The sequence below is a fragment of the Serinicoccus chungangensis genome, assembly GCF_001483745.1.
GTDB lineage: Bacteria > Actinomycetota > Actinomycetes > Actinomycetales > Dermatophilaceae > Ornithinicoccus > Ornithinicoccus chungangensis_A.
The window spans coordinates 55,645-168,680 of record NZ_LQBL01000011.1 but is presented as its reverse complement, the minus strand read 5'-3'; the positions used below and the strand labels follow the sequence as shown (position 1 = coordinate 168,680).

Here is a 113,036-nt window from a genome sequence, read left to right as displayed (position 1 = left end):
CCCACGCTCAGGACGGCTCTCCACGGTGCGAGCGAGGAGGCGGGTGCGCTGCAGCAGGTGCTCGCCGTCATCGACGCCGACGTGGAGAACGCCCAGAACCACCTCGACTCCAGCTTCGTCCGGGCCAGTAGCGCCTGCTCCACAGCCCTCCGCCTCTTCGGCTCGGTGACCTTCACCTGGCCCGACGACGAGGACCAACCCCCCGAGATCGCGGTCGAGCAGGGGAAGGCTCAGGGCATCCGCGAGGAGCTGGGCCGCACCCTGAGCGGCCGTGCGTCGACCCTGGACTCGATCTCCCAACGCGCCAAGGACATCAGCGACGACTGGGCGGGGCCGGCCGACGGCATACCGAACTGGGACTATCCGACGGGTGTGTCCTACGGCATCATGCAGACCACCCTGGGCGACACGACGACGGTGACCACCGGCAGCGGCAATGACACGATCGAGGTCACGGTCGACCCGGACACCGGCGAGACGGTGCTGACGGTCACGCACTACACCGAGTCGCAGTGCGTGGTGGAAGAGGTACGCATCCCCGCGGACCAAGAGGTCGTCATCAACACCGGGGGCGGCAGCGACACCATCACCGTCCCCTCCGGCACCGAGGTGAACCTCCGCTTCTCCGGCGGTGAGGGTGACGACACCGTCTCGGCACAAGGCGCCACCGGGGACATCGAGGCCTTCGGTGGCGAGGGGGCCGACACCCTGGAGCTGGGCAGCGGGGCCGACGTCGTGCATGGTGGCGCGGGCGACGACTACGTCGACAGCGGGGGCGGGGACGACCAGGTCTTCGGCGGGCTGGGCAACGACGTCCTTTACGGCATGGACGGGGAGGACGTCATCTCCGGTGGAGAGGGCAACGACTACCTCGAGGGGGCGACCGGCGACGACCGGCTCTTCGCAGGTCAGGGCGATGACATCGTCTCCGGCGGCTTCGGCGACGACACCGGCCACGGCGGCGCCGGTGACGACACGATGTATGCCGGGTCCGGCACCGACTCCTTCACCGGAGGCCAGGGCACCGACAAGCTCACCGGCGAGGACCACGACACGATGGACGGTGAGCAGCGGATCACCATCGAGATCCCGTCGGAGGAGCACTACACCCGGTGGCTGGAGTTCGAGGTGGACGGCAGCGACGCCTTCAAGCAGCGGATGCTGGCCGACCTGCAGATGATGGCCTCCAGCGAGACCGGGCAGGAGATGCTCGAGGCCCAGGGCCGGCACTACGACGAGTCCGGCTTCCTGGGCATGGGGAAGGACAAGGTGACCATCCGCGAGTTCGACGAGCAGAACGGCTACGCCAGTCCGGACGGCTACGTGGTGACCATCAACCCTGACTACCAGGGCGGGATCAATAACACCACGGACCCCAACGGCTGGACCGGCAAACCGCCGATCGTCGTGCTCTTCCACGAGCTGGGGCACATCAACCAGTTTCGCTCCCAGGGCGGGGACGCCGACCACTGGTGGGACCCCGACGCCATCAACGCCGAGGGCGGGCGGGGCGACTGGATCCGGGACGAGAACGGGCAGCCGCTGATCGAGCGGCAGAACGTGGGCCTGGAGTGGGACACCGATGTGGTCCCCGAGGGCGACGGCGAGGACTACGACGACGACCTCACGGAGAACGGCTTCCGGGACGAGCTGGGGACCCCCCGGCGCGAGTGGTACTGACGCAGCGACGTGACCGACGGCCGCTGGGCGCGACCGGCACACCGGTGCGGTCGAGGTGGCGAGGGGACGTGCTTCTCAGGCGTGACAGAGCTGGCCCGCATCCAGACCATTCGCCGTCCGCAGCTCCGGTCAAGAGGAACGCCGTCAAGGTCGATGAGGACGCAGAGCGCCTCGCGGCCCAGGTGAACAGGCCGCTGCTCAGGACAGCACCGACGCCAGCCTGAGCCGCTCAGTCGGTGCCGAACTCCATCGCCGCCCAGTCCAGCGACTCCTCCTCGTCCTCGGTCGGGCCGACGCCCCCGGCGATGCGGTCCGCACCGCCCGGGGTGAGGTCGCCGACCAAGGAGGTGGAGGCCAGCCCGAGACGTGACGGTGCCGCCTCGGCCTCACCGCCGAGCCCCTGGGCCTGCGCCGCAGCGCCGACGCCGAGCAGGCCCATCGAGACGTACTGCTCCAGCCGGGCGCGGGAGTCCGCGATGTCCAGGTTGCGCATCGTCAGCTGGCCGATCCGGTCGGTCGGGCCGAAGGCGGCGTTGGTGACCCGCTCCATCGACAGCTTGTCCGGGTGGTAGCTGAAGGCCGGGCCGTCGGTCGCCAGGATCGTGTAGTCCTCGCCGCGGCGCAGCCGCAGGGTGACCTCACCGGTGACCGCCGAGGCGACCCACCGCTGCAGCGACTCGCGGATCATCAGCGCCTGCGGGTCCAGCCAGCGGCCCTCGTACATCAGCCGGCCGAGCGCACGACCCTGGGTGTGGTAGGCCGCGATGACGTCCTCGTTGTGGATGGCGTTGACGAGGCGCTCGTAGCCGATGTGCAGCAGGGCCATCCCCGGCGCCTCGTAGATCCCGCGCGACTTGGCCTCGATGATGCGGTTCTCGATCTCGTCGGCCATGCCGAGCCCGTGCCGGCCGCCGATCGCGTTGGCCTCCATGACCAGCGCCACGGCGTCGCCGCCGAAGTCGTCGCCGTTGATGGCGACCGGGCGCCCGTCGCGGAAGGACACGGTGACGTCCTCGGCCGGGATCTGCACGTCCTGGTCCCAGAAGCGCACGCCCATGATGGGCTCGACGACCTCCATCCCGACGTCGAGGTGCTCGAGCTTCTTCGCCTCGTGGGTCGCGCCCCAGATGTTGGCGTCGGTGGAGTAGGCCTTCTCCTTGCTCGCGCGGTAGGGCAGGTCGCGCTCGGAAAGCCACTGGCTCATCTCGTCGCGGCCGCCGAGCTCGTGCACGAAGGCCTCGTCCAGCCACGGCTTGTAGATCCGCAGCTGGGGGTTGGCCAGCAGGCCGTAGCGGTAGAACCGCTCGATGTCGTTGCCCTTGTAGGTGGAGCCGTCGCCCCAGATGTGGACGTCGTCCTCCTTCATCGCCCGGATGAGCATCGTGCCGGTGACGGCGCGGCCCAGCGGGGTCGTGTTGAAGTAGGTGCGGCCCCCGGAGCGGATGTGGAAGGCGCCGCAGGCCAGGGCCACCAGACCCTCCTCGACGAGCTCGGGACGGCAGTCGACGAGCCGGGCGACCTGTGCGCCATACTCCTCCGCGCGGCCGGGCACGCCGTCGATGTCGGTCTCGTCGTACTGACCGATGTGGGCCGTGTAGGTGCAGGGCACGGCGCCCTTCTCTCGCATCCACGCCACCGCGACCGAGGTGTCCAGACCTCCGGAGAAGGCGATGCCGACACGTTCACCGACAGGGATGCTCGTCAAGACCTTGGACATGCCACGAGTGTATGCGCGACCTCGTATAAATATTCAATCCGCAGGTCACGCGGCCTTCCCAGGCTGCGGCGCGCGTGGTGTGATGAGGGTATGCCCCGCCTCTCGTCACCGACCGCCCGGGCGCGGGCCTGGGCGACCGACGGGTGGCACGCGCTGGTCCTCGGGTGGCGGCCCGACTGGATGAACCTCGTGCGGGTGACCACGGCCGCCGTGCTCGCCTACGCCATCACCCGCGCGGTGACCGTGGGGCCGATCGACCTCACCTGCTCGCTCACCGCGATCCTGGTGACCCAGGCCAGCGCGACCGGCTCGTTGCGGATGGGGATGGTGCGGGTGGGTGCCGTGCTCACCGGCATCGGCGTCGCTCTCGTCGTCTCCATCTGGTTCGGCCTCACCTGGTGGTCGTTGGGCCTGGTCATCTTCGTCTCGCTGCTGCTGGGCAGCCTGCTGCGCCTGGGGCCGCAGGCGCTGGAGACCCCGATCAGCGGCATGCTCATCCTCGGGGCCTCGCTGCAGAACACGGCGGCCGAGACGCGGGTGCTCACCACCCTCATCGGTGCCGCGGTGGGGATCCTGCTCCCGCTGCTGTGGCCCCCGGCGATCCCCGTCGGCGCCGCCGCCGCCTCCGTGCGCACCGTGGCCCGACGCCAGGCGGAGGTGTTCGCCGCGGCGGCCGACGACATCGACGAGGGCAGGGTCACCGGTGAGTCGATCGCCGCCCACCTGCGCGCCGCCCGCGACGTCGGTGACGACCTGGGCCGGGCGGGCGAGCTCGTCGGGCGGGTCAGTGAGATGTGGCAGTGGAACACCCGCACGATCGGGCGCGCGGACGTCAGCCCGCTGCTGCGCTCCGGCCTGGACTCGTTGCAGGACTCCGCCGCCGCCACCCGCGCCCTCTTCGTCGCCCTGGGCCACGAGGCCCGCGACGAGGACCCCGAGGGCGCGCCGGAGTTCTCCGACGAGGTGCGGGCGGCGGTGGCGGTCGTGCTGCGTGACGTCGGCAGCTGCATCGACTCCTTCGGGGAGCTGGTCGAGGCCGAGACCAGCGGGGACCCGGAGCGGCGGCGCGCCCTGCTCGACGACAACATGGAGCTGCTGCGGGAGACCCGCGCGATCCTCACCGACCTCATGCTCATGGAGTCCGGGGGCGGCCCGACCGACCAGTGGCTGCTGCGCGGCTCGATCCTGCGGGCCGTGGACCGGATCCTGCAGGTCCTCGACGCCCCGGCCCGGGCGGCGCAGCACGCGCGCTGGCGCGACGAGCAGGGCCGGCGGGCGCTGCCCGGCCCCACGATCTCCCGGGAGTTCGCGCCGCTGGACCGGGCCGTGCTGGCCTCGCTGCGACGGGCCTGGCGCCGCACCCGCCGGCCCGGCGCAGCAGCGGCGTCGGGGGCTGCGCCTACTCGTCGCCCCTGAGCTGGAAGCGCGCCAGCCGCCAGCCGGCCCCGCCGACACCGACACCGAGCAGGACCAGCGAGGCGATGACGGCGTAGGTCGTCGACAGGTCGGCCACCGGCAGGTCGACGTCGGCGGCCACCTCTCCCAGCCGCTCGGCGAAGGCCCGCACGGAGACGTAGCGGAAGCCCCCGAGGAAGCGGCCGAGCAGGCTCTCGACCACGGTGACGTAGACGAGACCGGCGATCATCCCGTGCCGGGTGGCGGCCGCGATCGCGCTGAACAGTGCGGTGTAGAGCACCGCTCCTCCGGCCCCGACCACGACCGACACGACCACCCACCGGCCGCTCAGCCCGCCGGCGAGCGTCGCCCCCAGCAGCCCGGTGACCGCGGCCACCGCGGCGACACCGGCGGCGACGACGAACTTGGAGGCGGCCACGGCATACCTGCTCACGGGTGTCGACAGGAGGTAGACGACCGAGCCGTCGTCGATCTCCGGGCCGAGGACCCCGTTGGCCGCGAGCAGCGCCACCAGCGGGACGACGAGCGCGATGCCGACCTCGACGACCACGGCGTTGGCCGAGACCGGCTCGCCGGTCAGCGCGCGGAGCACGCCGGCCAGGGCGACGAGCAGCACGGGCAGGGTGAGGATGACCAGGCCGCGCCGTTGGCCGACGAGGGCCTGCAGGGCGAGACGCATGATGGTGAGGTTCATGACTGCACCAGGTAGGTGAACACCGACTCCAGGCTCTCGTCCGAGGGCGCGAGCTCGCGCACCGTGATGCCGGCCGACCGGGCCAGCCGGGGCAGGGCCAGGGTGAACTCGCCCATGTCGGTCACCTCGACCGTGATCGCCTCGCCGGTCCCCACGCGGCCGAGCGCGACCGAGCGCACCCCGCCCAGGCCCATGAGCATCGAGGCCAGGCCGCGGTCGTCGCTGGAGCGCACGACGTAGTGGCTGGGGCGGTCGGTCATGAGCCGCCGGATGGCGCCGAAGTCCCCGCTGGCCGCGTGCCGGCCGGAGACCACGACCTCGATCTGACGGGCGATCTGCTCGACCTCCTCGAGGATGTGGCTGGAGAAGAGCACGGTGCGCCCCTGCTCCCCCATCCGGGTCAGCAGCTCCATGAGGTGCATGCGCTGCCGGGGGTCGACGCCGTTGAAGGGCTCGTCCAGCAGCAGCACCGTCGGCTCGTGCACCAGCGCCGAGGCGAGCTTGGCGCGCTGCCGCATCCCCTTGGAGAACGTGCTGATCGGCCGGTCCGCGGCGTCGACGAGGTCCACCTCGGCGAGCGCCCGCGCCGTCGCGGCGCGCGGGTCCGCGAGCCGGTGGAGCTCGGCGGTGGCCTGCACGAAGGCGCGGCCGGTGAGGTAGGAGAAGCTCACCTCGCGCTCGGGGACCAGGCCCAGGTCACGGTAGGCGCCGACGTTGCGCCACACGGGCGCCTCCCCGAGGCGGATGTCGCCGGCGGAGGGCGCGAGGAACCCGGCCATCATGGCGATGAGGGTCGACTTGCCGGCGCCGTTGGGGCCGAGGAGCCCCGTGACGCCGGGGCGGATGGACATGGTGACGTCGTTGACGGCGACGACGTTGCCGTACCACCGCGAGACGCCGGTGAGGGTGAGGTCGGTCATCACGCCCCCTTGCTGCGGTAGCGGCGCACGAGCAGCACCATCCCGAGGATCATGAGGGCGAGGGCGGCGCCGAGCAGCAGCAGCCCGGTGGCGACGCTGTCGGCCGGGGCGGGGAACTGGCCGGTCGCGTCACCGAGGGCCACCTGCACCGAGTCGACGAGCACGAAGGGGGACAGCAGGGCCGCCCAGTGCGCCAGTCCGGTGGCGCCCTCGGTGCTGGCGACCTCCTGCAGCCCGGCCGTCACGCCGAGCCCGACGAGCAGGACCATGATGGAGCCGGCGATGGCCAGGCCTCGCCGCAGGGTCCACGAGGCGACGAGCGAGGCGACCGTGGCGACCAGCATGGCCAGCAGCACCGCCCCGGCGAGGGCCACCGCGACCCGCGGGAGCTCCTCCCGAAAGCTGGCGCCGGCGGCGAGCCCGCCGATGAAGAGCACGAGCAGCGGGGTGAGCACGAAGGCCAGGATGGCCAGCACCAGGGACGCCCACCGGGTGAGCGCGAAGGCCGTGGCGCCCAGGGGGCGGGCGAGGTAGAGGCTGATGACGCCGGAGCGCAGGTCACGGCTGAAGAGCACCGGCGCCTGGGCCGCGACGAAGAGCACGACGAGGAAGGAGGAGCCGGCGTTGTAGGCGGAGTAGTTGAGCAGGTCGGCGGAGAGGCCGATGATGCTCATGATCCCCACCTGGATGACGGCCGGGACGAGCGTCATCCCCAGCAGGGCGAAGGGCAGCACCTTGGCCTTGCCGGAGCGCCCGAAACCGAAGACGGCCAGGACGCCGGAGAGGAGCAGCGCCCGGGTGATGCCGGCGCGGGAGGTGCGCTCACCGGCATACCGTCGGTAGCCGATGTCGTGGATGACCCCGGCGCTGCCCGGCGAGCTCATGCCGGCACCTCGTCACGGAAGACATCCTCGAGGCGGCCCGTGCGGGCCTGCACTCGGACCAGCCCGAGGTCGAGGTCGGCAGCGGTGTCACGCACGAGGTCGCGCAGCCGGTCGTGGGCGGCCGCGGCGGCCTCCCCGTCACGGTCGCCGGCCTCGGGGGCCGGTCCACCCTCGGGCGTGCCGCCCTGGTCGGCCGCGAGGTCGGGGGTGACCGGGTCGATCTCGATGAGGCCGCCGTGCGGACGGCAGCTGAGCCCGCGCGCGGCCAGGGCCTCCCCCATCCGCCGTTGGGCGTCCCCCTCGCCGGTGACCTCGACGAGCACCGTGCCGGTGTCGGCGAGGAAGCTCCGGGTCGCCTCCGAGCGCAGCAGTCGCCCGCCGTCGAGGACGACCACGTGGTCGCTGATGCGCTCCAGCTCGCCGAGCAGGTGCGAGGTCACGAGCACGGGGATGCCGAAGTCGTGCCCGATGCGGTGCACGAGGGCCAGCATGTCGTCCCGCGCTGCGGGGTCGAGACCGTTGGTGGGCTCGTCCAGCATCACCAGCTCGGGGTCGTGCACGAGGGCCTGGGCGAGCTTCGCTCGCTGCTTCATCCCGGTGGAGTAGCCACCCATGAGCCGGTAGCGCTCCTCGGCGAGGCCGACGTGGCGCAGGACGTCGGCGGCGCGCTCGCGGGCCGGGGCCGGCGGCAGTCCCGACATCCGACCCATGTGGACCACGAAGTCGATGCAGCGCATGTCGGGGGGCAGGCAGTCGTGCTCGGGCATGTAACCCACGGCCCGGCGGATCTGCTCCCCCGACCCCTCGATGTCGTGGCCGAGCACGCTCGCGGAGCCGGAGGTCGGTGCCAGCAGGCCGAGGAGGATCTTGATGAGGGTGGACTTGCCGGCGCCGTTGGCGCCGACGAGGCCGGTCACCCCGTCGACGACCTCGATGCTCAGGTCGTCCAGCGCGGGCACCTGGGCGGAGCCGTAGCGCTTGGTCAGCGCCGTCGTCTGGATCACGGTCACGGCAGCGACTCTAGCGAGCGCCGGGGACCTCTCCCAGGGGGCCATCCCCCGTCTACCCTGGGGGGATGCCTGGACGCACGCGCTCGTTGCTCGCGCTGCCCAAGGCCCACCTGCACCTGCACTTCACCGGGTCGATGCGGGTGGACACCGTGCGCGACCTGGCGGACAAGCACGGCCTGCGCCTGCCGCACGCCCTGACCAGCCAGTGGCCGCCGCGGCTGTCCGGGCACGACGAGCGCGGCTGGTTCCGGTTCCAGCGCCTCTACGACGCGGCCCGGGCCGTCGTCCGCGACGAGGCGGACATGCGGCGCATCGTGCGGGAGGCGGCGCAGGACGACGCCGCCGAGGGATCGCGGTGGCTTGAGATCCAGGTCGACCCGACGTCATACGCCCCCTTCGTAGGCGGCCTGACCCCTGCCCTGGAGATCGTGCTCGACGAGGCGCGCTCGGTCTCCGCAGCGGGGCCGACCCAGGTCGCGGTGGTCGTGGCCGCCTCCCGCATGCGGCACCCGTTGGACGCCCGGGCGCTCGCCCGCCTCGCGGCCCGGCACGCCGGTGACTCCGCCGGGACGGTCGTCGGCTTCGGCCTGTCCAACGACGAGCGGCGCGGCTGGACCGGTGACTTCGAGCCGGCCTTCCGGATCGCGGCGAAGGCGGGCCTGGCGAGCGTGCCGCACGCCGGGGAGCTGCTGGGGGCCGACCACGTGGCCGTCGCGCTCGACCACCTGCTCCCGGACCGGCTGGGGCACGGCATCCGGGCCGTCGAGGACGAGTCGGTCCTGGCGCGGGTGGTGGACGAGCAGGTGACGCTCGAGGTCTGCCCCGGGAGCAACGTCGCGCTCGGGGTCTACGAGCACCTCGGCACCGTACCCCTCCCCAGGTTGCTCCAGGTCGGCGCGCGCGTCGCGCTCGGTGCGGACGACCCGCTGCTCTTCGGCAGCCGCCTGGCCGACCAGTACGTCTCGGCCCGCCTCGACCACGGGCTCGACGACGACGCACTCGCGCTCCTGGCCCGCGGCTCCATCGAGGGGTCCGTGGCCTCCCCGTCGACCCGACGTCAGCTGCTCGCCGAGGTCGACGCCTGGCTCGACTCCCCCGAACCCCCCACGGACGCGTGACCCCGGCGGTGTCCGCCATATAACTGGGCGGTCGCGCACCCACCTGCGCCGGACACGTCACTCTGATCCCCCAGCCGGATCAGCACGCCACTGACCCCGCTCGAGAGTCAGTGGCGGGCTGAGTCAGCTGGTGACTCAGCGGCACGGGTGACCCCCGGCAGGTGTCAGCCCGCCGTTGAGTCCGGTGGCGCCTCACCGGCGGGGTGATCCGGGAGGGAGATCAACGTGACGTCTCCGGCGCAGGGGGTGCGGTGGGGGTCGGTATCCCCAGGGGTGGCGGGACCGGTGCGCCGTCCACAGACGGGCGCGGGGCGGTGGCGGGCGCCGGCCGGGCCGTGCAGGGTGGCGGCACGAGGAGCGATGAGGGGGGACGGATGGCAGCGATCGACACCGGTGCGACGCACGTGGGTGACGGCGAGGAGTGCCCGGACGGGGTGCCGACCTCGCCCGGGAGCGAGGTGGCCGGGCCGCGACGACCGGGAGCGGCCGAGCAGGTGGGGCTGGCGCTGCGCGCGTTCCGCCGGGAGCGGGGATGGAGCCAACGTGCGCTGGCGCAGAGCTGGGGTGTCCACCAGAGCCTGGTCGCCCGGGCGGAGCGCCACGCCGAGCAGCTCACCCTGGACGTCTGCCTCGAGCTCCTGCGTCGGGCCGGGGTGGGTCTGGCGGTGCTCGGCCCCGACGGTATGCCGGTCATCAGCTGGGAGGAGGCCGACCTGGTCGCGGTAGACCGGTCCGGTCGTCGGTTCCCTGCCCACCGTGCAGTGCGACCGAGCACGTACGGACCGCGGTGGTGGTGGTTCCACGACTACTTCGGAGGACGCAGCTCTGGTCCCCGGCCACGGTGGACCGCGGAGGGTTTCGCGATCCCGCCGGGAGTCCGCTACGGGAAGCAGCCGCGGCCCCAGGCGCCGGGCGAGGGTCCGCGCTGGCCCGGGTAGGCCGCCGGCGCGTCCCAGAGGACGGTCACGGGTGAAGGTCCGCGTCGACCCGGCGAGGGAGCACCAGGGTTCCCCGAGGACGGCCCCGGAGCCTGGCGGGCCGGATGCTCCTGTGGTCACCCCTCGGCCGGGCGGAGGGGCGGGTAGCCCTGCGGCTGCTCGGTCGTCAGCGGCCGGGTCAGCGTGAACGTGCCCTGCTCGCCGCCGTCGGGCGCGTAGGTGCCGACCCCGTAGTACGTCTCGTCCGTCCACCGGACCTCACCCTGCTGCCGCGCCTCCACGTCCTCCCACGAGAACTCGCCCGCCAGCACCGGCCCCCGGCACTGGGGCGGCATCGACTCCGCGACCGGACCGACGCAGAACTCAGGAGGCTCCTCGGCAGAGCGCTGCATGACGATGCCGATGCCGACCACCTCCTCGGCGGCGGCTCCCGACGTGGGCGTCTGCGCGGCGGTTCCCCCGCCGGGGTCGGCGCCCTCGGTCCCGCACCCGTAGACGGTGAGCCCGACGCCGAGGAGGGCGAGGAGGAGGACGGGCCGCCGGTGACGTCTCATGAGGTCATCGTGGCCCCTACCCGCGAGGGCGCGCACCTGGCAGGCGGAGCGAGCGGGCGCGGGGCCGATCCTCACAACGTGAGGCCCACCAGCACCGGCTCGTTGACCAGCCGCACCCCCAGCGTCTGCTCGACCCCGTCCCGGACCTCGCGCGCGACGGCGACGACGTCGGCCGCGCTGGCGTGGCCTCGGTTCGTGACGGCGAGCGTGTGCTTCGTGGACAGGCCCGCCGGTCGCCCGGTGCTCGACCCGAACCCCCGACCGAAGCCCGCGTGCTCGATGAGCCACGCGGCCGAGGTCTTGACGTGGTCCTCGCGATCCGTCGGGTAGGTCGGCGGCACCGCGGAGCGGCGGTCCTGGCCGACGCTCTCCTCCGCCCGCAGCCGCACCTGCTCCAGCTCCTCCCGGGACAGCACCGGGTTGGTGAAGAAGGACCCGCACGACCAGGTGTCGTGGTCCTGCGGGTCGAGCACCATGCCCCGGCGTCGTCGCTGCTCCAGCACCGCCTCTCGGGCCCGCTCCAGCGGCACGCGCTCCCCCAGGTCGACACCGAGACCGTCGGCGAGCGCGGCATACCCGATGGGCTGGGACAGCTCGGTGGGGCGCAACGAGAAGGTGACGGTGAGCACCACGTGGCGCGGGGTCACCGTGCCGGGGGCGGCCCCCGGCCCGACCATCGACTCCTTGAGCACGGAGTGCCGGTAGGCGAAGCCCAGGTCGGCGGCGAACATCGTGCGGACCCGCTGCTCGACGCGGTCCCAGACCCGCACCTGCGCCACGGTCTGGGCGACCTCCTGCCCGTAGGCGCCGACGTTCTGGACCGGCGTCGCGCCGGTCGACCCGGGTATGCCGGAGAGCGCCTCGATCCCCGACCACCCCTGCGCGCAGGCCCGCGCGACGAGCTCGTCCCAGTCCTCGCCCGCGGCGACCGTCACGCTCACCCCGCCGCAGGCCGAGTCGTGCGGCACCTCGACGCCGCGGGTGCGCACCAGGACGACGGTCCCGGGGAACCCCTCGTCCGCGACCACGAGGTTCGACCCCCCGCCGACGACGAGCAGCGGCTCACCGGCCTCGTCGCAGCCGCGGACCGCCTCGACGAGCTCGGCCTCGGTCCGCGCGGTGACCAACCGTCGGGGCGCCCCGCCCACCCGCATGGTCGTCAGCCCGGCGAGGGTCGTGCCCGCCGGGACAGCATCGTCCAGGCTCGGGGCACCGGTCTCGGCACCCCGCGGCTCCGGCGCTCTCACGCCTGGGCCCCGAGCGGGCGCACCACCGCCTGGCAGCGGCCGAGCACCTTCTCCCCCGCACAGGTCGCGCTCAGCTCCAGCGTCTGGGTCCCGGCGGCCTCGTCGACCTTCTTCACGACACCGGTGACGAGGACCTCGACGGTCTCCCCCTCGGGCACGACCACCATGCCGGTGAAGCGGGTCTGGCAGGACAGGATGCGGCCCGGGTCACCACCGACGAGATCGGTGACGAGCTCGAGCGCGGCACCCATGGTCCACATGCCGTGGGCGATGACGTCGGGCAGACCGACCCGGCGCGCGACCTCGGCGTCCTGGTGGATCGGGTTCTGGTCGCCCGAGGCCTCGGCGTAGGCCACGAGGCGGGCGCGGTCGACGGTCACGGTGCGGGTGAGGTCGCTCATCAGCCCTCCCCCCGGACCACGATCGTCGAGGTCACGGTCGTGACGGCCGCCCCGTCGGCGTCGACGAGCTCCACGCGGGTGGCCACCATGCCGTGGCCGCCCGCCTCGCGCATGGTGTCGACGTGCAGCGTGCCGGTCAGGCGGTCGCCCGCGGTGATCGGGCGGTGGTGCACGAAGCCCTCCTGGCCGTGCACGACGCGCGAGAAGTCGATGCCCGCCCCCGGGTCCTCCACCAGCTGCGCCTCGCACTGCTGGGCGAGCCGGACCGCGAAGGTCGGCGGCGCGACGACGTCCGCGTAGCCCATCGCGCGTGCCGCCTCCGGGTCGCGGTGGGCCGGGCCGCCGGCCCCCACCGCGTCGGCGAAGGCCACGAGCTGTTCGCGGGTCACCTCGAAGGGGCCGGCCGGGGGGTACGCGCGACCGGCGTAGTCAGGGTTGACAGGCATACCTCTCACCCTAGCGATCCACCCCCCTGGTCCGGAGCGCGGTCGGGTATGACGAAGGCCGCCACCCTGGACGGGTGACGGCCTGGTCGTCGTCGGCGACGCGGAGGTCAGCGGGTCTCGCGGTGCGCGGTGTGCTTGCCGCAGCGCGGACAGAACTTCGCCATGTCGAGCCGGTCGGGGTTGTTCCGCCGGTTCTTCTTGGTGATGTAGTTGCGCTCCTTGCACTCCGTGCACGCCATGGTGATCTTGGGGCGAACGTCGGTGGACTTAGCCACGGTGCAACCTGCTCTCGGTGTGGATCTGTGCTTGTGCGGTCCGTACCTGCGCGGTACGTGGTAGCGGAGGCGGGGCTCGATCCCGCGACCTCACGATTATGAGTCGTGCGCTCTAACCAGCTGAGCTACTCCGCCTCGCGGCGCCCGGCGAACCGGCTCACCAGAGCCCCCAAACGGAATCGAACCGTTGACCTTCTCCTTACCATGGAGACGCTCTACCGACTGAGCTATAGGGGCGGGCTGTGGATCCTGGCGGGCGGAGGCCCGCAGGCAGCGAGACGCAACTTTACACGAGGCCGGCGGGCGAATCCAAAACGGCCACGGCCTGCGCCAGGACCGCTCAGAGCGGCCCGTCGACCTGCATCGACAGGTGCGTGCGGGAGCCCTCGCGGTCGGTCACGGCGAGGTCGCCGAGCCCCTCCCCGCCGGTGCGCAGCACCACCGTCGAGGGCAGCAGGATCGGCTTGAGGAAGGTCGCGGAGACGGCGTACCGCTCGGGCAGGCGCGGCTGCACGGCGGCGAGCGCCCGGGCGTGCGTCCACATGCCGTGGGCGATGGCGCGGGGGAAGCCGAACGCCTTGGCGCTGAGCGCCGAGAGGTGGATGGGGTTGGCGTCCCCCGCCACCCGCGCGTAGGAACGCCCGAGGTCGGCCGGGAGGCGCCACAGCGCGACCTGCCGTCCGACCGCCTCGACGGCAGGGCTGACCGGGCCTCCGGACGACCCGTCGGCGCCGGGGCGACCCTCGGGCGACCCGTCGGTGCCGGGGTGGCCCCCGGACGACGGCGTCCCCTCGGCGGTCGCGCCGGGGGGCGTGGCGCCGCGCACGAGGTAGGTGCTGCGCCCCTCCCAGACCAGCTCGTCGGCGACGCGGACCTCGCCGACGAGGTCGACGGTGCTGCCCTTGCGGTGCGGCGCGAGGCGCTCGGCCCAGGTGGAGAGGGTGAGCTCCTCGCTCACCCGCACCGGCCGGTGCACCCGCATCCGGTTGCCCACGTGCACCATGCCGAGCATGGGGAAGGGGAAGTCACGGGCGGACATGAGCCGGACCTGGAGCGGGAAGGTGAGCACGTGCAGCCAGGTGGCCGGCACGGTGTCGGCCAGCAGGCCACCGGTGACCTCGCAGAACCCGGCGAGCCTGGGCACGTCCTGGCGGACGCCGGGCAGCACGAGGCGGCGCGCGGGCAGCTGGCCGCTGGCCCCGGGCCGGCCCAGCCCGGTGGCGACACCGGCTGCGAAGGAGGTCGCCACGCGCGGCGTCCGGTCGAGCAGCTCCACGTCGACGTCCACCCTGCTCACGCCCCGATCTGGCTCTGGCCGCAGACGCGCAGCACCTCACCGGTGACCGCCGAGCTGGCCGGGTCGGCGAGGTAGCCAATGGTCTCGGCGACGTCCACCGGCCGGCCGCCCTGCTGCAGGCTGTTGATCCGCCGCGCCACCTCCCGGGTGGCCACCGGCATCCTGCCGGTCATCTCCGTCTCGATGAAGCCCGGGGCCACGGCGTTGACGGTGATCCCGCGCTCGGCGAGGCGGGGGTCCGCCCCCATGGCGCGCACGAGGCCGATGACCCCGGCCTTGGACGCGGCGTAGTTGGCCTGCCCGCGGTTGCCCGCGATGCCCGAGGTCGACGCGACCCCCACGATGCGTCCGCCGTCGTCGAGGCCCCCCGGCAGACCGTCGTCCAGCAGCACCTGGTTGATGCGGATCTGGGCGGCCAGGTTGACCTCCAGGACGCTGCCCCAGCGCTCCTCGTCGGTGTTGGCGAGCAGCTTGTCGCGGGTGATGCCGGCGTTGTGCACGATGGCGTGGATACGGCCCATGTCGCCGAAGCGCTGGGCGACGTGCGCGGCGATGCGCGCGCCCGCGTCCGGGGCGGTGATGTCGAGCTGGAGGGCCGTGCCGCCGATGCTGTTCGCGACCTCCGCCAGCCCCTGCCCCCCGGCCGGGACGTCCACCGCGACCACCAGGGCCCCGTCCCGGGCGAGGGTACGGGCGATCCCGGCACCGATCCCGCGGCCGGCGCCGGTGACGACGACGACCCGCCCCTCGAAGGGGCGGTCGGCCAGCACCTCGTCCGCCTGCGGGTCGCCCGCGCCGTGCCCCACGTGCAGCACCTGGCCCGAGACGTAGGCCGAGCGGCCGTGGAGCAGGAACAGGACGGTGGAGGCGAGCTCGGCCGGCGAGGTGGGCTCGGCGGTGAGCAGGTCGACCCGCACGAGGTTCGCCGTGGCCCCTCCGCGCAGCTCCTTGCCGACGCTGCGCACGATGCCCTCCAGCGCCTGCTGGGTCGCCACGGCGGTGGGTGCCCCGGCGGTCTCCGGCTCGATCCCCAGCACGACGACCCGGCCCGAGCGCTCCAGGCCCTTCATCGCCGGGCGCAGCAGCCCGCGGACGACCTCGAGGTCGGCGATCGAGGTCGCGCCGGTGGCATCGACCACCAGGGCGCCGATGCTGCCGGGGTATGCCTCGGGCACCTCGCGGGTCCGTCCGTCGTCGGTGGTCTCGCTGACGCGGGTCTCGGGGCGGTCGACGAGGGCCACGCGGGTCGGCACCCCGAGCAGCTCCAGGGTGCGCACGGCCAGCGTGCCCCCGCCGACGGCGCCGACGGCCACCGGCCCGGAGGGCAGCTCGCGTCCGCGCCGCAGCCGGGCCGCCTGCGGCACCCCGAGCTGCTTGGCGAGCGGGTTGGTGGTCAGCAGCTGCATCAGGTCGGCCATGTCAGCACCCTTCCAGGATCGCGACGACACCCTGGCCGCCGGCCGCGCAGACGGAGATGAGCCCGCGCGAGCCGGGCCCCAGGTCGTGGAGCATCTTGGCCAGGGTGGCCACGATGCGGCCGCCGGTGGCGGCGAACGGGTGCCCGGCGGCGAGCGAGGAGCCGTGCACGTTGAGCCGGCTGCGGTCCACCCGGCCGAGCGGACCGTCCAGCCCCAGCCGGCCGGTGCAGAACTCCTCGGACTCCCAGGCGGCCAGGGTGGCCAGGACCGTGGAGGCGAAGGCCTCGTGGATCTCGAACCGGTCGATGTCGTCGAGGGTCAGCCCCTGCCGGGCGAGGAGCCGGGGCACGGCGTACGCGGGGGCCATGAGCAGGCCCTCGTCACCGGACACGTAGTCCACGGCCGCGACCTCGGCGTCGACGAAGCGCGCCAGGGCGGGCAGCCGGTGCTCCGCGGCCCACTGCGGGCTCCCGAGGAGGACCAGCGCGGCGCCGTCGGACAGCGGCGTCGAGTTGCCGGCGGTCATCGTCGCGCCCTCGCCCTTGCCGAAGACCGGGGACAGCCCGGCGAGCTTGTCGACCGAGGTGTCCGGCCGCAGCCCCTCGTCGCGGGAGAGCCGCAGGAAGCCGGTGGCGAGGTCGTCGAAGAAGCCGGAGTCCCACGCGGCCGCGAGCTGGTGGTGGCTGGCGGCGGCGAGCTCGTCCTGCGCCTCCCGGGTGATGCCCCACTCGCGGGCGGTCAGCGCCTGGTGTTCCCCCATGGACAGCCCGGTCCGCGGCTCCGCGTTGCGCGGCGTCTCCGGGGCCAGGTCGCCCGGCCGGACCGCGGCCAGCGCCTTGACCCGGGCCATCGGCGTGCGGGCCCTGCTGGCGCCCAGCAGAGCCTTGCGCAGCCCCTCCCCGACGGCGATGGGCGCGTCGCTGGCCGAGTCGACGCCACCGGCGACGCCGGAGTCGACCTGCCCCAGCCGGATCTTGTTGGCGACCTGGATGACCGTCTCCAGGCCGGTGCCGCAGGCCTGCTGTAGGTCGTAGGCCGGGGTCGTCGCGGCCAGCGCCGACCCGAGGACCGCCTCGCGGGTGAGGTTGAAGTCCCGGGCGTGCTTGAGGACGGCGCCCGCGGCGACCTCCCCGAGGCGTTCGCCCGCCAGCCCGAAGCGGGCGACGAGCCCGTCGAGGGTGGAGGTGAGCATGGCCTGGTTGGAGGCATCGGCGTAGGCACCCCCCGCCTTGCCGAACGGGATCCGGTTGCCGCCGAGGATGACGGCATCGGTGAGCTGGTCGGGCATGGGGATCTCCTCGCGGGCGGGGTCACGGCGGGACGACTATCTGATACCGACTGTAGCCGATACAGCAGGTACGCGGTACTCTCGAGGGTATGACGATCCAGACCGACGGCGCGGACCAGGCCGTGGCCGTGCCCCGGGACGGGCGGGACTCCCGGTGGGAGGCGCACCGCGCGCGCCGCCGCCGGCAGCTCGTGGAGGCCGCCCTCAAGGCGATCCGCCGCCACGGCGCGGGCGTCGGCATGGACGAGATCGCCGCGCAGGCCGGGACGAGCAAGACCGTCCTCTACCGCCACCTGGGCGACCGGGCCGGTCTCTACGGCGCCGTCGTGCAGGCCGTCGACGAGAACGTCCTCACCGACCTGGAGGCCGCGCAGCAGCAGGGCGGCGACGTCGTCACCCGGATCGAGGCCATGGTGCGGTCCTACCTCGCGCTGGTGCAGCGGGACCCGGAGATCTACCGCTTCGTCATGACCCGCCCCCTGGAGACCACCGAGGGCGACCCCGACGACCCGGTGCACCGCCTCACCGACCGGGTCGGCGAGCAGATCGCCGTCGCCATCCGCGGCCACCTGCTCGACACCGGTCGCGCGGACGAGGCGGACACGCTGGCCCTGGCCTGGGGCCACGGCATCGTCGGGCTCGTGCGCGCCAGCGCCGACCACTTCCTCACCGGCCGCAGCACCACCCAGCTCAGCGTCGACGCGGCCACCCACGCCGTCGTCGAGCTCATCCGCCCCGCACTCGCAGGAGGACCCCGCCCATGACCACGTCCGCCCAGCCGCAGACCCACACCCCGCAGCCGGACACCGACGTCAGCATGCCGGCCAGCGCCGACGCGGCGGCGACCCGGCCGCAGTCGGACGAGGAGCTCACCGACCTCGGTGAGGCCCTGCGCCGGGCGACCGGCGGCCGCTACGGCCCGGTCCGTGACCTCGCCCGCGCGACCGTCCCCGCCTCGACCATGGTGCGCGACCCCGAGCTCACGATGCCCGAGGCGCGCGAGTGGACCACCGACGCCCTGCGGCGGCTGATCGAGCTGGGCATGGCCGGCAGCGGCTTCCCGGTCGCCCAGGGGGGCCTGGACGACGTCGGCCGCTCGTGCGTCGACTTCGAGATGACGGCCCACGGCGACCTGTCGCTCACCGTGAAGTCCGGGGTCCACTTCGGCCTCTACGGCGGGGCGGTCACGGCGCTCGGCACGCAGTGGCACCACGAGACCTTCCTGCCGCCCATCCTGTCGATGGAGCAGGTCGGGTGCTACGCCATGACCGAGTTCGGGCACGGCTCCGACGTAGCGTCGCTGGAGACCACGCATACCTATGACGCGGCCACGGACGAGATCGTCGTGCACTCTCCCACCCCCTCGTCGACCAAGACCTACATCGGCGCGGCCGCCCACGACGCGCACGTCGCCGCGGTCTACGGCCAGCTCGTCGTGGACGGCGAGTCGCACGGCGTGCACGTCGTCGTGGTGCCGATCCGCGACGAGGACGGGCGTCCCGCGCCCGGCGTCACGCTCGGCGACAACGGCGCCAAGGGCGGGCTGGCCGGGGTGGACAACGGGACGATCACCTTCGACCAGGTGCGGGTCCCGCGCAGCCACCTGCTGAACCGCTACGGCGGCATCGACGACGAGGGCCGCTACGTCTCGGACATCGACAGCGACGGCAAGCGCTTCTTCACCATGCTGGGGACCCTGGTGCGCGGCCGCATCTGCGTCGCGGCCGGCGCCGCCACCGCGTCCCGCAAGGCGCTCTCCATCGCCACCCGGTATGCCCTGCGCCGGCGCCAGTTCAGCGCGCCCGGGCACGACGGCGAGGTGCTCCTGCTGGACTACCTCGCCCACCAGCGCAAGCTCATCCCCGGCATCGCCACGGCCTACGCCCACATGTTCGCGGTCAACGAGCTCACCGATCGGCTGCAGGAGCTGCACGAGATGCCGACCAAGGACCAGGAGGCGCAGCGCGAGCTGGAGACCCGGGCCGCCGGGCTCAAGGCCGTCACGACGCGGTTCAGCAACGACACCATCCAGATGTGCCGGGAGGCGTGCGGCGGCGCGGGCTACCTCGCCGAGAACGGCCTGACCACGCTGCGCGGCGACGCCGACGTCTTCGCCACCTTCGAGGGCGACAACACGGTGCTGCTGCAGCTGGTGGCCAAGGGGCTGCTGTCGGGCTACAAGGAGATGTGGGGCGACCTCGACATGCGCGGCATGGTGCAGTTCGCCGCTCGCGCCTTCGGCGGGCAGTTCGTCGAGGCCACGGCCGCGCGGCCGCTCGTCGAGCGGCTGCGCTCGGCGGCGGCCCGCAAGGGCGAGGACGACACCCTGCTCGACCGCGGCTGGCACCTCGCGATGTTCGCCGACCGCGAGCGCCACGTCCTGGAGACCCTCGCGACCCGGCTGCGGCGCCGGGCCGACGACCGGGACTCCTTCGAGGCCTTCAACTCGGCGCAGGACCACGTGCTCCTCGCCGCCCGCACCCACATGGACCGCTTCGTGCTGGAGGCCTTCGTCACGGGCGTCGAGGCGTGCGAGGACGAGCAGGTGCGCGAGGTGCTCGAGCGGCTCTGCACGCTCTACGCCCTGAGCTCCATCGACGCCGACGCGGGATGGTTCCAGGCCCACAACCGGATGTCGGCCGGCCGCGCCAAGGCCGTCATCGCGCAGATCAACACGCTGTGCGCCGAGCTGCGCCCGCAGGCGCTCGAGCTGGTCGAGGGCCTCGGCATCCCCGAGCCCTGGCTCAACTCCCAGATGCTGCGCGACGAGACCGCCGCACGCTGGACGCCCGGCGCCCCGGTCTGAGCACCGGTCTGAGCACCGGCCCGGTGAGGGACGCGGGGCCGCTCAGCGCACGCCGTTGGCCCAGAGGTCGCGCAGCAGGGCGACCTCGGCGAGGTGGTGGATGACCTCGCGGTTGATGTGCAGGACCAGGGTGAGCATCGGGGCGGCCGCCCACGGCCCCTCCGCCGGTCCCACCGGCCGCTGCAACGCCTCGGCGTCGAGCCCCCGCACCCCGGCCGACCAGGCGGCATACGCGGCGTCGAGCTGGTCGAGCGCCCCGGCCGCGGTGCCGGCGTAGTCCCACGTGAGGATGTCCGCCGTCGGGCCGCCGAAGTGGCTGTGCGCGCGGGCGCCCAGGACCCCGACGACCACGTGGCCGAGCCGCCACGCGATCGAGGTGACGGGCGCCGGCTCCGGCTCCGGGTGAGCCCAGTCCAGGAGCCACTGCCCGCCCCCGGCGCGCGCGGTCACCGAGGGCGGCGGCGCGGCGTCCCGCGGGCGTGCGCTCCAGGTGCCGGACGCGGGCTCCCAGAGGTACTCCTCGTCGGTCAGCCCGTCCAGCCTCGGCCTGGCCTGCCCCTGCCAGTGCCAGTCCAGCTGCTCCCACAGGTCCGTCGTCAGTGCGTCCATACGGCGAGGACACCACGCGAGCCGGACAGGAGGTGTCCGCAGCCGTGGCACAGTGGCGCCATGACGGATCCGACGACCCGGGTGCTGCGGCTGCTGGGTCTCTTCCAGACGCGGGCGCTGTGGACCTCCGAGGAGCTCGCCGACCGGCTCGGCGTGACCACCCGCAGCATCCGGCGCGACATCGACCGGTTGCGCGAGCTCGGCTACCCGGTGCGGGCCAGCAGCGGCACCGGCGGCGGCTACCAGCTGGGCGCGGGGGGCTCGCTGCCCCCGCTGCTGCTCGCCGAGGACGAGGCGGTCGCCATCGCCGTGTGCCTGCGGCTGGCCGCCGGCGGGAGCGTGGCCGGGGTCGCCGACAGCGCCGTGCGGATCCTCGCCAAGCTCGACCAGGTCATGCCCGGGCGCGCCCGCGAGCAGGTCTCCGCCCTGCACGACAGCCTGGTCACCGTCGGCACCCCCGCCGCGGTCGTCGACCCGGCGATCCTCATGGCCGCCTCGCGCGCCTGCCGCGACCGGCTGCGCGCGACGCTGCGGTACGTCGCCCGCGACGGCGAGGAGTCACGGCGGCGGATCGAGCCCGCCAGCCTCGTCGCGGTGAGCTACCGGTGGTACCTGCTCGCCTTCGACCTGGACCGGGACGACTGGCGCAGCTTCCGTCTCGACCGGGTCCGCGAGCTGACCGTGGGCACCCTGCGCGGCGCCGTCCGGGAGGTCCCGGACCCTGCGGCATACATCACCCGGTCGGTGACCCGCTCCCCCTACCGACACGTCGCGACCGCCCGGGTGCGGATGTCGCTGGCGGACCTGGCGGACCGGGTGTCCCCGTTGGCCGGGGAGATCCGCGACCTCGGAGACGGGTGGTGCGAGCTCGTCACCGGTGGCGAGACGCTGGACTACCTCGCGGTGGAGCTCATGCTGCTCGGCACCGAGGTCGAGGTGCTCGATCCGCCCGAACTGGTCGAGCACCTCGACGCCGTATGCCGTCGGCTGCGACCGGCCCGGTGACGCTGGTGCCAGGTGGCAGTCACCAGAGCCGCTCTGCCGACTACTCGCTGGTTCTCACCCCATCCCACAGATCGCGCCTCGAGCGGCGGTCATCTACGCCAGGATGAGTCGGGACCGTCTCGGAGAGAATAAGCGCCGTAGGTGAAGCGCTAACTTCAGGAGTGCCGTGCGGAAGCCGAGCGGCGAGGGTGGCCCGTGGTGTGCGAGTTTGCTCACGGTGACGTGTCCGCCTACTCCGGCAAGACCCGCCCGCAGTACCAGTACATGCTCGCGGCCATCGGACTGGGCGAGTCCGACGCCGTGATGGTGTTTGCTGCTGACCTATAGATCTTCTTTGCCGACTCCAGCAATCGCAATAGTTCTGTAAACAGCCCAGGGAATGAGGGAAAAGCCCGGAGCCTGGGGCAGGTCCGTGAACCCAAGATTGGCCAACGTGGTCCCCAACTGATTCACGTATCGGCCAAACTCGCCACGGCGAACACCCTCACCATCCGCGAACATAAAGTCTCCATCTGAAAGATCAGGAGTTGGCAACGGGTGATGTCCAATGGTGCCAACGACCGTCCATTCCTGCACACCGACCCCATAGTTGGCAAAAAGAATATCGGGCTCCACGTCTAGAAATTGACGACCCTCTTGTAGGCGAACGCTGATGGCACCCGCTCCTTCAGCATCGGGAGCTAGAGAAAGATGCAGGCCAGGGGCGAACATGCCCCGAGTCACCTGCACAACGCCGCGCAGAAACTCACCGCTTATCCCATTCTCATCGCCAAAGGCTAAGCGTCCTATCGGGATGCCCCCCTCAAGATTCTCGGACTCCCCGGGCATTTCTTTATATGGCTTGCTCTTCGGGCCCTTCGCTTTCGGAGGCAGCACAGGGTCAACAGCCACCTGCGTGATCCCCATGTTCACCATGCCCCGGTCTACCGCGGCGAACCCACCGAGAATGGTTGCAATAAATCGTGCGTCGATCAGGTACCCAGGTGCGGTCACACGGACAATCTTCCCAGGATGCAGTCGCTCCTGGACTTCTTCCTCTGCCCAGAAATCGTCGCTGTTTATCAGCTCTGAGACGTCTTCGAGCAAACCCTCTGACTCAAGCGCGTCCTCCAACTGGGGGAAAAGGGCATCAGCCATTGCCTTCGTTGTAGTGCGCGCCTCTGACCAATTTTGAGCGTGCTCAACAAAACCTTTGACGCCTCCGGCCGACTTCTTATCAGACTCTTTTGCTGAAGTTTCAGATTCGACTATTCCAGCATCCAGCTGAGCCAATATTCCTCGGACAGCGGTAGTGTCCACATAAAGATATTCACGCAGAATCATAAGAGGCCTCCTTGCCTCGCTCTTCATGGCACACGTTTTACGGCTGATCTCCACCGCCCTGGTCTCGTTCGCCGGAGCAGTCGTCGAACTACAGGTAGAGCCAGACTAGTGTGCCTTAGTATGCGCCCTCGGCGGCGACCCAGCGGCGTTTGGGGGCTCCAGACGTGACGAGCCATGCGCCACTAGGTTGCGCAAAAGACGGCGAACCAGGGTCCTCAGCGCGCGGCCAGGACCGCCAGCAGTGCCACGCCGAGGACCAGGGCGGCGACGACGGGGTGCGCCCACCGGGCCTCCTTGAGCACGACGAGCAGCTCACGCAGGTAGCTCCCGGCCGCCGAGTCCACCGGCGCCCGCACCCCGACCACCCGCAGCGGCAGCCGGTGCTGGCGGACGCGCCAGCTGGTCCGCGGCGCGTGGTAGGCGCTGGTGACGACCGCGTAGGGCGGGGGTATGCCGCGCGAACGCAGCTGGTCCGTCGAGAGCACGAGGTTCTCCACCGTGGTGGTGGCCCGGTCCTCGAGGACGACGGACACCTGCGGGTCGACCCCCAGGACCCATCGCTGCATGACGACGGCCTCGGCCGGACGACCGCGGGTGCCGCGGCCGCCGGTGAGGACGAGCGGCACGTCGGCCCGCTCCGCCCCGATGTCGCCGGTCGCCCCGCTGCCGGTCTCATCGGGCCGGCCCGTCACCGAGGCCAGCAGCGTGAGCCCTCCCTGCAGCCGCGCTGCGAGCTCCGCGCCCACCTCGCCGTGCGGCACGGGCATCCCCAGCACGACGACGGCGCTGCAGCGGGTCGCAGAGCCGGGTCGGGAGAGCCGCCACCGGACCGCCAGGAGGACGAGCATGACGAACCCCGGCCACGCGGCGAGCAGCAGCAGGCCCGTGCCCAGCCCGACGACGACGGGGCCGGCGGCATACCCGAGCAGGCCCATGCCGACGACGGGAACGGCGACCGTGACCAGACCACCCACCAGGGCGGCCCGGGTGTCGGCATCGCGACGTCCCCGCGCGAGCCTGCCCACGGAATACCGCAGCAGCAGCCCGGGCAGGATGACCCCGGGGAGCACGACCACCCCGACGAACAGGAGCCCGCCAGGGAGGGAGAGGCTCAGCCGCGGGCCTCGGCGAGCACGGCAGCCAACGCGTCGGTGATCTGGCGCAGCTCGTCCTCGGTGATCGTCAGCGGCGGGGCGAGGCGGATGGTCGAGCCGTGGGTGTCCTTGGCGAGGACGCCCTTCTTGGCCAGCGCCTTGCACGCCTCCTTGCCGGTCATGAGCTCGGGGTCGATGTCGATGCCGGCCCACAGGCCGCGCACGCGCACGCGCTCGGCGCCCTGGCCGACCAGCTGACCCAGCTCCTCGGCGAAGACGCTCTCGAGCTCCTTGGCGTGCGCCTGGTGCTCCCCGGTGGCGAGCAGGTCGACGACCGCCTTGCCGACCGCGGCCGCCAGCGGGTTGCCGCCGAAGGTGGAGCCGTGGGTGCCCGGCGTGATGACGTTCATCACCTCGGCGTCGGCCGCGACGGCGGAGACCGGGACGATGCCGCCACCGAGGGCCTTGCCGAGGGTGTACATGTCGGCCTCGACACCCTCGTACTCGCAGGCCAGCGAGGTGCCGGTGCGGCCGAGGCCGGACTGGATCTCGTCGGCGATCATGAGGACGTTGGTGCGGGTGCACAGCTCGCGCAGGCCGGGCAGGTAGCCCTCCGCGGGGATCATGACGCCCTGCTCGCCCTGGATCGGCTCGACGAGCACCGCGGCGGTGTTGTCGGTGATGGCCGCCTCGACGGCGGCGAGGTCGCCGTAGGGCACCGCGACGAAGCCGGGGGTGTAGGGGCCGTAGTGGTCGTGCGCCTCCGGGTCGTCGGAGAAGGAGATGATGGTCGTCGTGCGGCCGTGGAAGTTGCCGTCCATGACGATGATCTCGGCCTGCCCCTCCGGCACGCCCTTGACCTGGTAGGCCCACTTGCGGGCGATCTTGAGGGCCGTCTCGACGGCCTCGGCGCCGGTGTTCATCGGCAGGATCATGTCCTTGCCCACGAGCCGCGCCAGCGCCTCGCAGAACGGACCGAGCTGGTCGTTGTGGAAGGCGCGAGAGGTCAGGGTGGAGCGGTCCAGCTGGTCCTTCGCGGCCTGCACCAGCCCCGGGTGCCGGTGCCCGAAGTTCAGCGCCGAGTAGCCGGAGAGCGCGTCGATGTAGGTGCGGCCCTCCACGTCGGTCACGTGGATGCCCTCGGCGTGCCCCACCACCACCGGGAGCGGGCTGTAGTTGTGGGCCGCGACCTGGTCCTCGAGGTCGATGTAGGCCTGGTTCGTGGACAGCTCAGTCATGCTCGTCATCCTAGGGGTCGCGCGGGGGCCGGCAGGCAGGGCCCGGGGGTCGGTGGGCACGACCACACCACACCGTGTAGTCATGCATAGGTCAGTATACCTATGCACTTGCTGGCGCAGCGCAGCCGCCTCGCGGGGCGGAGCACGCGTCCGGTGCGACCGGAGCACGCGTCCGGTGCGGCCGGAGCACGCGTCCGGTGCGGCCGGAGCACGCGTCCGGTGCGGATCAGGTGGTCTCGAGGGCGTCGCCGGCCTGCTCGGGCAGCAGGAGGTATGCGGCCGCCGCCCCGACGACGAAGGCCGCGCCGAAGATCGCGAACAGTGCGGCGTTGCCCCAGGCCCCCAGGATGACCGGGACGAGCAGCGGGGCGGCGATCGAGGCGATCCGCCCGAAGCCGGCCGCGGCCCCCGCGCCCGAGGCCCGGACGCTGGTGGGGTAGATCTCCGGGGTGATGGCGTAGAGGGCGCCCCAGGCGCCGAGGTTGAAGAAGCTCATGGCGCAGCCGGCGGCGATGATCTGCCAGACCTCCCCCGCCAAGCCGAAGCAGACGGCCGAGGCGGCCGACCCCAGCAGGAAGGTCGCGAGGGTGACCCGCCGGCCCCACACCTCGACGAGGACGGCGGCGAGGGCGTACCCCGGCAGCTGGGCCAGCGTGATGACGAGGGTGTAGCCGAAGGAGCGCACCAGGTCGAAGCCCTGGGCGTAGAGCAGGCTGGGCAGCCAGATGAAGGCGCCGTAGTAGGAGAAGTTGACGCAGAACCACACCACCCAGATGCCGGCCGTGCGGACGCGGTAGGCCGCCGACCACAGCGCGCCGGGGGTCTTCGGGGGCGCCTCGGGCAGCGCCCGGCTCTCCTCGTGCGCCACCCCGGCGGACTCTTCGAAGGAGCGCACCACCGCCTCGGCCTCGGCGGCCCGGCCGCGCCGCTCGAGGAAGAGCGGCGACTCGGGCATGCCCCACCGGACGACGACGGCGTAGAGCGCCGGGACCAGACCGAGCGCGAAGGCCCAGCGCCAGCCGTCGTCCCCCAGCGGCACGACGAAGAATCCGATGAGCGCGGCCAGGAGCCATCCCACCGCCCAGAACGACTCCAGGACGACCACCATGCGGCCACGGATCCGGGTCGGCGACAGCTCGCTGACGAGGGTGGAGGCGACCGGCAGCTCGGCGCCCAGGCCGATGCCGACGAGGAAGCGCAGCACCAGCAGCGCCGCGAGCCCCGTCGCGAGCGCCGACGCCCCGGTGGCGAGCCCGTAGACGAGCAGGGTGAGGGCAAAGACCGTCCGGCGGCCGTAGCGGTCGGCGAGCATCCCGCCGACGGTCGCGCCCAGCGCCATCCCGACGAAGCCGATGGACAGCAGCCAGGACTGCTCGGTGCGGGTCAGGTCCCACTGGGTGGCGATCGCCAGCCCGACGAAGGAGATGAGCCCGACGTCCATGGCGTCGAGGGCCCAGCCGGTGCCGGAGCCGAGCAGCACCCGGGTGTGCGCCCGGCTGTACGGCAGCCGACCCATCCGCTGCGGCCGCGTGGGGAGTGACTGGTCGGTCACGTCAGTGCTCACCATGAGCATAGATGGTATGCCGTCCGGCCCGGTCGGCGCACCACCCCGGCGCACCGGCGGCGACCCCGGCTCAGCGCGGCAGGGTGGCGAGCAGGGCGAGAGCGCGGTCGACCGAGTCCGGGGGCAGCGCACCGCTGCCCCCCCAGCGCGGTACGCACGTAGATGCCGTCACTGACCCGGAGCACGAGGAACGCCAGGTCGGCGTCCCCCAGCGCCGTCGTGAGCGCCTCGAGGAAGTGGTCGTCCAGCCGCACGAGGGCGTCCCGGGGCACCTGGTGCTCGTCCAGCTGCCCGAGCTTGAGGAGCGCGAGGTAGGTGCGGTCCAGCGGCTGGTCCGCGGCGACCGACTCCCGCAGGAACACCTCCAGGGCGTCGGGCATCCGGGAGAGCCGCTCCTCCTCCGCGGCCCCGAAGGCCTCCAACCGGTCGGCCAGGCCCTGGACGAGCGCGTCCTTGGAGCCGAAGTGGTAGAGCAGCCCTCCCTTGGAGACGCCCGCCTGGTCGGCCGTCGCCGCGAGCGTCCCGGCGCGACTGGGCCGGCCTCGCCGTGCTGATGCTGCCCGTGCTCCTCGTGTCCATCGACACGACCGTGCTGAACGTCGCCCTGCCCCAGATCGCGCGGGACCTCTCCCCCACCGCCGCCCAGCAGCTGTGGCTCATCGACGCCTACCCGCTCGTGCTGGCGACGCTGCTGGTGACCATGGGCACGGTGGGTGACCGGGTGGGTCGGCGTCGCACCCTGCTGGTGGGAGCCACCGGTTTCGCCGGGGTCTCGGTCGTGGCCGCCGTCGCCCCGACAGCCGAGCTGCTCCTCCTCGCGCGGGTCGCCCTGGGCGTCTTCGGCGCCACGCTCATGCCGGCCACGCTGTCGCTGCTGCGCACGATGTTCCTCGACCGCGCCCAGCACCGCCTGGCCGTCGCCATCTGGGCGACCGCCTTCTCCGTCGGGTCCGCCCCGGGCCCGGTCGTGGGCGGGATCCTCCTGGCGCGCTTCGCGTGGGGGTCGGTCTTCCGGCTCTTCCCAGATGAGGGTGTAGGTCGGCCGGGCGCGTCGGTCCGCAGGTAGACGTCGAGGTCTCCCGACGATGGAGGTTCCTCCGCCATCCATCCTAAAGACCTCGACGTGACCGACGCTACCTCGACGTGACCGACGCTACCCCGCCGGCCGGCTTCGGCCGCCCTGACCTGACCGCCTTCGCGTCTCATCCCAATCGACCCTGATCGAGTCTGCTGACCCCCCCTCGACGAGAACGCAGCGACGTCACAGCCACCCAACCCCGACCGTCCGGGAAGCCGGGACACGTCACATGGCCTGTGCTGCGGGCGTGTCGAGTGGGTCGTCCAGGGGCGACGCAGGAGCGTCGACGCGACGTGCTGAGAGGTGGTTCCAGTCGAGCACTAGGACACCGGCTACAGGCATGGCGATAGGTCAGGAACGGCGTCGCTCCCTACGCAGGAGGGAGCGCAGAGTCTCGGCGTTCGCGTAGCCGACCCGTAGCGCGATCTCGGCGGAGGTGAGGTCCGTGGTTGCTGAGAGGTGCCGAGCTCGTTCGATGCGAAGCCGTTGGACGAAGCCGAGCGGAGTGAGGTTGAGCGCCGCACGGACTCGTCGTTCGAGGGTGCGCCGGCTGGTGCCGAGCGACTGCGCGACGAAGGCGACGTTGAACGGTTCGTCCAGGCGGGCGCGCACGAAGCGTTCGAACTCGACGACGATCGGGTCCTCGTGCCGGAGATGTTCGTAGGCGACGAAGGCCGCCTGCGACGGACGCTCGTCGATGATGAGGAGCTTGGCGACATGTTGGGCCAGCTCGGGGCTGATCGATCGCACGAGTGAGAGCGCGAGGTCGATGTGGGCGAACGCGGCGCCGGCGGTGACGAGGTTCCCGTCGACCACGACCATGGTGTCGAGATCGAGGGCGACGGTCGGATAGCGCTTCAGGAACTCCGGCCCCAGGAACCAGCTGGTCGTCGCCCGCCGATGATGCATCCGTCCGGTCTCGGCGACAGCGAACACGCCGGTGCACGCCGCGGCAATCCGGGTGGTCGCGTCGTCGAGGCGCCCGAGCGAGGCGATGACCGAACGAGCATCTCGGCTCTGGAGGGCGTCGTTGGTAGCGGCGGCCGTGAGGGTTCCAAGCGCAGGGACGACGACCACGTCGAACTCTGCGGACTCCGACAGCGGGTGGTCCACCGACAGGGTCATCGATGCCGTCGTGGTCACTCTCCGTTTCGGTCCGAGGATGGCGAGTTCGATCGGGTCGATCCGCGGGTCGACATCGCCGCGGGCTCCGTCGGCCACCCGCACGATGTCGATGACCGACGCGACAGCCGAACCGAAGCAGCCGTCGATCGCGATCAGTCCGATACGCATGGCGCGAACAATAGCAATACTGTCGTATACGCCACTTCTCACATGCCCTTGCTCGTCATACGCTGAACTCGCTTCACCAAGAAACCTCGACACCTAGGAGAACCCCTCATGTCCACACCCGCATCACTTCCGTATGCCTTCGTCGCCAAGATCGTCGCGGCCGATGGACAGCACGACGCGCTCGCCGATCTGCTCGCCGGCGCTGTCTCGCTCGCCAACGAAGAAGTAGGAACGATTGTCTGGTTCGCGGTCAGGACCCACGCCGACACCTTCTGGATCTTCGATGCATTCCCCGACGAGGCCGCTCGCGACGCCCACGCCAACGGCGCGATCGTCGCAGCCCTGATGGCCAACCAGCACCTCCTCGGCGCAGCACCCGAGATCCTGGCGGCCGACGTCCTCGCGTCCAAGCTCCCGTAGTCCGCCAACGCACGAGACGATCGCGCCCCGCCGAGCCGTCGCCAGGTCGCGACGCAACGCCACGCTGCGTTGCCGAGCGGTGCGAGGCCTATCGGCACACGGACAGGATGCCGGCCGCGAGCGCTCAGTCGGCGAGGGGTCCGTCGCAGAGGAGAGCGACGTCGGTGTCGGGCAGAGCCGTGAGGCCAGCGCATCGCGCGACCACCAGAACCGAACCGCCCCTGCCCTGCGTTTCCGCAGGTCAGGGGCTGTTCGCCGGAGCCGCCTGTCGGAATCGAACCGACGACCTCATCACGTCGGCTTTGCGTCTATCGCTTGATGCGCCCACTGGGCGAACGAGCCGCTGACCTGCGCAAACGCCGAGCGTGGGGGACGCCGCCATCCGGTGGTGACCGACGACGACCGACCAGTACCGACCGTTTCACCGGAGCCTGCGGCGGCGTCGAAGCCGAGCAAGCTCCATTCCTTTAGCTCACCGCGCCCTCCTCCTCGCCGGTCCTGTCGTCGTCGAAGACGTTTCAGGGGTCTTCTCAGATGAGGGTGTAGGTCGGCCGGGCGCGTCGGTCCGCAGGTAGACGTCGAGGTCTCCCGACGACGGAGGTTCCTACGCCATCCATCCGAAAGACCTCGACGTGTCCGACGCTACCCCGCCGGCCGGCTTCGGCCGCCCTGACCTGACCGCCTTCGCTCGACTCGACGGCCTCGGTCTGAGCGTGACCGGACAACGACTTGAACCGGATCGTGCGGTCCTCGCGTGCCGCGTGGTGGAACCAGATCAGTGGTGCCGACGGTGCGGCAGCGAAGGCGCTGCTCGTGACACCGTGATCCGGCGGTTGGCCCACGAGCCGCTGGGCTGGCGACCGACCGTGCTGGAAGTTGTAGTGCGCTGCTACCGCTGTGCCGACTGCGGACACGTGTGGCGCCAAGACACCAGCGCCGCGGCGGAGCCACGCGCGAAGCTCTCGCGCACCGGGCTGCGGTGGGCGCTGGAAGGGATCGTGGTCGCACACCTCACCGTCGCCCGTGTCGCCGAGGGACTCGGGGTCGCGTGGGACACCGCCAACAACGCGGTCCTGGCTGAAGGCAAGCGGCTGCTGATCAACGACCCCACGCGGTTTGAGGGCGTGAAGGTCATTGGCGTCGATGAGCACGTCTGGCGCCACACCAGGCGTGGCGACAAGTACGTCACCGTGATCATCGACCTCACCCCGGTCCGCGATGGCGCCGGCCCAGCAAGGCTGCTGGACATGGTCGAGGGCCGGTCGAAGGCGGCGTTCAAGACCTGGCTCGCCGACCGCGACGACGCCTTCCGTGACGCGGTCGAGGTGGTCGCGATGGACGGCTTCACCGGGTTCAAGACCGCCGCTGCAGAGGAGATCCCGGACGCGGTCACGGTGATGGATCCCTTCCACGTCGTGCGCCTGGCCGGTGACGCCCTCGACAGGTGCCGGCGCCGGGTCCAACTCGCGATCCACGGGCACCGTGGGTTCAGGGACGACCCGCTCTACAAGTCGCGGCGCACGCTGCACACCGGCGCGGACCTGCTCACCGACAAGCAGAGCGACAGGCTACGCGCGCTGTTCGTTGATGACGCTCACGTCGAGGTCGAGGCGACCTGGGGTGTCTACCAGCGCATGATCGCCGCCTATCGCCACGAGGACCGGCAACGTGGCCGCGAGCTCATGGAGAAGCTGATCACCGACCTCAGCGCCGGCGTCCCCAAGGTGCTCACCGAGCTCACCACCCTGGGCCGGACCCTGAAGAAGCGAGCCGCTGACGTGCTCGCCTACTTCGAACGACCCGGCACCAGCAACGCGCCGACCGAGGCGCTCAACGGACGGCTCGAACACCTGCGCGGCTCCGCACTCGGGTTCCGCAACCTGACCAACTACATCGCCCGAAGCCTGCTCGAGACCGGCGGCGTCAGACCCCAACTCCTACACCCCCGATTGGGATGAGCCGGTCTTCCTCGTGGCGGTGCCGATCCTGCTGCCGCTGCTCGTCCTGGGCCCCTTCCTCGTCCGGGAGTCGCGGGACCCGGCCCCGGCCGGGTGGACCCGGTCGGGATCGCGCTGTCGATGGCCGCCCTCGGCGGCCTCGCGTGGTCGGTCAAGCACGCGGCGGTCGACGGTGTCGACGCCGTCGGGGTGACCGCCCTCGTGCTGGCGGTCGTCGCCGGCACCCTCTTGGTGCATCGGATGCGGCGTGCGGTCGACCCGATGCTGAACGTCGGCCTGTTCGCCGTCCCCGTCTTCTCGGGTGCCCTGGCGGTCAACCTCCTCAGCATCGTCGCGCTGACCGGCTTCCTCTTCTTCGTCACCCAGCACCTGCAGCTCGTCGAGGGCATGCCCGCGCTCGACGCCTCCCTCGTCCTGGTGCCGGGCGTGGTCGCCATGGTGGCCTCCGGCCTCCTGGTGGTCCGGCTGGTGCGGCACGTCCGACCGGCCACCGCCGTGGTGGGCGGGCTCACCTTCTCCTTCAGCGCCTACGCCCTGCTCGCCGTGGGCGGCGAGACCGTCACGGTGCCCCAGATCGCGCTGGCCTTCGCCCTCCTCGGACAGGGCATCGGAGCGGCCGAGACCATCTCGAACGACCAGATCCTCACCGCCGTCTCCCCGGCCAAGGCGGGGGCCGCCTCGGCGGTGAGCGAGACCGCCTACGAGTTCGGCGCCGTGCTCGGCACCACGGTGCTGGGCGGGATGCTAACGGCCGTCTACCGCTCCTCGCTGCGCGTCCCCGCCGGCACCGACGAGGACGCCGCGGCCGCCGCCCGCGAGACCCTGGGCGGCGCGGTCGCGGCGGCGGAGCGGACCGGGGACCCGCACCTGCTGGAGGCGGCCCGCGCGGCCTTCGACGCCGGCGTGGGCGTCACCAGTACCGCGGGCGCCGTCCTCGTGGCTGTCGCCGCCCTGGTCGCCTGGACCACGCTGCGCCGGGCCGAGAGCTGAGCGCCCGGGCTCAGCGGTAGTTGGTGTACTGCAGGGCCACGTCGAGGTCCTTCTCCTTGAGCAGCCGCTGGACCGCCTGCAGGTCGTCGCGCGACTTGGAGGTGACCCGCAGCTCGTCGCCCTGGATCTGGCTCTTCACCGCCTTGGGGCCCTCCTCCCGGATGATCTTGGCGATCTTCTTGGCGTTCTCGCTGGAGATGCCGCTCTTCAGCGCCGCCTCGAGGCGGTACTCCTTGCCCGAGGCGTAGGGCTCGCCGTCGTGCGTGTAGTCGAGATGCTTGAGCGACACCCCCCGCTTGACCAGCTTGGTCTGCAGCACGTCGAGGACCGCCTTGCACCGCTCCTCGCTGTTGGCCGCCATCGAGATGCTCTCGCCGGCGAGCTCCACCCGGGCGCCGACGCCCCGGAAGTCGTAGCGGGTGGAGATCTCCTTCGCCGCCTGGTTGACGGCGTTGGCGACCTCCTGGTGATCGACCTTGCTGACGATGTCGAAGGACGAGTCGGCCATGGCATACCTCCTGTGTCGTGGCGGTCCGGCGCCTCCTGGACGAGTTCGGAGCACCGGGGCATCACTGTTAGCATGACACCCGCGCTTCGCGCACTGGCAGGTTGTCCGAGCGGCCAATGGAAGCGGACTGTAAATCCGTCGGCGTATGCCTACGCAGGTTCGAATCCTGCACCTGCCACCCACGAGGACGGGCACCGGGAGACCGGTGCCCGTCCTTCTGTCTCCCCTCGCCGCGGTCCGGGTATGCCGTGCCCCGCGGCCGGCGCGCACGACCCGGTGCGGTTCCTGCAACAGCCCGGCCCGCTTCGACATAGTGCAGGTGGACGGGTCGACGGGGCCCGGCCGAGACCGCAGGAGGACCGATGGCCCTACGCCTCGCCGGGACCGGCCCGCACCAGGACGGGTCCGGGGGCACCCGGGACACGGCGTGGTTCGACGGGTTCTTCGCCCAGCACGCGACCCAGATCCACCGGTACTTCGTCCGGAGGGCCACCGGCAACGACGTCGAGGACCTCACCGCCGAGGTCTTCGCGACCGCCTGGCGGCGCCGTGACCGCATCCCGGCCGACTACGAGCTGCCGTGGCTCTACCGCACCGCCTCCTACGTGCTGGCCAACCACCGCCGCAAACCGACCCTCACCCTGCTGTCCGACTACTCCGGACAGGAGGACGCCGCCGACCACCACATGCGCAGCGTCGACCCGGCCGACCTGGTCATGGCCGACGACGAGGTGCGTCGGGCCCTGGCCCGGCTCAGCGCCCGCGACCGGGGCATCCTCATGCTCCACGCCTGGGAGGGGCTGGACGGGGAGGGCCTGGCTCAGGCCCTCGGCCTCACCCGGGGCGGCGCCGCCGCCGCCCTGTCCCGCGCCCGCGCCCGGCTGCGCGAGGCCTGGGAGCACGACCACTGACATCCCGGGCCCGCCCGGCACCACCGCACCACCCGGCACCACCGCTCGAAGGAGACCCTCATGGTCCAGCACCACGGTGACGAGGCCCTGCACCGCCTGCAGGCCAGCGACCCGGCCACCGGGTCCCACCCCGACCTCCACCGGCTGCGCTCGCTCGTCGCGCACAAGGCGCCCGCGAGCCAGGGTGCCGAGCGGGCCAGCCGGGTCGACGACGACCTGCTCCGGGGGCCGGCGATCCGGGCCCCGTGGGTGGCCGCGGCCTGCATCGCCGCCCTCGCCATCGGGGCGGGAGGGTATGCCCTCGGCACCCAGCGCGGCAGCGGCACCCTGCTCGTGGCCGGCGGGGACTCGCTGCTCGCGCCCGCCGGGGCCGGCATCGACGCGGGCCTGAGCGCCGAGCTCTCCGGCGAGTCCTTCTCCTCGGGCGGCACCACGGTCGCCGACGGCGCCGCCCAGCCGTACGACCCCGGCCCGGTCCGCCTCGTCCCGAGCGCCGGCCTCTCTGCCGAGCGGACCACCGCACCGGTGCGCGTGCTGCGCAGCGACGAGGACCCGGAGGCCTTCGTCGAGGCGTGGGCCAGGACGCTGGGGCTGCAGGGTGCGCCCATCCCGAGCGACGTCGAGTTCCTCCCCGAGGACAACGTCGGCGTGGCGGAGGCGGAGACCGGGCGGATGATCATGGCCTCGACCGAGGGCGGCGGGCTGCACGTCAGCTACACCGACGTCTTCTCCTCCCCGGACTGCCGGGAGACCCTCGAGCTGGGCTACGCGGAGGAACGGGAGATGCTCGAGGAGTTCTGGCAGGGGACGTTCGGCGCGGACACGCCGCTGCCGACGGCGCAGGACTGCCGGGAGGTCGGTGGCGAGCGGCCGAGCGACGAGCAGGCCGTCGGCGCGGCGCAGGACTTCCTCACCCTGGCCGGCGTCCCGACCGACGGCTACGACTTCCAGGTGCAGGACTACGCCGACGAGGGCTCGAGCACCGTCTACGTCGAGGCCGCGCCCGAGGGCGGCGCCTACGGTCCGCGGCACATCAACGTCACCGTCGGCCCGGCGGGGGTCGTGGACGCCTACGCCGGCCTGGGCGAGATGGTCTCCCTCGGCGACTACCCCGTCATCTCCCCCGTGGAGGCGGTGCAGCGCTACGGGCTGCGCGAGTTCTCCATGGAGTACGGCGTCCAGCTCCCCGAGGACCTCGAGGAGGCCGTCCCCGGCGAGGAGGGCCTGACCTTCGTCGAGCCGCAGATCCCGGACAGCCCCGAGGTCACCGACGGCATGGACCTCCCGCTGCTGCTCAAGGACAAGGAGGTCACCGGTGCCACCCTCGTCCAGGGCACGATCTACACCCAGTCCGGCAGCATGGAGGTGCCGACCTGGGAGCTCACGACCGACGACGGCATGAGCTACCCGGTCATGGCTGTCGCCGACGAGGCGATCGACTGGGTCGCCTGGGAGTGAGCCGACGGGTGGGACGATGGCGGGCATGAGCCCGCCCGCGGTCCGTCCGGTCTTTCTGCCCCGCCCGCCCGCGCTCGTGCTGCGCGGGCGGGCTCTCGACGCCGGCCACCCGGGGGTCATGGCCATCGTCAACCGGACGCGCGACTCCTTCTGGGCGGGCAACCGGCACGCCGCCCTCGAGGACGCGATGGCCGCCGTCCACGAGGCGGTCGCGCAGGGCGCCGACATCGTCGACGTCGGAGGCGTCCGGGCCGGGCAGGAGGGCGAGCACGTCGGCGCCGCCGAGGAGGTCGACCGGGTGGTGCCGGTGCTCGAGGCGGCGCGGCGCGCCTACCCCGACCTGGTGCTCTCCGTCGACACGTGGCGCAGCGAGGTGGCCCGGGCCTGCGCCGGCATCGTGGACCTGGTCAACGACACGTGGGCGGGGCACGACCCCGGGCTCGTGCACGTGGCGGCCGAGCTGGGTGCCGGGGTCGTCGTCTCGCACACCGGTGGGCTGCCGCCGAGGACCGACCCGGTCGACGTGGTGTATGCCGACGCCCGGGGCGCCGACGAGCTCGCGGTGGTGCGGGACGTGCTCGACGTGCTCAGCCGTGGCGCGCAGGTCGCGGTGGAGGCCGGGGTCCCGCCGGAGCGGGTGCTCGTCGACCCGACGCTGGACTTCGGCAAGACCACCCGGCACTCCCTGGTGACGCTGCGCCACACCGCGGGCGTCGCGGGCCTGGGCTACCCGGTGCTGCAGGCGCTCTCCCGCAAGGACTTCGTCGGCGAGACCCTGGACCTGGAGCCGCAGGACCGGCTGGAGGGCACCCTGGCCGCGACCGCGGTGGCGGCGTGGCTCGGGACGAGCGTCTTCCGCGCGCACGACGTGCGGGCCACGAGGCGCGCGGTCGACATGGTGGCCAGCATCCGCGGCGACCGCCCCCCGGCCCGCGCCGTCCGGGGCGAGCCGACCGGCGGCCCAGCCCGCGGCGGACGCCACGTCTGAGCCCGGCCCCCCCGTCGGGGGCGACCGGTCAGAGGCGCTCGATGCCGGGCTGGTTGCCCTGGGCCATCTGCTCCAGCCGGGCGATCCGCTGGCCCATCGGCGGGTGGGTCGCGAACATCCGGGTGACGTCCTTGGCGCGGAACGGGTTGGCGATCATCATGTGGCTGGCGTTGACGAGCTGGCGCTCGGGGGCCAGCGGGGCGCGGGCCGTGCCCGCCTCGAGCTTGCGCAGGGCCGAGGCGAGGGCGAGCGGGTCACCGGTGAGCTGCGCGCCGTCCTCGTCGGCGTCGTACTCGCGGGTCCGGCTGATGGCCATCTGCACGACCGAGGCGGCGAGCGGCGCGAGCAGGGCCATGGCGAGCATGGCGATGGGGTTGCCGCCGTTCTCCCGGTTGCCCCCGAAGAAGAAGGCCATCTGCGCGACCGAGGTGATGACGCCCGCGATGCCGGCCGCGACCGAGCTGGTGAGGATGTCGCGGTTGTAGACGTGCATGAGCTCGTGCCCCAGGACGCCGCGCAGCTCGCGCTCGTCGAGCAGGTGCAGGATGCCCTCGGTGCAGCAGACCGCGGCGTGGTCCGGGTTGCGGCCGGTCGCGAAGGCGTTGGGCGCCGCGGTCGGGCTGACGTAGAGCCGGGGCATGGGCTTGCGCGCCCGCTCGGACAGCTCCTCGACGATGCGGTACATCTGCGGCTGCTGCTCCCGGGTCACCGGCTGGGCCCGCATGGCCCTGATGGCGAGCTTGTCGGAGTTCCAGTAGCTGTAGAACGTCGTCCCGAGCGCGAAGAGGCCGAACAGCCAGATGAACCGACCTTCCCCGATGATCGCGCCCATGCCGAGAAAGATCGCCCAGATGGCGCCGAAGAGCAGCGTCGTCTTCAGCCCGTTGTAGTGCCGGTTCATGTCCGCTCAACGACGCGGCGTCGGGCCGGTGTTCCCGGCGCCACCGGCCGGCTGCGCCAGCGCCGGGAGCAGCCCGCGCCCGTGGTCGTGGCACCGGTGGGCTGAAGGCCGACGGTGCTCACAGGACACCGACCGGCAGGACGCTGCCGACGACGAGCAGCGCCGTGAGCACCCCGCCCAGCGCCCACAGGCGCGTGGGGACGCGGGCGGAGGGCCGGCCGGCCCCGGGGGCGGCCGGCAGGAGCAGCACGCCGACCCAGCGCAGGTAGACCGCGAGCCCGAGAGCGATGTTGACGGCGGCGATGAGGGCCAGCCACCACGTCTCGTCGCCCAGCACGGGCCGCAGGACCACGATCTTAGCCACCACGCCGGCCACGGCGGGGGGCAGCCCGGCGAGGGTGAGCAGCGCCAGCGCCAGCGGCAGCGCGAGCAGCGGGTGGCTGCGCAGCAGGCCCCGCTGGGCGTCCAGGGAGGTGGGGCGCTGCGCCGGGGCCACGGCGAGCACGGCGGCGAGGACGACGAAGGCCAGCAGCGTCGCGGTGACGTAGACGACGAGGTAGGACCCGGCCGCGTTCGCCGCCTCGGCGGAGAGCGAGGCGAGGGGCAGCAGCACCCACCCCGCCTGCGCGACCGTGGACCACGCCAGCAGCCGGACGGTGTCCTGCTGCACGAGCGCCACGAGGTTGCCCACCGTCATCGACGCGGCGGCGAGCACCGCGACGGCGACCAGCGTCGCGCCGTCGACCGCACCCAGGGCGCGGACGACCACCACGAGCCCTCCGAGCGCCGCCACCTTGGACGCGGTCGCGAGGTAGGCGGTCACCGGCAGGGGCGCGGCGGCATACGTGAGGGGCGTCCACGCGTGGAAGGGCACCGCGGAGATCTTGAAGGCCAGCCCGGCCACGAGCAGCACCGCGGCCAGGACGACGAGCTGCGGGTGCTCCACCTGCGTCCGGCCGTCGAAGCGGGTGCTCCCGGTGGCGGCGACCCACAGGGCCGCCCCCAGCGCCAGGAGGCCGAAGGAGACCAGCGAGGTGGTGAGCAGCGAGACCGCGCCGTCCACCGCCCGGGCGCGGCGCTCCGGGGCCCACGTGGTCCGCACCAGGGCGACCAGCGCGACGGTGGGCAGCGTCGCGAGCTCGAGGGCGACGAGCAGCGACCCGAGGTCGCCCGAGGCCGGGACCGCGAGGACCCCGGCGGTGGCCGCCAGCAGCAGCGCCGTGACGACCGGCGCCCGACCGGTGCCCTCCTGACCCCCGCCGTCGCCGGGTGCCGCCCAGTCCCGCCAGGTGAGGACCAGGACGACGAGGGCCGCGCCGAGGGCGCACACCTGGAGCGCCGAGACGAGGTGGTCGGCACGGTAGGCGCACCAGCCGCTCGGCAGGCACAGCGCCGAGCGGACCTCACCGGCGCCCAGCCCGAGACCGGGCAGCGCCCCCAGGAGTCCCGCGACGAGCCCGGCGGCGCCGAGCACCAGGTGCGGCTCACGACGCCCGGGGACGGCGGCGTCCAGCAGCAGCACGAGCACCGCCGCGGCCACGGGGGCCAGGACGGGCAGGACCGACACGAGACCGAGCTCCAGGCTCACCGGGCCAGCACCCCCTCGACGAACGGCGCGGTCACGCCGAGCAGCAGCGTCGGGGCCAGCCCGAGGACCAGGACGAGCAGACCGAGCAGGCGCAGGGCGGTCCGCTCGGCGAGCACCGCGTCCGGCACCTGCGGCTCGAGCCGGTCACCGGCCCAGACCTCCCGGAGCACCCGGACGGTGTAGGCCACCGCCAGCGCCCCGCCGACCGCCGCGAGCACGGCGAACCCGCGGAACCAGCCCTCCGGCCGGTCGGCGGCGGGGGCCCAGGCGGACAGGACCGCGCCGATCTCGCCCCAGAAGACGGCCAGCCCGGGCAGTCCGCTGGAGGCGGCCATGCCGAGCACCAGCGCGAGCCCCAGGCGGGGGGCCACCTCGCGGACGGCGGCTCGCCGCCGGTCCAGGTCCGCGCTGCCCCACCGGTCCTTCAGGGCCCCGACCACCACGAAGAGCAGGGCCGAGACGAGGCCGTGGGCGACGTTGCCGAAGAGCGCCGCCTGCAGCCCGGCCTGCGTGCCGGTGGCGAGACCGAGCACGACGAAGCCGAGGTGGGCCACCGACGACCACGCGATGAGCCGCTTGAGGTCACGCTCGACCAGGCAGACCAGCGAGGCCCACACGATGCCGGTGACCCCGAGGCCCGCCAGCAGCGGCGACCAGGCCGCGAACCCCTCGGGCACGACCGGGACGACCAGCCGCACCACGCCGTAGGTCCCGAGCTTGAGCAGGACCGCGGCGAGCAGCACCGACCCGGCCGTCGGCGCGGTGGCGTGCACCCACGGCAGCCAGGTGTGCAACGGGAAGACCGGGATCTTGAGCCCGAGACCGACGAGGAGGACGGCCGCGACGGCGAGCTGGGAGCGGCGGCCGAGCGCGGCGCCCCCGTCCGCCGCCCACTGCGCCAGGTCGGTGGTGCCGGTGGCGGACGCGACGGCGAGGATGCCGAGCAGCACCAGCGAGGAGCCGACCACGGTGACCAGCAGGAAGCGGAGCGCGGCTCCCTCGCGGTCGCTGCCGGGGTCGCCGTAGCGCGCCACCAGCACCCACATGGGCACCAGCACCAGCTCGAAGCCGATGAAGAAGACGAGGGCGTCCCCGGCCAGGAACGCGACGAGCGCCCCGAGCAGCACGACCAGCAGGCACGCGTGGTAGGTCGCGAGGCCCGGGACGTCCTCGCCGCGGACCACGGGGATGGGTGAGGTGGGGTCGGTGTCGGCGAGGTCGACCGGCTCGGGTCGGGGCTCGCGCGCGGGGTGCAGGTGCAGGGCCGTCGCGACCACCCCCACGAGCGCGGTGAGGAGCAGCAGCGGGACCGACAGCCCGTCGGGGCGCAGGCTGAAGGTCACGCCGAGGCTCGGGATCCAGCTCAGCTCGAGGACGGGGCGGTCCAGGGCGACCCCGGCCACCCCCAGGGCGCTGAGGATGGCGGCGGCCATGGAGCCGCGGTGCGGGACACGGTGCCCGGGCGGCACGCTGCGGCGTCCCAGGCCCAGCAGCAGCACGGCCACGACCAGCAGCGGGGCGAGAGCGAGGGCGTACCACCACACCCCGAGGTCGGGCACCAGGGCGAGGAGGTCCGCCCGCACCCGGCCGGCCGCGCCGCTCACGCGGTCACCAGCCCGATCGCCCCCAGCACGAGCATCCCGACCAGCAGGAGGGCGAGTCCGGGCGTGGCCCGCCGCGGGCTGGTGAGGTCACCCGCGCGCCCCAGCAAGCGGGCCCCCGGACCGGCGCCCCGCACCCAGGCGTCGAGGACCTGGTCGTCGAACCACGCGACCGCCCGGGCCAGCGCCAGGACCGGCGTCGCGACGACCGCGCGGTAGGCGACGTCGGCGTACAGACCCCGCTCGGCCGCCAGGCTCACCCCGGCCGGGATCCGCGCCGCCGCGTCCCGGGTCCGCACCCCGCCGGCGGCGAGCCGCACGAGCAGCGCGCTCACGACCATGAGCAGCAGCGTGGCGGCCAGCAGCTGCAGGTCCACGTGGACCTGGGGGCCCCAGACCGGCAGCAGCAGCAGGAGGCCGCCGAAGAGGGTCATGAGCATGAGCGCGGACGTGCCCATGCGGGCCGAGGAGCTGATCGCCGCCTCGGCGCGCTCGACCCCCTCGGCCTCCTGCACCACCTGCGGCTCGTCGAAGAAGTCGTCGATGCGCTCCACCGGACCTGGTTCGTAGAGCCGGGCGTGCCCCTGGGCGGCCGTGGGCCGGCTCAGCACCAGCCAGGCCCGCATGCAGTAGGCGGCCGTCAGCGGGGCGGTGGCGCCGACCGAGGCCAGGACGAGGACCGGCACGAGGCCGCCGTCGGTCGCGGCCGTGCCGGCCTCGGCCGTCCCCAGGATCGCCTCCTTGGAGAAGAACCCGACGAAGGGCGGCACCCCGGCGAGCGCCAGCAGGCCCCACCCGAAACGGTGCCGCAACACGCGGTAGCGCCGGGCCCCGGAGGCCATGAGCGCCATCGCGGTGCCCCCGACGAGGACGCCGAGCCACCCCGTGGTGAGGAAGAGCAGGGCCTTGAACCAGGCGTGCGCCACGAGGTGCTGCAGCGCCGCGTCGGGCCCGGTCCCCACGGTGGCCGCGGCGAGCACGGCCAGCATGAGCGCGACCTGGCTCACCGTCGACCAGGCCAGCAGCCGTTTGAGGTCGCCCTGGGCGAAGGCCAGCACGGCGGCGCCGACCATCGTCGTGCAGGCGAGCACCGCCAGCAGGAGCTGCGCCGGGCCGGACACCGCCAGCAGGGGGAAGAGCTGTGCCAGGACGACTGTCCCGGCCGCCACCATCGTCGCGGCGTGGATGAGGGCGGAGGCGGGGGTCGGACCCTCCATGGCGTCGGGCAGCCAGTCCTGGAAGGGGAAGAGGGCGGACTTGCCGGCCACCCCGACGACGAGCAGGGTCATGGCCACGGTCAGCGTGGCCGAGGGCCCGGTCTCCCCCCAGTGCGCGACGACCTCGCTGGTCCGGGTGGTGCCGGCCCCGGTGGCGAGGACGACGAGCCCGAGCACGAAGCCGATGTCCGCGGTGCGCGTGACGAGCAGCGCCTTGCTCGCCGCCCGGGTGGCGGCCGCCCGGGTGGACTGGTGACCGATGAGCAGGTAGGAGCACCAGCCCATGACCTCCCACCCCACGAGGGTGAGGATGACGTCGTCGGAGAGGACGAGGAGCAGCATCGCCGAGGTGAACAGCGAGACGGTGGCGGCGAACGGGCGGTAGCGCGGGTCGTACCAGAGGTACCAGCGGGCATACCCCTGCACCACGAGGGCGACCGCGGCGACGGTGAAGGCCACGAGAGCCATCGGCCACGTCACGAGCAGCCCGAGCGGCACCTCCAGGTCGCCCAGCGGGAGGGCGCCGATGGTGCCGACCTGCCGCCGCGCCCCCTCGATCTGGGTGAGGGTGTAGAGCTGCCCGCAGGTGGCGAGGAAGGCGACCAGGCTGCCGCCGACCCCGACCCACGCGGCGAGCCGGTTGGAGCGTCCGGTCACCCCGAGTCCGGCCAGCGCGGCCAGGAGGGTCGCGAGCACCGCCCAGTGGGCCGGTGATCCCCACAGGTCGGGGGCGGGCAGCTCCGGCAGCGGCACCGAGGGCAGCTGGAGGTCGGACCAGGTCACGTCGGGCAGGTCAGGCACGTCCTCCCACCTCCCCCTCGGTGCGCTCGTCCAGCTCGGCGTGCAGGTCGACGTGGCCCCGGGCACGGAAGAGCGCGAGGAAGATCGCCAGGGCGAGCACGACCTCGGCCGCGGCGATGGTGATGACGAAGAGGGTGAGGACGGCGGCCCCGGGGTCGCCGCCCGCACCGGTCTGCGCCACGGTGACGAGCAGGAGCCCGGCGGCGCCGAGCACGAGCTCGACGCCGATGAGCACGAGGACGGCGTGCCGGCGGGCGAGGATGCCGTAGACCCCGAGGCCGGCGAGGACGGCGGCCAGGAGGTAGGGCAGGGCGGGGCGGATCACGGTCGCTCCCCCTGCACGGCCTCGACGTCGGCCGGGGGGTCCGGTCGCTGGCGGGGGTCGTCCTGTCCGCCCACCGGCGCCCGGGCCACCGCGACCGCGGCGACCAGGGCCATGAGGAGCAGCACCGAGAGCAGCTCGAAGGGCCAGACGTCGGTGCCGAAGATCGTCGCGGCGACCTCGGTGCTGCTGCCCCCGTCGATCGCGACGCTCCCCCACCCGTAGGCCGAGAGCAGCGCACCGCCGAGGACCACCGTGGTGCCTGCGCCGACGAGGCCGGCCGCGACCCGCTGCGGGACGCCGGTGACGACCGGCACGCCGCCGGCGCGGGTGAGCATGAGGGCGAACAGCACGAGGACGACGACCGCGCCGACGTAGACGAGCAGCTGCACCAGCGCGACCAGCTCGGCACCGAGGACCAGGTAGCACCCGGCCAGTCCGCCGAGGGTCACGACGAGCCACAGCGCGGCGTGGAGCACCTGCCGGGAGGTCACCGACAGCGTCGCGGCGCCGGCCGTGAGGAGCCCCACCGCGAGGAGGAGGACGTCCGGGCCGCTCACCGGTCCGCCTCCGGCTCCGGGTCCTCGTCCGGCTCCGGCTCCCCGTCCGGGGTCACCGGCCCGGTCGCCTCCGCGGTCCCGGCCACGGTCGGGGGCCGGTAGCCCTCCGGCAGGGCGGCCTCCGGCACCGACGCCATGAAGGTGCCGAGCCGCTCCTTGTCGTGCAGCAGGTTGCGGATGTCGCCCTCGGCGTAGGCGAAGTCGGGGGCCCAGAAGAGGGCGTCGAAGGGGCAGACCTCGATGCAGATGCCGCAGTACATGCACAGCGAGAAGTCGATGTCGAAGCGGTCCAGGACGTTGTGCGCCCGCTCCCTGCCGCCCTCGGTCTCCGGCGGCGAGGTCTCCTTGTGGGAGTCGATGGTGATGCACCAGTCCGGGCACTCGCGGGCGCAGAGCATGCACGAGGTGCAGTTCTCCTCCAGCAGCGCGATGACGCCCCGGCTGCGCTCGGGCAGCTCCGGCTCGGTATGCGGGTACTGGACCGTGTGCGCGCGTCGGGTGAGCGTGCGGGCAGTGGTGCCGAGGCCGCGCAGCAGGCCGGTGATGCCGCTCATCCGAGGACCACCACCCCGACGCCGGTGAGCGCGAGCTGCAGGAGGGCGAGCGGGAGCAGGACCAGCCAGGCGAAGCGCTGCAGCTGGTCCTCCCGGACCCGCGGCCAGGCCACCCGCAGCCACAGGAAGAGGACGCCGACGGCGGTCGCCTTGAGGAGGGTCCACAGCACCCCGACGAGCCCCGCACCCGCGTCCGCCCAGGGCCCCCGCCAGCCACCGAGGAACAGGACGGTGAAGAGCACGGCCATGACCACCATGCCGGCGTACTCGGCCAGCAGGAAGAAGGCGAAGCGCAGCCCGGTGTACTCGGTCAACGGGCCGAAGACGAGCTCAGAGTCGGCCACCGGCGCGTCGAAGGGGGTCCGCTGGAGCTCGGCGACGCTGGCCGCGAGGAAGACCACCGCGGCGGGGGCCTGCCACACCAGCCACCACCACGACCACTGGGTGACGATGCCCGTGAGCGACAGGGTGCCGGCGGCCATCGCCACGCTGGCCGCGGCCAGGATGAGGGGCAGCTCGTAGGAGACCAGCTGCGCCCCGGCCCGCAGCCCGCCGAGCAGGGAGTACTTGTTGCCCGATCCCCACCCCGCCATGAGCGTCCCGATGACCCCGATGCTCGTGACGGCGAGGACGAGCAGGAGGCTGGCCGGGACGTCGGCGGCGACCCAGGCGGCGCCGAACGGCAGCGCGGCGAGCGCCACGAGGTAGGGCACGAGCGCGACGGCGGGCGCCAGCCGGAAGACCGGCCGGTCGGCGGCCGCCGGGGTGATGTCCTCCTTCTGGGCGAACTTGATGCCGTCGGCGACCAGCTGCAGGACGCCGTGCGGCCCCGCCTCCATCGGGCCGAGCCGGCCCTGCATGTGACCCATGAGCTTGTGCTCGAGCTGGCCGAGGGCCAGGGGCAGCGTGAGGAAGACCGCCAGCACGGCAGCGGCCTTCAGCACGGCCTCGAGGGCCCAGGGGACATCGGCGAGCATCGCGTTCACCCTAACGAGTGAGCCGCCCGGCTGGGCGACGCCGCACCGCGCGGCCACCGGGCACCGGTCGGCGGCCACGGCGTCCCCTCGACCGACCCTTGCGCATGACGTCATAGTGGTGTCACCATGACGTCATGGAGCTGCAGCCGTACCTGACCGCGGTGGCCGAGGACCTGGACCGGGCGACCTCGCTGGCCGACGACGCGACCCGCGAGGTCGTGCACCGCATCGCCCCGGCGGTCGAGCCTGCCGTCCGCCTCGCGATCCTCCAGGCGCTCTCCGACGCCGCGGCCTCCCTCACCTCCCAGCTCGAGGAGTCGGTGGTGACCGTGCGGATGGAGGGTCGCGACCCGATCCTGGAGGTCCGGCATCTCGGCACCGGGGAGGACGGCCGTCCCGCCGCCCCGACGGCACCCGGCGACCACGGCCCGCGCACCGCGGAGCTCGACGAGACGGACGCCACTCAGTCACGGGTCTCGCTACGCCTGCCCGACCAGCTCAAGCTGACCGCGGAGCGGCACGCCGCCGCTGCCGGCCAGTCGCTCAACACGTGGGTCGTCCAGGCGGTCCGCACCGCCACCCGCGCGGCCGGGCCCGAGGGCCCCGGTCGCCGGACCACCCCCCACCGATCCCGCCGGGTCACCGGTTGGGCCTGAGAGGACAGCGCATGGACACCACGACCCGCACGACCCGGACCGTCACGTTCGCCGAGGACGACCTCGTGCACCTGGAGGTGAAGAACCACAGCGGCGACGTCGCCGTCCGTTACGACGCCCCGGCGGGCACGGCCGAGGTGACCCTCTCCTGCGCCCGGCCAGTGGACTTCGAGCCGGTCACCGCGGTGTCCCAGCACGGTCGGGTCCTCGTCGACGTCCCCGCGCTGGTCAGCCCGGACGGCGGCCGGCGCGGCCTCGCGGTGTCGATCGGGTCCTTCTCCATCGGCACCGGCCACGAGCGGGTGCACGTGGAGGTCCACCTGCCCGAGCGCACCGAGCTGCGGGTCGGCACCAGGAACGGCGACGTCGTGCTGCAGGGCGCCGGCGGGGCGGCCACCGTCCGCGCGGGCTCCGGCGACCTGGCCATCGAGGAGGTCGGTGTCCTGCGCGCGAGCACCGGCTCCGGTGACGTGCGGGTGGGTCGGCTCGTCGCCGGTTCGGTCACGAGCGGGTCCGGCGACGTCGTCGTCGACACCTCCACCGGGCCCGGCCCGCTCGAGGTCCGCTCGGGCAGCGGGGACATCCTCGTCCACGACAGCCACCAGGACGCCACCGTCGCCACGGGCAGCGGTGACGTCGACGTCGCCCACGGGCACGGCGAGCTCGCGGTGCGCACGGGCACCGGTGACGTGCGGGTGCGGGTGCCCCGGGGCATACCGGTGTGGCTCGACCTCTCCAGCGGTCTGGGCGAGGTGCGCCGCGACCTCGAGGGTGCGGGCGAGCCGGCGCCGGACCAGCACTTCCTGACGGTGGGCGTCCGCACCGGGACCGGGGACATCACCGTGCACCACTGAGCGGGCAGGATGGAGGGATGCAGATCCTCCCCCTGTCCCCCGACCACGCGGACGCCGCCGCCCGGCTGTGGGCGGAGTGCGGGCTGACGCGCCCCTGGAACGACCCGCAGGCGGACTTCCGGATGGCGGTGTCGGGCCCGGCCTCGCAGGTCCTCGGCGCGCTGGCCGACGACACCCTCGTCGGCACCGTCATGGTGGGGCACGAGGGGCACCGCGGGTGGATCTACTACCTCGCCGTCGCGCCGGAGCACCGGGGCGAGGGGCTCGGCAGGACGCTCGTGCGGGCCGCCGAGGACTGGGTGGAGAGCCAGGGCGTCCCCAAGGTCATGCTCATGATCCGGGCCGAGAACGACGAGGTCGCCCGGCTCTACGAGGACCTGGGATACGTCGACCAGGGCGTGCGGGTGCTCGGCCGGTTCCTCGACGAGGACCTGCAGCGGATGCGCGAGGAGACCGCCGGCGGCTAGTCGGGCCGCGGGCCCCAGGACGGGTCGGGGACGCCGGGCGGCAGCAGCCGCTTGCGCGGCCGTCGCCCGCTCGGGGGCGTCTCGCCCGACCCCTCCCCCGGCTCCTTGGCCCCCGGCCACGGCTTGGACGCGCGCGCGGCGAGCACGAAGTCCTTGCGCAGCGGCGTCCCCTCGAAGCCCTCCGGCAGCAGCAGCGGCCGCAGCCCGAGCCCCGTGCCGTCGTCGAAGCCCTCGACGGCCAGGCCGAACATCTCGTGCGTCTCCCGCTCGTGCCAGGCCGCGCCGGGGAAGAGGTCGGTCACCGAGCGCAGCGCGTCGCCCTCCGGCACCCGGGTGCGCAGCAGGAGCCGGCTCAGCCCGCCCGGCCCGGGGGCCCGGACCCGGAGCAGGTGGCACAGGACCTCGATGCCGGGGGCGAGCGTCTCCTCCGGGGCGTCGTCCGCCGCCACGTCGTCGCCCTGGTCCGTGGCTTCGCGCTCCTGCGGGGCGTCGCTCTCGTCCACGGCGGAGAGCCAGTCGAAGAAGGCATACCCCTCCTCGCGGGCGGCGCGGACGGCCTCGTGCCATCCCTCCACGGGGACGCGACGGGTGGCGGCGTGCGGGGCGGCACCGGGCATGCCTCGAGCCTAGCCCGATGACTCCCCCGGTCCTGCGCAGGTCGCTCGCCGGACGGACGGCGACCCGAGGGACGCGCGCTCCAGCGACGCGTGGAGACCCGTGTCGAGGGATGAGCCGGGAGGTCTCCGACCGGGCGCGATAACCTCCCCCTCATGAGGGAGGCCAGGGCTGGGGTGTCGGACGCCGTGCTCGCCGGGGACGCCGTCACCGCCCGTGCCCTGGTCCGGGACACCCCCGCGTCGGAGGCCGACGACCTGCTGCAGGAGCTGGCCGGGCTCGCCGCCGAGGGGTCCACGCTCGCGACCGAGCTGCTCGTGGAGCAGCTGGACACCTCCGGCCTCGTGCGGCGCTTCGTGCGCAGCGCCCTGCTCGACCCCTCCGCCGTCGACGACGTCTGCCAGGACACCCTCATCTCGGTGGCCGGCTCGATCCGGTCCTTCCGGGGCGGCGCCCGGGTGTCCACCTGGGTGCACAGCATCGTCCGGCGCAGGGTGGTGGACCACCTGCGCCGGCAGCGGGCCACCGCCCCGCTGCCCCCGGAGGAGGAGGGACCCGCGCAACGGATGAGCTCCATGCTGGCGACCCGCGCCACCGTGCGCGCCGCGCTGACCTCGTTGCCGGACCTCTACCGCGAGCCGGTGACGCTGCGGGACGTGGAGGGGCTGACCTACGCCGAGGTCGCCGACCGCCTCGACCGCAACCTCGGCACGGTGAAGGCGCAGATCGCCCGGGGCCGGGCGATGGTCGCCGGCGCCCTGGACCCGGCGGAGTGGAGCTCCCGGTGACCACACCGGCACGCCGCGTCGACGCGGGCCGCTACACCTCGCAGGAGGTCATCGGCGTCGGCTCCTTCGCCACCGTCTACCGGGCGGAGGACGACCGGCTGGACGCGACCGTGGTCGTCAAGATCCTGGCGGAGAACCACAGCCTCAACCCCGAGGTCCGCGAGCGCTTCATCGCCGAGGGCCGCGCCCTGCGCCGGGTCAGCAGCCCCCACGTCGTCACCCTCTTCGACATCGGCGAGAACGAGCGGCAGCAGCCCTACCACGTCCTGGAGCACGCCGACCGCGGCACGCTCGCCGAGCGGGTCGAGAGCCTGCGACGGACCGGGTGGACCGCCTCGCCGCAGGAGGTGCTGCTCCTCGCGCAGCACCTGACCAGGGCCCTCGCGGCGGTGCACCGGGCGCAGCTCGTGCACCGCGACCTCAGCCCGGCGAACGTCCTGCTCAGCTCGGCCGGGGTCACGGGTGCGGGGCAGCCCGGGCGCCGGACCGGGCTGCGGCTCGTCCGCGCCGACGAGCGGGTCCTGGTGGCCGACCTCGGCATGTGCAAGGACCTCGCGGTGAACTCCGGGCTCACCGTGGCGGGGGGCACGACCGGCTTCCGGCCGCCGGAGATGCGGGGCGGCCCCGCCCTCGTCGACGGGCGTGCCGACCTCTACTCGCTCTCCGCCCTCGTCGCCTGGGTGTGCGAGGGCGCGGACCTCCCGGCGGGGCTGCGGACGGTGCTCGACCGGGGTCAGGCGCCCGACCCCGCGGACCGCCAGCCGGACGTCGAGACCTGGCTGGCGCAGGTGCGCGGCGCCCTGGAGCCGATGGCCGAGGACCGGTCAGCCCCGGCGGTGGGGGTGGGAGGGCGCCGGCTCGGCGCCCTGCTGGCCACGCCGCTGCTGGCCCTCGGCGCCGCCGTCGGCTGGGGGGTGGCCGCCGCCGGCCCGGACGACCGGACGGCGAGCGCCAGCCTGGGCATCGACGGGCCCCAGGAGCTCACCACGGGCTCCAGCGCCACGTTCACCGTCCGGCAGGACGGCCTGCGCTCGTGGGTGTGGCTCCTTCCCGACGGCCGCTACGTCAGCGACGAGCCCTCCGTCACGCTCACCCCCACGCTGCCCGGGCAGGCCCGCCTCGTCCTCGCCGCCCGCGACGAGCAGGGTCGCGAGCTGCGGTCCGTCCAGGAGCTGACGGTCGGCCCCGGGGACGGGTGACCCCGCGAGGGGCCGACCCGGTCCCGGGCGTAACCTTCTGACCCTCCGTGCCGACCTACCTCCTGTCAGCACCAGTCCACGACCACGAGGAGCACCCATGCACACCAGGACCCGCACGACCGCGCTCGCGCTCGCGCTGGCTGCCGGTCTCGCCCTGTCGGCCTGCGCCGGGGACGACCAGGCCGAGTTCGCCCAGGACCCACCGTCGGGCTCGGAGGCCGCCCCGAGCACCGGGCAGGAGCAGGCCACGGACGAGTCGCAGTCCGGGGACGGCGCCGCGGAGCAGACCGAGGAGCCCACGACGGTGGAACCGGCCGCCGAACGGACCGTCGAGGTCGAGGAGAGCGAGTCGGTGAGCACCGAGGAGGTCGCCTTCACCCTCACCCTGCACCGGTTGGCCGTGCACGACTACTACCTCGAGGCGGAGGTCACCGTCGTCAACGACGGGACCGAGGCCCTCAACACGTGGTACGGCTCCGGCAACGGCTCGACCGAGCCCCGTGTCTTCGACGACCGCGGCCGGGTCTACCCCTTCGTCGTCCAGGCCGGTGGTGACGGCCAGCGGCTGGTGCTCGAACCCGGCCAGGGCGTGGACGCCGGCCTGGTGTTCCCCGGCCGCCTGGACCCCGACGCGGAGCAGGTGACGCTCGACTTCGAGGCCCTCGGCCCGGAGTGGGAGGGCCTGCTCTTCGAGGTCCCGCTGGGAGCGGCGTCGTGAGGCCCGCGACCCGCACCCCCGGTGCCGTCGTCGTCGGCACCCTCGTCGTGCTCGGTGCCGTCGGCCCGACCGCGGCCGCCGGTGAGCCCGCACCCCTGCCGGGGGACTACGAGCCGCCGCGGTCGACCGTGGAGGTCTACACCGCGTGGGAGGCCCCACGGAGCTCGGTGTCGTTCTTCTACACCGACCCCGAGGACGTCGGGACCGAGGAACTCGAGGAGGCCCTCGACGCCGAGGACGAGGGTGAGCAGACCGTCGTCCAGCTCTCCGACCAGTTCCTCTTCGACTTCGGCTCGGCCGAGCTGCGCCCCACCGCCACCCGCAGCCTGGACACGGTGGTCGCCGTGCTCGAGGAGGGCGAGGCGCCGGTGGAGGTCACCGGCCACACGGACTCCCTCGGGGGCGACGCCGTCAACCAGCCGCTCTCGGAGGACCGCGCCCAGGCCGTGGCCGACTACCTGGTCGAGCAGGGGATCGAGGAGTCCAGAATCACCGCCGAGGGCCGGGGCTCCTCCGAACCGGTCGCCCCCGAGACCCACGACGACGGGCGCGACGACCCCGAGGGCCGGCAGCAGAACCGCCGGGTCGAGATCAGGTACTCCGAGGGGGCCTGAGGGGGCTCACCCGTGGTCCGGTGGTGCGACCAGGCCACGGGTGACCTCCGCCCCGGTGACGGGGCGGTCGGCATACCTCGAGCCGTGCCGCGCCCGCGCCCGGCCGGGCGTCTCCGCGGCGATCTGCTCCTGCAGGGTGACGATGCCGTGGAGCAGCGCCTCGGGACGCGGCGGGCAGCCCGGCACGTAGACGTCGACCGGGATGAGCTGGTCGACCCCCTTGGTGACCGAGTAGCTGTCCCAGTAGGGTCCGCCGGAGTTGGAGCAGGCACCGAAGGAGATGACGTACTTCGGCTCCGGCATCTGGTCGTAGAGCCGACGGATCGCCGGGGCCATCTTGTCGGTGACCGTGCCCGAGACCACCATGAGGTCGGACTGGCGCGGCCCCGGGGCGAACGGGATCACCCCGAGCCGGATGAAGTCGTGCCGGGCCATGGAGGCGCTGATGAACTCGATCGCGCAGCAGGCCAGACCGAAGTTGAAGACCCACAGGGAGTACTTCCGCCCCCAGTTGAGCACCACCTGGACCGCGCGGGGGGCCCGCTCGACCGGGGCACCGACGCGCGGGGTCGGCAGGCTGGTGGTCTGCGGCCCGCTCACCTGCTCGTCCACGTCACCACCACCGCAGCAGACCGCGGCGCCACACGTGCAGGAGGGCCACGACGAGGACGCCGATGAACAGCCCCATCTCCACGAGGCTGGCCGGCCCCAGGTCCGAGCGCAGCACCAGGGCCCAGGGGAAGAGGTAGACGGCGTCGACGGCGAAGACGACGTAGAGCAGGGCGTAGACGAGGTAGCGCACGCTGCCCTGCTGCCAGCCGGAGCCGACCGGGTCGACGCCGGACTCGTAGGTCGTCACCTTGGCGGGGGTCGGGTCGCTCGGCGCCAGGAGCCGGCGCGCGCCCATGGCGGTCGCCACGAGGGCGACCCCGAGCAGCGTCACCAGGGCGACGACGACGTAGTCCGACATCACCGGTCAGCCTAGCCGCCGACGTCCACGAGGTGCTGCAGGCCGGCGCCGACGATCGTCGCGGCGCGCAGCGGGTCGACCGGCTCCGCGCTGCGCGTCTGCACGACCAGCACGAGACCCTCCGGCGCGGCGGGCTCGCCGTCCCCGCCGACGGCACCCTCCTGCGGCTCGACGTAGAACGACATCGCGAGCACGCCGGGCAGGGAACCGCCCTTGAACGCCTGGTAGCCCACGCCCTCGGGCGGGGGCAGTCCCGGGTTGCGGGCGAGGATCTCCCGCACCGGCCCACCGGCGGGGTCCCCGGCGAGCTGCTGCAGCCGGGCGTGCAGGGAGCAGACCTGCGCGCCGGTGAGGAACCAGTCGATGCCGTCCTGCCACCGCGGCTCGGTCACCGTCTCCGGGGCGATGTCGAGCCGGTCGGGCAGGTCGGCGAGGATCGCCTCGCGCGTCTCGGGCACCTGCGCCTCGGCCCACCTCGTCCGCACCTCGCTGTCCACCTGCCACCCGAGCTGGAAGATCTGCCGGGTGGTCGGGACGGGCATGATCGCGGTCGGGTCCAGGCCGGCGTCGACCGCGGCCCGCCGCAGGGCGCGCTGACCCACGCGGTCCATGAGCAGGTCGGTGGCGGTGTTGTCGCTGATCGAGATCATCAGCTCCGCGGCCTCGCGGACCGGCACCGTGGACCCTTCCGGGCGGTCCTGCAGCTCGCCCGAGGGCAGGCTCATGACCTCCGGCGCCAGGGTGAGCTCCTCGTCCCACGTCAGCCCGCCCGACCGCACCTCCTCGGCCACCGCGAGCAGGACGAGCAGCTTGACCACCGACGCGCTGGGGACGGCCTCGCCGCCCGCCTCCACCCCCGAGGTCGTCCAGGTCGGCTCGCAGGTGCCCCCCTCGACCCGGCCGACGACCACCTGGCTGGTGCCGCCGAGCTCGACGAGGGCGGCGTCGAGGTCGGGCCAGGCGTCGACGACGGGCGGCTCGCCCGAGGTGTCCGGCTGCACGAACAGGGTGGCGATACGGCCCTGCTCGTCGACGCCGACGGTCATGAGCAGCGGGTCCTGCGCCGCCAGGCTGAGCGTGGCGGCGCGGCCCACCCCGGAGCTCGGGACGACGGCGGTGACGACGTAGGGCCCGGCGCTGCGGACCTGGCCGAGCACGAGGCCCAGCTCGACCGGGGACACCTGCTCCAGGAGGTCCGGGGCGACGCGCTCGGTGGCCTCCCGCACGGTCGGCCCCTCGGCGTCCTCCTCCAGCAGCTCCAGCACCCACTCCACCGCGCCCAGCAGCTCGGCGTCGCCGATGGAGTCCGCGGGATCCACCGGCGCGGGCGCGGACGTGGCGGCGCCGCCCTCGGGCGAGGTCGCGGCGGCGTCCTCCGGCGCGGCGGTCTGCACCACCAGCGGCGGGGTGGAGGTCGCCGCGACGTCGTCGTCGTACTCGTCCGTGCACCCTGCGAGCAGCAGCGACACCGCGAGCACCCCGCCGATGACCCGCCGCACGACCGCCTCCTCACCTCTCGCCCCATCTCAGCACGAGCCCCGCCCACCGGAGGGACCGGCCCGCCCAGGGTCAGCCCCGGGCGGCGCGCAGCGCGTCACCGGCCTGCACGGCATACCCCCCGCCGAAGAGGAGGACGTGCACCAGCAGCGGCACCGTCTGGAAGACCGCGGTCCTGCGCTCCCAGCCCTCGGCGAGGGGGAACGCCTCGACGTAGGCCGCGAGGACCCGTCCGCTGAACCCGCCGAAGAGCTGCATCATCGCGAGGTCCACCTCGCGGTGGGCGTAGTGCGCGCACGGGTCGACGAGCCAGCTGCGGCCGCGGTCGTCGACGAGCCGGTTGCCGGCCCAGAGGTCCCCGTGGACCAGCGTCGGCGGCTCGACCGGCCCCAGGTGCTCGGCCCCCAGGGCCCGGGCGTCCTCCAGCGCCGAGGGGTCGAGCCGGCCGGACTCCACGGCCCGGCGGGCCAGCGGCACCACCCGTCGGTCGAGCCAGGACTCCGCGAGGGTGTCGCAGGGGGCGAGGTCCACCGGGCAGTCGCCGAGGTATGCCGTGGGCTCGCCGTCCACCGCGCCGTACCGGTCTCCCGTGGTCCGGTGCAGGGCGGCCAGCTCGCGACCGAAGGCCTCCTCCGAGGCGGCGGTGCGGTGGCCCCCGGAGGGCACCTGCTCGATGCTGATCCCGGTGTGCGAGACCGCGAGCACCTCGGGCACCCGCGCCCCCGCCGCGGCCAGCGCCCGCAGCCCCACGGCCTCCCGGTCGAAGAAGAGCGCCGGTGCGTCCGCGCGGGTCTTGGTGAAGGGTCCGTCCGCCCGTGTCATGGCCCCAGCCTCGCAGCCGGCGTCGGTGAGAGGGTGGGGGCATGCACATCATGACCGTCTGCCTGGGCAACGTCTGCCGCTCCCCCGCCGCCGAGGCCGTCCTCGTCCACGCTCTGCGGGAGGCCGGGATCGAGGGCGTGAGCGTGAGCTCGGCCGGCACGGGCGACTACCACGTGGGTGAGCCGCCGAACCCGGCCTCCAGCGCCGAGGGCGAGCGCCGGGGCTACGCCTTCACCAGCCGGGGGGCGCAGTTCGCCGCCGACGACTTCGACCGGGCCGACCTGGTGCTGGCCATGGACTCCGCCAACGAGGAGGACCTGCTGGCGCTGGCCCGGACGCCCGAGGAGGCGGCCCGGGTGGTGCGGCTGGGCGCGTTCGCCCCCGACGCGGGCGAGGGGGTGCGTGACGTGCCCGACCCCTGGGGCCAGTCCCGGGAGGCGTTCGTCGCGATGTACGACCAGGTCGAGGACGCCGTGGCCGGGCTCGTCGCCGCCCTGCGCGAGGGCCGGCTCGAGGAGGTCGTCGCGGCGCAGCGGGCCCGGCGCTGAGGTCAGCCCGGCGTCGCCGGGCCCGGTGCGGGTCCGTCCCCGTCCAGACCCACCTCGTGCCGCATCCAGGCGACGGTCCGCGCCGCCTCCGCGCGGTCCAGCGCCCGGGCGGAGCGCCGGATGAGCGTCGGTCGCCCCCGCAGGTGCTGCCACCCTTCGGGTCCCACGTAGGACCCCGGTGGCAGCGGCTGGGTCAGCGAGACAGCACCGAGGCGGCCCCCTGGGCGGCCGTCATCGCCAGCGGGCGGCTGGCCGCCGTGACCAGCCGGTCGACCCGGTCGTCACCGCTGGCGTTCTGGAGGTTGGTGACCACCCAGCCGGGGTGCGTCAGCTGCACCTGGGTGCCCGCCGGCTTACGGGCGCCCAGGTCGAGGCCCCACAGCATCGCGGTGAGCTTGGCCCGGGAGTACGCCCGCGGCAGGGTCCACCGGGTCCGCCGGAAGTGGGGGTCGTCGTGGTCCGTCCGGCCCGAGGTGTGCGCGTGCGACGTCACCAGGACGACCCGTTCGCGCACGACGGGCAGGAGGGACTCGGTGAGGAGCATCGGCGCCAGCGCGTTGACCCCGAGCAGCAGCTCGAACCCGTCCACGGTCTCCCGGCGACCCGGCGACACGACCCCGGCCACGTGGACCAGGTCGGCCCGCTCAGCGCCCAGCAGACCGCGGATGTCGGTCGCCGCACGCCGCACCGAGGCGAGGTCGGCGAGGTCCAGGTCGACCAGCGTGACCGCGTCGTCCCCGCCTCGGGAGCCCTCCCGCAGCAGCCGGGCGCGCACCCGCTCCCCCTTCGCGCGGTCGCGCACGGGGAGGACGAGCCGGGCACCCCACCGGGCCAGGTGCAGCGCGCTCTCCCGCCCGATCCCGTCGCTCGCGCCGGTCATCACCACGGTCCGGCCACGCAGGTCGGGCGGCTCCAGGTGCTCCCACCCGAGGGCGTGGACCGCCTCGTCCGCGACTGTCTCCACCATGGTCACCGAGTGTGCCAGCGCCCCGGCTCGTCGTCCTCGGAGGGCGCCCGCCCGGCGGCTACCCTGTCGCCATGACCTTGACCCTCGAGACGGCCACCGACCGCGCGTCCTACATGGCAGCCCTGCTCGACCTCCCGGTGAGCAGCCCGCTGCAGGGGTGGGGCTACGGCGAGGCCCGGCGGGTGCTGGGTCAGGAGCCGGTGCGCTACCTCGTGCGCCAGGGCGGGCGCACGGTCGGCGCCGTGCAGCTCATGCGCAAGTCGCTGGTCCCGGGCGTCAGCACGTTGTACGCCCCCCGCGGGCCGGTCCTGGCCGACCGGTCGCTGCTGCCCGAGTTCGCCCGGGCGGTCCGTCGGGTCGCGCGCCGCACCGACCACTTCCTCACGATCGAGCCGCCCGAGCCCCTCGTCGCCGGCGACAGCCCCGAGCAGGAGGACCTGGCGGCCGAGCAGGCGGTCATCCCCGACCGCATCGGCCCCTTCCGACGGGCCCGGACCGAGCAGCCCGAGCACACCATCCTCATCGACACCAGCCAGGAGCCGGACACCGTCTTCGCCGGGCTGCACAAGATGGCCCGCCGCAACGTGCGCACGGCCGAGCGGATGGGGGTGCAGGCCGGTCGGGACGAGAGCTTCGAGGACTTCTGGGAGATCTTCACCGCGACCAACGAGCGGTCCAGCCTGGGCGCCTTCCCCCGCCGCTACTACAAGACGCTCCTGCGGGAGGCCGACCAGGACGGCGGCGAGGCCTACCTGCTGCTCTCCCGGCACGAGGGCCGCGCGCTCGCCGGCGGCTTCTTCCTCGGGCTCGGCGACACCACCGCCTACCTCTACGGCGGGTCGGTGCGGGACGACCGCCCGCCCTCGGAGGGCGAGAAGCGCAAGGACGCCAAGGCGCCCGACGCGTTCTACTGGTCGGCGATCACCGACGCCCACGAGCACGGGTACTCCCGGCTGGACCTGTGGGGCATCCCGCGGCTCCTCGACGAGAAGAAGCACTCCTTCGGCGTGCTGCGGATGAAGCTCAAGTTCGGGTCGCAGCGCTACTGGTTCCCGGCCTACGACCTCGCCCTGTCGCCGCTGAGCACCCCGCTGCGGACGGCGCTCAAGGTCCGCCGGTCCTACCTCAACTACCGCAGCTTCGGCACCACCGACGACATCCTCTGAGTCGGGCCCTCGCCCACCGCGTGCCATGCTGGGGCGATGGACGAGCAGGCACGTACCCGGCTGGAGGCCAAGCGGGCCGAGGTCGTCGCCCAGATGGAGCAGCTCAGCGCCCCCGTCCAGGACCAGGGCAGCATCTCCTTCGGCAAGCGGGTCGGGGACGGCACCGCCATGGCCGTCGACCGGCTGACCGCGGTGAGCGCTCACGACACCCTGCAGGACCTCCTGACCGGCATCGACGGGGCTCTCGCCGCGCTCGAGGACGGCAGCTACGGGCGCTGCCGGGTGTGCGGCGAGAGCATCCCCGAGGGCCGCCTGGAGGCCCGGCCCTGGGCGACCACCTGCGTGCGCCACGGCTGACCGCGGGTCCCGCGCCGCGGTCCGAACCGCTATTAGGGGAGAGTAGTCTTGTCTATTGACATGTCTTCTACTCCACTGCACCAGCTCGAGCGCGTCGTGATCCGCTTCGCCGGGGACTCCGGCGACGGGATGCAGCTCACCGGCGACCGCTTCACCTCCGACACCGCGGCCCTGGGCAACGACCTGTCCACGCTGCCGAACTTCCCGGCCGAGATCCGCGCCCCCCAGGGCACGCTGCCGGGCGTCAGCTCCTTCCAGGTCCACTTCGCCGACCACGACATCGCCACCCCCGGGGACGCGCCCGACGTGCTCGTCGCGATGAACCCGGCGGCGCTCAAGGCCAACCTGCCGGACCTGCCTCGCGGCGCGACGGTCATCGTCAACTCCGACGAGTTCACCCGGCGCAACCTCGCCAAGGTGGGGTATGCCGCGAACCCGCTGGAGGACGACTCCCTCACCGACGCGGGCTACCACGTGCACGCCCTGCCGCTGACGTCGATGACCGTCGAGGCCCTGGCCGCGTTCGACGGGCTGACCCGCAAGGAGAAGGAACGCGCCAAGAACATGCTGGCGCTGGGCCTGCTGTCTTGGCTCTACTCGCGCGACACCGCCTCGACGGAGGCCTTCCTGCGCGCCAAGTTCGCCCAGGCCCCCGAGATCCTCGAGGCCAACCTCACCGCCCTGCGCACCGGCCACGCCTACGGCGAGACCACCGAGGACTTCGCGGTGCGCTACCAGGTGGCGCCGGCGCCGATGACCCCCGGGACCTACCGCACGATCACCGGCAACCAGGCGCTGGCGCTGGGGCTGGTGGCCTCGGCCTACCGCACCGGGCTGCCGCTGGTGCTGGGGTCCTACCCCATCACCCCTGCCTCCGACGTCCTGCACCAGCTGTCCACGCTCAAGGCGCACGGCGTCACCACGCTGCAGGCCGAGGACGAGATCGCCGCCGTCGGGATGGCGCTGGGCGCCAGCTTCGGCGGGTCCCTCGGGGTGACGACCACCTCCGGACCGGGCCTGGCGCTCAAGAGCGAGACCATCGGGCTCGCCGTGGCGACCGAGCTGCCGCTGCTCGTCATCGACATCCAGCGCGGGGGCCCCTCGACCGGTCTGCCGACCAAGACCGAGCAGGCCGACCTGCTGCAGGCGCTGCACGGCCGCAACGGTGAGTCGCCGGTCGCCGTCGTGGCCGCCCAGTCGCCGACCGACTGCTTCGACGCGGCCCTGGAGGCGGTCCGCATCGCCACCACCTACCGCACCCCGGTCATCCTGCTGTCCGACGGCTACCTCGGCAACGGCTCCGAGCCCTGGCAGATCCCGGCGGCCGCGCAGCTGCCCGACCTCACCGTCCGGCACACCACCGAGCCCAACGCCACCGACGAGAAGGGCGAGCCGGTCTTCCACCCCTACCTGCGGGACGACCAGACCCTCGCCCGGCCCTGGGCGGTGCCCGGGACCCCGGGTCTGGAGCACCGCATCGGCGGGATCGAGAAGGCCGACGTCACCGGCAACATCTCCTACGACCCGGCCAACCACGACCGGATGGTGCGCCTGCGGCAGGCCAAGATCGGGGCGATCGCCGACTCCATACCCCCGATCGAGGTGGACGACCCCAGCGGCGAGGCGCGCGTCCTCGTCCTCGGGTGGGGCTCGACCTACGGCCCGATCGGCGCCGCCACCCGGCTCGTGCGCGCCACCGGCGCCAAGGTCGCGCGGGCCCACCTGCGCCACCTCAACCCCTTCCCCGCCGACCTCGGCGAGGTCCTGCGCCGCTACGACCGGGTGGTCGTGCCCGAGATGAACCTCGGCCAGCTCGCGCTGCTGCTGCGCGGCACCTACCTCGTCGACGTCCGCAGCCACACCCAGGTGCGCGGCCTGCCGTTCACCGCGGGCGAGCTGGCGCAGGTGATCCACGAGAACCTCATGGAGGTCCAGTCGCAGGAGGTGACGGTATGACGACCCACAGGGGCTCCGCCCCCGTGACCCCCCGGAACAGCACCACCGAGCTCGGGCTGCCGGCCCGCCGGGGCACCGCCGGGGTGCCCACGCTCCCCGAGGGCGAGAAGCAGACCAAGAAGGACTTCACCTCCGACCAGGAGGTGCGCTGGTGCCCCGGGTGCGGCGACTACGCCGTCCTGGCCGCGGTCCAGGGCTTCCTGCCCGACCTCGGGCTGCGCCGCGAGAACATCGTGTTCGTCTCGGGGATCGGCTGCTCCAGCCGCTTCCCCTACTACCTCGACACCTACGGGATGCACTCCATCCACGGGCGTGCGCCGGCCATCGCCACCGGTCTGGCCACCTCGCGGGAGGACCTGTCGGTGTGGGTCGTCACCGGTGACGGCGACGCGCTGTCGATCGGCGGCAACCACCTCATCCACGCGATGCGGCGCAACGTCAACCTCACGATCCTGCTGTTCAACAACAAGATCTACGGCCTGACCAAGGGGCAGTACTCCCCCACCTCGGACGTCGGGGCGGTCACCAAGTCGACCCCGTCCGGCTCGGTCGACCACCCGTTCAACCCGGTGTCGCTCGCGCTGGGCTCGGAGGCGACCTTCGTGGCGCGCACCATGGACTCCGACCGCGCCCACCTCACCGAGGTGCTCAAGGCGGCGGCCGCGCACCGCGGCACCTCGCTGGTCGAGATCTACCAGAACTGCCCGATCTTCAACGACGGCGCCTTCCAGCTGCTCAAGGACCGGGACGAGGCGACCGGCCGGGTGGCGCACCTGCGTGCCCACGAGCCGGTGCGCATCGGCGCCGAGGGGAGCCCCGAGGCCAAGGTCGTCGTCCGCGACCCCGAGGGGCGCCTCCACGTCGTCCCCGAGCAGGACGTGCCGCAGGGGCACACCGTCGTCGTGCACGACCCGGCCGACCCCGACCCCACGAGCGCCTTCGGGCTCTCCCGCCTGGACGACCCGAGCATGCAGACCGTGCCCATGGGCATCTTCCGGCAGGTCGAGCGCCCCACCTACGACGACGGCGTGCGCGAGCAGGTGCGGCAGGCCACGGCCGGGACCGTGCGTGACACGGCCTCGCTCGACGCGCTGCTGCACGGCCGGGACACCTGGACCGTCGACGGCACCCGCCCGGGGCAGGTCGAGCAGCTGCTCGAGGGAGAGACCACCGAGGGTCCGACACCGGCGGCCGGGGAGGCGCTCGTCGAGGAGGGCGAGGAGGTCTACGAGGACGAGGGCACCCCCTAGGATGCGGCGGTGACGGACGAGGCCGAGCGCCGTCGGCAGCACGGCACGGCCTACGGCTTCCTCGCCTACCTCCTGTGGGGCGTCTTCCCGCTCTACTTCGCCGCCCTCCGGCCGGCCGGGCCGTGGGAGATCGTCGCGCACCGCATCGTGTGGACGCTGGTGCTGTGCCTCGCCGTCCTGCTCCTCACCCGCGACCTGCGCTGGATGGTGCAGCTGGCCCGCACCCCCCGGCGGCTGGGCGGGGTCGTGATGGCGGGGCTGCTCATCACGACCAACTGGGGCATCTACACCTACGCCGTGCTCACCGGCCACGTCACCGAGGCGGCGCTCGGCTACTTCCTCAACCCCCTGGTGACCGTGGCCCTGGGCGTGCTCATCCTGCGCGAGCGCCTGCGGGGGCTGCAGTGGACAGCGGTGGGCATCGGCGCCGTGGCGGCGGTGTACCTCTCGGTGGACTACGGCTCACCCCCCTGGATCAGCCTCGCCCTGGCCTGCTCGTTCGCGAGCTACAGCCTGCTGAAGAACCGCCTGGGGGTGTCGCTGAGCCCGCTGCGCTCGCTCGTCGGCGAGACGGCGACGGTGCTGCCGCTGGCGCTGCTCATCCTGTGGTGGCTCGACCAGTCCGGGCAGACCACGTGGGGCGGGCACGGCGGGCTGCACACCGTCCTGCTCATGTCGACCGGCCTGGCCACCGCCGTGCCGCTGCTGCTCTTCGCCGCCGCGGCGAGCCGGGTGCCGCTGTCCACGGTCGGCCTGCTGCAGTTCCTCACCCCCTTCCTGCAGCTGCTCACCGGCGTCCTGCTCCTCGGCGAGCACGTGCCCGCCTCCCGCTGGGTCGGCTTCGCCCTGGTCTGGGTCGCGCTGGTCGTCCTGTCCGTCGACATGGTGCGCCAGGTGCGCCGCACCCGGGCGCAGCGGCGCGCCCGGGCCCGGGACGCCCGCGAGGAGCGCCCCGACCTGGCCGACCCCGCCTCCTGCTGAGCTCGACCGCCCGCTGCACGCGATGCAATTTTGCACACCGTGCAGATTTTCGTATGCTCGACGGTGTGACTGCGCGACCGGACTCCGTCGGGGGCCGCGGGCCCGACCCGGCCGCACCGGGACGCCGCGAGCTCAACAAGGTGCGCACCCGCGAGGCGATCGAGGGCGCCCTGCGCGAGCTGGTCGCCGAGCTGCCCGCCGCGGAGGTCACGGTGGACCAGGTCGCCGAGCGGGCCGGGGTGTCCCGCCGCACCTTCTTCAACTACTTCGGCAGCATCCCCGCGGTCCTCAGCGCCGTCTTCGCCGACCACGCGGCCGCGATGATCGCCCGGCTGGACCCCGAGGTCATCGGTGACGACCCCGTCACCGCGCTGCGCGGGCTGACCCGCACCCACGGCATCCCCGAGGACCTGCTCGGCTGGTTCGTCGCCCTCAACCGCCACGGCGCGGACACCGACGCCACGGTCCTCCTGGAGCGCACGGTCTGGGCCGACATGGCCGCGTGGCTGCGGGAGCGGCTCCACGAGGCGCTGCCCGAGGCCGACCCGCTCTTCGTGGCCACCCTGGCCTCGGCCGTCATGAGCTGCTTCCAGGCCACCGAGGAGGCGTGGCTCAAGGACCTCGATACCGACCGCCCCGAGCCGCTCTCCCCCGCCGACATCACGCGCTTCCACGACCACCTGGACCGCGCCCTCGGTCTGCTGGCCGACGGCTGGCGCTCCCCCTCCGCCTGACCCACCGAAAGGACCACCGTGGCCACCCTGCTGCACCGACTGGGGCGCTGGTGCGCCCAGCACCGCCTGGGCGTCGTCGCCATCTGGGCCGCCGTGCTCGGCCTCACCGTCACCGGCATGCTCACCATGGCCAAGCCGCTGTCCAACGAGTTCTCCATCCCGGGCAGCCGGTTCGAGGCGGTCCTGGAGACGCTCCAGGAGGAGATCCCGGACGCCGCGGGCACGACGGGCACCGTCGTCTTCCGCAGCGACGACGGCTTCACCGACGCCCAGCGATCGGCCGTCGCCGACGCGGTGCAGGAGTGGGAGGAGCTGGACGGCGTCACGGCGGTCGACCCCTTCGAGGCCCAGGACCAGCTCGACGCCACCCAGGGCGACCTCGATGACGGTCGGGCCGAGCTCGCCGACGCCCGCGAGCAGCTCGCGGACGGACGCGACCAGCTGGAGCAGGGACGCGCCGACCTGGAGCAGGCCCGGCAGGAGCTGACGGACGGGCGCGCCCAGCTCGAGGAGGGCCAGGACGAGCTCGACGCGCAGGCCGCCGCCCTCGAGGAGTCGCAGGCCGAGCTGGACGCCCAGCTGGAGCAGCTCGAGGCCGGTGTCGCCGCCGGGCAGGTCCCCCCGGAGGCCGAGCAGCAGGCCCGTGCCGAGATCGCGGCGGGGCAGGCGCAGCTGGACGCCGGTCGCGAGCAGCTGGCCGCCGCCCAGGCCGAGATCGACGCCCAGCGCGAGCAGCTGGAGTCCGGGGAGGCGGAGATCGCCGCGGGCGAGGAGGAGCTGGAGAGCAGCGCCGCCGAGCTGGAGGACGGCGAGGCCGAGGTCGCGCAGGGTGAGGAGGACCTGGCCGCCGCCGCCCGCCTGGCCGACCTCACCGACGGCTTCCGGGTCGTGAGCGAGGACGGCACCACCGCGCTCACCCAGGTGTCGGTCGCCGACGCCGAGGGTTTCATCCCGCCGGAGACCACCGAGGCCATCCAGCGCATCGGCAACGACGTCGAGAGCGAGGGGGTGGCCGTCGACTTCTCCAAGGAGATCACCGACGACCTGTCCAGCCTGCTCGGGCCGGGCGAGGTCATCGGCCTGGTCGTCGCGGCCGTCGTGCTCCTCGTCATGCTGGGCAGCCTCGTCGCCGCCGGGCTGCCGATCCTCATGGCCCTGGTCGGCGTCGGGGTCGGGCTCACCGGTGCCCTCGCCCTCTCGGCGTTCATCGACATGCAGTCCATCACCCCGGTGCTGGCGCTGATGCTCGGCCTCGCGGTCGGCATCGACTACTCCCTGTTCCTCATCAACCGGCACCGCGAGCAGCTACGCCGCGGTATGCCGGTCGCCCCCTCGATCGCGCTCGCGGTGGGCACCTCCGGCAACGCGGTGACCTTCGCCGGTCTCACCGTCATCATCGCCCTCGTCGCACTGACCCTCACCGGGATCCCCTTCCTCGGCGTCATGGGCATCGTGGCCGCGGCGACGGTCGCCATCGCCGTCCTGGTCGCCATCACCCTCACCCCGGCCATGCTCTCGCTCATGGGTGAGCGGGTGCTGCCCCGACGGGCGCGCCCCGGCAGCGCCCAGGGGCGCCACGAGGAGTCGCCGGCCGAGCAGGCCGACGACCTCGGCCGCGGGTGGGCCGCCCGCGTGCAGCGCCACCCGTGGCTGTCGCTGGCGGGGGTCCTGCTCGTCGTCGGCGCCCTCGCGTGGCCGACCGCGCAGCTGCGCCTCGGGCTGCCGGACGGCGGGACCGAGCCTGCCGGCTCCACGGCCTACACCACCTACGACACCGTCCGGGAGGAGTTCGGCGCCGGGGCCAACGGCCCGGTCCTCGTCGTGGCCGAGCTGGACGAGCCGGTCGCCGAGGGCGACACGGCGCTCTTCACGACCCAGGCCGACCTGGGCGAGGAGCTGGCCGCCGTCGACGGGGTGGAGCAGGTGCTGCCGGCCGGCGTCAACGACGACCGCGACGTCCTGGCGTTCCGGGTGCAGCCCGAGGGCGGACCGGCCGACGCCTCCACCGAGGCTCTCGTCGACCGCCTCGGGCCCGCCGTCGAGCAGATCGGGCAGGACCAGGGTGCGACCCTCGGGCTGACCGGGCAGACCGTGGCCAACATCGACGTCTCGGAGCAGCTGGCCGACGCGCTGCCGATCTACCTCGTCGTCGTCGTCGGGCTGTCCCTCATCCTGCTGCTGCTGGTCTTCCGGTCGGTCGTCGTGCCGCTGCTGGCGACCGGCGGGTTCCTGCTGAGCATCGGTGCGGCCTTCGGCGCGGTCGTCGGCGTCTACCAGCTGGGTTTCGCGTCCAGCTTCTTCGGGGTCAACGAGGCCGGTCCGATCCTGTCGTTCCTGCCGATCCTGCTCATCGGCATCCTCTTCGGCCTCGCCATGGACTACCAGGTCTTCCTGGTGTCGGCGATGCGCGAGGAGCACGTGCACGGGCGGGCGGCCCGGGACGCGGTGGTGGCCGGCTTCAACCACAGCGCCCGCGTCGTCACCGCCGCGGCGATCATCATGATCTCGGTCTTCGCCGGCTTCGTGTGGGCGCACCTGACGATGGTGCGGCCGATCGGGCTGGGTCTGGCCGTCGGGGTCCTCGTCGACGCCTTCCTCGTGCGGATGACGCTGACCCCCGCGGTGATGTCGCTGCTCGGCGAGCGGGCGTGGTGGCTGCCGCGCTGGCTCGACCGGGTCCTGCCCGACGTGGACGTCGAGGGCGCGAACCTGGAGCGTCACCTCGGGGCGTCGGCGGGCGGTACGCCGACCGACCCGCCCGGTCAGGAGGCCGAGCCCGCCCCGGCCCGCTGACCGGCGGCCCGCAGCAGCGTCCGGGCGCCGGCCCGCGCGGCCTGGTCGCCCTCGGTGATCTGCAGCGCGACCCGGCGCCCGGTCCGCAGGTAGACCACGAGCCCGGGGCCACCGGCGTCGACGATGTAGGCGGTGCGGTCCGGGAGAGCGCGCAGCCCGATCCCGCCCCACCGCATCGGGTCGAGGTCCTGGACCTCCGCGCCGGCGACCTGGTCGGCCCGCACCCGGGCGACCGGCACCCGCAGCACCCGCGAGCGCACCCGGAGCCCGTCCTCGTCGACCTCGACGGTGACGGCCGACCACAGCAGCGCCAGGCCACCCGCGCCGAGCCCGGTGACCAGGACGACCGCGAGCAGCAGGACGCCCTCGTCGGCCGCCAGCAGGACCCCCGCGACGGCGGCGAAGACCACGAGCAGGCCGACGGCCAGCACCCGCAGGGTCCGGGACGAGACGTCCGAGGACCACGGCTGCACCGGCTGCACGGCCCGTCCGCGCACCGGCTGCACCCGGGAGCGCTCCGGGACCAGGTCGGCCAGCTCCGCGGCGCTCGGCACCCACCGGCCGTGCACGGCATACCCCACGGCCCCGGCGACCAGCGCCCCGAGGACGGCCAGCAGCGGCCACCCCTCACGGACGCCCTCCGGGCCGTCGACGCCCACGCGCCACGCCGTCACGAGGTAGAGCAGGACCGCGCCCCAGGAGAGGGCCGCGAGCGCCGTGAGGACCCAGCGGCCCCAGCTCGGGGGGACCAGGCGACGCGCGACGGAGGCCACGGCCGCGAGGACGGTGCACACGACCACGGTCGCCAGGACCCCCGCGACGAAGCCCGGCCCGCTCGCGAAGCCGACGGGGACCCGCCCCGACCAGTGGGTCGGCACACGGTCCGGGGGCGGCACGGCGGCCAGGGCGAGCAGGAGGGCCGCGAGCGGCAGGATCGCCCACAGCCCGGCCAGGGTGCGGCGCACGTCCGGTCTCCTTCCGGTGGGGAGGTACAGCGTAGTCGCCGCGGCCGGCGCGCAGACGTCACCGGCCCGACCGCGAGCATTCATCTCGCCGTCGCCGGGAGGGGGAGGGAGCAGGCCTAGGTTCGCAGACGTCCGGGGTCACGGCCCGGGCCCTGTCCCGGACGGAAGGACCCTCATGACCCAGCTCACCGGACGCCGCAGCCTGCTGCCGCTCCTCGCCGCCCACCCCGGTGGACGCAGCCCCGCGACCTGCCGCTACCGCTGCGGCGACGCCTGCTCCCAGCCCGTACCCAACACCAGCGACAACAGCTACTTCGGCGATGTGGCGCGCTCCGCCGTGGCGCGCCGTGCGGTGCTCGCGGGAGGGACCGCTGCGCTCGCCGGAGCGGCGTGGAGCGCTGCCCCGGGCGCGGCGGCCGCGGCCGGGGAGCCGGAAGGGGGCCTGCCGGGGGCGCAGGGCCGGGGCCGCGGGTTCCCCTCCATCTCCCCCACCCCGGCCGACGTCGACGACCTGGTCGTGCCGGAGGGCTTCACCTGGGCACCGGTCATCTCCTGGGGCGACCCGGTCGAGCCCGGTGCGCCGCGCTTCGACGTCGACCGGCAGAGCGTGGAGGCGCAGAAGGGGCAGGCCGGCTACAACGCGGACTACCTCACCCTGCTCCAGGACGGCGACCGCGGGTGGAGGCGGCGGCGCGGGGTCATCGTCTTCAACAACGAGTACACCAACCCCGAGCTGATGTTCCCGGACTGGAGCGGCGAGGTCACCGCGGAGCAGGCGGAGATCGAGATGGCCGCCCACGGGATGACCATCGTCGAGGTGCGCCGCACCAACGACCGCTCCCCGTGGACCTACCAGCGGCGCGGGACCCGCAACCGTCGGATCCACGCGTGGACCGCCTTCGCGCTCGACGGGCCCGCCGCCGGGCAGGACTGGATGCGCACCAGCACCGACCGTCGTGGGCGCCGCGTGCTGGGCACGCTCAACAACTGCGCCGGCGGGGACACCCCCTGGGGGACGGTGCTGTCGGGTGAGGAGAACGTCAACCAGTACTTCGACGCCACCGGTGCGCCGGACCCCGAGGGCCGGCTGGCCCGCTACGGCATCACGTCCGGCGGACGCGGCTGGGAGCAGGCCGACCGCCGCTTCTCCGTCCTCGCCGAGCCCAACGAGGTCAACCGCTTCGGCTGGATCGTGGAGGTCGACCCCGACGACCCGGGCTCCACCCCGGTCAAGCACACGGCGCTCGGCCGCTTCAAGCACGAGGGGGCCACCATCCGGCTGGCCGAGGACGGGCGAGCCGTCGCCTACATGGGCGACGACGAGCGCTTCGACTACATCTACAAGTTCGTCTCCCGCCGCCGCTACCGCGAGGGGGACAAGCGCCACAACATGCGGTTGCTCTCCGACGGCGACCTCTACGTCGCGCGGTTCACCGGTGACGGCCTGCAGGACGGGCAGTACGACGGGGACGGCGAGTGGCTGCCGCTGGTGGTCGACGGCGAGTCGCGGGTCGAGGGCATGAGCGTGGCGGAGGTCTGCACCTGGACGCGGCTGGCCGCGGACCGGGTGGGACCCACCAAGATGGACCGTCCCGAGGACGTGCAGCCCGACCCGACGACCGGCCGCGTCTACGTCGCGCTGACCAACAACACCGCCCGCACACCGGGCCAGATCGACGAGGCCAACCCCCGGGCAAACAACAAGTTCGGCCACGTCATCGAGTGGCGCGAGGCGGGGGACGACGCCGCCGCCCTGCGGTTCCGGTGGAAGATCGTCCTGGTCGCCGGTGACCCCGCCGACCCCAGCACCTACTTCTCCGGCCTCGACCGGAGAGGGGTCACCCCCATCAGCTGCCCGGACAACGTCGCCTTCGACGGCGAGCCCGGCCACCTGTGGATCAGCACCGACGGCGCCCCCGGCACCATCGGCACGTGCGACGGCCTCTTCCGCATGCCGACCACCGGGCGCGACCGCGGCCTGGTCCAGCAGTTCCTGTCGGTGCCCACCGGTGCCGAGTGCTGCGGGCCGGTCATCTCCTGGAAGGACAGGTCGGTGCTCGTCAGCGTCCAGCACCCCGGGGAGGGCGGCTCCAGCGCCTACCCCTACCTGGGTGACAGCGTCCCGCGGCCCGGCGTGGCCCACGTCTTCCCGGGGAGGAAGCGCCCCCGCTGATCCCGGCGCCGGCCCGGCCCGGCGCGGCGCGGGGGTGCCGGGACCGGGTCAGCGGGAGCGGTCGGCGACGCCGTCGACGAGGGCCCGGAGGGCGTCCACCGCCGCCGAAGGCTCCAGGTCCTGCAGGAGCGAGCGCGCCTGCGCCGCCATGGCGAGCGTGCGCTCCCGGGCCTGCGTCATCGCCGGGTGGGCCCGCAGCAGCTCCAGGGCCTCGGCCAGCTCCACCGGGTCCTCGATCGGGCCGGCGAGCAGCTCGCGCAGGCGGGCGTCGGCCGGGTCGGAGCTGCCGCGGGCGTAGAGCACGGGCAGCGTCGCCTTGCCCTCGCGCAGGTCGGCCCCGGGGGTCTTGCCCGACGCGTCGGCCTCGGAGGCGACGTCGAGCAGGTCGTCGGCCAGCTGGAAGACGACGCCCAGGGTCTCGCCGTAGGCCGTGAGCGTGCGCACCGTGCCCTCGTCGCAGCCCCCGAACATCGCGCCGTAGCGCGCGGCCGTGGCGATGAGCGACCCGGTCTTGTCGGCGAGGATGGAGAGGTATGCCTCGACCGCCGCGTCGTGCCCGCCCGCACCCGGGGCGGTGGCACCCTGGCGGTCGTCCCGGATCTGGCCGGCGCACAACCGGATGAAGGTCTCCGCCTGGATCTTGACGGCCTCCGGGCCGAGACCGGCCACCACGGCGGATGCGGTGCCGAAGAGCAGGTCCCCGACGAGGATCGCCGTCGCGTTGCCGTAGCGGGCGTTGGCGCTGCGCACCCCCCGCCGCAGGTCCGCCTCGTCCATGACGTCGTCGTGGTAGAGCGAGGCGAGGTGGGTGAGCTCCACGCCCACCGCGGCGTCCACCACCTGGTCGTCCCATCCCCGGCCCACCTCGCTGGTCAGCAGGGTGAGCAGCGGCCGGAACCGCTTGCCGCCCGCCCGCGCCAGGTGCAGGTTCGCCTCCGCGATGAAGGGGTCGTCGTGGTCGACGACCTCCTCCAGGCGCGCCGCGACCCGGTCCAGCCCGGTCTGGACCCGCCCGGTCAGCGCGTCGTCGGAGCCCGGGACGGTCGCGGTGCTCACCGCAGGAACGCCGCGGTGCTCTGCGCGAGGTCCAGGACCGGGGAGGGCATGACCCCGAGGGCCAGGGTGATGGCGACGCCGACGAGGATCGCGAACGAGGTCATCCAGGACGGGCGCGCCACGACGGTGCCGGCCGCGTCACCGGGGTCGCCCAGCCACATCTGCACGACCAGCACGAAGTAGATGTAGGCGGTGACGGCGCTGGCGAGCACGCCGACGACCGCGAGCCAGGCCCAGCCCTGGCTCACCGCTGCGGAGAAGACCGCGAACTTGCCGGTGAAGCCGGAGGTCAGCGGGATGCCCGCGAACGCCATGAGCAGGAAGGTGAAGCTGGCCGCGATCCACGGCGAGCGACGCCCCAGGCCGGCCCACTGGTCGACCAGCGTGGCCTCGGTCCCCGAGCTGCGCACGAGGGCGACGATGGCGAACGCCGGGATGGTCATGAAGCCGTAGGTCGCGAGGTAGAACATCGTGCTGGACACGCCGGCCACGTCCAGGGCCACGACACCGGTGAGAATGAACCCGGCGTGCGCGATCGAGGAGTAGGCCAGGATCCGCTTGACGTCGGTCTGGACGATCGCCAGCAGGGCGCCGACCACCATCGACAGCGCGGCGACGACGGCGATGACCGGCTGCCACTCCAGCCGGGCCCCCTCGACGGCGACGTAGAGCACGCGCAGCATCGCGCCGAACGCGGCGACCTTGGTGCAGGCGGCCATGAAGCCGGTGACCGGGGTCGGGGCCCCCTGGTAGACGTCGGGGGTCCACGCGTGGAAGGGCACGGCGCCGACCTTGAAGAGCAGCCCGACGGAGACGAGCAGGACGCCCGGGACGAGCAGGCCGTCCATGCCGACGTTGCTGCTGATGGCGGCCGCGATGTCGGAGAACCGCGTCGACCCGGCGTAGCCGTAGAGCAGCACCGCCCCGAAGAGGTAGAAGGCGCTGGAGAAGCTGCCGAGCAGGAAGTACTTGAGCGAGGCCTCCTGCGACAGCAGCCGGCGACGCCGGGCCAGGCCGGCCAGGACGTAGAGCGGCAGGGAGAGGATCTCCAGCGCCACGAAGAGCAGGATGAGGTCGTTGGCGGCGACGAAGAGCATCATGCCGCCGACGGACATGAGGGTGAGCGGGTAGACCTCGGTCGTGGTCGCCCCGACCTTGGTCGCCAGCGTCTCCTCCGCCGAGCCCGGGGTGGAGACCCCGGACTGGGTGAAGGCGTCGGGCTGCTCACCGCCGAACCGCTCGCTCATGACGAGCAGGCCCAGGATGGACAGCACGAGCACCAGGCCCTGCAGGGCCAGGGTGACGCCGTCCACGGCCACCGTGCCGGCGGCCGTGATGCCCTCGTTGTCCTGGCCGAGCAGGACCAGGGCGAGCAGCGCCAGGACGAGGGTCGCGATCGACAACGGGACCTGCACGGCATACCGCGTGCGCCGTGAGGCGAAGCCCTCGACCGTGACCCCCACCAGGCCACCCACGAAGACGATGATCATCGGGAGCAGCGCCGTGTAGTTGATCTCGGGCGCGACGAACATGGAGCCACCCATCAGTGGTCACTCCCCTCGGTCGAGTGGTTGGCGGCGGTGTCGACGGCGGGTGCCGGATCACTGATCCCGACCGTCTGCAGCGTCTGCTGCACGGCGGGCTCCAGCAGGTCGAGCACCGGCTTGGGGTAGAAGCCGAGCACCAGGAAGGCGGCGATGATCGGGGCGACCACCCACTTCTCCCGGCCGCTCATGTCGGTGACGTCCTCGACCTCGGGTCCCGTGGGCCGCGGGCCGGTGGCGACCTTCTGGTACATCACGAGGATGTAGACGGCCGCCAGGATGACCCCGATCGCGGAGATGACCGCGAGCCACGGGTGCCGCCCGAAGGTGCCGACGATGACGAGGAACTCGCTGACGAACGAGTTCAGCCCGGGCAGCGCCAGGCCGGACATGCCGGAGACGAACAGCGCCCCGGCCACCAGCGGGGTGACCCGCTGCCAGCCGCCGAAGTCACGCAGGTCACGCGAGCCGCGCCGGACGATGAGCATGCCGGCGACGAGGAACAGCCCGGCCGTCGTGAAGCCGTGGTTGACCATGTAGAGGGTCGCCCCGGTCTGGCTCACCGTGGTGAAGGCGAAGATGCCCAGCACGATGAAGCCGAAGTGGCTGATCGAGGTGTAGCTGATGAGCCGCAGCATGTCGGTCTGCCCGATGGCCAGGAACGCCCCGACGAAGAGCGAGACCAGCGCGAGGGCCAGGATCACCGGGGTGGCCCACTGGCTCGCCTCGGGGAACAGCGTGAGGCAGAAACGGATCATCCCGTAGGTGCCCACCTTGTCGAGGACGCCCACGAGCAGGACCGACGTCGCCGGGCGGGCCTGCTCGGCGGCCAGCGGCAGCCAGGTGTGGACCGGCCACATCGGGGCCTTGATCGCGAAGGCGATGAAGAAGCCCACGAAGAGCCACCGCCCGGCCTCCACCGACAGGTCCATGCCGGTGAGGTTCGACAGCAGGAACCCGTCGGTGCCCCGGGGGCCGGCGAGGTAGACCCCGATGACGGCGACGAGCATGATGAGCCCGCCCGCCAGGGAGTAGAGCAGGAAGGACGTGGCCGCCCGCGCCCGGCGGCTGCCGCCGAAGACCCCGATGAGGAAGTAGACGGGGATGAGCATCGCCTCGAAGAAGACGTAGAAGAGGAACACGTCGATGGCCGCGAAGACGCCGACCATCATCGAGGTGAGCGCCAGCATGAGCGCGAAGTAGCCGTGCTGGCGACGGCCCACGGCCGGCACGTCGTCCCAGGCCGCGACGATGCAGATCGGCACGAGCACCAGCCCGAGCAGGATCATCGACAGCGAGATGCCGTCGACCCCGAGGGCGTAGGACACCCCGAACTGCGGGATCCAGGAGTAGACCTCGGTGAGCTGGAACTGCTCGCCCCCGGGGCCGCCGCCGATGCGGTACTGGGTGGCGGCACCGATGCCGACGGCCAGGGTCGCCAGGGCCACCCCGAGGGCGACCGGGCGGACGATCGTGCTGCCCTTGGGCAGGAGGGACACCACGAGCGCGCCAACGAGCGGCAGCACGAGCAGCGTGGTCAACCAGGGAAAACTCATCACTGCATCACCCAGACGGCACCGAGGATCACGACGACGCCCAGGAGCATCGTCAGGGCATAGGAGCGGACGAAGCCGTTCTGCGCACGGCGCAGGACGCGGGACAGGCTGTTGAGCCCGCCGGTCGTGCCACCGGTCACCGTCCCCTCGACCAGCACGCTGTCCGCCTCCACGGAGGTCCGCGCCAGGGTCATGGTGGGGCCGGTGAAGAGCGCGTCGTTGAGGTCGTCCTGGTAGAAGTCACGGCGGGCGGCCCGGGTGAGCGGCCCGGCCTCCGGCGCGGTCTGCGGGACCTCGCGCCGGCCGTACATCATCCAGGCCAGACCGGCCCCGACCAGCATGAGGACGAAGGCGAGGACCTGGATGGCGAGCACCGGGATGAGCGGCTCGCCGTGCTCGGCGTGCCCGAAGACCGGCTCGAGCCACGCGGTGATGATGCCGGTCGGGTAGAGCACGAGGCCCAGCACCAGCGACCCCAGGGCGAGGACCATCATCGGGACGGTCATCACCAGCGGTGACTCGTGCGGGTGGGCGTCGTCGTGCCAGCGGGCCCTGCCGAAGAAGGTCATGAAGAACAGGCGGGACATGTAGAACGCGGTGATCCCGGCACCCAGGAGCGCGACGCCGCCGAACACCCAGGCCCGCCAGCCCGGCTCGGCGAAGGCGGTCTCGATGATGTAGTCCTTCGAGTACCACCCCGCGGTGAACGGGAAGCCGATGATGGCGAGCCACCCGGCCAGGAAGGTGACGAAGGTGATCTTGATGTCCTTGCGGAGGGCACCGAAACGGCGCATGTCCACCCGGTTGCCCATGGCGTGCATGACCGAGCCGGCCCCGAGGAACATGTTGGCCTTGAAGAAGCCGTGGGTGACCAGGTGGAAGATCGCGTAGAGGTAGCCGACCGGGCCGAGCCCGACCGCGAGCATCATGTAGCCGATCTGGCTCATCGTGGAGGCCGCGAGGGCCTTCTTGATGTCGTCCTTGGCGCAGCCGACGAAGGCGCCGTACAGCAGGGTGATCGCCCCGACGATCGCCACGACCAGCCGGGCGTCCGGGGTGAGGTCGTAGATCGCCTGGCTGCGGGCGATGAGGTAGACGCCGGCGGTGACCATGGTCGCCGCGTGGATGAGCGCCGACACCGGGGTCGGGCCGGCCATCGCGTCCCCCAGCCAGCTCTGCAGCGGGAACTGCGCCGACTTGCCGCAGGCCCCGAGCAGCAGCGCGAGACCGATGAGGGTCAGCGTGAGGTCGCTCGCCCCGCCGGCGCTGCCGTGGACGGTCGCGAAGTCCAGCGCCCCGAAGGTCGCGAGCATGATCGCCATCGCGGTGATGAGCCCGACGTCACCGACCCGGTTGACCACAAACGCCTTGTTGGCGGCCGCGGCGTAGTCCGGGTTCCAGTTCCAGAAGCCGATGAGCAGGTAGGACGCCAGGCCGACGCCCTCCCAGCCGACGAAGAGGAGCAGGTAGGAGTCGGCGAGCACGAGGATGAGCATCGCCGCGACGAAGAGGTTGAGGTAGGCGAAGAACCGGCGCCGGTCCGGGTCCTCGGCCATGTAGCCCAGGGAGTAGACGTGGATGAGGCTGCCCACGAAGGTGATGAGCATGACGAAGGCCAGCGACAGGGGGTCCAGCAGCAGGCCGGCCGAGAGCGACAGCTCCCCCACGCTCACCCAGTCCCACAGCGGCACCGACAGCGCGCGCTCCTCCGGGCCCAGCCCGGTGAGCTGGACGATGACGAGGACACCGACGACGAAGCTGCCCCAGGACAGCGCGGTCGCCAGGGCCGGCCCCCACCGGTCCGTGGCGCGGCCACCGAGCAGCAGGACGGCCGCGCCGACCAGCGGCAGCGCGACGAGCAGCCAGCCGAAGGCCGCCAGGCCGTCGGCCTGGGTGGCGTGGACGGCGCTCGCTCCGCCTTCGTGTTCGGCCGCCGCGAGGCTGAGGGTGGCCAGCCCGTGGCTCAGGTCGTGCACAGACACGAGCGCTCCTTACAGCTTGAGCAGGTTGGCGTCGTCGACCGAGGCCGAGCGACGCGCACGGAAGATGGACATGATGATCGCCAGCCCGACGACCACCTCGGCCGCGGCGACCACCATGACGAACAGGGCGTAGACCTGCCCGTCGAGGGTGCCGTGGATGCGGGCGAAGGTGACCAGCGCCAGGTTGCAGGCGTTGAGCATGAGCTCGATGCCCATGAAGACGATGATGGTGTTGCGCCGCGTCAGGACGGTGATGGCGCCCAGCGAGAAGAGCACCACCGACAGGTAGATGTAGGCCTCGAGTCCCATCAGCGCTCCTCCCCGTCCGATCGTTCGCCGCGCCCGGCCTCGGGCCCGGGGGCCGTGTCGTCGGGCTGCGCCGGGCCCTCCTGCTTGGTCATCTCGTTGTCGGTGGCGGCGTTGGTCCCCGTCGGCAGGTCCTCGCGGGACTGCTCGGCCGGGGGCTGCCCGTCGGCGCGTCCGCTGCCCGCCGGGAGGCGGTAGCTCCCGGGGTTGGTGACCTGGCCGCGCGCGACCAGCACCCGCGGGACCGACTCCTCGACCGGGCTGCCGTCCGGCGCCAGGGCGGGGGTGTCCGCGGCGTTGTGCCGGGCGTACACCCCGGGGTTGGGCTTGCCGGCGAGCCACTCGCCGGTCCGCAGCCGCTCCTGGGAGAGCTGGCGCTGGGTCCGCTTCGGCGTGAGCCGCTCGCGGTGCGCCAGGACCATCGCGCCCATGACGGCGATGACGAGCAACGCCCCCAGCGTCTCGAAGGTGAGCACCTGCCGCTCGAAGATCTCCCGGGCCAGGGCGGTGACGGTGCCCTCGGCCTGCACGGTGCTCAGCCCGACCGCGGCCGGCCAGGTGACCCGGGTCAGCCCGTAGACGGCGGCGGCCACGAAGAGGGCGCCCAGGCCGAAGGCGAGCACCCGCTGCAGGGGTAGCGTCTCGACGGTGGAGTCGGAGGCGTCGACGCCGACGAGCATGACGACGAAGAGGAAGAGCATCATCACGGCGCCGGAGTAGACGAAGATCTGGATGATCCCCACGAACTCCGCCTGCTGGACGATGTAGATGACGCCGAGGCTGATCATGGTCATCGCCATCGCCATGGCGGCGTGGACCGCCTTGCGGGCGAAGAGCAGCCCGAGGGCGCCGGCGACGGCGACGACGGCGAGGACCCAGAAGAGACCGACCTCCATGCCGTCGATCCGGTCCGGGGTCATGAACGCGCCTCCACCTGCGCCGCGTCGGCGTCGGACGCGGCGTCGTCACGCCGCGCGTCCCGCTGCTCGACGTAGTCCTGCTGGCCGCGCGTCGCGCCGGTCACCCTGCCCCGGTAGTAGTCACGCTCCTCCATGCCCTCGGCCATGGGGAACGGCGGGGTCAGCATGTCCGGGCGCAGCGGGGCGAGCAGCTGGTGCTTCTCGTAGATGAGCGGTGCCCGCTCGGAGTCGGCCAGCTCGTACTCGTTGGTCATCGTCAGCGCCCGGGTGGGGCACGCCTCGATGCACAGACCGCAGAAGATGCAGCGCAGGTAGTTGATCTGGTAGACGCGGCCGTACCGCTCGCCGGGGCTGAACCGGGCGTCGTCGGTGTTGTCGGCGCCCTCGACGTAGATGGCGTCGGCCGGGCAGGCCCAGGCGCACAGCTCGCAGCCCACGCACTTCTCCAGGCCGTCCGGGTGCCGGTTGAGCTGGTGACGACCGTGGAAGCGGGGTGCCGTCGGGCGCTTGACCTCGGGGTACTCCTGCGTCGGCACCTTGCGGAACATGGTCCCGAAGGTGACGCCGAAACCGGCCACCGGGGCGAAGAGCTGGCCGAGCAGGCCCGGCTCCTTCTTGCCGCCCTCCGGGGCGGTCTCGCCGCGACGGGCGGGGGTGCTGTCGGCGTGGGTGCGGGCGGGCTCGTCGGTATGAGGCTCGGTCGGGTCAGCCACGGCGCTCCTCCTCGGTGGTGCTGTCGGTGCCAGGGTCGTCGCCGTCACGGTGGCCTGCGGCGACGGTCACCGGTCGGGCCTGCTCGACGGCCGGCCGCGGCTCGACGAGCCGTTGGCCGGGCATGGGTGGGACGGGGTACCCGTCGGCGAACGGGTCGATCTCCTCGGGGACCTCCTGCGCCTCCTCGCGTGCCGCGGCACGTCGCTGGGCGTAACGATCCCACAGGAGGATACCGATGAGGACGAACACGCCGATGCCGCCCAGGGTGAGCACCGTCACCCAGCGGCCCTCGCCGAAGTAGCCCTCCTGGGCGGACCGGATGAGCATGACGGCGACGACCCACACCAGCGAGAGCGGGATGAGGATCTTCCAGCCCAGCGCCATGAACTGGTCGTAGCGCACCCGGGGCAGCGAGCCGCGCACCCAGACGTAGAAGAAGATGAAGCCCCACATCTTGGCGGTGAACCACAGCAGGCCCCACCAGCCGGAGTCCAGCGCGCCGTCGAAGAGGACGTTGAGCGGCCACGGGGCGTGCCAGCCGCCGAGGAACAGGGTGGTGGCCAGCGCGGACACCGTGAACATGTTGATGTACTCGCCGAGGAAGAACATCCCGAACTTCATCGAGGAGTACTCGGTGTGGAAGCCGCCACCCAGCTCGCCCTCGCCCTCGGCGAGGTCGAAGGGCAGCCGGTTGGTCTCGCCGATCATCGTGATGACGTAGACGACGAAGCTGAAGAACAGCGGCACGATGTACCACAGCGGGATGCCCAGCACGGTGCTCTGCTGCTGCGCCTCCACGATCTGGCTGGTCGACATCGACCCGGCGTAGAGGAACACCGCGACCAGCGAGAGGCCCATGGCGATCTCGTAGGAGATGACCTGGGCGGTGGAGCGCAGGCCGCCGAGCAGCGGGTAGGTGGAGCCCGAGGACCAGCCGGCCAGCACGAAGCCGTAGGCGGACACGCCGGCCACCGCGAGGACGAGCAGCACCGCGACCGGGGTGTCGGTCAGCTGCAGCGGGGTGGTGTGCCCGAACATCTGCACGTCCCCGCCCAGCGGGATGATGGCGAAGGACACGAACGCCAACGACGCGACGATGAGCGGCGCGGCGTAGAACATCAGCTTGTCGGCGCCCTTGGGCGTGACGTCCTCCTTGAGGAACAGCTTGATGCCGTCGGCGGTGGTCTGCAGGATGCCGAGCGGGCCGAGCCGGTTGGGCCCGGGGCGCTGCTGCATCCGGCCGATGACGCGCCGCTCGAACCAGATGACGATGACGACCGAGATCATCACGTAGACGAACAGCAGGAAGGCCTTGACGAGCGAGAGCCACCACGGGGTGTCGCTGAAGTCGGCGGCCGGGAGGTCCTGCGCGACGAGCGGGACGCTCGTCATCACCTCGGGGTATGCCGTGAGCAGGCTCATGCCTCACCTCGCGCGGTCGGTCGGTCGGGTCCGGCGGAGCTGCCGGCGGACAGCGAGACCACGGCCCCGGCGTCCACCCCGAGGGTGGCCCGGACGGTGGAGCCCGGGGAGTTCGTCGGCAGCCAGACCACGCCGTCCTGCATGGGGGTGACCTCGACCGGCAGCTCCAGCGAGCCGGTGGTCGTGGCGACCCGGACCGTCCCGCCGGGGGCGACCCCGGCGCCGGCGGCCGTGGCCGCGGACAGCCGGGCCACCGCCGTGGGCGCGGTGCCGGCCAGGAAGGGCTCGCCGTCCTGGAGGCGACCGGCGTCCAGCAGGTGGTGCCAGGTGGCGAGGACGGCCTCGCCGTCGCCGGGGCTGGCCGGACCGGCCGCGGCGACCGTCGGGGCGCTCGGCCGGGTGCCCGCCCACCGGTCCAGCCCGGTGAGCTCGCGGCGCACCTCGGTGACCGTGCCGGTCCCGAGCCGGACGCCGAGGGCGTCGGCGAGCCGGTCCAGGATGACGTGGTCGGAGCTGGCACCGCTGTCGATGGCCTGCTCGAAGGGCCGCAGCCGGCCTTCCCAGGTGACGTAGGCACCGGCCTTCTCCTGCTGCGGCGCCACCGGGAGGATGACGTCGGCGTAGGCGTGCACCTCGCTCTCCCGGACCTCCAGGGACACCACGAAGGCGCGCTCGAGCGCACGGCGGGCCAGGGCCGGGTCGGGCAGGTCGTCGATCTCGACGCCGCCGACCACCAGCGCGGCGAGCTCGCCGTCCGCGGCGGCCTGCAGGATGCCGGTGGCGTCGCGTCCGACGGTGCCGGGCAGGGCGTCCACGCCCCACCGGTCGGCGACCTCGGCCACCGCGCCCGCGTCCCCGACCGGGCGACCGCCGGGCAGCAGTCCGGGCAGCGTGCCGACGTCGACGGCACCCCGCTCACCCGCACGTCGGGGCACCCAGGCCAGGGAGGCGCCGGTGGTGTGCGCCAGCGCCACGGCGGCCGACAGCGCCCCCGGGGTGGCGGCGAGGCGCTCCCCCACGAGGATGACCGAGCCGGCGGCCAGGGCGTCGGAGGCGGCGTGCACGGGGTTGACGTCGAGCGCCTCGACCGGGCCGTCGTCGGCCGTGCCGGGGCCCTCGCTGCGTCGCTGGGCCAGCGCGTGCAGGACCTCCGCCTCGGTGCCCGGCGCGGAGGACAGCAGCATGCCGTCCAGCTTCTCCAGGCCGCGGGTCGCGAACGGCGCCACCGCGAAGATCTGGGTCGCGTGCTTGCGCAGCCCCTTGCGCAGCCGCAGGAAGACGATGGGGCTCTCCTCCTCCGGCTCCAGCCCGACGAGCAGGACCGAGGGAGCGGCCTCGAGGTCGGCGTAGCTGACCTCGCGCTGCCCGGCGACGGCGGCGGCCAGGAAGTCCGCCTCCTCCGTGCTGTGCGGGCGGGAGCGGTGGTCGACGTCGTTGGTGCCGAGCGCGACCCGCGCCAGCTTGGCGTAGGCGTAGGCGTCCTCGACGCTGACCCGGCCCCCGGGCAGCACCCCGACGCCGCCGGCGGACCGCGCGCGGGACAGCCCGGCGGCCGCGGCGGCATAGGCGTCCCGCCAGGAGCTGACGGCGTACTCGCCGTCGCTGCCGCGCACGACCGGGTCGTGCAGACGGTCCGGCAGGGTGGCGTAGGCGAAGGCCCACCGGCCCTTGTCGCAGTTCCACTCCTCGTTGACCTCGGGGTCGTCGAGGGCCATCCGGCGCAGGACCTGACCGCGGCGGTGGTCGGTGCGCAGGGAGCAGCCGGAGGCGCAGTGCTCGCAGACGCTCGGGGTGGAGACCAGGTCGAAGGGGCGGGAGCGGAAGCGGTAGGCCGCGCCGGTCAGCGCCCCCACCGGGCAGATCTGCACGGTGTTGCCGGAGAAGTAGCTCTCGAAGGGCTGCTCCTCGTAGATGCCGACCTGCTGCAGGGCCCCGCGCTCGATGAGCGCGATGAACGGGTCACCGGCGATCTGCTCGGAGAACCGGGTGCACCGCGCGCACAGGACGCACCGCTCCCGGTCCAGCAGCACCTGGCTGGAGATGCTCACCGGCTTGGGGAAGGTCCGCTTGACGTCCTCGAAGCGCGACGTGGGACGACCGTCGGACATCGCCTGGTTCTGCAGCGGGCACTCCCCACCCTTGTCGCAGACCGGACAGTCCAACGGGTGGTTGATGAGCAGGAGCTCCATGACGCCGGTCTGCGCCTTGTCGGCCACCGGGCTGGTGTGCTGGGTGTTGACGACCATGCCCGGGGTGGCCACGATCGTGCAGGACGCCTGCGGCTTGGGCATCGGCTTGACGTTGCCCTCCCGGTCGGGGGTGGCGACGTCGACGAGGCACTGGCGGCAGGCCCCCACCGGGTCCAGGAGCGGGTGGTCGCAGAAGCGCGGGATGTGGATGCCGACCTGCTCCGCCGCCCGGATCACCAGGGTGCCCTCCGGCACGGAGACGGGGACGTCGTCGATGGTCAGCTCGACCATCTTCACGTCCGGCGCGGTCTGCTCGGCCGCCTTGTCGGTGATGCTCATGCGGGCTGGCTCTCCTTCGAGAAGAGGGTGTTGCGCTCCGGCGGGAAGAGCTCGTGCCACGGGGTGTGCATCCCCGCCTCGAACTCCTCCCGGAAGTACTCGATGCCGGAGGTGATCGGGCTGGTGGCTCCGTCACCCAGCGCGCAGAACGCGCGGCCCAGGATGTTGTCGCAGATGTCGTCGAGCTTCTCGACGTCGCCCTCCAGGCCCTGGCCCTTCTCGAGCCGGGTCATGATCTGCTTGAGCCAGAAGGTGCCCTCGCGGCAGGGCGTGCACTTGCCGCAGGACTCGTGGGCGTAGAAGTCGGTCCACCGGGAGACGGCGCGCACGACGGAGACCGTCTCGTCGAAGATCTGCAGCGCCCGGGTGCCCAGCATCGAGCCCTCGGCCGCCACCGACTCGAAGTCGAGCGGCACGTCGAGGTGGGCGTCGGTGAAGATCGGGGTCGACGAGCCGCCGGGGGTCCAGAACTTCAGCTTCTTGCCGCCGCGCATGCCGCCGGCCATCTCCAGCAGCTCGCGCAGGGTGATCCCGAGCGGCGCCTCGTACTGCCCGGGACGCTCCACGTGTCCCGAGAGGCTGAAGAGGCCGTAGCCCTGGGACTTCTCCGTCCCCATCCCGGCGAACCAGTCGGCGCCGTGCAGGACGATCGAGGGCACCGAGGCGATGGACTCCACGTTGTTGACCACGGTCGGGCGGGCGTAGAGGCCGGCGACCGCGGGGAACGGGGGCTTGAGGCGAGGCTGCCCGCGGCGGCCCTCGAGCGAGTCGAGCAGCGCGGTCTCCTCGCCGCAGATGTAGGCCCCCGCCCCGGCGTGGACGGTGATGTCCAGGTCGAAGCCGGAGCCGAGGATGTCCTTGCCGAGGTAGCCCGCGGCATACGCCTCCTCCACCGCCCGCATGAGGCGGCGGTAGACGTGGACGATCTCGCCACGGACGTAGATGAACGCGTGGTGGCAGTCGATCGCGAACGCGGTGATGATCATGCCCTCGATGAGGAACTGCGGGGCCGCCATCATGAGCGGGGTGTCCTTGCACGTGCCCGGCTCGGACTCGTCGGCGTTGACGACGAGGTAGCGGGGGCCGCCGTCCGGCGGGGGCAGGAAGCCCCACTTCATGCCGGTGGGGAAGCCGGCGCCGCCACGTCCGCGCAGGCCGGACTCCTTGGCGGCGGCGACGAGGTCGGCCGCGTCCCCGACGAGGGCCGTGCGCAGGGCGCGGTAGCCGTCGTGCTGCTCGTAGGTCTCCAGGGTCCAGGACCGCTCGGCGTCCCAGAACTCGGACAGGATCGGGGTCAGCTGAGCGCTCACCGCTCGTCTCCCTTCGTCTCGTCGACGTCCTTGACACCCTCGGAGGTGGGCACCTCGTCGGGTTCGTTGGCATCGGCGTTGACCGAGCCGTACTGGCCCTGCGCCCTGCCCCCGGCCTGCCCCTGCGGGGTGGCCTCGGTGTCGGTCCCGGAGTCGGGCCGCGGTGCGGTCCACCCCTTCTCCTTGGCGAGCAGGGTGCCCCGCAGCGAGGCCGGGCCCGCGCCGGGCCCCTCGTCGGCCAGGCCGTCGGGGAAGCCGGCCAGCACCCGGCTGACCTGCTTGAAGGTGCAGACGCGGGACGGGCCTCGGGTCGGGGTGACCGGCTCGCCGGCGCGCAGCCGGTCGGTGAGCTCCTTGGTGCTCTCCGGGGTCTGGTCGTCGAAGAACTCCCAGTTGACCATGACCACGGGGGCGTAGTCGCAGGCCGCGTTGCACTCCACCCGCTCCAGGGTGATCCGGCCGTCCTCCGTGGTCTCGTCGTGGCCGATCCCCAGGTGCTCGCTCACCTCGTCGAAGATCTGGTCGCCGCCCATGACCGCGCAGAGGGTGTTGGTGCAGACCCCGACGGTGTACTCCCCGTTGGGGTGCCGCTTGTACTGCGTGTAGAACGTCGCGACCCCGCTCACCTCGGCGGTCGTGAGGTCGAGCAGGTCGGCGCACAGCCGCACCCCGCGCCCGGTGACGTAGCCGTCCACCGACTGCACGAGGTGCAGCAGCGGCAGCAGGGCCGAGCGCTTCTGCGGGTAGCGGGCGATGACCTGCTCCCCGTCCGCGACGAGCCGGGCCAGGACGTCCTCGGGGTAGGGCTCCTCCGAGGCGTGCAGCGGGGTGTGGTGGTGCAGGGGGCCGTCGTCGGAGTGCCCGGGCACGCTGTGGTGCACGCGCCGCTCGGACGCCTCGTCCAGCTGGCTGCGCATGTCCTCGCGCTCGTGCGTCCCGCTCTGCTCGGGGCTCATCGGTCCACGCCTCCCATCACGGGGTCGATCGAGGCCACCGCGACGATCACGTCGGCGACGAGGCCGCCCTCGGAGAGCGCGGAGGCCGCCTGCAGGTTGGTGAAGCTGGGGTCCCGGAAGTGCACGCGGTAGGGGCGGGTCCCGCCGTCGGAGACGGCGTGCACCCCGAGCTCGCCCTTGGGCGACTCGACCGCGGCGTAGGCCTGCCCGGGTGGCACCCGGAAGCCCTCGGTCACCAGCTTGAAGTGGTGGATGAGGGCCTCCATGGACTCGCCCATGATCTCCCGGATGTGGTCCAGGCTGTTGCCCTGGCCGTCCGCGCCCACCGACAGCTGGGCCGGCCAGGCGATCTTCTTGTCGGCGACCATGACCGGCTCGCCCTCGCTGGCCCGCAGCCGCGCGATGGCCTGCTCGGCGATGCGCAGCGACTGCCACATCTCGTCCAGCCGGATGCACAGGCGGCTGTAGGCGTCCATGTCGCGTCGGGTGACGACGTCGAAGTCGTAGGTCTCGTAACCGCAGTACGGCTCGTCCTTGCGCAGGTCGTGCGGCAGGCCGGTCGAGCGCAGGATGGGCCCGGTGATGCCCAGCGCCATGCAGCTGGCCAGCGACAGGTAGCCGACGTCGACGAGGCGCCCCTTGAGCACGGGGCTCTCCAGCAGCAGCTTCTCTAGCTCGCCGATCCCCCGGCGCAGCAGCGGGATCTCCTCCTCGAACTGGTCGAGGTGCTCGGGCAGGACGTCCTGCGCCACGCCGCCGGGGCGCACGTAGGCGTGGTTCATCCGCAGGCCGGAGACCGCCTCGAAGAAGCGCAGCAGCCGCTCCCGCTCACGGAAGCCGATGGTCATGACGGTGGTGGCGCCCAGCTCCATCCCGCCGGTGGCGACCGCGATGAGGTGGGAGCCGATCCGGTTGAGCTCCATCATGAGCACCCGGATGTCGTTGGCCCGCTGCGGGATCTGGTCGGTGATGCCCAGCAGCTTCTCCACGGACAGGCAGTACGCCGCCTCGTTGAAGATGGGGGTGAGGTAGTCCATCCGGGTGCAGAACGTGGTGCCCTGGGTCCAGGTACGGACCTCCATGTTCTTCTCGATGCCGGTGTGGAGGTAGCCGATGCCGGCCCGCGCCTCCTGCACGGTCTCGCCGTCCAGCTCGAGGATGAGCCGGAGCACGCCGTGGGTGGACGGGTGCTGCGGACCCATGTTGACGACGATCCGCTCGGCACCCAGCGCCGCCACGTCCCGGGCGATGTCGTCCCAGTCCCCACCGGCGGCGGTGAAGACGGCGTCGCCGTCGGGGTCGCTGGTCGGGCCGCCCTCGGCATACAGGTCGGTCGGGGTGGAGTCGAGGTATGCCGCGCCCTCGTCGGCCGGGCTGCCGGCCACCTGCTCGTCGGTGCTGTTCGTCGTCGCCATCAGGTGTAGCTCCTGCGCTGGTCGGGGGCCGGGATGGTGGCACCCTTGTACTCGACGGGGATGCCGCCCAGCGGGTAGTCCTTGCGCTGCGGGTGGCCGGGCCAGTCGTCCGGCATGAGGATCCTGGTCAGGCCGGGGTGGCCCTCGAAGACGATCCCGAACATGTCGTAGGTCTCGCGCTCGTGCCAGTCGTTGGTCGGGTAGGTGGCGACGATGGAGGGGATGCGCGGGTCCTCGTCGGGGCAGGTGACCTCCAGGCGGACCCGGCGCACGCCGTGGGTGATGGACTGGAAGTGGTAGACGGCGTGCAGCTCGGCCCCGGTCTGCTGCGGCCAGTGCACGCCCGAGACGCCGGTGCACACCTCGAAGCGCAGCCGCGGGTCGTCGCGCAGCGGACGGACCAGCGCCTGCAGGTGGTCCCGGTGCACGTGCAGGGTCAGCTCCCCGCGGTCCACCACGACCCGCTCCACCCCTCCGGCGAAGGCCTCGGGCGCCGCGGCCTCCAGCGCGTCGACGACCTCGTCGAAGTAGGAGCCGTAGGGGCGCTCCGCCTCACCGGGCAGCAGGACGGGCACCTGCAGCCCGCCGTAGCCCGAGGTGTCGTTGCCCAGGGACCCGCCGAACATGCCCTTCTTGCGGGCGACCTGGACCGGCTCGCGGCTCTCGGCGCGGCGCTCGGCGGGGACCGAGCCCCCGCCGCTCTCCTGCGCGTGGGTGGGGCTGACCTTCTGGTCCTCGGTGCGCTCCGGCGCGTTGACCGGGTCCTGCGTGGTCTCGTGGACCACCGGCTGCTTGTCCGGGGTCTCCGGACCGCTGCTGCGCCCGCTCACGCCAGCAGCCCCTTCATCTCGCTCGTCGGCATCGCCTTCATGGCGGCCGACTCCGCCGCGCGGGCGGCCTCCTCGCGGTTGACGGAGAACTTGAACTCCCGGATCTGCTTGTGCAGCTCGAGGACCGCGTTGAGCAGCATCTCGGGCCGCGGCGGGCAGCCGGGCAGGTAGACGTCGACGGGGACGATGTGGTCGACCCCCTGGACGATCGCGTAGTTGTTGAACATGCCGCCGGAGCTGGCGCAGACACCCATCGAGATGACCCACTTGGGGTTGGGCATCTGGTCGTAGACCTGCCGCACGACGGGGGCCATCTTCTGGGACACCCGGCCGGCGACGATCATGAGGTCGGCCTGCCGCGGGGTGGCGGCGAAGCGCTCCATGCCGAAGCGGGCGATGTCGTAGTCGGGCGTGCCCACGGCCATCATCTCGATGGCGCAGCAGGCGAGCCCGAAGGTGGCGGGCCACACGGAGTACTGGCGGAGGTGACCGGCCAGCCCCTCGACCGTGGTCAGCATGATCCCGCCGGGGATCTTGTCCTCGAGTCCCATCGTTCAGCTCACTTCCCTCGTGCTCAGTCCCATTCGAGGCCGCCCCTGCTCCACTCGTAGACGAAGGGCACCGACACCACCACCAGGAAGAGCAGCATCGCCAGGACGGAGAAGAGCCCCACCTGGTCGAACGCCACCGCGAAGGGGTAGAGGAAGAGCACCTCGACGTCGAAGACGATGAAGAGCATCGCGGTCAGGTAGTACTTCACCGGCACACGACCACCCTCGTGGGCCTGCGGCGTCGGCTGGATCCCGCACTCGTAGGCCTCGGCCTTGGCGCGGTTGTAGGTCGTCCGCCCCAGCAGGGCACCCCCGAAGACCGACCCGAAGGCGAACAGGAGGCCGAACAGCAGGAAGAAGACGACCGGCAGGTACGGGTGGTAGTCCATCAGAGCCAGCACTCCTTTCGAGAGATGCCCGGCGTCGGGCTCGCCAGGGTCGCGCGCGTTCCAATCCTAGGGGTGGACGTGGCCGTCATGCCGCAGGGGTCATCCGGCTCAGCGCGTTGATCACCCGGTCGTCCATCCCACCGCCGCGCTCCTGCGGCAGGTTGGCCATGATCTTGAGGAGCAGGCGCATGAGGGAGCGCCGCGGCAGACCGTACCGCACCGCCAGGCGCATGACCTCCGGCTTGCCGATGAGCGTGGCGAAGTGGCGGCCCAGGGTGTAGTAGCCACCCAGCGAGGCCTTCATCGCCGCGGTGTAGGAGTGCAGCACCGCCTCGGTCTCGGCCGGGGTGGGCCGGACCAGGGCCGAGGCGATGACCTCGGCGGCGTGCCGGCCGGACTCCATGGCCTCGGCGATGCCCTCGCCGTTGAACGGGTTGACCATGCCGCCGGCGTCGCCGACGAGCAGCAGGCCCCGGTCGTAGAGCGGCTGGCGGTTGAAGCACATCGGCAGGGCCGCTCCCCGGATCGGCCCCTGCTGCGTCTCCTCCGAGAAGGTCCAGTCCTCCGGCATCGTCGCGATCCACCGGCGCATGACGTCGCGGTAGTCGAAGGTCCCGAACTCCTCGGCGGTGTCCAGGATGCCCAGCCCGACGTTGGCCGTGCCGTCGCCGACGGGGAAGATCCAGCCGTAGCCGGGCATGAGGACATCCCCACGGCCCTTCTCGGCATCGTCCCCGCGCGCCCAGAGCTCCAGCCAGGACTCGAGGTAGGGGTCGGCGTGCCGCGGGGTCTCGAAGTAGGCCCGCACCGCGACCCCCATGGGTCGGTCGTCGCGCTTGGGCCGGTCCATGGCCAGCGAGAGCCGGCTGGAGTTGCCGTCGGCGGCCACGACCACGCGGGAGCGGAACTCGCGGCGCTCGCCGGTGGGGCGCCCGTCGGGGCCCATGACCTTCGCGCGCACGCCGCAGATGTGGCCGCGCCCGTCCAGCACCGGCTCCTGCACGTTGATGCCCTCGAGCAGGCGGGCGCCGCGGGTCACGGCGTGCCGGGCGAGGATCTCGTCGAGGTCGTGCCTCGTGCGGACCAGCCCGAAACCGGGGAAGGTCTCGTTGGCCGGCCAGTCCAGCTCCAGCCGCATGCCCCCGCCGAGGATGCGCAGGCCGCGCGTGCGGTGCCATCCGTCGGCCTCGTCGATGGGCACCCCCAGGCTGATGAGCTCACGCACGGCGCGGGGGGTCAGCCCGTCGCCGCAGATCTTGTCGCGGGGGAAGGAGGACTTCTCCAGGAGGAGGACGTCGAGCCCGTGGGCGGACAGGTATGCCGCAGCGCTGGCCCCTCCCGGCCCGGCTCCCACGACGATGACGTCGGCGGTCTCGACCTGCTCACTCACGCTGTACGCCTCGCTTGTGACAACCTTCACGAACGCTGCCGAGTCTAGGCCCGCACCCCACGCGGATCGGCCCAGGGGGGCCTGAGAGCGAATACGTCACATGACCCGCCTCAAATCCTTCAGGAGCGGCCGGCGTCACCGCGCCAGGACGTCGGCCAGGCGCAGGGGGCGCCCGTGCTGCTCGGCCAGCTCCGCGGACAGGGCCAGGAAGAGCTCGGCGCAGGCGAGCGCGTCGGTGAGCGCCGAGTGCGCGCGGTAGCGGGGCAGCCGGTAGTGCCTCCGGCAGGCGTCCAGCCGCAGCCGCCCGGAGGCCAGCTCCGGCGTGGGGACCCGGCGCAGGCGCTGCGCCAGCGTCAGGGTGTCGACCACCTGGAGCGGGACGTCGGTGCCGTAGAGGCGCCGGCAGGAGGCGGAGAGGAAGGCGGTCTCGATCTGGGCGAAGTGCGCGAGCAGCACCCGGCGCACGGGCGGCGCGCCCTCGCCCCCCTCGGCCCGCAGCGCGCCCAGCACCCCCGGCAGCACCTGGGCCAGGTCGGGGCGGTGGGCCAGGCGGTCGTCGGTCAGGCCGTGGTGGACCGCGGACTCCCCCACGGGTCCCTGGGGCCGGACCAGCTCGTGCCGGGCCTGCGCCAGGACGATCCGACCCTCCACCACGGGGACGTGGCCGACGGAGAGGACCTCGTGGCGGCGCGGGTCGAGCCCTGTCGTCTCCAGGTCCAGCGCCAGCAGCTGGACGTCCGCCAGGGGGATCCTGGGGTCCACGTCGGCCGCGTCCGCCAGGTCGGCCAGTGCGGTGCCGGGGGTGGGCCGGGGACGGCGACCGGCGAGCAGCCCGCGCACGCCCATCACCCCACCTGCGGCGAGCGGGAGGACAGACCGTGCTGCGCCGCCCGGACGATGGCGAAGGCGTCGCGCAGGTGCCGGCGGTCCAGGCTGCCCAGCCGGCGCGGGTCGAGGTGGTTGTCCGGCGCCTCGCCCGCGGCCACCTGCGCCGCCTGGTGGCGCAGCCGGAGGTAGGACAGCAGCTCCAGGGCGTCCGTGAGGTCCGTGGCCGACTCCGCCGCGACGATGCCGGCGTCGCGGGCCGCCGCCAGCCGCGCGCCGGTGCCCAGCGCCGTGGACCGTGCGCGCAGCGCGTGGACCCGGGCGATCTGGACGATCGCGGCGATGCCCCGCTTGAGGTCGAGGGTGTCCCGGTGCTCGCCGGCGTCCTCCAGCACGAAGCCGCGGAAGAAGCCGATGGGCGGGCGCATCCGCCCGGCCTGCGCGGCGAGGTGGGCCAGCAGCAGGTCCGACCGGCCACCCAGCGGCACGACCTCGGCGCGCAGCCCCCCGACGAGGTCGGCGTCGCCGTGCACCGCCCGCATGTCGTAGAAGACGGCCGCCTGCAGCACCGCCTCGGGGGCGGGCTCGTCGCTCCACCGGGCGAACTGCGCCCGCCACCCTCCCACCCGCATGCGCCACCGCGGGTTGGTCGCCATGACCTCGCCGTCGCACCGCGGCAGCCCGCAGGCCTCCAGCCCCGCGGTCACCCGCTCCGCCAGCGCGGCCCACCAGGGGTCGGAGGGGTCGGCGTCGTCGGCGAGCACCAGCGCGTGGTCCTGGTCACCCCCCAGGCCCTGCTCCTCACGGGCGGCCGACCCCAGGGCCGCCCAGGCGTAGCGCCCCGGGGCGGGGCCGAGCGCGGACTCGGCCAGGACGACGAGCCGCCGGGTCAGCGCGTCGGTGAGGGCCGCCACGACGCGGCCCACGTCCGCGGCGCTGGCGTCCTCCCGGACCAGCTGGCCCACGACGGCGGGGATCCGGGCCGCCTGCTCGACCACGCCGGCGACGTCCGCCTGCCGCTGGACGTCGGCGACGACGTAGACCGGGTTGGAGCGTTCCAGCCGCACGAGGTCGGTGGTGGTGACGAGCCCGAGCACCCGCCCGTCCTCCACGACGGGGAGGTGGTGGATATTGCGTCCGGTCATCTCGAGCATGGCCTCCAGCGCCAGCGCCCGGGCCGGCAGCGTGACCGGGTCGGGGGTCATGACCTCCTCGACCGGTCGGTCCGGCGCCACCCCCGCGGCGAGCACCCGGCGGCGCAGGTCGCGGTCGGTGACGATCCCGAGGAGCGCGGCGCCGTCCATGACGAGCAGCGAGGAGACCCCGGCCTCGGTCATGGCGCGGGCCCCCTCGGCGACCGTCGCCGACGGGGCGACGGAGACGGGATCGACGCGCAGCAGGTCGCGCACCGAGGTCTTGAGCACCGCCGAGCCACGGGCCGGCGCCTGCAGCTGGGCGATCGCCGCGGTGATGCGCCCGTGGTGCGTGGCGGCGAAGTGGACCGCCACGGCCGGGTGCTCGGCCACCAGCGCGTCGAAGTCCGGCTGCGGCAGCTCCAGCAGCAGCGTGTCCTCCCGGGCGGTCGCGGCATACCGGGCCGGGACGTGCTCGACGAGCGCGGACATGCCGAACCCGCCGCCCGCCCCCACCCGGTCGACGAGGTGGCCGTCGTCGGTGATGTCCACGGCGCCGGAGCGGACGAGGTAGAGCCGGTCGCCGCGGTCGCCGGGCCGCAGCACCACGGTGCCGCGGCGGGCGTAGCTCACGGTGCACCGCGCGGGGAGGCGGTCGAGGACGTCGGCCGGGAGCGCGTCGAAGGGCGGGTGCTGCGCGAGGAAGTCCCGGATCTCGGCGAGCTCGACGTCCACGGCGCTGCTCCTACACCGTGTCGCCCGGTATGCCGTCGCTCCCCGCCGCCGTCGCGGCGCCCGTCGTCCCGGCCCCCGGACCGGGGGCGTCGAGGGGCGCGACGGCGTGGTGCAGGGCCACCACCCCGCCGGTGAGGTTGCGCCACCGCACCTGCTGCCAGCCGGCCGCCCGCACCTGCTCGGCCAGCTCCCGCTGGGGCGGCCAGGCGCGGATGGACTCGGCGAGGTAGACGTAGGACTCGGGGTTGGAGCTCACCCGGCGGGCGACCTGCGGCAGGGCCCGCATGAGGTAGTTGCGGTAGACGGTCGAGAAGACCGGCACGACCGGCCGGCTGAACTCGCAGACCACCAGCCGCCCGCCCGGGCGGACCACGCGGCGGAACTCGCGCAGGGCGGCGCCGGTGTCGGCGACGTTGCGCAGGCCGAAGCTCACCGTCACCACGTCGAAGGCGTCGTCGGCGAAGGGCAGCCGCATCGCGTCCGCGGCGGTGAAGGGCAGGTCGGGCCGGCGCCGGTAGCCCTCGGCGAGCATGCCGTGGGAGAAGTCGGCGGGGACCACCTGGATCCCGCGGTCGGCGTACGGCTCGCTGGACGTCCCCGTCCCCGCCGCGATGTCGAGCACCCGCTCCCCCGGCGCGGCGTCGACCGCGCGGGTCACCGCGCGCCGCCAGAGGTGGTCGATGCCCCCGGTGAGGACGGTGTTGGTGAGGTCGTAGCGCCGAGCCACCGCGTCGAACATCCGGGCCACCTCGTGCGGCTGCTTGTCCAGGTCGGCTCGCGTCGGGCTCATGACGGGCATTCTCCCACCACCTCCTACGATGGTCGGTCGTGGCTGTGACCCCTCCCCTGCCCCGCCTGCGCGCCCGCACCCTCGCGGCCGACGCGCCCGGTGACCTGCTCACCCGCATCCCGGACGAGATGGACCCCAGCGACGTCGTGGCCTGGCTGCGCGAGGGCGACGGCCTGGTGGGCTGGGGCCGGGTCGCCGGCGTGCGCACGAGCGGACCGGACCGGTTCGGCGAGGCCGAGCGGTGGTGGACCGCGGTGCAGGAGCACGCGCAGGTCGAGGACGGGGTGCGGCTGCCGGGCACGGGGCTCGTGACCTTCGGGTCGTTCACCTTCTCGCCGGACTCGGCCGACGCCAGCGCGCTCACCATCCCCCGGGTCGTCATCGGCCGGCGGGACGGCCTGGCCTGGGTGACCCAGGTGGTGGTGGACGACGAGCCGTGGCCGACCGCGCACCCGGCCGAGCTGCTCGGGCGTACCAACGCCGACATCGAGGTCCTCGACCCCCTCGTGGAGGCCCCGGGCGCGGTGGCCGCCGACCGGTGGCCGGAGGTCGTGGACCAGGCCGTCGGGCGGATCGGGCGCGGCGAGGTCGCGAAGGTGGTGCTGGCCCGCGACGTGCAGGTGCGCCACCGCGACGGGCACGTGGTGCGGCTGGCCCCGGTGCTGGAGCGGCTGGAGAAGCGGTATGCCGCGACGTGGACCTTCGCCGTCGGGGGGCTGGTGGGGGCCACCCCGGAGATGCTCGTCCGGCTGCAGGGCGGCCGGGCGCGCTCCCGGGTGCTGGCCGGGACGATCCGCCGGCCCAACGGCATACCGGTGCGCCGGGTCGGGGACGCCCTGGCCGCCGCGCCCGACCCCGAGCACCCGGTGGACCCGCGGCTGCGGCTGGTGAGCAGCGAGAAGGACCTCGACGAGCACGCCTTCGCGGTGCGCTCGGTGGCCGAGGCGCTGGCCCCGCACTGCGCGGACCTCGTAGTGCCGGAGGCGCCCTACGTGCTCGAGCTGCCGGACGTCTACCACCTGGCGAGCGACCTCACCGGGACGATGCGCAGCGGCGCCACCTCGCTGCGGCTGGCCGCGGCGCTGCACCCGTCGGCGGCGGTCTGCGGCACCCCCACCGAGCCCGCCGCCCGGCTCATCGCCGAGCTGGAGGGCATGGACCGGGGTCGCTACGCCGGGCCGGTCGGGTGGATGGACGCCTCCGGCGACGGGGACTGGGGCATCGCGCTGCGCTGCGGGGAGCTCGCCGAGGACCGCCACTCGATGCGGCTCTTCGCCGGCGGCGGGATCGTCGCGGCGTCCGACCCGGAGGCCGAGCTGGCCGAGACCGAGGTCAAGCTCACCGCCATGCGGCACGCCCTGGGGCTCGGCTCGGCCTGACCGGCCCGGTGGGCCCGGCGGGCGTCGTCCGTCAGCCGCCCGGTCAGCTCGCGGCCGCCAGGTCAGCTGACAGCCCCCTCGACGCGGCCGAAGGATGACGTGGCGGAGGAGGGATAACGTGGCGGCCGGAGGACGGACCCGCGGAGGAGGGATGACGTAGCGGCCGGAGGACGGCCCCGCGGAGGAGGGATGACGTGGCGGCCGGAGGACGGCCCCGCGGAGGAGGGATGACGTAGCGGCCGGAGGACGGCCCCGCGGAGGAGGGCGTCAGCCGTCGATCCAGTAGCGGCGCCGGGGCACGCCGCCGCCGGGCGGCACCCGGACGTCCTCCAGCACGCCCCCGCAGCGCTCGATGACGGCGGCCGAGGCCGCGTTGGTGTCGTCGCAGGTGACCAGCACCCGCACGACCCCGTGGCCGCGCAACCGCTCCACCGACTGCCGCAGGATCTCGGTGGCGTGGCCGCGGAACGGCTGGGCCACGGCATACCCCACGTGGCCGCCGACCTCGCGCAGGACGGGGGTCAGCTCGTGCCGGATCGACACCCTCCCCACGGGTGTGCCGTCGGCCTCGGCGACGAGGAAGTCCGCCCGCACCCTGCCCGCCGGCAGGTCCCGGCCCTCGGCGTCCCGCCGCACCTCCTCCAGGATCTCGACCCACGTGCCCTGGGCGAGGAGGAAGGGGAAGTCCTCGGCGGCCAGCTGCTCGTGCATCCGGCGCAGCGGCGCCTCGTCGAGGACCGTGGGCCGGCGCAGGGTGAGCATCAGCCCACGATGGAGGACGCCGCCCGGTCCCGGCCACCCCTTTTCTCCCGCATGACCGGCGACAGCACGAGCAGGAGGGCGAGGAAGCCGACGACGAGGAAGAGCGCACGGTCCAGCCCGATCTCCTCCGCCAGCAGCCCGATGGTCGGCGCCCCGAAGAGGAAGGCGCCGTAGGCGATGGTCGACACCACGGTGATCGCCCGGTTGCCACGCCCGGGCACCTCGCCCGCCGCCGAGATCGCCGCGGGGAAGATCGTGGCGACGCCCAGCCCCCACAGCAGGCCACCGGCCAGGGCCAGGGCGAGCGAGGAGCTGAGGGTGACCACGAGGATGGCGGCCGCGGCCAGCGCGCCGCCGGCACGCACCACCGCGGCCCGGCCGAAGCGCTCGATCGCCGGCCCGCCCAGCAGCCGCCCGATCATCATCGTGAGGTTGAAGGCCGTGAGGGTGAGCGCGCCGAAGGCCGCCGGGGCGCCGTGCACGTCGACGAGCAGCAGCGCCAGCCAGTCGTTGGCCGAGCCCTCGGCCAACGCCCCCGCCAGGCAGATGAGCCCGATGAGCAGCTCCGCGGAGGTGACGCCGCGGCGGGCCGGGCGCTCCTGCGCGGTGGCCACCGCCGCCTCGGCCGCCGCCACCGTGGGCTCGCCGACCGCCTCGCTGCCCCGGTCCGCGGACGCGTCGGTCGCAGCCGCCCGGGCTCCCGCCCGCGAGTCGTCGGCGCCGCCCTCCTCGACGTCGCCCGGGGTGACCTCCGGCACGAACCGGCCGGCACCCCATACCCCCGCCACGGCGGCGACCGCCGCCAGCACCGGCAGCTGTCCCAGCCCCACGCCGAGCCACGCCGCGAGGGCCCCCGAGCCGGCCCCCAGCACGGCTCCTCCGGAGAAGGCCGCGTGGAAGAAGGGCATGAGCGAGCGGGACCGGGCCTGCTCGACGTGGGTGCCCTGGATGTTCATGGCGACGTCCCAGATCCCCACGTTGGTGCCGGTGAGGACGAGCACGGCCAGGAGCACGGGGACCGAGGGCACGGCCGCCACGGCGGCCCACCCCAGGCACCCGAGGAGCACCGCGACGGTGACCACGCGCCGGCTGCCGAAGCGGTCCACGAGCCACCCGGTGAACGGCATCGCCAGGAGCGAGCCGAGCCCCATACCCATGAGCGCCAGACCCAGCGCGCCGGTGTCGGCGCCCAGGTGGTCGCGCACGGCGGGCACCCGCGCGAGGGCCTGGCCCATGACGAAGCCGGAGCTGGCGAAGACCACCAGCACCGCCAGCACCGAGCCGCGCACGTCGCGCCCCACGGGCCCACTCCTTGTCCTCGACGTCCTCGGAAAATCCCCCGGCGCACCAGCGTAGTTGGTCCAGACTGGGCCGGTGACCCTCTCGCTCCCCGCCCCCGTCGACCTCACGACCGAGGACCTGCCCCGCATCAGGGACCTCGTGGAGACCGTCTGGTTCTCCGTCGTCCCCGGCAAGACCCTGCAGCACCTCGACGAGGAGATCGACCTGCGGCACGCCCGCGGCATCCCCCGCCCCGACGGCCCGCTGCCCGGCGAGCCGACCGCCGCGGCGCCGCTGCTCGGTCTCTACAGCGCCTTCGACCTCGGGCTCAGCGTCCCCGCCGCCGGTGGCGGGCTCACCCGGGTGCCGATGGACGGGCTGACGATGGTCAGCGTGCATCCCGACGCGCGGCGCCAGGGCGTCCTGCGCCGGATGATGACCGACCACCTGCACCGGGTGCACGAGCGCGGGGAGGCGGCCCTGGCCGGCCTGCACGCCTCCGAGCCGGCGATCTACGGGCGCTTCGGCTACGGCCACGCGAGCGCCGAGGCCAAGCTGACGATCGGCCGCGGCACGACGCTCACGGCGCCGGCGCCGCTCGCGGCCCGCGCCGACGAGATCCGCACCCACGTCACCGACCTCGACACCGCGGAGGCGCTCGCCGCGGTCCACCGGACCCACCTGGCGTGCGCCGACGTGACCCTCGGTGCCGTCACCCGCCCGGCGTCCACGGAGCAGTCGTGGTTCGCCTTCCGGGACCATCCCCTCGCCCGGGCCGGCAAGGAGCCGAACCGGGTGATGTTCGCCCGACGGGGCGAGGACCTCACCGGGTATGCCGTCTTCCGCCGAGAGAGCAGGTGGGACGACGGCCAGCCGGCGGGGGAGGTGGGCGTCGCCGAGCTGGCGGCCGCCGACCACGCCTCGCTGCTGGCGCTGGCCCGTCGCCTCGTCGACATGGACCTCACCGGGCGCACCGTCTTCTGGGCGCGGCCGACGGACGACCCGCTCGCCTGGTGGGCCGGCGGGCCGCGCTCGGCGAGCATGCGGGTCTTCGACGCCCTCTGGCTACGGCTGGTCGACGTGCCGCGGGCGCTGCGCGAGCGGGGCTACGCCGCGGGGGCGCCGCTGGACCTCGTCGTGCAGGTCGAGGACGAGGTGTGCCCGTGGAACGCCGGGCGGTGGCGGCTGCAGGTCGACGGCGACGGGTCCGCCCAGGCGGGTCCCACCGACGCCGAGCCGGACCTGGTGACGCCCGTGGCGGCGCTGGGAGCGGCATACCTCGGGGGTCGGACCCTGCTCGCGCAGGTGCCCACCCTCGGTGTGCAGGAGCGCACGCCCGGAGCAGCGGCCGCCCTGTCCCGGGCGATGCGGGCCGAGCGCGAGCCGGTGCCGGCGATCGGGTTCTAGCCCCGCACCACGGTGGTGCAGGAACGGTGCTGCACCCTGGTCGCCAGGACGACCGGTATGCAGCACCGTTCTGGCACAGGGGCTCAGCGCAGGGCGTCGCGGACCCGCCGGTGGGTGGCCCGGTCGACCGGCACCTCCAGCACCCGCAGCCCGGCGGTCCGCCCCGCCAGCCGCTCCTGCAGCGCGCCCAGCGAGCCCACCCGCTCGTGCGGGACGCCGTGGGCGGCGCAGAGGGCACCCAGGTCGGTGCCGTGCGGGGTGCCGAACACCCGCTCCGCCGCGGCGGCGGCCGTGGGTTCGGCGAGGCGGTGGGGGTCGCCGTACTCGAGCGTCGAGAAGATCCCGCCCCCGTCGTCGTTGACGACGACGACGGTGAGGTCGGGGCGCGGCTCGTCGGGCCCGATGAGCAGGCCGCCGGCGTCGTGCAGGAAGGTCAGGTCGCCCATGAGGGCGAGGACGCGCGGCGCACCGGCGGGAGGTTCGAGCCCCTGCACCGCGAGCGCCACCCCCACGGCGGTCGACACCGTGCCGTCGATGCCGGCCAGACCCCGGTTCGCGACCACCCGGGCCGGGGCGGCGGTGCCGTCCAGGGAGAGCGCCAGGTCGCGCGGCACGGTCGAGGAGCCGAGCACGAGCACGTCCTGGGCGGTGAGGACGTCGGCCACCGCGCGGGCGACGCCGACGCCGGTCGGCTCCGGCCCGGCCGCCGCGCCGACCGCCCCGGAGAGCGCCGCCCCGGCGGCGGTCCAGGTGTCGACCCACGCCGCGGCCCCGGTATGCCGCTGCGGTGCGGCCACCAGGGCGCCGACGCCGTGCACGCGGCTCACGACGTGCGAGGGGTCGGTCCACCGCTCGTGCCCGGAGACCTGCTCCACCCGCACGCCAGGGAGCCGCAGCAGGGCGCCGAGCTCACGGAACAGGGTGAGCCGCCCCACGACGACCACCCGGTCCGGCACCAGCTGCGCGAGCTCGCCCCGGGCGACCGCGCCGGCGACCAGCGGGCCGTGCGGCACCACGCCGGGCCCGCCCGGGAGGTGGCCGAAGGGCTCGGCCAGCACCGGCCAGCCGGCCTCCTGCGCCCAGGCCAGCGCCCGCTGCCCGGTGGCCGGGTCGGGGACGTCGCCGAGGAGCACGAGCGTGCGCAGGCCGGGGTCGACCGGTGCGGCTCCCGGTGCGGCGGGCGGTGGCACCGTCACCCAGGGGGCGCCGCCGGGCCGGCCGGTCAGCCCGTCGGCGCCGGGCTCGGCGTCGGCGTCGGGCTGGACGTCGGCGTCGGGCTGGGCGTCGGACGAGGCACCGGCCCCGGCCGGCGGGAGCCCGGGCGCCAGCGGGTCCCGGAACGACACGTTGAGGTGCACCGGACCCCGCCCCGGACCACCGGTGGACACCGCGGCGGCCAGCGCACGGCATACCGTCGAGCGCCAGTGCGCGCCCGCCCCGGGGGTCACCGCGTCCGGGGCCGGCAGGTCGGCCTCCCACCGCACGGCGCCGGCGAAGATGCCGGGCTGCACCGTCGTCTGGTTGGCCCCGGTCCCGCGCAGCTCCGCGGGGCGGTCGGCGGAGAGCACGACGAGGGGTATGCCGCTGTGCGAGGCCTCGAGCACCGCCGGGTGGAGGTTGGCGACGGCGGTCCCGGACGTGGTGACGACCGGGACCGGCGCGCCGCCGCCGCGCGAGAGACCGAGCGCGAGGAAGCCGGCGCTGCGCTCGTCGATCCGGACGTGCAGACGCAGCCGGCCCGCACGGTCGGCCTCCTCCAGGGCGTAGGCCAGCGGCGCCGAGCGGGAGCCGGGGGCCAGCACCGCCTCGCGCACCCCGCCGCGGACCAGCTCGTCGACGAGCACGGTGGCCAGGGCGGTCGAGGGGTGCACGCCCCCGATGGTCGCACGGAGGCAGGCCGCGTCGACCGATGCCCGCGATCCGCGCCGTTCCGCCTAGAGTGGGCGCTCATGGCCTCGAACTTCGACATCGAGCTGAAGGACGCCGTCGCGCCGCTGGTCCTGGCGATCGACGTCGGATCCTCCGCCAGCAGGGGCATGGTCTACGACGCGCACGGGCGTCCGGTCGGCAGACGGGCCAAGGTCTCCCACGCCTTCACCACCGCCGCCGACGGCACCTCGGAGATCGACCCCGACCAGCTCGTGGGCGAGGTCCGCACCATCATCGGCGAGCTGCTCGGCGCCCTGGACGGGCACGAGGTCGCCGGTGTCGCGCTCGACACCTTCGCCTCCTCGCTGGTCGTCGTCGACGCCGACGGGGCGCCGCTCACCCCGTGCTTCACCTACGCCGACGGCCGGTGCGCGGGCCAGGTGCGCGAGCTGCGCGAGGAGCTCTCGGAGGAGAACCTCCAGCAGCGCACCGGCACCCGGGTGCACTCCAGCTACTGGCCCGCCCGGCTGCGCTGGCTCGCCGCCGAGCGGCCCAAGGTGATGAAGAAGGCGGCCACCTTCCTCTCCCTCGGCGACTACCTGCTCATGAGTCTCATCGGCACCGTCGCCACCGGCACCTCGACGGCGTCGTGGACCGGCCTGGTCGACCGGCACACCGCGCAGTGGTACCCCGAGCTGGTCGAGATCTGCGGCATCGACGCCGACCGGCTGCCGCCCATCCACCACCTCGACGAGCCGGTGGAGGTGGCCGACTCCCACGTCGACCGCATCGCCGCCGACTGGCCCGGGCTGGTGGGCGCGCGCTGGTACGCCCCCATCACCGACGGCCTGGCCGCGAACGTCGGCCTCGGGGCGCACGACGAGACCGCCATCGCCGCCTCCTGCGCCACCTCGGGGGCGCTGCGGGTGCTGGTGCGCGAGATGCCGGAGACGCTGCCGCCGGGGCTGTGGTGCTACCGCGTCTCGCACGACCGGGCCCTGCTCGGCGGCGCGCTCAACGACGTCGGCCGGGCGCTGGCCTGGGCGGACGTCACCCTGGCCGTGGACCAGGTCGGCCCGGAGGCGCTGTCCTCGGCACTCACCGCCGAGCCGCACCCGACGACCCCGATCGTCCTGCCCTTCTTCACCGGTGAGCGCAGCACGGGGTGGGCCTCGGACGCCCGCGCCGTCCTGGCCGGGGTGACGGCGGCCTCCGCCCCGGCGGAGGTCTACCGCGGGGTGGTGGAGGGCATCGCCCTGTCCTACGCGCGGATCGCCAGCCAGCTGCGGGAGGTCGCCCCCCAGCCGGAGAAGCTCTACGCCGGCGGCTCGGTCGCCTCCGACCGCCCCGAGCTCATGCAGATCATGGCCGACGCGATGCGCACCCCGGTGACCCCGGTGAGGATCAAGCGCTCGACGCTGCACGGCACCGCGCTGCTCGCCCTGGAGAGCCTGGCCCCGGACGTGCGCCGGGCCCGGCCCCACCGCGGCGCGACCCTCTCCCCCGACTACGCGCGCCGGCCGTACTACACCGACCGGTTCCGCCGCTTCCAGCAGGTCTACGAGGCCCTCTTTGACTGAGCCGCCCGTCCGTTCGCTCGCCGACGACCTGCGGGGCCGGACCGACGACGAGCTCGCCCGGCTGCTGCAGGCCCGGCCGGACCTGGCGCGTCCCGCCCCGGCCGACGTGACCGCCCTCACCGGGCGCGCCACCACCCGGGCCAGCGTGCAGCGGGCGCTGGAGGGCCTGGACCTCGCGCACCTGCAGGCGCTGGAGGCGATGATCGTCGCCTCGCCGGCCTCGGTCGGGGCCGTCGCCGCGCTGCTCGGCACCGACGAGGGGCGGGCGGCGGAGCTCGTCGAGGACCTGCACGCGCTGGCCCTGTGCTGGCGCTCACCGGAGGGTATGCGGCCCGCCCGGGCCGTCGCGGACGTCGTCGGCGTCCCCGGTGGGCTGGGGCCGGTGGGGACCGGGGTCCCGGTGGGCGCGCAGCTCGAGACCGCCCTCGCCGGGCTGCAGCCGCGCCACCGCAGCCTGCTCGAGGCCCTGACCTGGGGCCCGGCGCGCGGCGCGGTGGCGGCGGTGCCGGCGGCGGGCGAGGCCTCACCGGTGTCGCTGGCCGCGCAGGAGCTCGTCGAGGCCGGCCTGCTCCAGCGCGAGGACGAGGGCCACGTCGTGCTCCCCCGCCAGGTGGCGCTCGCCCTGCGGGGCGGCCGGCTGCACCGGCACCCGGCCGTCGAGGCGCCGGCCGTGGAGCACACCACGCTGGACCAGGAGGTCGTGGACGCCGCCGCGGGCGGCCGCGCCGCCGAACTCGTCGTGCTGGTGACCGAGGTGGTCGAGGAGTGGGGCGCCCGCCCGCCGCGGGTGCTGCGCTCGGGCGGCCTGGCGGTGCGTGACCTCACCCGGCTGTCCGCGCACCTGGAGACCAGCACGGAGGAGGTCGCCTGGCTGCTGGAGACGGCGCACGCGGCGGGGCTGGTCGCCGTCGACGACGGCCGGCGCCAGGCCGCCGGGGAGGGCTCTGCCGTGTGGGCGCCGACCACGCTGGCCGACGACTGGCTCGACGAGCCCGCCGGGGCGCGCTGGGCGGCGCTCGCACGGGCGTGGTGGACCACCTCGGCGGCGCCCGGCCTCGTCGGGACCACCGACGGCGGGCGGGTGAACGTGCTGTCGACCGCGACGTCATACCCCCTGGCGCGGCAGCGCCGGCACGACACCCTGCGCGCCCTGGCGAGCCTCCCGGCGGGCGCGGTCGGCGCACCGGAGCCGCTGGCCGAGCTGCTGCGCTGGCGCCACCCGCTGCGCTCGGCGCGGTCCACCGGCGACCACGGGGTCGGTCCGGACACGGCGCTGCGCGAGGCCGAGTGGGCGGGCCTGACCGGTCGCGGTGCCCTGTCGACGCCGGGGCGCGCGGTCGTGGCCGGCGACCCCGCGGACGACCTCATGGAGCCCCTGGTGCCGCCGGCGGTGGACCACGTGCTGCTGCAGGCCGACCTCACCGCCATCGCGCCCGGCCGGCTCGACGGCCCCGCCCGCACGCTGCTGCGCCTCGTGAGCGACGTCGAGTCCCGCGGCGGCGCGACGGTGCACCGCTTCGGCGAGCAGAGCGTGCGCCGCGCCCTCGACCTCGGCTGGACCGCGGACCGGGTGCTCGAGGAGCTGGCCGCCGTGTCGCGGACCGGGGTGCCGCAGCCGCTGGACTACCTCGTGCGCGACGTCGCCCGCCGCCACGGGGTGGCCCGGGTCGGGGCGTGCGCGGCCTACCTGCGCTGCGACGACGCCGCCCTGCTGGACCGCATCGAGCACGACCGCGCCCTCGGCATGCTGCAGTGGCGCCGGGTCGCGCCGACGGTGCTCCTCTCGCCGGTGGCCGCACCCACGGTCATGGACCTGCTGCGCGAGGAGCAGTACGGCCCGGTCGCGGACGGCGCCGACGGCGGTCTCGCCCTCGCGGTGCAGCGTCACCGCGCGCCCCGGACCACCACCCCGGCCGTGCGGGTCAGCGGCGTCGACGAGACGGTCGCCCGGCAGGTCGTCGGGGTGGTGCGCCGGGGCGACGCGTCCGCCGCGGCCGGCGGCGGTGACGGAGGTGCCGACGCCAGCACCGACCCGGTCGTGGTGAGCGCCACCGTGCGCGAGGCCGCGGTCGACGGCCAGGCCCTGTGGATCGGGTATGCCGACGACGCGGGCGGGGTCGCCACCCACCTCGTGCGGCCGCTGACGGTCGAGGGCGGCCGGCTGCGGGCGAGCGTGGGCGACGCCGACGTCACCCGTACCTTCCTGCTGCACCGGATCACGAGGGTGAGCCCGGCGCAGTGAGCCCCAGCCGCACCGCCGACCGGACGGGCCGCCCCCGCGTCGAGGACGGCGCGACCCGCGCGTCCGCGGACCGGGCACCGGACGGCTCCCGGTCGCGGACGGGCGACCGTGGCGCCGGGACGGGCGCCGAGGGCGCCGGCCCGGCCGACCACCCGTCCCTGGCGGCGCGCCACCGCCCGGAGCTGCACGGGCTGCGCGGCCTGGCCATCGCGCTGGTCGTGCTCTTCCACGTCTTCGGCGACGGCCGGGTCTCCGGTGGCATCGACGTCTTTCTCGCCATCTCCGGCTTCCTCTTCACCGGCATGCTGGCCCGTGAGGCGGTGCGCACCGGCGGAGGGGTCGACCTCGGCCGCTACCTCGGGCGGATCGCCCGACGGCTGCTGCCCGCAGCCGTGCTCGTGCTCGCGGCGACGTGGGTCGCCGGCCGGCTCCTGCTGCCGGAGACCCGCTGGGTGCAGCTGGGCCGGGAGGTGCGCGCGAGCCTGACCTACACCGAGAACTGGGAGCTCATCGCCTCCCAGCTCGGCTACGGCGCGGCCGGCGCCTCGACGAGCCCGCTGCAGCACTTCTGGTCGATGTCGGTGCAGGGGCAGTTCTACCTCCTGTGGCCGGTGGTCGTGGTGCTCGCCGTCCTCGCCGCGCGGGCGGTGCGGGGCGGGGTCCGGTGGGTGCTGCTGGGTGCCGTCGGCGCGGTCGCCGTGGCGTCCTTCGGGTATGCCGCGTGGCTGCACCACGCTGACCAGCAGGTGGCCTACCTGCACACCGGCGCCCGCCTGTGGGAGCCGGCGCTGGGCGGGGTGGTGGCGCTGCTGGCGCTCGACGCCCGGTTGCCGCGCGCCCTGCGACTGCTGCTGGGGTGGGCCGGGGTCGGCCTGGTCGCCAGCTCGGGACTGGTCCTCGACGGCGGGGCGCTCTTCCCGGGCCCGTGGGCGCTGTGGCCGGTGGGCGGCTTCGCCCTCGTCATGGCGGCGGGGACCACGGGCAGCCGGTGGGGGGCCGACCACTGGTTGTCCGGGAGGCTGCTGGGCTGGGTCGGCGACATCGCCTACCCGCTCTTCCTGTGGCACTGGCCGATCGTCGTCTACACCCTCGTGGTCACCGGCCAGGAGCGCCTCGGCCTCGCCGGCGGGGCGCTGGTCATCGCCGCCTCGGTGGTGCTGGCGCAGCTGACGCACACCCTCGTGGAGCGCCCGGTCACCGCCGCGCCGATGCGCCGGCCGTGGCGCGTCGTCGCCGTCGGTGCCCTGGTGGTCGCGCTCGCAGCGGGCCTCGTGGGCACCTGGACGGCGGCCCTGGTGCGCGAACGGGAGGCCGCCCTGGCGCAGGCGGCCCAGGACTCCCCCGCCCACCCCGGTGCAGCGGCGCTCGACGAGCCCGGGTTCGGCAACTCTGGTGCCACGCCCGTCCCCGCGCTGGCCGCGGCACCGCAGGACAACGCCGACGTCTACCGCCAGGGGTGCATCCAGGGCTTCGAGGACACCGAGGCCGCCTCGGAGGTGCTGGTCTGCCCCGGCACCGACCCGGACGCCGAGCACACCCTGGTGGTGACCGGCGGCTCGCACGTCGTCCAGTTCCTGCCCGCGCTGGAGGTCGTGGCGCAGCAGCAGGGGTGGAACCTCGTCGTGGCCAGCCGCTCGGGCTGCCACCTCACCACCAACACCGGCGCCTACCCGCAGCGGACCGACGCCGCCCCGACGGACAGCTGCGTCGCCTGGAACTCCGGCTTCCTGGAGGTCGTCGAGGAGCTCGACCCGGACGCCGTGGTGACCCTGGGGTCGACCACCCAGCCCGGGTCCGAGCAGGTGTCGCGCGGCTTCGTCGAGGTGTGGCGCGAGCTGGACCGGCGCGGGATCGACGTCATCGGGCTGCGCGACACCGCGCGGATGCCGCAGGACGTGCCCGACTGCCTGGCCGAGCACCCGGAGGAGGCGCAGGCCTGCGCCATGCCGCGCGACCCGGCATACCGCGACTCCGCGCCCTACCTGGGCCGCGACGACCTACCGCCCAATGTCGCCTTCGTCGACGTCGTGGACCAGATCTGCACGGACCGGACCTGCCCGGCGGTGGCGGGGGACGTCGTGGTCTACAGCGACCACAGCCACGTCACCGCGACCTACATGCGCACCCTGGCGCCGGCCCTGGACGCCCGGCTGCGCGAGGCCGCGCCCCAGCTCTACCGATAGACGGACCGACGCCGCCCGGTGGCCAGGGCCCGGCCGGAGGCTAGAAGATCCGCACCCGGTCCTCGGGGGCCAGCCAGAGCGCGTCGCCCTCCTGGGTGGCGAAGGCCTCGTGGAAGGCGTCGACGTTGCGCACCGTGTTGGCCCGCAGGTCGGCCGGGGCGTGCGGGTCGATCGAGAGCAGCCGCCGGGCCTCCTCCTCGCGGGCCACGGTGCGCCATACCGAGCCCCACCCGAGGAAGAAGCGCTGGTCGCCGGTCCAGCCGTCCAGCTCCGGGGCCGAGCCCTCGGTGGCGATGGTGTAGGCGAGGTGCGCCAGCTCCAGCCCGCACAGGTCACCGATGTTCTCACCGACGGTGAGACCGCCGTTGACCGTCGCGGTCCCGCCCGGGATGTCGCGCGGGGACAGGGCGTCGAACTGCTCGACGAGCCGCCGGCTGCGGGCGTCGAAGGCCTCCCGGTCGGCCTCGGTCCACCAGTCGGTGAGCGAGCCGTCCCCGGCATACCTGCTGCCCTGGTCGTCGAAGCCGTGGCCGATCTCGTGGGCGATGACCGCCCCGATGCCGCCGTAGTTGGTGGCGTCGTCGGCGTCGACGTCGAAGAACGGCGGCTGCAGGATGGCGGCCGGGAAGACGATCTCGTTGAGCATCGGGTGGTAGTAGGCGTTGACGGTCTGCGGGGTCATGAGCCACTCGTCGTGGTCGATCGGTCCGCCGACCTTGGCCAGCTCGCGGGCGGTCTCGAACGCGGCGCCGCGGCGGACGTTGCCGACGAGGTCGCCGGGGTCCAGCTCGTAGGCCGTGTAGTCGCGGAAGGTCGCCGGGTGACCGATCTTGGGACGGAAGAGCGCGAGCTTCTCCTCGGCGCGCTGCCGGGTCTGCGGGCTCATCCACTCCAGCTCGTCGATGCGGCGGCGGAAGGCCTCGGTGACGTTGGCGACGAGCTCGGTCATCCGCTCCCGGGCGGCCGGGGGGAAGTGCGCCTCGACGTAGAGCTGGCCGGCGGCCTCGCCCAGCAGCGCCTCGACGATGCCGACCCCGCGCTTCCACCGCTCCTTGTTGGCCGGGGTGCCCGACAGGGCCCGGCCGTGGAAGTCGAAGTGCGCCGCGACGAGGTCGTCGGTGAGGTAGGGCGCGAGCGAGTCGAGCAGGCGCACGGCGAGCCAGGCCTGCCAGTCGGCGAGCGGTACCTGGGTCAGCGCCTCCCCCAGCGCGGCCAGCACGTCGGGCTGTCGGGCGACGACGGCGTCCAGCGCACCCGCGGGCGCACCCAGGCCGTCGGCGTAGGCGTCCCAGTCCATCCCAGGGGTGAGCCGCGCGAGCTCCTCACGGGTGAGCCGGGTGTAGCTCCTCACCGCGTCGCGGGCGGCCACCCGGTCCCAGTGGGCGGCGGCGAGGCGCTCCTCGAGCGCGTAGACCCGGTCGACGGCGTCCTCGCCCACCACCTGGTCCAGGCCGGTCCCGGCGAGGGCGGGCGCCCCCAACTCGAGGAGCCGGCCCAGGTAGGTGCGGTAGGCCTCGCGCACCGTCGCGTGCTCCTCGGCGGTGTAGTAGGCCTCGTCCGGCAGGCCGATGCCGCCCTGGTGCAGGTAGACGATGTAGCTCTCGGGGTCGCCGGCGTCGGCGGTCACCCAGAGGTGGGTGAGCCCGTCGACGCCCTCCCGCTGCAGCTGCGCGGACAGCCGGACGAAGGCGCTGACGTCCTCGACCTGCGCGACCCGGCGCAGCGGGTCGGCGAGGGGGCTCAGGCCGACCCGCTCGACCTGGTCGGTGTCCATGAAGCTCGCGTAGAGCGCCCCCACCTTGCCGGCCGGGGAGTCCAGCTCGGGCTGCGCCTGCGCGGCCTGCTCGATGAGCTCGCGGACCGAGGTCTCGGCGCTCTCCCGCAGGAGGTCGAAGGCTCCGTAGCGGGAACGGTCCTCCGGGATCGTCGCCGAGGCGAGCCACCCCCCGTTGACGTGGCCGAACAGATCGTCCTGGGGCCGCACGTCGGTGTTCATCCCTGCACGGTCGATGCCTGACTTCATGGGATCACGGTATGCCGTGCGCCCGTCGACGGCGCACCCGCCAGCCTTCCGCCGCGTCAAGGGTCGAGATCGGACCCGGCCCTGGACGCCGACCCGCCCGCTCCTGCGTCCGCGACGGCCCCGCGCGACCGGCCGTGGCGTTCACGTGCACGCTGCGGCCGACGACACGCCCGGACGCACCGGCTCAGGCGTTCACGTGCGCGCCTGAGCCGGTCCGCCCCGGGCGCGAAGCGGCATACCTCGCAGGTATGCCCTCAGACCAGGTCGGCGAGGGCGTCCGGGACGAGGCGGGGCAGGTCGGTGCCGGTGGGGGGCCGCCAGATCCCCAGGTCGGTGGGCGCGTCGAGCACCGGGTGCGGGCCGGGCCCGTGCATGGCGTCGTCGAGGAAGCGGGCGTCGTGCAGGACCACCCACTCGTGGCCCGGGCGGCCGTTGAAGACGAAGATGTTCTCCAGCACGGCGACCCGCTCACCCACCTCGATCTCGGTCTCGAACTCCTCCCGGAACTCGCGTCGCAGCGCCTGCTCGGCGGTCTCCCCGAACTCGATGCCACCACCGGCCGGCCGGTGCAGGCTCTCGCCACGGGCGGGGTCGAGGTACTCGGTGACGAAGAGGGCGCCGGAGGACGGGTGCCGGATGAGCGCGAGGGCGAGCACCCGGATGTAGGTCGGCGGGAGGTACTGGCTCGCGCTCGGCCCGTCCTCGGTCACGATGTCCACCGGGCCACTGTAGGGCCAGGCGGCGCCCCCGCGCGTGCGGCGGACCGACCGAGACCTCCCCACGGGCCGTGCCGCAGGAGTAGCGTCCGCCCATGGACGCGAACGCCATCGAGCTCCAGGGGGTGACCAAGCGGTTCGGGCGCACCACCGCCCTCGACGGGCTGTCGATGCAGGTGGCGGCCGGTGAGGTGCACGGCTTCCTCGGCCCGAACGGCTCCGGCAAGTCGACGACCATCCGGGTGCTGCTCGGGCTGCTGCGGGCCGACTCCGGCACCGCCCGGCTCCTGGGCGGCGACCCCTGGGCGGACGCCCCGGCCCTGCACCGCCGGCTGGCCTACGTCCCCGGGGACGTGGCGCTGTGGCCCAACCTCACCGGCGGGGAGGTCATCGACCTGCTCGGGCGGCTGCGCGGGGGCACCGACCCGGCGCGCCGCGCGGCGCTGCTGGAGCGCTTCGACCTCGACCCCACCAAGAAGGGCACGACCTACTCCAAGGGCAACCGGCAGAAGGTCGCGCTCGTCGCGGCCCTGGCCTCGGACGTCGAGCTGCTGCTGCTGGACGAGCCGACCAGCGGGCTCGACCCGCTCATGGAGGCGCAGTTCCGCGCGGTCATCTCCGAGGAGCGCGGGCGGGGTCGCACCGTGCTGCTCTCCAGCCACATCCTCTCCGAGGTGGAGCACCTGTGCGACCGCGTCTCGATCATCCGCGCCGGCCAGGTCGTCGAGTCCGGCAGCCTCGCCGAGCTGCGCCACCTCACCCGCACGCTGGTCGTCGCCGAGCTCGCCGCCCCGGTCCCGGAGGGCCTGGTGACGGCGCCCGGCGTGCACGACGCCGAGCTCGACGGTCATCGCATCACCTGCCAGGTCGACGACACCGAGCTCGGCCCGGTCATGTCGCGGCTGTCCGCCCTGGGCATCCGGTCGATCACCTCGACGCCCCCGACGCTGGAGGAGCTCTTCCTGCGGCACTACGACGAGTCGGGGCGATGACCGGGCTGGGCTCCCTCGTGCGGCTCGCGCTGCGGCGCAGCCGCTGGACCTACCTCGCCTGGGTGCTCGCGCTCACCGCGGTGGTGCCGCTCACGGCGGCGGCCTACGAGCAGATCGTCGACCCCGGCAACGCCGACCTGCTCATCGTGACGATGACCAGCAACCCGACCATGCGCGCGATGCTCGGGCCGCCGGTCGACCTCACCAGCGCCGGCGGGTTCACGGTATGGCGCGTGGGCACCTTCGCCGCCGCCATGGCCGGGATCATGGCGGTGCTCGGGGTGGTGCGCTCCACCCGCGCGGAGGAGGAGGACGGGCGCACCGAGCTGCTGCGCTCCGGCGCGACCGGGCGGCACGCCCCGCTGGCGGCCGGGGTGCTCGTCGCGCTCCTCGCCTGCGCGGTGCTCGGTCTGGCGGTGGCCGCCTCCATGTCGGCGGTCGGCGAGCCGGTCCCCGGGTCGGTGGCCTTCGGTGCGGGGCTGACCCTGGTCGGCGCGACCTTCGTCGGCGTCGGGGCGGTCGCCGCGCAGCTCACCGCCTCGGCACGCACCGCCAAGGGGCTGGGCCTGTGGACCCTCGCCGCGGCCTACACCCTGCGCGCGGTGGCCGACGGGTCCACCGACGAGCAGGTGCGTCAGCTCGCGTGGGTGTCACCGGTGCAGTGGATGGCGCTGACCCGGCCGTATGCCGACGAGCGCTGGTGGGTGCTCGCGCTCCCCGCGGCGACGGCGCTGGCGCTGCTCGTGCTGGCCGTGACGCTGGAGACGCGGCGGGACCACGGGGCCGGGCTGTGGGCGGCGCGGCGGGGCCGGGCCGAGGCGGTGGCCTCGCTGGCCACCCCCGGAGCGCTGGTGCGACGGCTGCAGCGCGGGCAGGTGATCGGCTGGACCGTCGGGCTGCTGCTCTTCGCCCTGGCGATGGGGTCGCTGTCGACGGCCTTCGACGACATGCTCGAGCAGGTGCCCCAGCTGCGCCTCATCCTCCAGCGGATGGGCGGCGGCGCCGAGCAGCTCGTCGACGCGTTCTTCGTGGCCATGCTCTCGCTCGTCGCCGTGCTCGTCGCGGTCGTCGCGGTGCAGCTCTTCTCCCGGCTCGCGGCCGAGGAGGAGCGCGGCCACGCCGAGCTGGTGCTCTCGACCGGGGCCACCCGCGGGCGGCTGCTCGGGGCGTACCTCGTGCTCGCCGCGCTCGTGCCGGCACTGCTCCTGGCCGCGGTCGGGGCGGTCATGGCGCTCAACCAGGCCCGCGCCACCGGTGACTGGGGCGTCGTCGCGGAGGTGGCCGGCGCCGGTGCCGCGCTCGCCCCGGGCGGTCTGCTGGTGCTCGGCATCGCCGTGCTGCTGCACGGGTGGGCGCCGAGGCTGGCGTGGGTCACCTGGGTGGTCATCGCCTGGAGCCTCGTCATGGTGTGGGTCGGGGCGGCGCTCGACCTGCCGGAGTGGCTGACCGAGCTGACCCCGTGGTCGCCCCTGCCGCAGCTGCCGGTGGAGGACATGGACTGGCCCGTCGTCCTCGGGATGGCCGGCCTGGCCGCGCTCCTGCTCGCCGTCGGTGCGCTCGGGTACCGCCGCCGCGACATCACCGGCACCTGACGCACGACCCCCCGACCCACCGGGCGCCGCGCGTGGTTGCCCCCGACCCACCGGGCGCCGCGCGTGGTTGCGCCACGACCCACCGGCGCGGCCCCCGCGACGGCTCAGTCGCCCGCGAGCGCCGTGACCACCCGCGAGGGGGCGGGACGGCCGAGCTGCTCGGCCATCCAGGTGCTCGTGGCGACGAGGGCGTCCAGGTCGGCGCCGTGCTCGATGCCCAGCCCGTCCAGCGCCCACACCAGGTCCTCGGTGGCCAGGTTGCCGGTGGCCGACCTCGCGTAGGGGCACCCGCCGAGCCCGCCGGTCGACGCGTCGACGACCCGCACGCCACGACGGATGGCGGTCAGGGTGTTGGCGAGCGCCTGGCCGTAGGTGTCGTGGAAGTGGACGGCGACCTGCTCCATACCGATCCCCGCCTCGTCCAGGGCGTCGAGCAGCCGCAGGACGTGCCCGCTCGTCCCGACACCGATCGTGTCGCCGAGGGACAGCTGGTCGCAGCCGAGGTCCATGAGGCGGGAGCAGGCGTCCACCACCTGCTCGACCGGCACCGGCCCCTCCCACGGGTCGCCGAAGCACATCGAGACGTAGGCGCGCACCCAGGCGCCGGCGTCGAGGGACCGCTTCACGACCGGGGCGAACATCTCCACCGACTCGGCCACCGAGCGGTTGAGGTTCTTCTGCGCGAAGGTCTCGGTGGCGCTGCCGAAGATCGCGACCGAGGTGACGCCCTTCTCCAGCGCCCGGTCGAGGCCCCGCTCGTTGGGGACGAGGACCGGGCGCTGCTGCCCCACACCGTCCTCGCCCAGCAGGTCGAGCAGCTCCTCGGCGTCGCCCAGCTGGGGCACCCACCGTTGCGGGACGAAGCTGGTGAGCTCGACCGTGCCCAGCCCGGCGGCCAGCAGGCGCCGCACGAACTCGGCCTTGACCGGCGTGGGCACGACCGACTTCTCGTTCTGCAGGCCGTCGCGCGGACCGACCTCGTAGATGGTCACCCGGTCCGGCATCCCTGTCGTCGGCTCGGTCATCGGCAGCGTGCGCGTCATGTCGCCAGCCTGTCAGATGCCGTAGGGGCAGGACTGTCCGTGACGGGGGACGGCCAGGGTGCAGGAGACCAGGAGGACCGAGGGGTATGGACGTGTCGTCGGCCCAGGCGTTCACGTGAACGGCTGAGCCGGTCCGGCCGGGAGTGTCGTCGGCCCAGGCGTTCACGTGAACGGCTGAGCCGGTCCGGCCGGGCGTGTCGTCGGCCCCGCGGCCGCGGCAGAGACCGTTGGCGCTGGAGGCCCGGCTCAGCGCAGGGCGAGCGCGGTGGCGACGGCGGCGGTGGCGGCCTCGTGGCCCTTGTCCTCCTGCGACCCGGACAGCCCCGCACGGTCCAGCGCCTGGGCCTCGTCGTCGCAGGTCAGGACGCCGAAGCCCACCGGGACGCCGGTGTCCACACTCACCTGGGTGAGCCCGGAGGTCGCAGCCTGGCACACGTAGTCGAAGTGCGGCGTGCCCCCGCGGACGACGACGCCGAGGGCGACGACCGCGTCATACCCCTCGCGGGCCAGGCGGGCGGCGGCGACGGGCAGCTCGAAGCTGCCCGGCACCCGCACCTCCCGGACGTCCTCGACGCCGGCCTCGCGCAGGGCCCGTCTCGACCCGTCCAGCAGGCCGTCCATGACCGTGGTGTGCCAGGACGCCGCGACCACGGCGATCCGCAGGCCGCGTCCGTCGACGCTGAGGGTGGGGGCTCCGTGGCCGCTCATGCTGTGCTCCTGCTCTCGTGGGTCCTGCGGGGACCGTCGGTTCTGGACATCGGTTTCTGGGACCCGTCGCCCAGGAACCGATGTCCAGAAGGGCCGGTCGGGGGGTGCGCCACCTCGGCCGACGGGTGCGGCAGGTGCCCGAGCCGCTCGACCTTGGTGCGCAGGTATGCCGCCGCCTCGGCCGGCGCGGGCCGCCCGGAGGGCACGGTCTCGGCGACGGTGAGACCCAGCCCGGTCAGCGCCGCCACCTTGTCCGGGTTGTGCGTCAGCAGGCGCAGCGGCCGACCGGCCAGGCCGAGGTCCTCGAGGATCGCGGCGGCGGCCGTGTGGTCGCGGGCGTCCACCGGCAGCCCCAGCGCCTCCTGCGCGGCGACGGTGTCGAGGCCGTGGTCCTGCTCGGCGTAGGCGCGCAGCTTGTCGATGATCCCGACACCGCGGCCCTCGTGACCGCGCAGGTAGACCACCACGCCCCCTTCCTGGGCGACCCGGGCCAGGGCGTCCTGCAGCTGCGGGCCGCAGTCGCAGCGACGCGAGCCCAGGGCCTCCCCCGTGAGGCACTCGGAGTGCACGCGCACCAGCGGCCGCGGCCCGGGGCCCGGCTGCCCCAGCAGCGCGAGGTGCTCGACGCCGGTGACGAGGTCGCGGTAGCCGTGGACGACCAGCTCGCCGTGCTCCGTCGGCAGGACCGAGCTTGCGACGCGCTCGACCCGGTCGTGACGCTGCCGGTAGGCGACGAGCTCGGCGATGGTGATCACCGGCAGGTCGTGCTCGGCGGCCAGGGCGTGCACCTGCGCCCCGCGCAGCATCTCGCCCTCGTCGTCGACCAGCTCGCCGATGACCCCGACCGGCGCGAGCCCGGCGAGCCGGCAGAGGTCGACGGTCGCCTCGGTGTGCCCGGGCCGGGCCAGCACGCCGCCGGCGCGGGCGCGCAGCGGGATGAGGTGCCCGGGCCGGCGCAGGTCGGCCGGGCCGCTGGACGGGTCGGCGAGCACGCGGGCGGTGCGGCAGCGGTCACCGGCGCTGATGCCGGTGGTGACGCCGACCGCCGCGTCGACGGTGACGGTGTAGGCCGTGCGCAGGTGGTCCTCGTTGTCGCGCACCATGAGCGGCAGCTCGAGGCGGTCGGCCACCTCGGCCGGCACCGGCGCGCACAGGAAGCCCGAGGTATGCCGTACCGCCCACCCCGTCCACGCCGGGGTCAGCGTCTGGGCGGCGAGCACCACGTCACCCTCGTTCTCCCGGTCCTCGTCGTCGAGCACGAGCACCGGGCGCCCCTCCCGCAGCGCCGCCAGCGCCTGCGGCAGTCCCGCGGCGCTCATCGGGTCAGCTCCGGGTCGAGCAGGCGCTCGGCATACTTGGCGAGGATGTCGACCTCGACGTTGAGCGCGTCACCGGGCTGGCGGCGGCCCAGCGTCGTGAGCTCCAGCGTGGTGGGGATGAGCGAGACCTCGAACCAGTCCGGCCCCACCGCCGACACGGTGAGCGACACCCCGTCGAGGGCGACCGAGCCCTTGTGGGCGACGTAGCGCGCCAGGCGCGGCGGCAGCGCCAGCCGCACCACCTCCCACCTCTCCCCCGGGGTGCGGGACAGCACGGTCGTCGTGCCGTCGACGTGGCCCTGGACGATGTGGCCGCCGAGCCGCCCGGTGACCGGCAGCGAGCGCTCCAGGTTGACCGGGTCGCCCGGGGCGAGCGCACCGAGGGTGGTGACGGCCAGGGTCTCGGCCATGACGTCGGCCTCGAAGCCCTCGTCGGTGTGCCGCGTCACGGTCAGGCAGACCCCGTTGACGCTGATCGAGGCACCGTGGGTGGCGTCGGTGACGACCTGGGGGCCGCGGATCTCGACGACGCTGGCGTCCGGGCCGTCGGTCCGGGTGAGCAGCGTGCCGAGCTCCTCGACGATGCCGGTGAACATCAGTCCTCCTGGGCGGGGGTGGTGGGGCGCAGCCGCAGCTGCAGGTCGGGGCCGAGCGTGGTGACCTCGACCAGCTCGAGGCGGGCGGCGTCGGCGATGGTGCCGATCCCGAGGTCGGGTATGGCGTGCGGGCCGGCGCCGAGCAGGGCAGGGGCGAGGTGGACGAGCAGCTCGTCGACCAGCCCGGCCCGCCAGAAGGCGCCGCCGAGCGTCGGACCCCCCTCGAGCAGCACGCCGTGCACCCCCCGGGCCCGCAGGTCGGCCAGCACCTCGGCCGGGTCGTGGGTGCGCAGATGGACGACCTCGCCGGGGCGGGGGTCGTCCGCGTCGTGGTCGGCGGGTCGGCGGCCGGCGGCGGCGTCCGCGACGGCCGCGACGGCCGCGGCCAGCTGGGAGCCGACCGGCAGGTCGCGCGTGCCGACGACGACGCGCAGCGGCTGGTCGGGCGCCAGCATGCCGTCGTCGTCGCGGGCGGTCAGGCCCGGGTCGTCGGCGTGCGCGGTGCCGGTGCCCACGAGCACGGCACCGACCCGGGAGCGCAGGGTGTGCGCGGCGGACCGGGCCTGGGGGGAGGTGATCCACCGGCTGGTGCCGTCGGCGGCGGCCACCCGGCCGTCGAGCGTGCTGGCGATCTTCCAGGTGACGTGCGGGCGGCCCAGGCAGGCGGCGCGGGCCCAGTCCGCGACCAGGTCCTCGGCCCCGGGGTGCGGCTCCCGTCGCACGTCCACCCCACCGGCGGCGAGCACCTGGGCACCGCCGCCCGCGGCGGTGACGTCGGGCACGGCATACACCACGGCCGAGACGCCGGCCTCGACGAGGGCGGTGGCGCACGGCG

Annotated in this window: 103 protein-coding genes, 3 tRNA genes and 1 pseudogene (2 of these 107 only partly in view); 39 read left to right on the top strand and 68 right to left on the bottom strand. The window is 73.6% G+C overall.

The features are described from left to right. Positions 1–1,680, top strand: partial view of a M91 family zinc metallopeptidase gene (locus AVL62_RS05275; protein WP_058890616.1) — the 3' portion only. 189 nt of this gene lie to the left of the window's left edge; the window shows 1,680 of its 1,869 coding nt (coding positions 190–1,869); its start codon lies off the left edge, out of view; the stop codon is at positions 1,678–1,680. A gap of 229 nt (positions 1,681–1,909) precedes the next feature. Here AVL62_RS05275 and argG read toward each other — a convergent pair whose 3' ends face one another. Next, complete coding sequence (argG, locus tag AVL62_RS05270; RefSeq protein WP_058890615.1) at positions 1,910–3,397, bottom strand: argininosuccinate synthase; 1,488 nt, start codon at positions 3,395–3,397, stop codon at positions 1,910–1,912. Between the two features lie 90 nt (positions 3,398–3,487). On the opposite strand from argG, the gene AVL62_RS05265 reads away from it, so the two are divergent. Beyond that, positions 3,488–4,813, top strand: coding sequence for an FUSC family protein (locus AVL62_RS05265; protein WP_058890614.1), 1,326 nt, complete (start codon positions 3,488–3,490; stop codon positions 4,811–4,813). Here AVL62_RS05265 and AVL62_RS05260 read toward each other — a convergent pair. Genes AVL62_RS05260 through AVL62_RS05245 form a run of 4 tightly spaced genes read right to left on the bottom strand, consistent with a single transcriptional unit; the run spans position 4,797 to position 8,321 of the window. Further along, positions 4,797–5,507: an ABC transporter permease subunit gene (locus AVL62_RS05260; protein ID WP_058890613.1), complete on the bottom strand. Its 711-nt coding sequence runs from the start codon at positions 5,505–5,507 to the stop codon at positions 4,797–4,799. The two genes, AVL62_RS05265 and AVL62_RS05260, sit on opposite strands and share 17 nt — an antisense overlap. Next, on the bottom strand, positions 5,504–6,427 hold the full coding sequence (locus AVL62_RS05255; RefSeq protein WP_058890612.1) for an ABC transporter ATP-binding protein: 924 nt from the start codon (positions 6,425–6,427) through the stop codon (positions 5,504–5,506). Before AVL62_RS05255 ends, AVL62_RS05260 begins: the two co-directional genes overlap by 4 nt. Further along, complete coding sequence (locus AVL62_RS05250) at positions 6,427–7,311, bottom strand: ABC transporter permease (protein WP_058890611.1); 885 nt, start codon at positions 7,309–7,311, stop codon at positions 6,427–6,429. Before AVL62_RS05250 ends, AVL62_RS05255 begins: the two co-directional genes overlap by 1 nt. Continuing rightward, entirely contained in the window at positions 7,308–8,321 is a 1,014-nt protein-coding gene (locus tag AVL62_RS05245; RefSeq protein ID WP_062946255.1) for an ABC transporter ATP-binding protein, read from the bottom strand. Before AVL62_RS05245 ends, AVL62_RS05250 begins: the two co-directional genes overlap by 4 nt. A 65-nt stretch (positions 8,322–8,386) precedes the next feature. On the opposite strand from AVL62_RS05245, the gene AVL62_RS05240 reads away from it, so the two are divergent. Then, entirely contained in the window at positions 8,387–9,439 is a 1,053-nt protein-coding gene (locus AVL62_RS05240; protein ID WP_058890609.1) for an adenosine deaminase, read from the top strand. 374 nt (positions 9,440–9,813) lie between these two features. Then, positions 9,814–10,377, top strand: coding sequence for a helix-turn-helix domain-containing protein (locus tag AVL62_RS05235; protein ID WP_058890608.1), 564 nt, complete (start codon positions 9,814–9,816; stop codon positions 10,375–10,377). Between the two features lie 116 nt (positions 10,378–10,493). Here AVL62_RS05235 and AVL62_RS05230 read toward each other — a convergent pair whose 3' ends face one another. The 10 genes from AVL62_RS05230 to AVL62_RS05185 form a co-directional block, all read right to left on the bottom strand. Next, a complete protein-coding gene (locus tag AVL62_RS05230) occupies positions 10,494–10,931 on the bottom strand; it encodes a hypothetical protein (protein ID WP_058890607.1) in 438 nt (145 codons plus the stop codon). Between the two features lie 71 nt (positions 10,932–11,002). Continuing rightward, a complete protein-coding gene (locus tag AVL62_RS05225) occupies positions 11,003–12,085 on the bottom strand; it encodes a UDP-N-acetylmuramate dehydrogenase (RefSeq protein ID WP_058890668.1) in 1,083 nt (360 codons plus the stop codon). 89 nt (positions 12,086–12,174) lie between these two features. Next, entirely contained in the window at positions 12,175–12,579 is a 405-nt protein-coding gene (locus AVL62_RS05220) for a MaoC/PaaZ C-terminal domain-containing protein (RefSeq protein WP_058890606.1), read from the bottom strand. Beyond that, the gene (locus AVL62_RS05215) at positions 12,579–13,025 is read right to left on the bottom strand and encodes an FAS1-like dehydratase domain-containing protein (protein WP_058890605.1); all 447 of its coding nucleotides are present in this window, start codon (positions 13,023–13,025) and stop codon (positions 12,579–12,581) included. The genes AVL62_RS05220 and AVL62_RS05215 overlap by 1 nt, the downstream gene beginning before the upstream one ends. A 107-nt stretch (positions 13,026–13,132) precedes the next feature. Further along, entirely contained in the window at positions 13,133–13,300 is a 168-nt protein-coding gene (rpmG, locus tag AVL62_RS05210) for a 50S ribosomal protein L33 (protein ID WP_010148718.1), read from the bottom strand. A gap of 58 nt (positions 13,301–13,358) precedes the next feature. Then, positions 13,359–13,435, bottom strand: a tRNA-Met gene (locus tag AVL62_RS05205). A gap of 29 nt (positions 13,436–13,464) precedes the next feature. Continuing rightward, positions 13,465–13,537: transfer RNA gene (locus AVL62_RS05200), tRNA-Thr, on the bottom strand. Positions 13,538–13,640: 103 nt separating this feature from the next. Next, positions 13,641–14,597 (bottom strand): MaoC/PaaZ C-terminal domain-containing protein, encoded by a 957-nt coding sequence (locus tag AVL62_RS05195; protein ID WP_058890603.1) that lies wholly within the window; start codon positions 14,595–14,597, stop codon positions 13,641–13,643. Further along, positions 14,594–16,015: a 3-oxoacyl-ACP reductase gene (locus AVL62_RS05190; RefSeq protein WP_058890602.1), complete on the bottom strand. Its 1,422-nt coding sequence runs from the start codon at positions 16,013–16,015 to the stop codon at positions 14,594–14,596. The genes AVL62_RS05195 and AVL62_RS05190 overlap by 4 nt, the downstream gene beginning before the upstream one ends. 1 nt (position 16,016) lies before the next feature. After that, the gene (locus AVL62_RS05185) at positions 16,017–17,303 is read right to left on the bottom strand and encodes an acetyl-CoA C-acetyltransferase (RefSeq protein WP_058890601.1); all 1,287 of its coding nucleotides are present in this window, start codon (positions 17,301–17,303) and stop codon (positions 16,017–16,019) included. An 89-nt stretch (positions 17,304–17,392) separates the two neighbouring features. Here AVL62_RS05185 and AVL62_RS05180 point away from each other — a divergent pair, with 89 nt between their 5' ends. Together AVL62_RS05180 and AVL62_RS05175 are read left to right on the top strand one after the other, a co-directional pair. After that, on the top strand, positions 17,393–18,067 hold the full coding sequence (locus AVL62_RS05180) for a TetR/AcrR family transcriptional regulator (RefSeq protein ID WP_058890600.1): 675 nt from the start codon (positions 17,393–17,395) through the stop codon (positions 18,065–18,067). Continuing rightward, positions 18,064–20,109, top strand: a complete 2,046-nt coding sequence (locus AVL62_RS05175) for an acyl-CoA dehydrogenase (protein ID WP_058890599.1) — start codon at positions 18,064–18,066, stop codon at positions 20,107–20,109. The genes AVL62_RS05180 and AVL62_RS05175 overlap by 4 nt, the downstream gene beginning before the upstream one ends. Positions 20,110–20,151: 42 nt before the next feature. On the opposite strand, the gene AVL62_RS05170 is transcribed toward AVL62_RS05175, so the two are convergent. After that, positions 20,152–20,718, bottom strand: a complete 567-nt coding sequence (locus tag AVL62_RS05170; protein ID WP_058890598.1) for a DinB family protein — start codon at positions 20,716–20,718, stop codon at positions 20,152–20,154. A 60-nt stretch (positions 20,719–20,778) separates the two neighbouring features. Between AVL62_RS05170 and AVL62_RS05165 the strand changes: the two genes are divergently transcribed. Both AVL62_RS05165 and AVL62_RS18040 read left to right on the top strand, forming a co-directional pair. Beyond that, on the top strand, positions 20,779–21,723 hold the full coding sequence (locus AVL62_RS05165; RefSeq protein WP_058890597.1) for a helix-turn-helix transcriptional regulator: 945 nt from the start codon (positions 20,779–20,781) through the stop codon (positions 21,721–21,723). A 198-nt stretch (positions 21,724–21,921) separates the two neighbouring features. Next, positions 21,922–22,050, top strand: a complete 129-nt coding sequence (locus AVL62_RS18040; RefSeq protein ID WP_268793633.1) for a hypothetical protein — start codon at positions 21,922–21,924, stop codon at positions 22,048–22,050. Here AVL62_RS18040 and AVL62_RS16990 read toward each other — a convergent pair. The 5 genes from AVL62_RS16990 to AVL62_RS05145 form a co-directional block, all read right to left on the bottom strand. Further along, positions 22,045–23,073 carry a DUF6414 family protein gene (locus AVL62_RS16990; RefSeq protein WP_161937839.1) on the bottom strand — a complete coding sequence of 343 codons (1,029 nt, stop codon included), beginning with the start codon at positions 23,071–23,073 and terminating at the stop codon, positions 22,045–22,047. The two genes, AVL62_RS18040 and AVL62_RS16990, sit on opposite strands and share 6 nt — an antisense overlap. A 188-nt stretch (positions 23,074–23,261) precedes the next feature. Further along, on the bottom strand, positions 23,262–24,122 hold the full coding sequence (locus tag AVL62_RS05160) for a YdcF family protein (RefSeq protein WP_058890596.1): 861 nt from the start codon (positions 24,120–24,122) through the stop codon (positions 23,262–23,264). 35 nt (positions 24,123–24,157) lie between these two features. After that, positions 24,158–25,378: an ornithine--oxo-acid transaminase gene (gene rocD / locus AVL62_RS05155; protein WP_083518709.1), complete on the bottom strand. Its 1,221-nt coding sequence runs from the start codon at positions 25,376–25,378 to the stop codon at positions 24,158–24,160. A 226-nt stretch (positions 25,379–25,604) separates the two neighbouring features. Then, positions 25,605–26,945: an MFS transporter gene (locus AVL62_RS05150; protein ID WP_058890667.1), complete on the bottom strand. Its 1,341-nt coding sequence runs from the start codon at positions 26,943–26,945 to the stop codon at positions 25,605–25,607. Beyond that, positions 26,939–27,364 carry a hypothetical protein gene (locus tag AVL62_RS05145; RefSeq protein ID WP_058890594.1) on the bottom strand — a complete coding sequence of 142 codons (426 nt, stop codon included), beginning with the start codon at positions 27,362–27,364 and terminating at the stop codon, positions 26,939–26,941. The genes AVL62_RS05150 and AVL62_RS05145 overlap by 7 nt, the downstream gene beginning before the upstream one ends. 92 nt (positions 27,365–27,456) lie before the next feature. On the opposite strand from AVL62_RS05145, the pseudogene AVL62_RS05140 reads away from it, so the two are divergent. Next, a pseudogene (locus AVL62_RS05140) lies at positions 27,457–27,954 on the top strand (MFS transporter); the annotation flags it as partial. A gap of 417 nt (positions 27,955–28,371) precedes the next feature. On the opposite strand, the gene AVL62_RS05135 reads toward AVL62_RS05140, so the two are convergent. Beyond that, entirely contained in the window at positions 28,372–29,313 is a 942-nt protein-coding gene (locus AVL62_RS05135; RefSeq protein ID WP_058890592.1) for a GlxA family transcriptional regulator, read from the bottom strand. Positions 29,314–29,421: 108 nt separating this feature from the next. On the opposite strand from AVL62_RS05135, the gene AVL62_RS05130 reads away from it, so the two are divergent. From AVL62_RS05130 to AVL62_RS05120, 3 genes are all read left to right on the top strand, one after another. Continuing rightward, positions 29,422–29,733, top strand: a complete 312-nt coding sequence (locus tag AVL62_RS05130; RefSeq protein ID WP_058890591.1) for a putative quinol monooxygenase — start codon at positions 29,422–29,424, stop codon at positions 29,731–29,733. A gap of 632 nt (positions 29,734–30,365) precedes the next feature. Next, positions 30,366–31,691: an ISL3-like element ISPfr2 family transposase gene (locus AVL62_RS05125; RefSeq protein ID WP_058890590.1), complete on the top strand. Its 1,326-nt coding sequence runs from the start codon at positions 30,366–30,368 to the stop codon at positions 31,689–31,691. A 93-nt stretch (positions 31,692–31,784) separates the two neighbouring features. Then, entirely contained in the window at positions 31,785–32,681 is an 897-nt protein-coding gene (locus AVL62_RS05120; RefSeq protein ID WP_058890589.1) for an MFS transporter, read from the top strand. Positions 32,682–32,691: 10 nt separating this feature from the next. Here the strand turns inward: AVL62_RS05120 and AVL62_RS05115 are convergent, their stop codons facing one another. Then, positions 32,692–33,189: a YajQ family cyclic di-GMP-binding protein gene (locus tag AVL62_RS05115; protein WP_058890588.1), complete on the bottom strand. Its 498-nt coding sequence runs from the start codon at positions 33,187–33,189 to the stop codon at positions 32,692–32,694. A gap of 95 nt (positions 33,190–33,284) precedes the next feature. Here AVL62_RS05115 and AVL62_RS05110 point away from each other — a divergent pair. The 4 genes from AVL62_RS05110 to folP all read left to right on the top strand — a co-directional run bounded on the left by AVL62_RS05110 (position 33,285) and on the right by folP (position 36,546). Then, a tRNA-Tyr gene (locus AVL62_RS05110) sits at positions 33,285–33,367 on the top strand. Between the two features lie 184 nt (positions 33,368–33,551). Beyond that, positions 33,552–34,100, top strand: coding sequence for an RNA polymerase sigma factor (locus tag AVL62_RS05105; RefSeq protein WP_058890587.1), 549 nt, complete (start codon positions 33,552–33,554; stop codon positions 34,098–34,100). Between the two features lie 60 nt (positions 34,101–34,160). Then, positions 34,161–35,558, top strand: coding sequence for a hypothetical protein (locus tag AVL62_RS05100; protein WP_058890586.1), 1,398 nt, complete (start codon positions 34,161–34,163; stop codon positions 35,556–35,558). Positions 35,559–35,574: 16 nt separating this feature from the next. Beyond that, entirely contained in the window at positions 35,575–36,546 is a 972-nt protein-coding gene (gene folP, locus AVL62_RS05095) for a dihydropteroate synthase (RefSeq protein WP_419177483.1), read from the top strand. Positions 36,547–36,574: 28 nt separating this feature from the next. Here the strand turns inward: folP and htpX are convergent, their stop codons facing one another. From htpX to nuoH (AVL62_RS05055), 8 genes are all read right to left on the bottom strand, one after another. Then, a complete protein-coding gene (gene htpX, locus AVL62_RS05090) occupies positions 36,575–37,447 on the bottom strand; it encodes a zinc metalloprotease HtpX (RefSeq protein ID WP_058890584.1) in 873 nt (290 codons plus the stop codon). Between the two features lie 118 nt (positions 37,448–37,565). Then, entirely contained in the window at positions 37,566–39,035 is a 1,470-nt protein-coding gene (locus AVL62_RS05085; RefSeq protein WP_058890583.1) for an NADH-quinone oxidoreductase subunit N, read from the bottom strand. Beyond that, on the bottom strand, positions 39,032–40,639 hold the full coding sequence (locus AVL62_RS05080; RefSeq protein ID WP_235585553.1) for a complex I subunit 4 family protein: 1,608 nt from the start codon (positions 40,637–40,639) through the stop codon (positions 39,032–39,034). Before AVL62_RS05080 ends, AVL62_RS05085 begins: the two co-directional genes overlap by 4 nt. Continuing rightward, complete coding sequence (locus AVL62_RS05075) at positions 40,636–42,654, bottom strand: NADH-quinone oxidoreductase subunit L (RefSeq protein ID WP_058890582.1); 2,019 nt, start codon at positions 42,652–42,654, stop codon at positions 40,636–40,638. Before AVL62_RS05075 ends, AVL62_RS05080 begins: the two co-directional genes overlap by 4 nt. Beyond that, positions 42,647–42,979: an NADH-quinone oxidoreductase subunit NuoK gene (nuoK, locus tag AVL62_RS05070; RefSeq protein WP_058890581.1), complete on the bottom strand. Its 333-nt coding sequence runs from the start codon at positions 42,977–42,979 to the stop codon at positions 42,647–42,649. The genes AVL62_RS05075 and nuoK (AVL62_RS05070) overlap by 8 nt, the downstream gene beginning before the upstream one ends. Continuing rightward, positions 42,976–43,536, bottom strand: a complete 561-nt coding sequence (locus AVL62_RS05065) for an NADH-quinone oxidoreductase subunit J (protein WP_058890580.1) — start codon at positions 43,534–43,536, stop codon at positions 42,976–42,978. The genes nuoK (AVL62_RS05070) and AVL62_RS05065 overlap by 4 nt, the downstream gene beginning before the upstream one ends. Then, positions 43,533–44,090 (bottom strand): NuoI/complex I 23 kDa subunit family protein, encoded by a 558-nt coding sequence (locus AVL62_RS05060; protein ID WP_058890579.1) that lies wholly within the window; start codon positions 44,088–44,090, stop codon positions 43,533–43,535. Before AVL62_RS05060 ends, AVL62_RS05065 begins: the two co-directional genes overlap by 4 nt. Then, the gene (nuoH, locus tag AVL62_RS05055) at positions 44,087–45,067 is read right to left on the bottom strand and encodes an NADH-quinone oxidoreductase subunit NuoH (RefSeq protein ID WP_058890578.1); all 981 of its coding nucleotides are present in this window, start codon (positions 45,065–45,067) and stop codon (positions 44,087–44,089) included. Before nuoH (AVL62_RS05055) ends, AVL62_RS05060 begins: the two co-directional genes overlap by 4 nt. Positions 45,068–45,201: 134 nt before the next feature. Here nuoH (AVL62_RS05055) and AVL62_RS05050 point away from each other — a divergent pair, with 134 nt between their 5' ends. Genes AVL62_RS05050 through AVL62_RS05040 form a run of 3 tightly spaced genes read left to right on the top strand, consistent with a single transcriptional unit; the run spans position 45,202 to position 47,044 of the window. After that, on the top strand, positions 45,202–45,723 hold the full coding sequence (locus AVL62_RS05050; RefSeq protein WP_058890577.1) for a toxin-antitoxin system HicB family antitoxin: 522 nt from the start codon (positions 45,202–45,204) through the stop codon (positions 45,721–45,723). 11 nt (positions 45,724–45,734) lie between these two features. Continuing rightward, a complete protein-coding gene (locus AVL62_RS05045) occupies positions 45,735–46,577 on the top strand; it encodes a DUF4097 family beta strand repeat-containing protein (protein ID WP_058890576.1) in 843 nt (280 codons plus the stop codon). A 17-nt stretch (positions 46,578–46,594) separates the two neighbouring features. Beyond that, entirely contained in the window at positions 46,595–47,044 is a 450-nt protein-coding gene (locus tag AVL62_RS05040; RefSeq protein ID WP_058890575.1) for a GNAT family acetyltransferase, read from the top strand. Here AVL62_RS05040 and AVL62_RS05035 read toward each other — a convergent pair. Then, positions 47,041–47,661 (bottom strand): NADH-quinone oxidoreductase subunit C, encoded by a 621-nt coding sequence (locus AVL62_RS05035; protein ID WP_058890574.1) that lies wholly within the window; start codon positions 47,659–47,661, stop codon positions 47,041–47,043. The two genes, AVL62_RS05040 and AVL62_RS05035, sit on opposite strands and share 4 nt — an antisense overlap. Positions 47,662–47,814: 153 nt before the next feature. Between AVL62_RS05035 and AVL62_RS05030 the strand changes: the two genes are divergently transcribed. The 4 genes from AVL62_RS05030 to AVL62_RS05015 all read left to right on the top strand — a co-directional run bounded on the left by AVL62_RS05030 (position 47,815) and on the right by AVL62_RS05015 (position 50,978). Beyond that, positions 47,815–48,447 carry an RNA polymerase sigma factor gene (locus AVL62_RS05030; protein ID WP_083518708.1) on the top strand — a complete coding sequence of 211 codons (633 nt, stop codon included), beginning with the start codon at positions 47,815–47,817 and terminating at the stop codon, positions 48,445–48,447. Beyond that, a complete protein-coding gene (locus AVL62_RS05025; RefSeq protein WP_058890665.1) occupies positions 48,444–49,646 on the top strand; it encodes a serine/threonine-protein kinase in 1,203 nt (400 codons plus the stop codon). The genes AVL62_RS05030 and AVL62_RS05025 overlap by 4 nt, the downstream gene beginning before the upstream one ends. 97 nt (positions 49,647–49,743) lie before the next feature. Further along, the gene (locus tag AVL62_RS05020) at positions 49,744–50,364 is read left to right on the top strand and encodes a hypothetical protein (protein WP_058890572.1); all 621 of its coding nucleotides are present in this window, start codon (positions 49,744–49,746) and stop codon (positions 50,362–50,364) included. Beyond that, complete coding sequence (locus AVL62_RS05015) at positions 50,361–50,978, top strand: OmpA family protein (RefSeq protein ID WP_058890571.1); 618 nt, start codon at positions 50,361–50,363, stop codon at positions 50,976–50,978. The genes AVL62_RS05020 and AVL62_RS05015 overlap by 4 nt, the downstream gene beginning before the upstream one ends. A gap of 6 nt (positions 50,979–50,984) precedes the next feature. On the opposite strand, the gene AVL62_RS05010 is transcribed toward AVL62_RS05015, so the two are convergent. The 4 genes from AVL62_RS05010 to AVL62_RS04995 all read right to left on the bottom strand — a co-directional run bounded on the left by AVL62_RS05010 (position 50,985) and on the right by AVL62_RS04995 (position 54,267). Continuing rightward, positions 50,985–51,590 carry an NADH-quinone oxidoreductase subunit B gene (locus AVL62_RS05010; RefSeq protein ID WP_058890570.1) on the bottom strand — a complete coding sequence of 202 codons (606 nt, stop codon included), beginning with the start codon at positions 51,588–51,590 and terminating at the stop codon, positions 50,985–50,987. A 1-nt stretch (position 51,591) separates the two neighbouring features. Continuing rightward, positions 51,592–51,948: an NADH-quinone oxidoreductase subunit A gene (locus AVL62_RS05005; RefSeq protein ID WP_058890569.1), complete on the bottom strand. Its 357-nt coding sequence runs from the start codon at positions 51,946–51,948 to the stop codon at positions 51,592–51,594. Between the two features lie 11 nt (positions 51,949–51,959). Continuing rightward, positions 51,960–53,447, bottom strand: a complete 1,488-nt coding sequence (locus tag AVL62_RS05000; RefSeq protein WP_058890568.1) for a serine hydrolase — start codon at positions 53,445–53,447, stop codon at positions 51,960–51,962. A 70-nt stretch (positions 53,448–53,517) separates the two neighbouring features. Continuing rightward, on the bottom strand, positions 53,518–54,267 hold the full coding sequence (locus AVL62_RS04995; protein WP_058890567.1) for a fructosamine kinase family protein: 750 nt from the start codon (positions 54,265–54,267) through the stop codon (positions 53,518–53,520). Between the two features lie 41 nt (positions 54,268–54,308). Here AVL62_RS04995 and AVL62_RS04990 point away from each other — a divergent pair, with 41 nt between their 5' ends. Beyond that, the gene (locus AVL62_RS04990) at positions 54,309–54,815 is read left to right on the top strand and encodes a low molecular weight protein-tyrosine-phosphatase (RefSeq protein ID WP_058890566.1); all 507 of its coding nucleotides are present in this window, start codon (positions 54,309–54,311) and stop codon (positions 54,813–54,815) included. A gap of 2 nt (positions 54,816–54,817) precedes the next feature. Here the strand turns inward: AVL62_RS04990 and AVL62_RS17760 are convergent, their stop codons facing one another. Both AVL62_RS17760 and AVL62_RS04985 read right to left on the bottom strand, forming a co-directional pair. Beyond that, positions 54,818–54,982 carry a hypothetical protein gene (locus tag AVL62_RS17760; protein ID WP_235585551.1) on the bottom strand — a complete coding sequence of 55 codons (165 nt, stop codon included), beginning with the start codon at positions 54,980–54,982 and terminating at the stop codon, positions 54,818–54,820. 26 nt (positions 54,983–55,008) lie between these two features. Next, entirely contained in the window at positions 55,009–55,782 is a 774-nt protein-coding gene (locus tag AVL62_RS04985) for an SDR family NAD(P)-dependent oxidoreductase (protein ID WP_235585549.1), read from the bottom strand. A 71-nt stretch (positions 55,783–55,853) separates the two neighbouring features. Between AVL62_RS04985 and AVL62_RS04980 the strand changes: the two genes are divergently transcribed. The 7 genes from AVL62_RS04980 to AVL62_RS04950 all read left to right on the top strand — a co-directional run bounded on the left by AVL62_RS04980 (position 55,854) and on the right by AVL62_RS04950 (position 65,019). Then, complete coding sequence (locus AVL62_RS04980) at positions 55,854–56,948, top strand: lipid II:glycine glycyltransferase FemX (protein ID WP_058890565.1); 1,095 nt, start codon at positions 55,854–55,856, stop codon at positions 56,946–56,948. A gap of 36 nt (positions 56,949–56,984) precedes the next feature. Continuing rightward, positions 56,985–57,305: a TraR/DksA family transcriptional regulator gene (locus tag AVL62_RS04975; RefSeq protein ID WP_058890564.1), complete on the top strand. Its 321-nt coding sequence runs from the start codon at positions 56,985–56,987 to the stop codon at positions 57,303–57,305. Between the two features lie 60 nt (positions 57,306–57,365). After that, entirely contained in the window at positions 57,366–59,261 is a 1,896-nt protein-coding gene (locus AVL62_RS04970; RefSeq protein WP_058890563.1) for a 2-oxoacid:acceptor oxidoreductase subunit alpha, read from the top strand. Next, a complete protein-coding gene (locus AVL62_RS04965; RefSeq protein WP_058890562.1) occupies positions 59,258–60,511 on the top strand; it encodes a 2-oxoacid:ferredoxin oxidoreductase subunit beta in 1,254 nt (417 codons plus the stop codon). The genes AVL62_RS04970 and AVL62_RS04965 overlap by 4 nt, the downstream gene beginning before the upstream one ends. A gap of 9 nt (positions 60,512–60,520) precedes the next feature. Continuing rightward, entirely contained in the window at positions 60,521–61,492 is a 972-nt protein-coding gene (gene rarD / locus AVL62_RS04960; protein ID WP_058890561.1) for an EamA family transporter RarD, read from the top strand. Positions 61,493–61,557: 65 nt separating this feature from the next. After that, on the top strand, positions 61,558–62,226 hold the full coding sequence (locus AVL62_RS04955; RefSeq protein ID WP_161937838.1) for a TetR/AcrR family transcriptional regulator: 669 nt from the start codon (positions 61,558–61,560) through the stop codon (positions 62,224–62,226). A gap of 18 nt (positions 62,227–62,244) precedes the next feature. After that, a complete protein-coding gene (locus AVL62_RS04950) occupies positions 62,245–65,019 on the top strand; it encodes an MMPL family transporter (RefSeq protein ID WP_058890559.1) in 2,775 nt (924 codons plus the stop codon). Here AVL62_RS04950 and AVL62_RS04945 read toward each other — a convergent pair. Next, positions 64,989–65,984: a hypothetical protein gene (locus tag AVL62_RS04945; protein ID WP_058890558.1), complete on the bottom strand. Its 996-nt coding sequence runs from the start codon at positions 65,982–65,984 to the stop codon at positions 64,989–64,991. The two genes, AVL62_RS04950 and AVL62_RS04945, sit on opposite strands and share 31 nt — an antisense overlap. Before the next feature lie 175 nt (positions 65,985–66,159). On the opposite strand from AVL62_RS04945, the gene AVL62_RS04940 reads away from it, so the two are divergent. Next, positions 66,160–68,157: a PhoX family protein gene (locus AVL62_RS04940; RefSeq protein ID WP_058890557.1), complete on the top strand. Its 1,998-nt coding sequence runs from the start codon at positions 66,160–66,162 to the stop codon at positions 68,155–68,157. A gap of 48 nt (positions 68,158–68,205) precedes the next feature. Here AVL62_RS04940 and AVL62_RS04935 read toward each other — a convergent pair whose 3' ends face one another. From AVL62_RS04935 to AVL62_RS04845, 19 genes are all read right to left on the bottom strand, one after another. Continuing rightward, entirely contained in the window at positions 68,206–69,213 is a 1,008-nt protein-coding gene (locus AVL62_RS04935) for a polyprenyl synthetase family protein (protein WP_058890556.1), read from the bottom strand. Further along, entirely contained in the window at positions 69,210–70,757 is a 1,548-nt protein-coding gene (nuoN, locus tag AVL62_RS04930) for an NADH-quinone oxidoreductase subunit NuoN (protein WP_058890555.1), read from the bottom strand. Before nuoN ends, AVL62_RS04935 begins: the two co-directional genes overlap by 4 nt. After that, a complete protein-coding gene (locus AVL62_RS04925; protein WP_058890554.1) occupies positions 70,757–72,313 on the bottom strand; it encodes an NADH-quinone oxidoreductase subunit M in 1,557 nt (518 codons plus the stop codon). Before AVL62_RS04925 ends, nuoN begins: the two co-directional genes overlap by 1 nt. Beyond that, entirely contained in the window at positions 72,313–74,289 is a 1,977-nt protein-coding gene (nuoL, locus tag AVL62_RS04920) for an NADH-quinone oxidoreductase subunit L (protein WP_058890553.1), read from the bottom strand. The genes AVL62_RS04925 and nuoL overlap by 1 nt, the downstream gene beginning before the upstream one ends. 15 nt (positions 74,290–74,304) lie before the next feature. Beyond that, the gene (nuoK, locus tag AVL62_RS04915; protein ID WP_058890552.1) at positions 74,305–74,604 is read right to left on the bottom strand and encodes an NADH-quinone oxidoreductase subunit NuoK; all 300 of its coding nucleotides are present in this window, start codon (positions 74,602–74,604) and stop codon (positions 74,305–74,307) included. Next, complete coding sequence (locus tag AVL62_RS04910; protein ID WP_083518705.1) at positions 74,604–75,521, bottom strand: NADH-quinone oxidoreductase subunit J; 918 nt, start codon at positions 75,519–75,521, stop codon at positions 74,604–74,606. The genes nuoK (AVL62_RS04915) and AVL62_RS04910 overlap by 1 nt, the downstream gene beginning before the upstream one ends. Further along, positions 75,518–76,234: an NADH-quinone oxidoreductase subunit NuoI gene (gene nuoI, locus AVL62_RS04905; protein ID WP_083518704.1), complete on the bottom strand. Its 717-nt coding sequence runs from the start codon at positions 76,232–76,234 to the stop codon at positions 75,518–75,520. Before nuoI ends, AVL62_RS04910 begins: the two co-directional genes overlap by 4 nt. After that, positions 76,227–77,657, bottom strand: coding sequence for an NADH-quinone oxidoreductase subunit NuoH (nuoH, locus tag AVL62_RS04900; protein WP_058890551.1), 1,431 nt, complete (start codon positions 77,655–77,657; stop codon positions 76,227–76,229). Before nuoH (AVL62_RS04900) ends, nuoI begins: the two co-directional genes overlap by 8 nt. Further along, the gene (locus AVL62_RS04895) at positions 77,654–80,185 is read right to left on the bottom strand and encodes an NADH-quinone oxidoreductase subunit G (protein WP_058890550.1); all 2,532 of its coding nucleotides are present in this window, start codon (positions 80,183–80,185) and stop codon (positions 77,654–77,656) included. The genes nuoH (AVL62_RS04900) and AVL62_RS04895 overlap by 4 nt, the downstream gene beginning before the upstream one ends. Next, on the bottom strand, positions 80,182–81,495 hold the full coding sequence (gene nuoF, locus AVL62_RS04890) for an NADH-quinone oxidoreductase subunit NuoF (RefSeq protein WP_058890549.1): 1,314 nt from the start codon (positions 81,493–81,495) through the stop codon (positions 80,182–80,184). Before nuoF ends, AVL62_RS04895 begins: the two co-directional genes overlap by 4 nt. Then, positions 81,492–82,451 carry an NADH-quinone oxidoreductase subunit NuoE gene (gene nuoE / locus AVL62_RS04885; protein ID WP_235585547.1) on the bottom strand — a complete coding sequence of 320 codons (960 nt, stop codon included), beginning with the start codon at positions 82,449–82,451 and terminating at the stop codon, positions 81,492–81,494. Before nuoE ends, nuoF begins: the two co-directional genes overlap by 4 nt. Further along, positions 82,448–83,866, bottom strand: a complete 1,419-nt coding sequence (locus AVL62_RS04880; protein WP_153011673.1) for an NADH-quinone oxidoreductase subunit D — start codon at positions 83,864–83,866, stop codon at positions 82,448–82,450. Before AVL62_RS04880 ends, nuoE begins: the two co-directional genes overlap by 4 nt. Then, on the bottom strand, positions 83,866–84,696 hold the full coding sequence (locus tag AVL62_RS04875; protein ID WP_058890548.1) for an NADH-quinone oxidoreductase subunit C: 831 nt from the start codon (positions 84,694–84,696) through the stop codon (positions 83,866–83,868). Before AVL62_RS04875 ends, AVL62_RS04880 begins: the two co-directional genes overlap by 1 nt. Beyond that, a complete protein-coding gene (locus AVL62_RS04870) occupies positions 84,693–85,247 on the bottom strand; it encodes an NADH-quinone oxidoreductase subunit B (protein WP_058890547.1) in 555 nt (184 codons plus the stop codon). Before AVL62_RS04870 ends, AVL62_RS04875 begins: the two co-directional genes overlap by 4 nt. 23 nt (positions 85,248–85,270) lie before the next feature. Continuing rightward, positions 85,271–85,636 (bottom strand): NADH-quinone oxidoreductase subunit A, encoded by a 366-nt coding sequence (locus AVL62_RS04865; protein ID WP_010146291.1) that lies wholly within the window; start codon positions 85,634–85,636, stop codon positions 85,271–85,273. 85 nt (positions 85,637–85,721) lie between these two features. Further along, positions 85,722–87,026 (bottom strand): geranylgeranyl reductase family protein, encoded by a 1,305-nt coding sequence (locus tag AVL62_RS04860; RefSeq protein WP_083518703.1) that lies wholly within the window; start codon positions 87,024–87,026, stop codon positions 85,722–85,724. Between the two features lie 135 nt (positions 87,027–87,161). Then, on the bottom strand, positions 87,162–87,872 hold the full coding sequence (locus AVL62_RS04855) for an exonuclease domain-containing protein (protein WP_058890545.1): 711 nt from the start codon (positions 87,870–87,872) through the stop codon (positions 87,162–87,164). After that, positions 87,872–89,719: a DUF294 nucleotidyltransferase-like domain-containing protein gene (locus AVL62_RS04850; RefSeq protein WP_058890544.1), complete on the bottom strand. Its 1,848-nt coding sequence runs from the start codon at positions 89,717–89,719 to the stop codon at positions 87,872–87,874. The genes AVL62_RS04855 and AVL62_RS04850 overlap by 1 nt, the downstream gene beginning before the upstream one ends. A 10-nt stretch (positions 89,720–89,729) precedes the next feature. Beyond that, positions 89,730–90,509, bottom strand: a complete 780-nt coding sequence (locus AVL62_RS04845; protein ID WP_058890661.1) for a demethylmenaquinone methyltransferase — start codon at positions 90,507–90,509, stop codon at positions 89,730–89,732. A gap of 38 nt (positions 90,510–90,547) precedes the next feature. Between AVL62_RS04845 and AVL62_RS04840 the strand changes: the two genes are divergently transcribed. Next, complete coding sequence (locus tag AVL62_RS04840) at positions 90,548–91,888, top strand: isochorismate synthase (protein WP_058890543.1); 1,341 nt, start codon at positions 90,548–90,550, stop codon at positions 91,886–91,888. 267 nt (positions 91,889–92,155) lie between these two features. Here the strand turns inward: AVL62_RS04840 and AVL62_RS04835 are convergent, their stop codons facing one another. Beyond that, positions 92,156–92,650 (bottom strand): GNAT family N-acetyltransferase, encoded by a 495-nt coding sequence (locus tag AVL62_RS04835; protein ID WP_058890542.1) that lies wholly within the window; start codon positions 92,648–92,650, stop codon positions 92,156–92,158. Then, positions 92,650–93,951: an MFS transporter gene (locus AVL62_RS04830; RefSeq protein ID WP_058890541.1), complete on the bottom strand. Its 1,302-nt coding sequence runs from the start codon at positions 93,949–93,951 to the stop codon at positions 92,650–92,652. The genes AVL62_RS04835 and AVL62_RS04830 overlap by 1 nt, the downstream gene beginning before the upstream one ends. Positions 93,952–94,024: 73 nt before the next feature. On the opposite strand from AVL62_RS04830, the gene AVL62_RS04825 reads away from it, so the two are divergent. Next, a complete protein-coding gene (locus AVL62_RS04825) occupies positions 94,025–95,338 on the top strand; it encodes a GNAT family N-acetyltransferase (protein WP_058890540.1) in 1,314 nt (437 codons plus the stop codon). An 83-nt stretch (positions 95,339–95,421) separates the two neighbouring features. Here AVL62_RS04825 and menD read toward each other — a convergent pair whose 3' ends face one another. Next, positions 95,422–97,209, bottom strand: a complete 1,788-nt coding sequence (menD, locus tag AVL62_RS04820) for a 2-succinyl-5-enolpyruvyl-6-hydroxy-3-cyclohexene-1-carboxylic-acid synthase (protein ID WP_058890539.1) — start codon at positions 97,207–97,209, stop codon at positions 95,422–95,424. A 78-nt stretch (positions 97,210–97,287) separates the two neighbouring features. Here menD and AVL62_RS04815 point away from each other — a divergent pair, with 78 nt between their 5' ends. The 3 genes from AVL62_RS04815 to AVL62_RS04805 are packed head-to-tail and all read left to right on the top strand — an operon-like array spanning position 97,288 to position 103,212. Next, the gene (locus tag AVL62_RS04815; RefSeq protein WP_058890538.1) at positions 97,288–98,787 is read left to right on the top strand and encodes a gluconokinase; all 1,500 of its coding nucleotides are present in this window, start codon (positions 97,288–97,290) and stop codon (positions 98,785–98,787) included. Then, a complete protein-coding gene (locus AVL62_RS04810; RefSeq protein WP_058890537.1) occupies positions 98,780–101,029 on the top strand; it encodes a helicase-associated domain-containing protein in 2,250 nt (749 codons plus the stop codon). The genes AVL62_RS04815 and AVL62_RS04810 overlap by 8 nt, the downstream gene beginning before the upstream one ends. Next, a complete protein-coding gene (locus tag AVL62_RS04805) occupies positions 101,026–103,212 on the top strand; it encodes an acyltransferase family protein (RefSeq protein ID WP_058890536.1) in 2,187 nt (728 codons plus the stop codon). The genes AVL62_RS04810 and AVL62_RS04805 overlap by 4 nt, the downstream gene beginning before the upstream one ends. Before the next feature lie 40 nt (positions 103,213–103,252). Here the strand turns inward: AVL62_RS04805 and AVL62_RS04800 are convergent, their stop codons facing one another. Beyond that, positions 103,253–105,235: a M13 family metallopeptidase gene (locus AVL62_RS04800; protein ID WP_058890535.1), complete on the bottom strand. Its 1,983-nt coding sequence runs from the start codon at positions 105,233–105,235 to the stop codon at positions 103,253–103,255. Between the two features lie 254 nt (positions 105,236–105,489). Beyond that, complete coding sequence (locus AVL62_RS04795) at positions 105,490–105,954, bottom strand: NUDIX domain-containing protein (RefSeq protein WP_235585544.1); 465 nt, start codon at positions 105,952–105,954, stop codon at positions 105,490–105,492. 92 nt (positions 105,955–106,046) lie between these two features. Between AVL62_RS04795 and AVL62_RS04790 the strand changes: the two genes are divergently transcribed. After that, positions 106,047–106,943, top strand: a complete 897-nt coding sequence (locus AVL62_RS04790) for an ABC transporter ATP-binding protein (RefSeq protein WP_058890533.1) — start codon at positions 106,047–106,049, stop codon at positions 106,941–106,943. Further along, positions 106,940–108,535 carry an ABC transporter permease gene (locus tag AVL62_RS04785; protein WP_058890532.1) on the top strand — a complete coding sequence of 532 codons (1,596 nt, stop codon included), beginning with the start codon at positions 106,940–106,942 and terminating at the stop codon, positions 108,533–108,535. The genes AVL62_RS04790 and AVL62_RS04785 overlap by 4 nt, the downstream gene beginning before the upstream one ends. 104 nt (positions 108,536–108,639) lie before the next feature. On the opposite strand, the gene AVL62_RS04780 is transcribed toward AVL62_RS04785, so the two are convergent. The 5 genes from AVL62_RS04780 to ribD form a co-directional block, all read right to left on the bottom strand. Next, positions 108,640–109,578 (bottom strand): hydroxymethylglutaryl-CoA lyase, encoded by a 939-nt coding sequence (locus AVL62_RS04780; RefSeq protein WP_058890531.1) that lies wholly within the window; start codon positions 109,576–109,578, stop codon positions 108,640–108,642. A gap of 246 nt (positions 109,579–109,824) precedes the next feature. Then, positions 109,825–110,286 carry a 6,7-dimethyl-8-ribityllumazine synthase gene (gene ribH, locus AVL62_RS04775; protein ID WP_058890530.1) on the bottom strand — a complete coding sequence of 154 codons (462 nt, stop codon included), beginning with the start codon at positions 110,284–110,286 and terminating at the stop codon, positions 109,825–109,827. Beyond that, positions 110,283–111,605, bottom strand: coding sequence for a 3,4-dihydroxy-2-butanone-4-phosphate synthase (gene ribB / locus AVL62_RS04770; protein WP_058890529.1), 1,323 nt, complete (start codon positions 111,603–111,605; stop codon positions 110,283–110,285). Before ribB ends, ribH begins: the two co-directional genes overlap by 4 nt. Continuing rightward, on the bottom strand, positions 111,602–112,201 hold the full coding sequence (locus AVL62_RS04765) for a riboflavin synthase (protein ID WP_058890528.1): 600 nt from the start codon (positions 112,199–112,201) through the stop codon (positions 111,602–111,604). Before AVL62_RS04765 ends, ribB begins: the two co-directional genes overlap by 4 nt. Further along, positions 112,201–113,036, bottom strand: the 3' portion of a protein-coding gene (gene ribD / locus AVL62_RS04760) for a bifunctional diaminohydroxyphosphoribosylaminopyrimidine deaminase/5-amino-6-(5-phosphoribosylamino)uracil reductase RibD (protein ID WP_083518697.1). The gene runs 277 nt beyond the window's last position; 836 of the gene's 1,113 nt are visible here — the last part of the coding sequence; the start codon falls outside the window, past its right edge — the gene reads right to left on this strand; the stop codon is at positions 112,201–112,203. Before ribD ends, AVL62_RS04765 begins: the two co-directional genes overlap by 1 nt.

Coding starts and splice junctions, on each gene's coding strand:
- AVL62_RS05100 (WP_058890586.1), top strand. CDS start 34,161: ATGGTCCAGCACCACGGTGACGAGGCCCTGCACCGCCTGCAGGCCAGC.
- AVL62_RS05115 (WP_058890588.1), bottom strand. CDS start 33,189: ATGGCCGACTCGTCCTTCGACATCGTCAGCAAGGTCGATCACCAGGAG.
- AVL62_RS05170 (WP_058890598.1), bottom strand. CDS start 20,718: ATGGACGCACTGACGACGGACCTGTGGGAGCAGCTGGACTGGCACTGG.
- AVL62_RS05035 (WP_058890574.1), bottom strand. CDS start 47,661: ATGCCCGGTGCCGCCCCGCACGCCGCCACCCGTCGCGTCCCCGTGGAG.
- AVL62_RS04975 (WP_058890564.1), top strand. CDS start 56,985: ATGGACGAGCAGGCACGTACCCGGCTGGAGGCCAAGCGGGCCGAGGTC.
- AVL62_RS05105 (WP_058890587.1), top strand. CDS start 33,552: ATGGCCCTACGCCTCGCCGGGACCGGCCCGCACCAGGACGGGTCCGGG.
- nuoK (WP_058890552.1), bottom strand. CDS start 74,604: ATGGGACTCGAGGCCTACATCTACCTGTCGGTGGTGCTCTTCTCGCTG.
- AVL62_RS04765 (WP_058890528.1), bottom strand. CDS start 112,201: ATGTTCACCGGCATCGTCGAGGAGCTCGGCACGCTGCTCACCCGGACC.
- nuoH (WP_058890551.1), bottom strand. CDS start 77,657: ATGAGCCTGCTCACGGCATACCCCGAGGTGATGACGAGCGTCCCGCTC.
- nuoN (WP_058890555.1), bottom strand. CDS start 70,757: ATGGGTGGCTCCATGTTCGTCGCGCCCGAGATCAACTACACGGCGCTG.
- AVL62_RS04865 (WP_010146291.1), bottom strand. CDS start 85,636: ATGGACTACCACCCGTACCTGCCGGTCGTCTTCTTCCTGCTGTTCGGC.
- AVL62_RS04785 (WP_058890532.1), top strand. CDS start 106,940: ATGACCGGGCTGGGCTCCCTCGTGCGGCTCGCGCTGCGGCGCAGCCGC.
- AVL62_RS05135 (WP_058890592.1), bottom strand. CDS start 29,313: ATGCGTATCGGACTGATCGCGATCGACGGCTGCTTCGGTTCGGCTGTC.
- AVL62_RS04970 (WP_058890563.1), top strand. CDS start 57,366: ATGTCTTCTACTCCACTGCACCAGCTCGAGCGCGTCGTGATCCGCTTC.
- AVL62_RS05235 (WP_058890608.1), top strand. CDS start 9,814: ATGGCAGCGATCGACACCGGTGCGACGCACGTGGGTGACGGCGAGGAG.
- AVL62_RS04855 (WP_058890545.1), bottom strand. CDS start 87,872: ATGGGCGTGCGCGGGCTGCTCGCCGGTCGCCGTCCCCGGCCCACCCCC.
- AVL62_RS05265 (WP_058890614.1), top strand. CDS start 3,488: ATGCCCCGCCTCTCGTCACCGACCGCCCGGGCGCGGGCCTGGGCGACC.
- argG (WP_058890615.1), bottom strand. CDS start 3,397: ATGTCCAAGGTCTTGACGAGCATCCCTGTCGGTGAACGTGTCGGCATC.
- AVL62_RS04940 (WP_058890557.1), top strand. CDS start 66,160: ATGACCCAGCTCACCGGACGCCGCAGCCTGCTGCCGCTCCTCGCCGCC.
- AVL62_RS05180 (WP_058890600.1), top strand. CDS start 17,393: ATGACGATCCAGACCGACGGCGCGGACCAGGCCGTGGCCGTGCCCCGG.
- AVL62_RS04895 (WP_058890550.1), bottom strand. CDS start 80,185: ATGAGCATCACCGACAAGGCGGCCGAGCAGACCGCGCCGGACGTGAAG.
- AVL62_RS04880 (WP_153011673.1), bottom strand. CDS start 83,866: ATGGCGACGACGAACAGCACCGACGAGCAGGTGGCCGGCAGCCCGGCC.
- AVL62_RS05185 (WP_058890601.1), bottom strand. CDS start 17,303: ATGCCCGACCAGCTCACCGATGCCGTCATCCTCGGCGGCAACCGGATC.
- AVL62_RS05060 (WP_058890579.1), bottom strand. CDS start 44,090: ATGAGCGGCATCACCGGCCTGCTGCGCGGCCTCGGCACCACTGCCCGC.
- ribB (WP_058890529.1), bottom strand. CDS start 111,605: ATGAGCGCCGCGGGACTGCCGCAGGCGCTGGCGGCGCTGCGGGAGGGG.
- AVL62_RS05260 (WP_058890613.1), bottom strand. CDS start 5,507: ATGAACCTCACCATCATGCGTCTCGCCCTGCAGGCCCTCGTCGGCCAA.
- AVL62_RS05165 (WP_058890597.1), top strand. CDS start 20,779: ATGACGGATCCGACGACCCGGGTGCTGCGGCTGCTGGGTCTCTTCCAG.
- AVL62_RS05020 (WP_058890572.1), top strand. CDS start 49,744: ATGCACACCAGGACCCGCACGACCGCGCTCGCGCTCGCGCTGGCTGCC.
- AVL62_RS04800 (WP_058890535.1), bottom strand. CDS start 105,235: ATGAAGTCAGGCATCGACCGTGCAGGGATGAACACCGACGTGCGGCCC.
- AVL62_RS05130 (WP_058890591.1), top strand. CDS start 29,422: ATGTCCACACCCGCATCACTTCCGTATGCCTTCGTCGCCAAGATCGTC.
- AVL62_RS05230 (WP_058890607.1), bottom strand. CDS start 10,931: ATGAGACGTCACCGGCGGCCCGTCCTCCTCCTCGCCCTCCTCGGCGTC.
- AVL62_RS04980 (WP_058890565.1), top strand. CDS start 55,854: ATGACCTTGACCCTCGAGACGGCCACCGACCGCGCGTCCTACATGGCA.
- AVL62_RS05225 (WP_058890668.1), bottom strand. CDS start 12,085: ATGCGGGTGGGCGGGGCGCCCCGACGGTTGGTCACCGCGCGGACCGAG.
- AVL62_RS05250 (WP_058890611.1), bottom strand. CDS start 7,311: ATGAGCTCGCCGGGCAGCGCCGGGGTCATCCACGACATCGGCTACCGA.
- rocD (WP_083518709.1), bottom strand. CDS start 25,378: ATGACTGAGCTGTCCACGAACCAGGCCTACATCGACCTCGAGGACCAG.
- AVL62_RS04845 (WP_058890661.1), bottom strand. CDS start 90,509: ATGAGCCCGACGCGAGCCGACCTGGACAAGCAGCCGCACGAGGTGGCC.
- AVL62_RS05220 (WP_058890606.1), bottom strand. CDS start 12,579: ATGAGCGACCTCACCCGCACCGTGACCGTCGACCGCGCCCGCCTCGTG.
- AVL62_RS05030 (WP_083518708.1), top strand. CDS start 47,815: ATGAGGGAGGCCAGGGCTGGGGTGTCGGACGCCGTGCTCGCCGGGGAC.
- ribH (WP_058890530.1), bottom strand. CDS start 110,286: ATGAGCGGCCACGGAGCCCCCACCCTCAGCGTCGACGGACGCGGCCTG.
- AVL62_RS05240 (WP_058890609.1), top strand. CDS start 8,387: ATGCCTGGACGCACGCGCTCGTTGCTCGCGCTGCCCAAGGCCCACCTG.
- AVL62_RS04965 (WP_058890562.1), top strand. CDS start 59,258: ATGACGACCCACAGGGGCTCCGCCCCCGTGACCCCCCGGAACAGCACC.
- AVL62_RS05190 (WP_058890602.1), bottom strand. CDS start 16,015: ATGGCCGACCTGATGCAGCTGCTGACCACCAACCCGCTCGCCAAGCAG.
- AVL62_RS05045 (WP_058890576.1), top strand. CDS start 45,735: ATGGACACCACGACCCGCACGACCCGGACCGTCACGTTCGCCGAGGAC.
- AVL62_RS04780 (WP_058890531.1), bottom strand. CDS start 109,578: ATGACGCGCACGCTGCCGATGACCGAGCCGACGACAGGGATGCCGGAC.
- AVL62_RS04995 (WP_058890567.1), bottom strand. CDS start 54,267: ATGACACGGGCGGACGGACCCTTCACCAAGACCCGCGCGGACGCACCG.
- AVL62_RS05040 (WP_058890575.1), top strand. CDS start 46,595: ATGCAGATCCTCCCCCTGTCCCCCGACCACGCGGACGCCGCCGCCCGG.
- AVL62_RS05005 (WP_058890569.1), bottom strand. CDS start 51,948: ATGTCGGACTACGTCGTCGTCGCCCTGGTGACGCTGCTCGGGGTCGCC.
- folP (WP_419177483.1), top strand. CDS start 35,575: ATGGCGGGCATGAGCCCGCCCGCGGTCCGTCCGGTCTTTCTGCCCCGC.
- AVL62_RS16990 (WP_161937839.1), bottom strand. CDS start 23,073: ATGAAGAGCGAGGCAAGGAGGCCTCTTATGATTCTGCGTGAATATCTT.
- AVL62_RS05215 (WP_058890605.1), bottom strand. CDS start 13,025: ATGCCTGTCAACCCTGACTACGCCGGTCGCGCGTACCCCCCGGCCGGC.
- AVL62_RS04985 (WP_235585549.1), bottom strand. CDS start 55,782: ATGGTGGAGACAGTCGCGGACGAGGCGGTCCACGCCCTCGGGTGGGAG.
- AVL62_RS04870 (WP_058890547.1), bottom strand. CDS start 85,247: ATGGGACTCGAGGACAAGATCCCCGGCGGGATCATGCTGACCACGGTC.
- AVL62_RS05175 (WP_058890599.1), top strand. CDS start 18,064: ATGACCACGTCCGCCCAGCCGCAGACCCACACCCCGCAGCCGGACACC.
- AVL62_RS04790 (WP_058890533.1), top strand. CDS start 106,047: ATGGACGCGAACGCCATCGAGCTCCAGGGGGTGACCAAGCGGTTCGGG.
- AVL62_RS04925 (WP_058890554.1), bottom strand. CDS start 72,313: ATGAGTTTTCCCTGGTTGACCACGCTGCTCGTGCTGCCGCTCGTTGGC.
- nuoH (WP_058890578.1), bottom strand. CDS start 45,067: ATGCTCGCCGATGTCCCCTGGGCCCTCGAGGCCGTGCTGAAGGCCGCT.
- AVL62_RS04990 (WP_058890566.1), top strand. CDS start 54,309: ATGCACATCATGACCGTCTGCCTGGGCAACGTCTGCCGCTCCCCCGCC.
- AVL62_RS05050 (WP_058890577.1), top strand. CDS start 45,202: ATGGAGCTGCAGCCGTACCTGACCGCGGTGGCCGAGGACCTGGACCGG.
- AVL62_RS04815 (WP_058890538.1), top strand. CDS start 97,288: ATGGCCTCGAACTTCGACATCGAGCTGAAGGACGCCGTCGCGCCGCTG.
- AVL62_RS05255 (WP_058890612.1), bottom strand. CDS start 6,427: ATGACCGACCTCACCCTCACCGGCGTCTCGCGGTGGTACGGCAACGTC.
- htpX (WP_058890584.1), bottom strand. CDS start 37,447: ATGAACCGGCACTACAACGGGCTGAAGACGACGCTGCTCTTCGGCGCC.
- AVL62_RS04910 (WP_083518705.1), bottom strand. CDS start 75,521: ATGACCCCGGACCGGATCGACGGCATGGAGGTCGGTCTCTTCTGGGTC.
- AVL62_RS05150 (WP_058890667.1), bottom strand. CDS start 26,945: ATGGTGAGCACTGACGTGACCGACCAGTCACTCCCCACGCGGCCGCAG.
- AVL62_RS04835 (WP_058890542.1), bottom strand. CDS start 92,650: ATGCTCACCCTGCGCCGGCCCACGGTCCTCGACGAGGCGCCGCTGCGC.
- nuoE (WP_235585547.1), bottom strand. CDS start 82,451: ATGAGCCCCGAGCAGAGCGGGACGCACGAGCGCGAGGACATGCGCAGC.